Raw genomic sequence first — 115343 nt, forward strand, 5'->3', positions numbered from 1 at the left:
TATCGGGCTGCGTACACCAGCCCTGGACGGGCGCCGTCTGCGTCATCCAGGGCTGGATCGATGACGGGATCGGGGCGAAAGGTGTGCCCCAGCGCGATGAACTGGTAGTTGCCGCGCCGGTCGGTGAAAACAGCCAGGCCGCCAGGCGTCAAGGCCACGTTGAACCAGTCGTTATCGGTGCGGGGTTGGTCCAGGTCCAGCTTGCCGGACCGTCTCAGTGCCAGCACGCTGCCTGCCAGGCTTTCCAGGTTCAGCACGCTGAGCTGGCGACCGTCCGCGCCATACAGCCGTAGCTCTCCGGTGGCTTCGACCTTGCTGAGGCCCTCGCCCAGGGGGACGGATCGCTTCATGGTGGCCAGCACGAACTGGCCGCCCGGCGCCAAACGCAGGTCCGGGGGGATGTCACCTAAGCCATGGCGGAATTCGGCCAGGCGCACGATGCGCGCACCCGTGCGCAGCGCCAGCGCTGCGCCCGTGCCGCGCTGATCGGGCAAGGCATAGGTCAACAGCACATTGCCTGCTGACCATTCGATGGCATTGGCCCAGGTCATCGCATCGGCTCCCGCCCAGGACTGAACCTGCGCGGCCATGGCTGCAGCCGGGTCCTCGTCCCGGGGCTGCACGGTCAGGCTTGCGTTGGCGGAGATGGCCAGACGGGGCGGTGCATCCAGGCTGCCTAGGTTGCGGGTCTGCTGCAGTGTCCATTGCGGCAGCTCGAATGTCAGCAACTGATACGGCTTGCGGCCATCGGCATCGGGATCCACATGGCTGCTGGCAACGATGTGGACCATTGCGGCAGTGCGATCCTGCGCATCGTCCGTGGCCACGGAGCGGGCCAGGCAACCGCCGGGGCGTACTCCCGGCTGTGCAAGCGCCGCAACGGCAGGGGGGCTGCCGCTGCGCTCGGACAGCTGGAAACTGCCCACTTTGGATCGCTGGACGAGGTCCAGGCGATCAACGGTGCCGTTGCAGTAAACGGTATAGAGATAGCGGTACGGGTCCTGGTCGTTCGACGAGGCGAAGCTGGCCGGCTTCGCCTCCCCGGACGAGGCCGCAGGACTGTCATTCGCATTGCGTGTGCATGCGGCGGACAGCAAAGCGCTGGCCAGCAGTACGCCAACGGTCGCGAAGCGGCGGGGAGTGGCATTCCAGGGCATGGCTAGAAGTCCTCGCGGGCAAGCACGTTGTCGACATAGTTGCGATCGCCCACGGCGCCGCGCTCGGCGGCGGGAATCCTTTCCCATTCGGCGCGGGCCGTATTGCCGTCGGCGCTGACCGTCACCCACAGTTGATCGCCCTGCATGCGTATGCGGTACTCATGCAGATTGTTGGCATAGCCGTTGAAGCCGCGCAGGGTGTCGAGTTCGAGCTGCTCGGCCGTGTAGTCCGGCAGTTCCACGGGAATGGCTGGCAATCCTTGTGCGGTTCGGGCCTGGTTCCAGGCTCTGACCAGACCTTTGAACCGCTCGCCCTTGCGCTGCTTGCCAGGATATGCCCTTGCGAAGGCCTCCTTTTCCAGGAAGAGCTTCCAGCCGCCGCGCACGTTGTCCTTCCAGTTCCAGGTCTGATTGGCAGTCGGTGCCGGTCGGGTGAGTTGGCACAGGCCCACGCCACCCAGGCCATCGCTGCTGTATTTCGGCCAATTGCCGGGTGTGCGGAATTGTTGCAGCGAGCTTTCCTGCCGCATTTTTTTTCGAAACACGATCCTGTCGGCGCCAATGCTGTTGGCAAAGGCACGGATGGCGGTGCTCGTGGGATTGGTGCCGACGATGGTCCAGGTGGCCCGCGCCCGGCGCTCCACACCGGCCGCCCGCATCGTGACCTGCACGGTCAGCAGGCCTCCACGGACTTCGGTGAACGGGATGCGCCAGCTCGGGCTGGCGCTGGTCTGCGGTGGCAGAGGGCTGTGTGCAGTGCTTCGGCCACTTCCATACGCTGTGTTGGTAGGCGGTGTGCCGCCTTCGAACGTCAGCGTGGCCGACCATTCGAAGATGGGCGTGCTCCCTGCAGGCAGCGCTTCGTTCTGCAGGACGGCAGTCACCGTGATGGTGGGCATTTGGGCATCGGCCGTGATGGCGAACTGCGGTCCTGCGGGCTGGCTGGTAATGGCAAGTGGCATGTTCAGGGGTCTCCGTAAGGCGATGGATGGCTGGGCCTAGCGCGATGCCTGCACAGCGCGGGCGCGTTCCAGATGGAGCACGGCGGCATCCAGCAGCGGGTCGCCGCCGGCCTGGACGGAGGCGGTGAAGGCCGCGTCCACGGGCACGCGCAGGCGCGGGGTCACGCCTTGGGCTTGTGCGGCGGGGTTGTTGCCGCCAGCGGGGCCGGTTTCTGCGAGCAGGGGGACTTGCACGATGAAGCCGGCCGGCAGGTGCACGCGCGTGGCGGGGCCGGTGGCGCCGGCCGTGGCGCTGGTGGCGACGATGTCGGCACGCTGGCTGTGCTGCAGCCAGGCGGCGAACAGTTCGCAGGGGCCTGCGCAGCCGGGGCCGGTGAGCACGGCAACGGGGGCCGTGAAGGGCGTGCCCGAGGCGGCCAGGGGCAGCTGGGCCGGCAGGCCCAGGCCGCCACGGCTGCGCCAGACGCGGGCGGCGGGGTCGAACAGGCGCTGGGCGGCGTCCTGCATGCGCAGCGGCTTGTCGCGCGTGTAGAGCGAGGCCAGCATGTGGGGCACCAACTGGTAGGCGTCGTCCCCCCGGTGGGCGCGCAGGTCGATGACCAGGCCCGTGACTCTGGCCTGGGTGGCGGCGGCCAGGGCGCCCTCCCAGCGGTTGAGCTGGCCGGTGGCGCCGTCGGCAAAGCTGTCGAGTGCGATGTAGGCCAGGTTGCCGCCCTGGGCACTGCGCAGCAGGAAGGACGCCAGGGCGGGCTCGGCCGCAGGCAGGGCCGTGGTGGCGGCGGGGGCGGCGTCCAGGCGCAGGGTCTGTTCCTGGTTGCTGGATGTGCCGCTGGATGTGCTGTTGGATGTGCCGGCTGCGGTGCGCAGGCTCAGCGTGGCGGGCGTGCCCAGGTCCAGCGCCAGCAGGTCGGCGCGGCGGGCTTCGGCACCGGCGCGCAGCGAGGCGGGGGCAATGCGGTCCAGGTAGCGGGCCGGGCTTTCGCCTTCGATGGCGAGGATGTCGCTGCCGGGCTGCAGGCCCGCCTTGGCGGCGGCTGAGCCTGGCGCCACGCTGGTGATGGCGATGCGGCCGTCCTCGCGCAGCCAGGTGCGCGGCATGGGCAGGTTGACGCTGCCGCGTGCCAGCAGCTGCGGGGACAGGCCCCGGTCTGTGCGGGCAGGCCAGGCCTGCCCGCCGGGCAGCAGAACGCGGTATTGGCCATCGCCCAGGCGCTGGCCCATTTCTGCCAGGGCCTGGGCCTGTGCGGCGCTGTCGCCGCGCTCGGCGGCGGTCTGCAGGCGCTGGCCGTAGTCGGCACGCAGCTTGCCGGCATCAAAGCCGCTGGCAGCGGCCAGCGGGTGGCGCTCGGCAATGAGGCCGATGAGGGCCTGGGCCGCATCGCCTGCGCCCAGGCGGGACAGATCGATGTCCTGCGCGGGCTGGACGGCGTGGAAGGCCAGGGCGATTTCCCGGGCGCGGTCGAAGCGCAGGCCCTGAGGCTCCAGCGTGACCACGGTGTAGCCGCGCGGCAGGGTGACCATGGGGTCGTCGGCGGTGAACAGGCGTCCGTCGGCGCCAAAGCCGGAAGGGAAGCGCTGCGTGGCATCGCTGGCCCAGACCAGCAGCTTGCCGCCCGTGGGCTCCAGGATGTCGCCGCTTTGGCGCGGCCATTCGGTGCGCACCGAGCTGGCGCGCAGCATGGCGTGCTGCTCTATGGCGTCCAGGCTGCGCCGGCCCGCGCGCTGGGGCACGTCGGCGTGGACGGACAGGGCGAAGATGCGCACGCCCCGGCCACCGGGGCGCGCGCGGCCGGTGGACAGGTCATAGGTCGTGCCGTCGGGGTCGCTGGGCAGTTCGATGGCCACGCCGGTGCTGTCGCCGCGCGGCAGGGCCAGCCATTGCGACTTGGCCGGCGCCACATGGGCGGCCTGGCGCTGCACGAGGTACGGCCCCTGGTCCATGAGCGCGACCACGGCCTGGCCGCGCCGGGCGCTGTCCGTCCAGGCGTCGCCCAGCACGGCCATGACGCGGCGTGGGCCGCCCTGGTCGTCCTGCACGGGGGCGGCGCCGGAGGGCGGCGACTGTGCCGCCTCTGGCTGGGCCTGGTTGCGATCCCACCAGGCACGGGCCTCGCTGGCGGCACCGGTGGCCGCGTTGGTGGCCGTGCTGGCCGCGCTGCGGCCGGCCTCCAGCGCCTGCTGCCCGGCCGTGGCGGCGCCCGAGGCCCGCTGCACGGTGTCGGCAGCCTGTCCGATGGCGCTCAGGTCCAGCGCATGTGCGGCCGGGGCGGCCAGCAGCGCGGCTGCAATCGCTGCCGTGGTGGCGCGTGGAAGACGGCGCCCGCTCATGCGGGCTCCGCAGCGCGGGTGCGCACGTCCAGCGTGAAGTCGTCGCCGCTGGCGCCGGCGTGCAGGCTTTGCAGTTCCTGGCCTTCCACGGTGGCCTGCAGGAAGTGGGTGGCCATGCGCGGCAGCAGGTTCTGGGTGAGGATGCCGTCCACCATGCGCGCGCCGGACTCGACCTCGCTGCAGCGGCGGCGCACCAGGTCCACGGCGGCTTCGTCGAAGCTGAACTGCGCGCCGTGGCGCTCTTCGATGCGCCGCTGTATGCGCAGCATCTGCAGCCGGATGATCTGCTCCAGCATGGCGTCGGAGATGGGGTAGTAGGGCACCACCGTCAGGCGGCCCAGCAGCGCGGCGGGGAAGGTCTGCAGCAGCGGCTGGCGCACGGCCTGGGCCAGGCCTTCCGGCGTGGGCGCCAGGTCCGGGTCGCGGCACATGTTGGCAATCAGGTCCGAGCCCACGTTGGAGGTCAGGATGATGACGGTGTTCTTGAAGTCGATGTAGCGGCCTTCGCCGTCTTCCATCCAGCCCTTGTCGAAGACCTGGAAGAACATTTCATGCACGTCGGAGTGGGCCTTTTCGATTTCGTCGAGCAGGACCACGCTGTAGGGGCGGCGGCGCACGGCCTCGGTGAGCACGCCGCCTTCGCCGTAGCCCACGTAGCCCGGTGGCGCGCCCTTGAGGGTGGAGACGGTGTGCGCCTCCTGGAACTCGCTCATGTTGATGGTGATGAGGTTTTGCTCGCCGCCGTACAGGGCTTCGGCCAGGGACAGCGCCGTCTCGGTCTTGCCCACGCCCGAGGGGCCGGCCAGCAGGAACACGCCGATGGGCTTGCCCGGGTCGTCCAGCCGCGCGCGCGAGGTCTGGATGCGGCGCGTGATGGCCTCCAGGCCATGGCGCTGCCCAATGACGCGCTTCTCCAGCGTGTCTGCCAGCGAGAGCACGGACTGCACCTCGTCACGCACCATGCGGCCCACGGGAATGCCGGTCCACTCGGCCACGACGGCGGCGACCACGCCGGCATCGACCACGGGCTGCAGCAGCGGGGCATCGCCCTGCAGCTCGGCGAGCTGGCGGCGCAGCGCTTCCAGCGCGGCCACGCTGGGGGGCTCGGCAGGTTCGGTTGCGGTGGCTTCGGCGGCCGTTTCCGGTGCCGCAGCGGACGGGGCTGCGGCGGCACCGGTGGAGAAGACGGGCGGCTTCAGGCCCATGAGGGCGGCCTCGGTTTCCAGGATGCGGCGGGCCAGCGCGCTTTCCTGGCCGAAGCGCTCGGCCAGCGTGGCCTGGCGGTCGCGCAGGCTGGCCAGGTCGGTTTCCAGCGCCTGCAGGCGCTCGGCCGTGGGCAGGCCGAGGGCGGCCTCGCGCAGCAGCACTTCCTGCTCCACGCCCAGGGCCTCGATGCGGCGCTGCACGGCTTCCAGCTGGGCGGGCGTGGCATGCAGGGCCATGGCCACGCGCGAGCAGGCCGTGTCCAGCAGGCTGACGGCCTTGTCGGGCAGCTGGCGCGAGGGAATGTAGCGGTGCGACAGGCTGACGGCCGCGGCCACCGCGTCGGCCGCAATGCGCACCTGGTGGTGGTTTTCCAGCTTGGCGGCCACGCCGCGCAGCATGTCCACGGCGCGGGGCTCGTCGGGCTCGTGCACCTGAACGAGCTGGAAGCGGCGGGTAAGGGCCGGGTCTTTTTCGATGTATTTCTTGTACTCGGCCCAGGTGGTGGCGCCGATGGTGCGCAGCGTGCCGCGCGCCAGGGCGGGCTTGAGCAGGTTGGCGGCATCGCCCGTGCCGGCCTGGCCGCCCGCGCCCACCAGGGTGTGGACTTCGTCGATGAAGAGCACGATGGGCGTGGTGCTGGACTGCACGGCGTCCAGCAGGCCGCGCAGGCGGTTCTCGAACTCGCCCTTCATGCTGGCGCCGGCCTGCAGCAGGCCCACGTCCAGCACGCGCAGCTCCACGCCCTGCAGCGGCGGCGGCACGTCGCCCTGGGCGATGCGCAGGGCCAGGCCTTCGACCACGGCGGTCTTGCCCACGCCGGCCTCGCCCACCAGGATGGGGTTGTTCTGGCGGCGGCGCAGCAGGATGTCCACCATCTGGCGCACTTCGTCGTCGCGGCCCGTGACCGGGTCCAGTTCGCCCGCCTTGGCGCGGGCCGTCAGGTCCACCGTGTATTGCTGCAGCGCGCCGCCCTGGCCGGGCGCGGTGCCCGTGGCCTGGCTGGCTTCGCCCGGCGTGCCTTCCAGCCCGCTGCCGTCGGCCGCGCGCATGCGTGCCTCGGGCGAGTCGGGCAGCAGGCGGGCGAAGGCATCGCTGAGCGCGGGCTCGGAAATCTTGTCGAATTCGCGCGAGATGGAGCGCAGCTCATTGGCCAGCGAGCGCGTGCGCACCATGCCCGACAGTAGATAGGCGCTGCGGATCTGGCTGTCGTTGAACATCAGCGTGGTATAGACCCAGCCGCGCTCGATGGCGGTCTCTATGTGCTCGGAGAAGTCGCTGATCGAGGTGGCGCCGCGCGGCAGCTGGTCCAGGCGGCGCAGCACATCGGCGGCCAGGCGGTCGGAGGCGATGTCGAAGTGGCGCAGGATGCGGATCAGGTCGCAGTCGTTTTCCTGCAGCAGCTGGTGCAGCCAGTGCACCAGCTCCACATAGGGATTGCCGCGCAGCTTGCAGAACACGGTGGCGCCTTCCAGCGACTTGAACAGCAGCGGGTTGAGCTTGCCGAAGAGGGATTGGCGGCTGATTTCTGTCATGGGTCTTGGGTGCGGAAAAAAGTGGATGAATGGGGGCCGGGCATGCCGGCTAGCGGAGGGGGCGGACTTCGACCTTGCGGCCCTTGGCCTGGCACTGCGCCAGCAGCCGGTCGACCCAGGCGCGTTCGACGAGGAAGCTGCTGCCGGTGATTTCCTCTGCCGTTTCACGGACGCCAGTGGCCAGGCGGATGGATTTGTTGCGCGCCATGCCTTCGCCGTGCTCCTCGGCCTCCTGCGGCGTGGCATGTGCCGGGGCCAACAGCGAGCCCAGGCTGAGAATCTCGCCGCCGTCTTGCCAGATCATCCAGACGAAGGGGCTTGGATCTTCGGGCGGCGCGGAGCGCTGCTGGACAAAGCAAAAGTGCTGACGCCTTCCCGCCAAGGAGGTGTCTGCGTACTGCAGCTTGAGTCGAAGGTAGGCGCGAAGTACGGCAGGCGAAGGGATGCTGGCCTTGACGGGACGTGAGAAGTCGTCAGGAGGGAGACCCTGGGAGGTTGCTGGCGCAGGGCTGCCGTTGTCTGCCGCAGCATTGGCCTGAGCCAGGACTGTTGCGGGCAGGGCCAGCGCGGCCACCAGACAGGCCATCCGGCACATCCGGCTGGGCGGCAACCAGGATTGGTGGAGATGCGGCATTCGGCTATCGGGCAGGAGCCACTTTGATGGTGCGGCCCTTGGCCTTGCACTGCGCCAGCAGCAGGTCCACCCAGGCACGCTCGACTAGGATGCTGCTGCCGGTCGTTTCCTGCGCCGTTTCACGAACGTCGGTCGCGAGGTGGATGGCCTTGGCTTCGGCCAAGGCATCGCCGTCCCATTGCGCTTCATCCAGCGATGGTTTGGCGGTGAAGCGGCGCTGCCCCAGATTGGCGATCTGGCCGCCTTCCAGCCAGACCATCCAGACCGATGAGCGCGCAGGGGTTACGGTGCGGTTGTGCTGTTGCACGAAGCAAAAGTGCTGCCTGCTCTGGGCTTTCTGGGTGTTGTTGGCTTCGTCCTTGGCTTGCAGATAGTTGCGAAGGGCCGCAACCGATGCCACGTAGTGAGAGGTCGGGCGCGAGAAGTCGGCGGCCGCGGCGGGCTTTGGTACGGCATCGGCTGTGTCTGCCGGTGCCGCAGCGCCAGCGTGCCAACTTGCGACTGCGAGGAGGGTCAGGCACGCTGCCCGTGCGAGACCGACCGAGACGCTGGCCGGCTTCGCAAGGGCAGGCATTGCGCAATGGCCGTGGTGGCTGGGGGAGCCCAATCGCTGGATGGCTTGTTGAAGTTCAGGCATGGGCTTCAGTCCTTCTTGCGCAAGCGGGTATGGGTGTAGAACGTGTTGCCAGACAGGGTCTTGTGTTCGCGGAATTCGGGGCCTGGCTGGGGAGCTTCGTTGGTTTTCCAACCGAAGAGCCCTGTGGACGTGGGGTCCGGGGGCACTGGCGCCTGGGCGATGTCGATGGCGGCCTGCACAAAATCCAGATAGGCCTTGCGCTGCGGGTGAAGGCCGTTGTTGGCGTTCTGGAGATACTTTTGAAGGTTTCCTGCCATTTCGGATGGCAGCGTGGGATACAGGTTGAACCCGTGGAACTGGACCGATCCACGGTCGTTTGCCATGACGATGTCTTTTTCGCTGGTGGCGCCACGTGCCATGAAATCCCCGGGATTCGGGCTCTTGAGGCGGTTTTCGATCACGCGCCGCATCCATTGCATGGAAGTCCGAATGTCTTCAATTCGCCAGCTTGAGCCACCGAGTGCGGGCGAGGTGTTCTCCGCCAGGAACAGCCTTGCCAGCATCCCCTCCGTCGTGCTCTCCGCAGGCAGCGAAATGCTTTTCTCCACCTGCACGGTGATGGCTGCGGGCATGACGCTGAGCCCGGTTCCCTGCACCGCCACGATGCTGAGCTTGGTGAGCCCGGGCTGCTGCGCCACGAAGTCGAATTGCCAGCTGTCGGCGCGGGCGTTGTGTACGGGGGGCTGGGCCGCAAGAATGCTGGGCGCATCGATCCTGGCGCCCAGCTTGTAGGTCTTGGCGACGGCCTCGATCTTGACGCGCAGGCGGTTGCCTTCGACCAGCGTCAGCGTGGAAGGGACCGGGGCGTTGTGCGGGAACTTGATCTGTACGGTGGGCATGTGTGCGAGCAGGGAAGTGGTGATTCAGTGGTTCGGGGATTCAGTGGTTCGAGGGCTGGGGCCGGGGCGCCGGCCCCGCACGGGCTGGCGGCGCTGGCGCAGCCAGGCTTCGGGGTCCAGGCGGAAGTCGCGCGCGTCCTGGGCGGGCTCGGCGTGGGTGAGCCAGGTGGTCCAGCCCAGCTGGGTGCTGCTGCCCAGTCGGGCGGCAGGCACTTCCTGGCGGCGCAGCACCAGCACGTAGTCCCAGGCGAATTCGATGCCCAGGTAGTTGCGCACCCAGTCCACCAGGGTCTGGAACAGTGCGGCCTGGGGCAGCAGCTGCCGGTATTGCTCCAGGCCCAGCGGGCCGAGCACCAGGCGGAACTTGCTTTGCGCATCGGGCACGCGCGAGCCCACGACGGCGTCCACGCCCAGGCGCGAGTTGCAGGGGCGGCCCTGCAGCCGGGTCTGTTGCTCGGGCTCCAGTTCCAGGTGGTGCAGGCAGTTTTCTTCCAGCTTCACGGGAATCTGGAAGTAGTGCGACAGGGCCTGGCACAGGCCTTCGGGGTTGCGCGTCCAGCGGGTCAGATGGCCGGCCATGAAGCGCTTGGCGTGGTCGGGCACGTCGTCGCGCGCGCGCTGGCTGGGCAGGCCGGCGCCTATGAAACTGTCTATGTAGCGGCCAAAGGGGTCTTCGCCCGGCCGGTCCAGCGATGCGGTGGGCTGTGCGTCCGACCAGGCGCGGAACAGCAGCAGCAGCATGCGGTGGTGAAAGATGTCGGAAAAGCGTGCCAGCGTGGCGTCGTCATGCTGGCGCAGGCGCTCGCGCACGTATTCGGTGATGTGCGTGGGCAGCGGGCCGTTGGGGCCGTAGAGGCCGAAGTTCCAGACCGTCATGCGCTCGGGCTCGCCGGCGCGCGAGGGCAGGATTTCGGCAATGGTGGCGGGGGCGAAGGCCAGCGACGGGTCCTGGCCCAGGCGCAGCGGCTCGTCCTTGGGGCGCGTGGCCTGGCCCAGGCGCGGCAGCGCGGGATGGCGTGCCTGCAGGTAGCGCAGGCTGTGCATCAGGTCGAACTGGTAGGGCTTGGCGCTCAGGCGCTGCCAGAACAGGCGCGCCCGGGCGTCGTCGGGCCCGGCGGCCTGCACGGGCGCCGGCACTGGAGCCGGAGCCGCAGGCTGGAGGTGTTCCGGTTCGGGCAGGGGGGCGTGGGCGGCGTTGCTCATATGCCGGGCCTTTGTCCGGGGCGCGGAGTCCAGCGCGCGACGGGGCCGCGCTGGCGCGAGTGCAGCTGCAGCTCGGTGAAGCTGTTGACGCCCACATGGCGGGCGAAGAATCGCTCCAGCACATTGGACAGGGGCCAGGGGCTGACACCGGCCATGGCCGGCTCGTCCACGCTCAGGTGTACGCCCACGCCGCGGCCGTAGACCAGCTGGCGGTGCTGGGGCAGGCGGCGCGTGATGGGTTCGATGCGCATGCCCTGGATGGCGGCGATCTGCCCGGCCAGCTGGTGGTTGCCCAGGTCCAGGTACAGGCGCAGCAGCTCCTGCAGCGTGGCCGCGCCTTCCTCGTCGGACAGATCGGTCATGGCCAGGTAGTTCAGGCTCAGGTGGGAGATCAATCGCCAGGTCAGGCCTCCGTCGGCCACGGCGGGGATGGGCGCGCTGGGGCCGGCGATGGCGCGGGCCCATTCCACGGGTGCCGATTCCTGCAGCGCAAAGTCGCCGCCCGGCTGGTTGACGCGCATGAGCAGGGGCAGGTCGCGGTTGGTGCACAGGGTGTGCATGGACAGCTGCTTGAGGTCGTCGGAGAACGGGGCCTCGCGCTGGTCCACCAGGGAGATGAAGACTTCCGAGCCCAGGTACTGCGTGCGCGGGCCGCTGCGCAGGCTGCGCTCGGAAAACAGCCGGGGCTCGCGCCGCGTGGTGAAGTAGGCCTGCTCGGTGGAGTGCAGGCCGTGCGTGGATGCGTACAGCGGCGCGAATTCGCGGTCCTGGGTCTTGCCTTCGTGGTGGCCGGTGACGGCCTGCACGCCGTAGACCTCGAAGTCCAGCGGCCGCGTGCGGTCGGGAATGACGTGGTACTCGTGCACGTTGGAGGCCACATGCAGGCGGTCCGCCGTGTACTCGAACAGGTTGATGGCCGGAATGCAGTGCATCAGCAGCTTGGCCGCGTCGATCTGCGGCTCCAGCGTGGGCGCGGCGCGGCGCAGCAGCACGGTGATGCCCACGCCGTCATGGGCAATGCGGCGCATGCTGCGCGACAGGCCGTTGATCGAGAAGAACCGCTGCCGCGCGGGAAACGCAAAGTACTCGTGCAGCAGACGGTGGCCCTGGAAGGCGCGGTGCGAATAGGGAATCAGCGCCTGCTCGCTGTCATGGCCTTCGGCGCGCAGTGCATCGGGCTGGAGCACGTCCCAGACCTGGCGCGGGTCCTGCGGGTGGTGGACCACGATGGCCAGCGTCTGCGTATGGATGAGCTCCTGCAGGTGGGAGGCGACGACATCGCCCGCATGGATGTAGACCCACAGCTGGTCCATCGCCAGCTGCATGCACTGCGAGGCGTCCAGCGTGGCCAGCTGCAGGCGCAGGTGGCCGCCGGCCTCGCCCAGCTGGGGCACGAGGGCATGGGGCAGGTCCAGCGCCGGGCCGCCCAGGCGCGCCTGGCGTATCTCCAGCGGCCACAGCGTCAGCGGCCCGCCGGTGCGGAATTCGCAGATGGTCTGCTCTTCCTGTGACTTGTGGGTGCGCAGCACGCTGCCAGAGGGCAGGGTGAAGCCGTCCACGAGGTTGCCTTCCTTGGCGCTGGGCTTGAGCTGGACTACCACCATGGATGGCGTGGGCGCCAGGTAGTGGGGGCAGACCATCTCCATCATGCGCTGGGACAGGCGCGGAAACTCCGCATCCATCTTCAGCTGGATGCGCGCGCTCAGAAAGCTGAAGCCTTCCAGCAGGCGCTCCACATAGGGGTCGGCCACATCGGTGTCGTGCAGGGAAAGGCGGCCCGCCACCTTGGGGAAGGCGGCGGCGAACTCGGCGCCCAGCTCGCGCAGATAGGCCAGTTCGCGGTTGTAGTACTCGACGAGGCGGGGATTCATGGTGTGTGTGGCGGCGTCCGGGCTCAGGCCCTGAGGTTTTGCAGCGAGACCTGGCCGGTCTCCAGGTCCAGGCTGGTCTTGAGCAGCAGCTCCAGCGGATAGGGCATGGACCAGAACTGGCAGCGGATCTCGAACTGCAGCGTGTTGTGGTGGTTGAGCTGCTCGGTGGAGGCCAGCAGCGTCACGGCCAGCGTCTTGGGCAGGATGCGCGGCTCGAAGGCCAGGATGCTTTCGCGGATGCTGCGCTCCACATGGCTCCAGTCCAGCTCGGACAGCAGCTGGCCGGCCAGCGGCGGCATGCCGTAGTTGATGACCGAACGCTGCACATGCTCCAGCCCCTCCATCTCCACGTGGTCCCAGGCATCGCGCGCATTGAGCAGCCAGCCCAGGTCGCGCAGCAGGGCCTCGCGCAGGCGGGATTCGTTCACGAAGACCGCATCGGGCCGCTCGGTGCGCAGATGGGGCTCATGGTCGGTCAGCCGGTCCAGCAGGGCGGGCTGCAGCCGGTCCTTGGCTGCGGTCGCCTGGTTCTGGCGCGTGCGCAGCGTGGGCATGGGGTTCAGGGGACTGGGGCGCATGGCTTGTTTCTTCAGGAACCGGCCGGCCGGGCAGCCGCCAGGGGGTTCACGGGCTCCTTCGCCTTCAAAGCCGGGTCTTGGCGGCAGGCGGAAAGAGGGCGCGAACGGGCAGAGAAGATCTGAACGATCTGCTCCTTGTCATCGGTGAACACCTTCATGCAGGCGCAGCCATAGCCGTGGCTGCCATGGCCGGTATGCACCCAGTCACGGTTTGCAAAGCGGGGCCAGTCGCCCTGGGCCTGGTGGCCGCCCTGCACGCCAACGGTCCAGTCGGTATCGCGATCGGTCAGCGATGCATTGGCGGGCGTGGGGTTGTCGAACCAGCCGCAGCGCAGGGTGCCGGGCGTGGCGGCAACGGCAGCCCAGGGGCTCAGACATGCCATCGCAAGGACGAATGCCGCGATCAGGCGTGGCTGCTGGAACTGCGGCATTTCAATGCGCATCGCGGCCCCCTTCGGAAGCGGTTGCCGCCGGGGTGGTTGCGGCGCCGGCCAGCAGCGCCTGCTCATTCACCCATTCCCGGCTTTTGCCGCGCACGCACCATGCGGGGTTGCTGACCCAGTCGGTGAAGTACATGCTGGGATGGCCTTGAAGGATGTTGCAGCGCTCGTATCCCATCCGGGGCATGGCGTAGTGCTGCAGTGGCGCAACCACCAGAAAGGACACGGCAATGGAGAGCACATTGATGGCGAGGACGCCCATCAGTGCGTACTCCACCTTCTTGAGCACGGTCTTGCTGCAGGGAATGGCATTGGCGATGACCGCTGCAACCATCACCAGCGGGAAGGCCAGCGCTGTGATGGCCAGTGGCGACAGCGGCGTGATCCTGACGGCGGGCGCGCGATCGAGCAGGCCCCGGATGTCGGGCGCAATCTCCGCCAGCACCAGGTACGCATTGGCCGCGAGCAGGGCCATGCCAAGGGGGATGGCCCAGATGGCGTTCCTGCGGTTCTGGCGGACGCGGTCTTGCATGGAGTATTCGGTCCCTGTCACTTCTGACGGTTGATGCTGCACAAGAGGCCGGTACTGCCGGGGCCGGGCGCGCAGGCGATGTCACCGTCGGGCTGCTGGCCGTTGTCCTGGTTCAGCTTCTTCCATTCGGGCGACTGGGTGTTGACGCGGTACAGGCCTTGGGGCGTGTCATCGGTCAGGGATTTCAGGGCGGAAATCACCTTTTGCTTGATCTGCCATTTCTGGTCGGCTGCATTCAGCGCCATGCCTGTGACCAGCACGGCCACGGCCATGGCGGCCAGCGGGAGCACGGCCACGGCGGTGGCGCCAGCCACGGCAGCGCCTATGCCAAGGCCCACCATGGTGGCCAGGCCGGCCTTGACGGCCTCCACGCCAATGCCGCCGACCAGGTCGTGCATGGTCTTTTCGTCGTTGAACATGAAGTCCAGCGACTCGATGAGGCTGGAGACCACCACGCCCAGGATGAAGCCGCCCCTGGCCACGTTCTGCAGCCCGCGCATGCCCAGGCCCATCTGCACCATGCGCGGGTTGGAGGCCAGGTAGCGCGTGCCGCGCAGCAGGTGGCCGCGCAGGCCCGCATGGCCCCTGATGATGATGTAGGTGCCGCTGGACGTGGTCTTGACGTAGGAGCCCACGCCGGCCATGCCCAGGGCCTGCAGGGTTCTGGCGATCATGTAGGCATCCATGGAGCCCAGGGCCGCAGGCGCGACCCAGGGCTCGCCCACGTTGGGGCTCATCACCTTGGTCCAGTACTCGCCCAGCGGCGTCTGCGCCAGGATGGCGTGCAGCCGGGAGGCGAGCCGCGGGTCGATGCGTGCCTTGTCCGCGAGGATGCCCAGGTACTCCAGGGGCGTGAGCACCAGGACATCCAGCTGGCGCCGTTCCATCTCATCAGCGATGGACTTGGCGTAGTTGACTTGGAAGAGGGTGAAGGCAATCGATGCGGACATTGTGGGCAGGTGTCTGGTCTTGCGGGTGATGAAAAAGGGGCGGGGTATCAGGCAGCGGTGCTCAGCGTGAGCTGGCGCACCTGCAGCATGGGAAAGTCCTCGGAGTCGGTGACCCAGGTGCGCTGGCCGTGGCCGGCGACGTGGCCCGAGGATTCGTCAGGATCGGAGGCATCTGTGTCCAGCGGGCTCCACTGCGTGCGGCGCGACATGCGGACGGCGTCGTCATCGCCGGGCACCAGCGGATAGCGCGCAGGCATGAAGCCCTGCAGCGCGCCGCCCTCGCGCAGCGTGACCTCGCAGGGCAGCCAGATCAGGTCGCGCAGGTCCTGCACGGGCTCGAAGCCGATCTGTGCAATGGCGTCGAAGGGCAGCCAGTAGTAGCTGCCGTGGGCCAGCAGCTCGCAGACGGGGCCCAGGCGGGTATCGCTGTCGGCCAGCCATTCGAAGCGGTGCTCGCCCATGTGGCCGGCCGTGGCGGGCGCCTCGTCCAGGGCGCGGGCGCGCAGGTCCTGGGCAGCTGCTCCTTCATGGGCCAGGGCGTCGATCAGGCAGGCCAGCCATTGCGCGGGCTCGCCCATGAGAAAGGGCTTTTTCTTGCCGGCGAAGACCTCGGCGCGCAGCACTTCGCAGCGGATGGCCTCGCGGTAGGCGCGCGCCATGGGCTCGCACGACGGGTCGAGCTGGGCGCACAGCTGCAGCTGCTCCAGCGCCTTTTGCCATTCGCCCAGCACGCACAGCAGCTGGAAGTAGTAGACGCGCAGGGGCGCCGAGGCCGGGGCTTGGCGGATCTGGTCCTTCAGGGCCTTGAGTTGCTCGTCCAGGGAAAGCTGTGAGGTGAAGCTGGGCAGGGGCATGGTGAAAACGCAGGAAAAAGAGAGGGGCGGGGTGCGGCTGCGCCCCGGTCAGTCGTCGTAGGAGCGGCAGCCCCAGCGCACGGCGTCGGGCGCCTCGCCGGCCACATGGCCGATGACGATGCGCGGTGGCGTCTCGTCCAGGCCCTTTCTGAGCGGCATGGCGCGTGCGTACTGGGCGGGCAGCTCGCCGAAACCTTCCAGGTTCCAGCTGCTGCGCGCCTGTGGCCGGGCCTTGGTGCGCTGGACCAGGGCCTGCAGGCTGCCCGTGGCGCGCGCCGCGACAATGCTGCCGCTGCCGCCGCGCACGGTGATGGAGGACACCTGCGTGCCATCGATCTCCAACGGCGTGGCAAACAGATAAAGCAGGTCCAGGCTTTCGCCGGGCGCGCGGTCCACCACGGTCACGCCCTGGGCGCGCAGGCGCTGGGCCAGCGCTTCGTCGCGGCCATCGGGAAACTCGATGCGGCAATGCAGGGCGTCGGTGAACAGGGTGGTGATGTCCGCTGCCGCGGCAGGGGCGGCCTGCACCGTGGCGCAGGCCGTGCCGGCCAGCAGCAGGGTGAAGAAAGCTTTGGAACAGGCGTTCATGGCGTGGCTCAATGGGCGCATCAGGGATGGCGGTAGATCTTGAAAGCGGGCTTGTGGGTGCGGTAGCCGGGGCCTGCCCAGAAACCGTTCTGCTTGAAGTCCGAGATCCAGACGCTTCCGTCGAACATCTGCATGTGGCCGGCGGGCGATGAGGTGAAGCCCTGCATCACCGCCACATCGCCTTTCTTGTAGCCACCTTCGGGCATGGCGTCGTAGCGTGTGAAGCCGGCGGCCACCAGGCTGGTGCCGTAGTCCTTGGCATCGCGCGTGCGCTGCAGTGCGATGCCGCCAGCGCCGATCGCATCGCGCACATAGCGCGCGCAGTAGCCGGCGGAGCTGGCGCGGGCATTGGTCTGCAGGGTGGCGACGGCGTTGTCTACATTCCAGGGCATGAAAAGCCTCTCTGAGTTGGGTCCTGGAGGGGAAAGCTTCTCCAGGCCTGTTTCTTGTTATGGGGCCTGGCCCTGGTGCGAGCGTGTCGGCACCAGGAGCCAGGTGGGCGGGCAGTCTTACTTCGCGCCCTGCTTCACGGAAGGCAGCTTGGACACCAGGCGCAGCGACACGGTCAGGCCTTCCAGCTGGTAGTGGGGGCGCAGGAAGAACTTGGAGGTGTAGTAGCCGGGGTTGCCCTCGACTTCCTGCACCTGCACCTCGGCGGCGGCCAGGGGCTTGCGGGCCTTGGTCTCCTGCGAGGAGTTGGCCGGGTCGCCGTCCACGTAGTTCATGATCCAGTCGTTGAGCCAGCGCTCCATGTCGGTGCGCTCGCGGAAGGAGCCGATCTTGTCGCGCACGATGCACTTGAGGTAGTGCGCGAAGCGGCAGCAGGCGAACATGTAGGGCAGGCGCGCCGACAGGTTGGCATTGGCCGTGGCGTCGGAGTCGTAGTACTCGGCGGGCTTGGCCAGCGACTGGGCGCCGATGAAGGCGGCCACGTCCGAGTTCTTGCGGTGCACCAGGGGCATGAAGCCGTTCTTGGCGAGCTCGGCCTCGCGGCGGTCGCTGATGGCGATTTCCGTGGGGCACTTCATGTCCACGCCACCATCGTCGGTGGGGAAGGTGTGGGCCGGCAGGTTGTCCACCGCGCCGCCCGATTCCACGCCGCGGATGGAGGTGCACCAGCCGTAGTACTTGAACGAGCGGTTGATGTTGACCGCCATGGCGTAGGCCGAGTTGGCCCAGCAGTACTTGCCGTGGTCGCCGCTGTCGGTTTCTTCCTCGAAGTCGAATTCATCGACCGGGTTGGTGCGCGCGCCGTAGGGCAGGCGTGCCAGGAAGCGGGGCATGGCCAGGCCGATGTACTTGGCGTCGTCGGACTCGCGCAGGCTGCGCCAGGCGGCGTACTCGGTGTTGGTGAAGATCTTGGTCAGGTCGCGCGGGTTGGCCAGCTCCTGCCAGGATTCCATCTGCATGATGGCAGGCGCCGCGCCCGAGATGAAGGGGCAGTGGGCCGCTGCGGCCACCTTGGCCATTTCACCGAGCAGCTCCACGTCCGGCGGGCTGTGGTCGAAGTGGTAGTCGCCCACCAGGCAGCCGAAGGGCTCGCCGCCGAACTGGCCGTACTCCTCTTCGTACACCTTCTTGAAGACGGGGCTCTGGTCCCAGCCCACGCCCTTGAAGCGGCGCATGTTGCGGTGCAGCTCCTTCTTGGAGATGTTCATGACGCGGATCTTGAGCATCTCGTCCACCTCGGTGTTGGTCACCAGGTGGTGCAGGCCGCGCCAGGCGCCTTCGAGCTTCTGGTAGTCATCGTGGTGGATGATGCGGTTGATCTGCTCGGACAGCTTGCGGTCGATCTCGGCAATGATGGCCTGCACCGTCTGGTAGGCATCGTTGGACAGCGTGATCGCCGAGCCCAGGGCCTGCTGGGCCAGCGTCTGCACGGCCGCTTCCACGGCTTCGCGGGCCTGGTCGGTCTTGGGCTTGAATTCCTTTTGCAGCAGGCTGCCGAATTCGCTGCCGGCCAGCGCCTGGGTCGATTGTTCGAGTTGGGTTGCGGTATTCATGACGTGCTTGCCTTCCTGATGTGCTGCCTCAAGCCTCGGATGCAGGGCCCGAGGCCTGCGGGGCAGTGATGTTGGGCGCGGCGGCCAGCGACTTGAGCAGCGCAGGGTCCTTGAGCACCTTGCCGATCAGCTCCTCGGCGCCCTGCTTGCCGTCCATGTAGGACAGCAGGTTGTGCAGCTGGGTGCGTGCCTCCAGCAGCGAGTTGAGCGCGCCCACGCGCCGCGCGATGGCGGCGGGGGAGAAGTCCTCCATGCTCTCGAAGCTCAGGTCGATGTTGAGCTTGCCCTCGCCCGTCAGCGTGTTGTCCACCTGGAAGGCGACGCGGGGCTTGATGGACTTCATGCGCGCATCGAAGTTGTCGATGTCGATTTCCAGGAACTTGCGGTCGGCGATTTCGGGCAGCGGATCGACGGGCTTGCCCGACAGATCGGCCAGCACGCCCATCACGAAGGGGATCTGCACCTTCTTTTCCGAGCCGTAGATCTCGACGTCGTACTCGATCTGCACGCGCGGCGCACGGTTGCGCGCGATGAATTTCTGACCACTCTTGCCGGTTTTGGTGAGCGACATGCGGGTGTTCCTTTCAAGAAAAAAATAGGTCGCAGAAGTAAAAAGCCTGGAGTCCCGCCTTGCGGCGGACCGAAGGGCTGAGGGCGCAAGAGGCCGTGTGGAAACAGGTGGTTGGGGTGGGTGTCATGGGGCAGCCAGCTCCTTGAAAGCGAAGTCCGGGTCCAGCAGGTCCGTGCATTCCTCGCAGTAGAGGTAGGCGATGGAGCGCTTGTTCTCCGCCGTCCCCCAGCCCGTGCCGCTGTCGATGGTCAGGTTGACTTGGCGGCCGCCCTTGAAGCGCACGACGGCACGGGCACTGCAGCTACCGGTTTCATAGGCATGCGCGTAATTGAACTGGCTGCTGGGCCTGGCGTGGCGCAGGAAGTAGCGCGCGCGCTTTTCGTCAATGCGCAGTGAATCGCAATGGATGCTGGGGTCTTCGCTTTTGGCGGTGCCGTCGCGGATCGTGATGCGCTCGATGGCGTTTGCAGGCCGTGCACCGGCATCTGCGAAGGCTGGCGTCGAGAGACCCACGCCCAGGGCCATGAAACAGCATTTGGCCTTCATGTCTGCTGCTCCTGCAGGTGGGCGCCCGTGATCACTTCCACCTGGGCCAGGCTGTCGGGCGACAGTTCGCGCAGGATGTCCATGAAGCCCATGCGCATGAAGCGGGCGGCGCGGCGGATGAGCAGGGGGGCGGGGTTGGAGGGCTCGGTGCGCTCCACGAAGGCGGCGATTTCCAGCAACTGGGCAATCGCCTGTTCGCGGTTGCGCGCCGGGGCGGGTGCCGAGCCTGGCGCGGGGTGGGCCACCGTGCCGCCCTCTGTACCGGTTTGTGCGGCCGGATCGGTTTCGGCGGCCGTGTCGGCATCGCCTGTGGACTGGGGCTGCCATTGCTTGAGGGCCAGCAGCAGCTGGCGCAGGCCGTCGAGCTCGGGCTGCTGGTGGCTGGGCAGGTGCTGTTCGCAGCAGGCGCGGATCCGGTCGAGTTCCTGCAGCGCAGGGGTGACGGCCAGCAGGGTTTCGTGGCCCTCGGCATGCGCGCGGGCCGAGGCCATGCGCAATTCGTCGGCGGTCAGGTGCGGCAGGTCCTCGGGCACGTTGCCCTTGGCCATCAGTTCGGCGTCGCGCACGCTGATCTGGCCCAGGGCGCCGCGCAGGAAGTCGGCGTTGCGCAGGTCACGCACAAAGCCTGTCACGTCCGACAGGGTGCCCAGGGCGTTCATGCGCATGAAGTAGTCGTCGCCATCCTCGGGCAGGGGGTGGACATGCTCCCAGTGGCGCTCCAGCAGGGCGCCGCACAGCTGCAGGCCCTGCAGCGTGCCGGGCAGGCCGTGCAGGATGGTCCAGGCACGGCACAGCAGCACGGCCACGCGCAGGTCCTTGGTGCGCTGCATCAGGGCCGAGGCCTGGCGCTCCACGTCGCGCCAGTCCGGTGGCTCGGCGGGGATGACGGTGTCGCCGAACTGCTGTTCTACCTTGCCCTGCGCAGCGCTTTCCATGGCCTGGAAATCGTTGTCATAGGTAAGGTCCGGGCCGCAGGGCGGCTCGGCGGCGGTCTCGGTCAGCAGGTCCTGGATATTGGCCATGGGCGGGTCGGTGTTGCTTGGGTATGGTGTGGAGTGGGCGGTGCGATCTGGACGAACTCAGGCGCCCTTGAACAGCCGGGTGAACAGGCGGCGGTGCAGCACTTCGTGCTGGACCACTTCGTCAGGGGCGTGGCGCGGCGTGGCCGAGATCCACCAGACGGAGGTGGTGGAGCCCGGGCGCATGCAGGCGCGCCAGTCCATGCGCGGCAGGCGCGCGGCGTTGCCTTGCGAGGTGCCCATGTCGAGGTCGGCCAGCAGGCTGTGGATGGAGGCGCTGCCCGGCGTGCGGCCGTCCTGCTGGAACGGCCATTGCAGGGTGGCCAGCCGCTCGTCGAGCTGCTGGGCTGACAGCGGCAGGCGCCGGGCGTCGATGAGTGCATCACGGGCGCCGCTCAGAAAGCGTTCGATGTCCTGGTCGGACGCCGGCATGCCGGAGCTGCCGTCCACCGTGGCCATGATGGCCAGTGGAAAGAGCCGGCCGATGCGGTCGGAGCTGGGCCCGATCACGCCCACCATGGGCTGGCCCAGGATGGAGGCGGGGCACAGGAAGAACCACAGCGGCGAGTGCACGAAGCGCGTGGACCAGTTGTCGGCCGCATCGCTGCGCAGCTGGTCCATGCCGTTGCGCAACCACTCGTCCCAGCGCATGGTCAGTGCGTGGGGCATGCGCCGGCCGACGAAATCGCCCTGGCTTGGCAGCTTGCCCCACCAGGCGGCGCAGGGTCGCTGGAGGGTCATGGCGTTCACAGCCGGTCCGGACATTCGAATTCCTCCATGGCCTTGAGCCGGAATGGGTTGAGGACGCTGCTGGTGGTGACTTCCATGCGCAGCTTGCGTCCGTCGATGGTGAAGATGGCCGTGAAACGCTCGGGCGAGTTGCCCGGCAGGATCTGGGCACGGTCGAACAGGCGGTGCAGCGCCCAGGGGCCTTCGGTCACGATGCCGGTGTTCTGGGCGCCGGCGGCCGTGATCTGCAGCCGGGCCTGGCCGGTGCCGCGCGTGCCCGGCCAGGAGACGGCCTTGGGGATTTGCGGGCCGTGCTGGTAGCGCACGATTTCGCCGTCCACGTCCAGCACCATCTGGGAGATGGAGGCGTCCATGTCCAGCGGCTTGATCTCCAGCCGGATGCCGGGCGTGTTGCCGCCTGCGCGGAAGAACACGTCGCGGATGGAGGCCGCGCGCTGGAAGGCGGCCAGCGAGGCAGAGCCCCCCACCGGCGTGCCGTCCACACCCTGCTTGAAGGTCCAGGGCACGGTGGAGATGTCCACCATGGTCTGCAGCTGGGTGCGGAAGAACTCGTCCATCGTGCCGCCGGTGGCGAACAGGCGGGCGAAGTCGTCCGTGGTCACGTCGCGCGTGGCGCTGCGCGTGAAGGGGTAGCGGCCCAGGATGGCGCGGCGGCAGAAGTCGCCGATGGTGGCGTTGAGGTTGCCGCCCAGCGTGCTGCGCACGCTGCTTCCCACGAAGGACGAGGTGGACGTGGCCAGGGCCTCGTACATGCTGTTGAGCGGAGGCGGCACGCGCTTGGCTTCCGAGCGCACCTTCTCCAGCGTGCCGCTCAGCGAGGGAGGCACGCCGCCGCCCTGGATCACCTGCTGGCGCGCCGAGGCGATGACGGCCGCCGCCTCGTTGAGCACCTGCAGGCTGGCGGTGATGGGCGCGGGGCCCGAGCCGTTGCTGGTGGCAAGGCGCCGGTATTCGCGGAAACGGAAGTCCACGATGTCGGCCTCCAGCGTGCCCGTGGCCAGCATGCCGCCCACGTTCAGCGGCTTGCCGGTCAGGCGGCTGAGCTGGTGCTGTTCCTCGCGGATGCGCTGCAGTTTCTCGCCCAGCCAGCTGCTGGTGCTGCCCGAGCTGCCGCCTTCCTGCTGGTCCGGGCGGCGGGCCAGCGTGGTCTCGCGGGCCACGGCGCGGATGAACTGCTCCAGGCTGGAGTTGGCGGACGAGTACAGGCGGGCCTGCTCGCCGGCCTGCTCCAGCGAGGCCGTGCGTATGGGGCGGATGTCGGCCAGGAAGGTTTCCCACAGACGCGCGTACTCCATCAGGTACAGGCGCTTGACCTCGTTGGCCAGCTGGCCCGTCAGCACTTCCTGGGCCACGCTGCGACGGCCTTCGGCCTGGCCCAGCACCCAGGTTTCCTCCTTGGCCAGCAAGGTGGTGACCTTGGGCAGCTCGTGCAGGAAGAGGCCGTGGTAGCCGTCATAGGTGAACAGGCCACTGATGCCCTGGGTGAGCGGCTTGCCGCTGGCACGCGCAAAGACCTGGGGCGCCTCGGGCCCGCTGGCACGCACCACGCTGAAGTCGGGCGGCAGCTTGTCGCCGGTGTTCAGCAGCTGCTTGAGGCGGCTGTAGGCGCGCTGGGCGGGCGACATCTGGGCCAGGCGCTGGCGTACCTCGGCGACCAGGTTGGCGTCGATGGGCTGGGCGGAAACCACCACGCGGCCGTCGATGAGGCGGTCCAGGTGCTCGGACAGCTGGTCCACCAGGCCGGCCTGCACCAGATGCTGGGGCAGGGTGTTTTCCCAATCGCTGCGCAGCCAGGCCTTGACGAAGGTGGCGTCGAAGTGGTCGGGCTCATAGAGCATGAGATAGGCCTTGAGCGTTTCGTAGCTGGCCTCGGGGCTGCCGGTGCTGACCTGGCGCAGCGAGCGCGCGACATGGCTGCTCAGGCGCGGCAGCCAGGCGTCTTCCAGCAGGCGCAGGTAGGTGGCGTGGGCGGCCGTCTGTACCTTGGGCACCTGCAGCAGGCCCCAGCGCCAGCCCAGCGGGGCCGATTCCTCGAAGCGGCTGCTCTGCGCCACGCGCGCCGCGTGGTTGAGCATGGGCACCAGGGCGACCACGTTGTCGGGGTCGGTGGCCTTGGATTCCTCCACGGCCTGGCGCAGTGTGCCGGCGTTGTCGGCCACTTCGTTCAGGTAGCGCTGGTTGTTCTCGTAGCTCAGCGTCCAGGCCAGGGCCGCGCCGCCCAGGGCCAGCAGCAGCGCGCACAGGCCGGCGGCCTGCATCAGGCGCAGCTGGCGCTCTTTCTTGGCGTTGCGCCCGGTCAGGCCGGACTCGTTGAACATCACGTCCTTGAACAGCGACTCCAGGAAGTAGCTGCGGCCCTGCTGCGGCACGGCATCGGCCGGCAGGCGGCCACGCAGCGCAAAGCGGCGCGACAGGGCTGACATCACGCGGTCGAAGGGCATGCCCTCCTGCGTGCCGCTGGTGAAGTAGACGCCGCGCAGCAGCGGCTTTTCCTTGAAGCGCGAGGCGGAGAACGCCGCATCCAGCGTGTCGCGCACCACGTCCTTGAGGCCGGCAAACTGCTGGGGCAGTGCGTAGAGCAGGCTGCGGCGCGCAAGGTCGGGCTCGGTCATCAGCCGCTGGGGCAGCAGGCGGTTGATCTGGGCGACCAGTGCGTCGAACTCCTCCATGTACAGGGCGCTGGCGGCCTGCGGGTCGCTCGCGGGCGAGCGCTGGGTCTTTTCATCATAGGGATAGGTGAAGCCCCAGACCTGGGCGCGCTCCTCGCGGCTCATGGCGCCGAAGAACTCGTTGAAGCCCGCCAGCAGGTCGCTCTTGGTGACCAGCACGTAGACGGGGAAGCGGATGGTCAGCTCCTCGCACAGCTCGCTCAGGCGCAGGCCGATCAGCTGGGCCAGCTGGGCGCGCTCGGCGTCGCTGGCACTGAGCAGTTCCTGCACGCTGAGCGTGACGATCACGCCGTTGACGGGCTGGCGTCCGCGAAAGCGCTTGAGCAGCTGCATGAAGCCCTTCCAGGCTGCCTTGTCCTGCTCCGCATCGCTTTCCTGGGTGGTGTAGCGGCCGGCCGTGTCCAGCAGCACGGCCTGGTCGGTGAACCACCAGTCGCAGTTGCGCGTGCCGCCTATGCCGGGGATGGCGCGCTTGCCGAACTGGGCCGCCAGCGGGAAGTCCAGCCCCGAGTTGATCAGGGCCGTGGTCTTGCCCGAACCCGGCGAGCCGATGATCAGGTACCAGGGCAGCTGGTAGATGTAGCGCTTGTTCCAGCGGCCGAACAGGCCGCCTTCGGTCTGGCCGAAGCGGGTCTTGCTCAGCGTGTCCAGGGCTTCCTTGAAGCGCGACTCCAGCTCGGCCACTTCCTCGGAGCCTGCTGCGGGCGTGCCGTCCGCCTCGCGCGGCGAGGTCAGGCGGGCCAGGCCGGTCATGAGGTGCTCGTTCATGCGCTGTGCGCGCCACCAGCGCAGCAGCAGGCGCAGGAACCAGAGGATGAACAGGCCGGCGATGATCCACCAGCGCACGGTGGGGCTGCCCAGCGGCTGGTAGGGCTGGATGAAGACGAGCGGGCCGACGAACCAGATGAGCAGGCTCAGGGCCACCAGGCCCAGAAGCTCGAGCATGTAGCGGTTGAACAGCCATGAGGCGATGCGACGGATCATGGGATCAGTTCCTGGTCTCGGGTGCGGCAGGCAGGGCCTGCAGTTGCTGGTCACGTTGCTGGGGCGCGACCAGCAGGACGATTTCCACCCGCCGGTTCAGCGCCCGGCCTTCTGCCGTGTTGTTGGGGGCGACGGGGTCGCTGTCGGCACGGCCCTCGGCATGCAGGCGCTGGCGGTCGCGCAGCGAGCCGCCCAGCATCTGGGACACGGCCTGGGCACGTTCCTGCGACAGGTTCCAGTTGGACGGGAAGCGCGCCGTGCGGATGGGCAGGTTGTCGGTGTAGCCATTGACGACGACCTTGCCCGGCACTTCGTCCAGCGCCGCTGCCACGCGGTGGATGACCTGCACGTAGCGGGGCTTGACGACGGTGGCGGCCGGGTCGAACAGGCCGTCGCCGCGCAGGATGACGGTGCTGCGGTCGGCCTCGTCGCGCACGCTGACCAGGCCTTCGCGGATCTCGGGCTCCAGGAACTGGCGCAGCCGCGGCTTGAGCGTGGCGACGGTGGCGGCCGCCGAGGTGCGCGGGAAGCGGATCTCGTTGATGGCGGCGAACAGGTCGTCCGAACTGTTGGACAGCCGGTAGCTGAACCACAGGTAGATGAAGAACGCCAGCAGCAAGGTGATGGCCGCCGCCACCCACAGCGGCACCATGGCCCAGGGCGGCGAGGCCAGGCGTTGCACGCCACGCCAGTGCACGGACAGCAGGCTGCTGCGGTCGCCGCGCGTGGATTCGATGAGCTGCAGCAGGCGCGCCTTCAGCGTTTCAAGCTGGGCGCGGCCGTTGTCGATCACGCGGTAGCGGCCTTCAAAGCCCAGCATCACGCAGTAGTACAGCAGCTCGATCAGGTCGATGTGCTGGTGCGGCGTCTGCACCAGGCGGGCCAGCAGCTGAAAGAACTTCTCGCCGCCCCAGGTTTCGTTGTGCAGGGCGACCAGCAGGCTGTGCTTGGGCCAGACGCCGGCACTGCCCCAGGGCGTCTGGGCGGCGGTTTCGTCCAGCACCGTGCAGATGCAGTAGCGTGCACCGATGATGGTTTCCATGGGCACGCCGCTGGCGCCTGCGCGCTGCTCGAATTCGCGGATGTGCTCGAGCAGCAGTTGTTGCAGCGCGCGCGGGTCCTCGTTGGTGACCATGGCGCGGATCTGGGGGATGAGGTTCAGCAGCCGGTTGGCGGCGGCCACCAGCGGGTTGCCGCCGCTGACCACGTCGGGCAGGTTCGAGCGCAGCGGCTCCTGGCCGGCAGGCGCGGGCGCGGCGCTGGCCGCGCCTTCGGCACGGCCCGTGTCGGCGTCGCCGCCCCAGGGCATTTGGTGGCTGATGTTGGAACTGTTCATGTCGGAAGATGCGTCGCGCCGTCAGCGGCGGATGGCCCAGAACTCCAGTTGCAGGTCAGGGAATTCGCCGGAGACGTGCATGGCAAGGCCGCCGGAGCTTTGCAGCTGGTTCCACAGATCGTGCGTGGTGTCCACCTCGAAATAGTTGTAGCCCGCGTGGTAGGGAATCTCGCGCGGGGCAATGGGCAGCGGCCGCAGCGTGACGCCGGGCAGGTGCAGGTTCACCAGGTCGCGTATGCGCTCCACGGGGCCCAGCTTGGTCTGGGTGGGGAAGTGGGTGCGCAGGAATTCCGGCGTGGTCTGGGCATGGGCGGCCAGCACGAAGTCGCAGGTGGTGAGCAGTTCGGTGGACGGGATCAGCGCCACGCGCACGCCGTACTGGCGGTCGTGCAGCGGGATCTGGATGGCGTTTTGCTCCAGCACCGAGGACAGGCTGCGCCGCAGCTCCAGCATCAGCGGCGGGAAGCTGCGCCGCAGGTCGTCATGGTCGTAGGCGGGCAGCACCTCGGGGCGGCGGCGCTCGTGGTCGAAGGTGGTCAGCTCGGCGGCCAGGCGCAGCAGTTCCTCGAACAGGCGCTCGGGGTGGATGCTGGCGGTGCGCACCCAGTGCTGGGCCGCGCCCGTCCAATGGTTGATGAGCTGCAGCAGCAGGAAGTCGCCGACCTCGCCGATGCCGCCGCGCTCGGGCTGGATCATGCGCTGGGCCAGCACTTCGCCGCGCTGGCGCAGCAGGCCGTGGATTTCCTTGCAGAAGGTGTTGAGCACCGAGCTGGGCCCGTTGTTGACCACGGTGGGGATGAAGCCGGGCTCCAGCAGCACGCCGCCGCTGGCCTGGCGCTCCACCACATGGGCCACAGGCAGGCTGACCCAGCCTTCGGTCAGTTCGTGGGCGGGGCGCAGGCTCAGGCGCAGCCGGCCCAGCTGCACCTCGGCGGGCTGGGCACCCACGTCGTTGCTGTCCGCCACTTCGGTCACGTCGCTGAGATAGCGCGCAGGGCTCTGGGAGCCTTCGCCAAAGGTCACTTCGCTGCCAGAGAAGCGGCGCAGCGGCAGCGCCAGGTGGACCACCACGTCCTTGAAGTCCTTGCCGATGTCCAGCGGGGTGGGCGCCTCGTCGTCGCCCGGCAGCTGGAACGGCGTGCCGTCGGGCAGCACGCCGTGGGCCGAACGGATGCCCAGCTTGCCCATGCGCAGCAGATCGGTGTCCAGCTCCAGCTCCGAGAAGCCCCAGAAAAAGGGCTGCCCCGGCAGGCTGCGTGACTGCAGTTGCCGGAACAGGAAGCGCTCCTGCTGCTGGAAGTGCTGGGGCCGAAGGAACATGCCCTCGGCCCAGATGACTTTGCGTTGCCAGACCATGGTGGATAGATGTGCGTTTATTGGGATGCGGGTTGAATGCGGACGGTGACCTCTTCGCGGGTCAGGTGCACCTGGTAGCGCACGGGCTGCAGCTTTTCGGTGGAGCCCATGCCCCACCAGCGCCGGCGCAGCTCCACGGAGTTGGGCGCGACGGCCGAGGCGCGCCAGGTGCTGCGCTCCAGATCGCGGTAGGCGGCGAACAGGCCGAAGGCGCGCACATCGGGGTTGCCCTTGCGCTCAATCACCTGGCGCTGGCCGGGCGCGACCAGGAATTCCTCGCGCCGCACGAAGTCGCTGCCCAGCTGGCCGTCGTCCTTGTCCTGCAGGTCGAAGAAGCCGGCGCGGTCGAAGGCGGCGGAGGCGCGCAGCTCGTAGATGCGCAGCAGCACGGGCTTGGGAATGCCTTCACGGTCCGGGTTGATGTCCATGTCCGCCACCACTTCGAATATGGCGGTGGGCACGGCTGTGGGCGCCACTTCGGGCGCGCGGCTCAGGGGGTTGAGGGAGCCGCAGCCGGCCAGGCCGGTCACCACGGCCGTGCCCAGGCCCAAGGCGCCCAGCGTTTGCAGCGCCTGCCGGCGCCCCTGCGGTTCCTGTGATCTCCACATGGCTTCTCCTGTCTCGATGTCAGTCATTGGTTTCACGCGGGCAGATCCACACCGTCAGCGCGCTGAGGTTGTCCTGGTGCGGATTGCCGCTGGATACGACGCGGCCGACCATGCGCTGTATCCATTCGTCGGGGCGCTGGCTGGCGGCCAGCAACTGCTCCATTTCCGACTCGTGCATGCCTTCCCACAGGCCGTCCGAGCACAGCAGGAAGACATCGCCGGGCTCCAGGGCCACGGCGTCGGCGCGGATGCTGGGCGGCACCTGGCCCTCGGCGCCAATGGCGCCGGCCAGCACGTTGCGGTTGGGCAGGCGGCGCGGGTCGTTCTCCTCGTACAGGCCGGCGTGCAGCAACTGCTGGACCAGGCTGTGGTCTTCGGTGCGCAGGTGCATGCGGCCCGCGCGGAACCAGTACAGGCGCGAGTCGCCCCAGTGCGCCCACAGGGCACGGCCCTGCTCGGGATCGATGCACAGCACCACCACGGTGGCGCTCATGTGCATGCGCGAGACCGAGGTGGACTGCTGGCCGCTGACGCGGTGCTCCGCCTGGGAAATCAGGGAGGCCAGGCTGGCGGGGGCGAACAGCGGGTTCTGCCGGAAGCCATCCACCACGGCCTGCACGGTGAGCTGGGCGGCGAGTTCGCCATGCCCATGCCCGCCTGCGCCATCGGCCAGCGTGCAGCACAGGCCGCCGGCGCCCAGGTCCATCAGGCCCATGGCGTCTTCGTTACTGGAGCGCCTGCCGCTGTGGGATGCGCTGGCCACCTGGATGCTGTAGCGGTGGCCGTCTCCGTCGAGGTAGGCGATCACGGCTGGCCTTTCACGGACTGCTCGGCGTTTTCGTAGGCCTCGACGAAGGTGCGGCCCGAGAAGGCCATCAGGTCGTCCTCGGCATGGCGGCGCAGCACGTCGAAGTTGTGCTTGTAGTCGTCCCACAGCGCGGCCTTGCGGCCATTGGTCAGCAGCTTGTCCAGCAGGCCGGGGTTGGTTTCGGTGCGGCGTTCCAGCTCGGTCGGATCGAACCGGGTCAGGGCTTCGGCATAGGCGGCGCGGATGCCGGCCATCAGGGCCAGCTGGTGCACATGCAGGTCCTGGAAGGCGTCCTGCATGGCAGGCAGCGGCTTCATGAAGCCCGGGAAGGTCTGGTGGACCATCTGCATGAGCACGCCCTCGGAATTGGGCAGGAACTTGAGCGGGTTGTTGGCCCCCGTGGCAATGATGGTCACGCCGGCGCGGAACTCGCGCTTGATCTCGGAGCGCGCGGCCAGCAGGTCGATGGTTCCCTGCACCGCAATGCGCAGGGCTTCGCCGAAAGTGCGCATGAATTCCGGTGTGACCTCGAAATGGGTCTTGGCCGGGTTCAGGCCTGCGCCCTCTATGAAGGCTGCGGCCAGTGCCTGCAGATCGGCGTTGGCGGCCGGCTGGGGCTGCACGGGAATATCGACAGGCGCGGCGGTGGAGGGCAGGGCGCCGATGGGGATGGCGGCGTCGCCCTGGCCGAGGATGCTGGAGGCCGCGGGGATATTGACGTTGATGCCTGCGTCAAAGGGGGCCGAGGTAGGGGCAACGGCAGCCCTGGCGACGGGCGCAACATGGGCAAGACCGGACTTGAAGAGGTCCAGATCCAGTCCATTGGTGGGCAGCAGACCGTCCAGCGCGGCCGGCTCGGCGGGGATCTGGGGCACGGGCGCCGGGGCAGGCGCGGCAACCGGAATGTCCTGTGCCTGTACCTGTGCCCGCGCCTCTACCTGTACAGGAAGCTGCTCCTGCACTACAGGAATCACGGTATCGATCACGGGCAGGAGTGCGGACTGGGCCGGTGCTGCCGCCTCCTGCGGTGGCACCGGCTCTGCGGGCTGTGCATGCGACTGCATGCGCGGCAGATTGAAGGCCTGGCCCAGTTCGGAGCCTCGGCCCGAGGCCTGCTGCAGTGGCTGCGCATCGGGGGGCAGGCCGCCCTGGTCGAACAGCGCAAGCGGGTCGAGCTTTTGGGATTGCTCGAAGCACGAAGGCAGGCCGGTATGGGAGGCATCATGCAAGGCCTCGGTGCTCAGGCCCTTGAGCGGCAGCGTGTGGACCATGCCGTCATGGCGCTGCTGTATCAGATCGCCCGTGCCTTGCGATGGCAGGCCGGCCCAGCCTTCCTCCTGCTGCCGAGCCTGCTGGGGCGGCGGAGCAAAGGGGTCGAAATCATTGGGGATCAGCAGGGGGCGATGCTGCGGCTTGGCGGGCTGCGGCATGGCCAGTGCAGCCTGCTCGGGCGGGATGGCGCTCTCGATCGAAGGCACGGCAGGGGTCTGGATGGCATCCAGGCTCAGTGCCGTCAGGCCTTCCCAGGGATCGGCGATGCCGGGGGCGGCGGCAGGCAATACGTCTGCCAGCGGCGCTGCCTCTGCCAGCGGCGCTGCTTCCGGCAGCGGGGGCTGGGCGGCGACGGGAGGCGGGGCGTTCTGGGGCTGCGGGGCGGCTGTGGCGGCTGGGGCCGCTGTCTGCGTTGCTTGCGCGGCCTGCGCGTTTTGCATTGCAGCCGAAGGCGGTGCCTCGAAAGGCGTGCCCGGCGCCACGGCGGCCAGGGTGTAGGCGCCGATACGGATGCGCGCACCCAGGGGCAGGCCCACTTCCTGGCCCGAACGCACGGGCTGCTCTGCCACCCAGATGGGATCACGCTCGCTCAGGTTCGCAACAAAGGCTCCCTCGGAATCCAGCCTGACCATGGCGTGCACGCGCGCGACGGAAGCGTCCGGGTCCGAGATGATGAGCTTGTTCTGGCCACTGCGTCCGATCGTGCCACCGGCCATGCCGAATACGGCATGCCAGTGGCGATCGACCGGAACGCCATCGTGGACCACCACCCTGAGTTCGATTTTGTCCATGGAGTCTTAGGCTAGGCAGTTTTCAGGAAGCGTCGGGATGCCTCAGGAGGCTTTGCGCGCGGGCGCAGGGCGCTTGTTGCGCAGCGCGGCACGGGCGTTGTTGAACTCCCGACCCCAGATGGGATGGCCCTTTTCGGCCTCGGTCAGCTGGAAGGTGGGGTCCAGGGCCAGGGCCATGTCGAAGTGCTGGCGGCAGGGCTTGCGGCGGCCCTCCACGCAGTGGCTGAAGGCGATGTACTTCAGCGCCTTGACCTGGCTGCTCATGGGCAGTTCCTGCGCGGTGGACAGGGGCGTCAGCGCCGTGATGGCGTCCTCATAGCGGCCGTCCACATAGAGCTGGATGGCTTCGACCAGCTCCTGCTCCTTGATCACCACGGGGTCCACGGGCTTGACGGGCTCCGGAGGCTGGACCACGGTCGGGGCCGGCTCGGGCTCCACGGGCTTGGGCGCGGTTTCACACGCGGCCAGGCCGAAGGCAACGGCCAGGGCGAGGGTCAGGCGCTGGATGGAGTGAGGAATATTCAGGGTCATGGACATGGTCAGCGGGCATCAAAGTCATGGGAAAGGGTCACCGACTGGCCGTCGGTGATGCGGATCACCTGCCGATAGCTCTCGAAGCCGGGATTGCGCAGCTCCACCGTGTGGGAGCCTGGCGCCAGCTTGAGCAGCACGACGGGAGGGGTGACGCCGGACGGCTTGCCGTTGATCAGCACATTCGCCCAGGGGCTGACCCTCAGGCGCAGGTTGTGATCTGTCCGTGGCGTCTCAGACCGTGCGGCCAGCGCTGCGGAGCGCGCTGGAGCAAGGCCGGGTGTCAGGGCGGTGATCGAGGTGATCACGCGGCTGTTCAGTGCAAAGCCGCCGGCCGTGGGTGCCGCAGGCGCCGTGCGCAGCCGCTGCGCGGAAGGGCAGCGCTGGATCCAGCGGTCCTGGGCGCGGCTGTAGGCGTCCCGCCACGGCGTACCCGTGGTTTCGTAGGCTTGCAGTGCAAAGCCCGGGTGTGCGGAGAACGCGGAATCGAAGGCCGCCTCGCAGCGCGCCCATTCCTTGTGCGTGCAATAGGTGTAGGCCAGGTACCTGTAGGCGGAAGCCCGCTCCATGGGATCGGCCAGCCCGCCAAACAGCGCCGCCTGCAGCGCACGCTCGGCCTGGGCCAGGTCGCGCGCCTCGAACAGCGCAATGCCCTGCGCCAGCTGCGGGCGTCCTGCCGAGCCGGTTTGGGCGGGCGCGGCCTCTTCGCATGCCGCCTGGGAATGCGCCAGGCAGGGCAGGCCGAGCACTGCAGTGCACAGCATCCATCGCCAGCGGTGGTTCATCAGTCGAGCCATGGGCCGCGCTCATTCGAAAAGATGGTTCACGGTCACCGACTCGCCCTTGGTGACCGTGATGGTCTTGGTCACCGTGGAGGCCGCACCCGGGTTGCTGATGTCGATGCGGTACTCGCCCTCTGGAAGCTCCATCTGGGTCAGCGGCGGGCTGGTCCGTGCCGGGGCGCGGTTCACGGAGACATAGCCCCAGGGCACGACCCGGAACACCACCTTGCCCGTGGCCGCTGCGGGCTTGACGGGGCGGGCTTCGGTCTTGGACGGCTCGGTGGGCAACGGCTCGGACCCGGTGGCCACCGTAACGGGGACGACGGGCGTGCTCTGCTCGGGCTGGGAGGGGGCAATCTCGGGCAACACGGCCTGCTGCTCGGGCGCGGTCATCGGCTGCACCTGCTCCGTGGAGGCCAGCGAGGCCTCGTTGAGCAATTGCTTGAGCAGCGCCTGGGCCTCGGTGCGGTGCTGTCCTTCGGGGAAGCTGTCCAGGTAGTCCTGCAGGCGGGCCAGGCTGGACTGGCTTTGCGCCTGCTGCCAGGCCAGGCTGTCGCGTGCTGCCAGGGTCTTGGCGCGTGCCTGGTCCTGGGAATGGTCGTACCACAGCACGCCGCCACCCGCGATGGCAGCCAGCACCAGGGCGCCGATGGCCAACGGTACGGCCATGCTGCTGCGCCTGGCCTTGGGCGCAGCCTGGGCACCTGCAACTGGAGGCCGGGCAGCCGGAGGCTTGGCCTGGACGGCCGGCGCTGCGGCGGGCTGCTCGGGAACGGGTGCAGGTGGTGCAGCCGGAACCGGAGCCTGACCCGTAGCCTGAGGCGCCGGCATGCCCGGCAGTGCCTGGTCGATGTCGATGAACGGCCCGTTGCCCAGGCCCATCGGGTCGGCTGCAGAGGCCTGGGGCGCAGATGGGGGAGCCATCTGAGGCGTGGCCACGGCAGCAGGAGCGGGGACCGGCGATGCCGGGGCCACGGGTGGAACCGTTGCAACAGGCGGCACGGGCAGCGCAGGCGCCACAGGTGCCACAGGTGCAAACGGCATGACCGTCGCCACGGGCGCAACCTGTGGGGTGGGTGCGGGAACGTAGGTTTCCGTGATCGGCAGGAACCGGGGTGCCTGCGCGGATGCCGACTCGCTGGCCATGGCGGCCTGAACGGCCGCAGGCGTCGTGATCGGGATGTAGATGGGGCTGGGCTCCACAGGCGCAGGCGCCGCCCGGCTTTCGGCAGACAGGCCCAGCAGGCTGCGCAGTTCGGCAATCGACTGGGGCCGGTCCTGCGGGCGCACGGCCAGGGCTTTTTGCATGCCCTGCAGGAAGGCGTCGGAGTAGCCGGGAACCTGCTCGGAAGTCAGCGGCTGCATGGGGTCCGTGACCATGCGCGCCACCGAGGTGGCAGGAGTGCGGCCCGTGGCGGCCTGGTGAATGAGGGCGCCGACCTGGTAGATGTCCGTCCACGCGCCCTGGGGCATGGCGCCGTCGTCCACGTACTGCTCGATGGGCGCAAAACCGGGCTTGAGCACCATGGTCAGCGCCTGGGTCATGTCGCCGATGATGCGGCGCGCGGCGCCGAAATCCAGCAGCACGGGGCTGCCATCGCGCTGCACGAAGATGTTGTCCGGCGCGATATCGCGGTGGAAGCAGTCCTGTGCATGCAGGACCTCGAGCACATCGAGCAGCGGGGCCAGCAGGGTGCTGAGCTGGGCCTGGTCGATGCGGCCCGACGATGCCTGCAGCACGCGGCCCAGCGTCTGGCCCTCGTAGTGGCGCATCACCATGTAGGCCGTGCCGCCGGCTTCGAAGAATCGGTAGACATGCACCAGGGTGGGGTGCGAGAAGCGCGCCAGCAGGCGGGCCTCGTTGATGAAGCTGCGCAGCCCGGCGTCGAACGCGCCACGGTGCTGCGAGCGCACATGCACCTGATGGGAGCTTTGCCGCCCGGCCAGGGCCGAAGGCATGTACTCCTTGATCGCGACCTCGCGGTCCAGCGAGAGGTCACGGGCCTTGTAGACGATGCCGAAACCGCCTTCGCCGATGACATCGAGCACGCGGTATTCGCCAATCTGGACACCTGCCGGAAGGCAGTTGGTCGAACATGCTGCTTCGCTATCCATGCAATCCCACCCAAGATGTTGTTTCACACCCTGGCGGGCGATGTCTGTCGCGCAGCCAGGGTGCCGAACCTGTTCGAGGCCATTGGACAAGGAGAAAGCCGGCATCACACCGGCAATCTGTCTCTGTAAACCGTTGGTTTTCCTCAATCAGCCTATTGTCTGAAGCCAGGGGCCAAAGACGAGCGTCATGGATTCGTCATGAATACAAGATCGTATTTCAATCGGACTCCGAATGCGGCGTGAGTGTAGCTTGAGTTCCGCAAAAAGCCATGACACGAATCGAATGGATATGAGGTGGATACATTTTTTTTCAGATGTATCCGCCGTAACAATTCAGTCTGCTCAATTGTTTGTATTTTGCCGGCCTTATCCACTATCATCGCGGCTCCAACAAAGGAGGGCGGTTCACGACAGTGAGGATTGCAGGCGATTGTCAATACATTCCTTGACCATCCAGGGTATGCGCCGCACTGATCTGAATCACGTGTTAAGTGAATCGGTTTCGTGCGCTCTACCCGAGAGTGGTTTCCCCTTTGTTCGCGTGTGAACTATCCGATGCAATCAGGCTATTGGGTTGCATGCGAACGTTTAATCCATTAGTTCGAGAGGTGTGCAATGTCCGTTGATATGTTCATGAAGGTCGAAGGCGCCAGTGGCGAGTCCCAGGATTCCAACCACAAGGGCTGGACCGACATCGACTCCTTCACCTGGGGTGCTACCCAGCCCAACACCATGTCCAGCGGCGGTGGTGCCGGCGCCGGCAAGGTGAGCTTCCATGACCTGAACGTCATCGCCAAGGTGGACAAGTGCTACCCCGCCGTGCTCAAGCACTGCGCCACGGGCAAGCACCTGGGCCAGGTCGACATCTCGCTGTGCAAGGCCGGCGGCTCGCAGATCGAGTTCACCAAGATCACCCTGACCGACGTCATGGTGACGAACGTGACCGTCAGTGGCGCCAACTCCTCTGACACCGTGACCGTGAACTACTCGTTCCAGGCTGCCAAGGTCAAGACCCAGTACTGGGAACAGACCAACCAGGGCGGCAAGGGCGCCGAGAGCCAGATGGGCTTCAACATCAAGGAAAACCGCGAAGCCTGAGCTTCCTCCCGCAGCTGTGCTGCTGCGGCAACCCGCGTCGGACTCGTCTGGCGCGGGTGTTGCCGTGGACGTGCGGGAATATGGCCTCCATCTATCGATGGAGGCTTTTCAGTATGGAAAGACGAAATCAGGCTGTTGAGGGAATATCGGAGAGACGTGCCTTGAGGCCGCGTGGGTAACCGCGTGCCTGGCTGGTTTTTGTGTCATTTTTTTGACGTGGGCCAGCTTTCCATTCCTGTCAAAAGCTGAATGTCGTTGGGCTTGTCAATCTTTGACAAACACAAAAACCCATGGCCGCGGGCATGGGGAATCGACTTGCTCGCTGCACTATCAATGTGCAGAAAATTTCTGATAAAAATGGATTGCCGTGGATATGCGCAGGATTACCGCGCGTGGGCTCCTGTGTCTATTGATCAGGCACATTGAATGCCTGGTGCCGGGGCCTGCGAACCGTTGTGGTGCGTTTGGCCTGTACTGCGGCGAGTGGCGGAGCATACACGAACATCGAACGTTGTCGAGAATATTTTTGCCGGTCCAATTATTAAAACGCAATTCGTTTCTTTAATAAATTCCACTGCCAACTTGTGTACAAGAAAGAGTACTAAATGCGTGAATGGACCATTGCCCATTGCCGGCGTGCAAACCCGTCAGAGAGATTGCAGCAGCAATCGGCGTATACCCTGTCACCGTCCGCAAATCTGCCCGGTGCCGCAGGCATGGCTTCGCTCTTTTCCTCCGCCTTGAGCTGGGTCCTGGCTGGCCTTGGCTGTCGCCAACGGCAGGGGCGGTGTTCTCCAACCGGCATGGCAGTCGCATGAGCATCGCGGTTGCCTCCCCGCCCGTGTGCGAGACGCGCCAGGGGCCTGCAAGCAGCGCGCACTCGCTGGCCGCGCAGATCTACGCTTGCCTGAAGAACGACATCTTCGACTTCCGCCTGCTGCCCGGCGACCGCTTCAGCGAGGGCGAAATCGCCACGCGCATGCAGGTCAGCCGCACGCCCGTGCGCCAGGCGCTGTTCTGGTTGCAGCGCGATGGCTATGTCGATGTGCATTTCAAGAGCGGGTGGCAGATCAAGGCCTTCGACTTCAAGTACTTCGAGGATCTCTACGAGGTGCGAACCCTGATGGAGACCAGCGCCGTGGCCAGCCTGGTGGGCGAATCGCTGAAGTCATTGCAGCCGTTGCGCGAGGTCTGGTGCGTGCCCGAGGAGCAGCGCGAGACCGACCCCGCCGTGGTGGCCTCGCTGGACGAGGCCTTCCATACCGGCCTGGTGGCCGCGACCGGCAACCAGGAGATGGCGCGCATCCACCTGGACATCACCGAGCGCATCCGCATCATCCGGCGCCTGGATGTCATCAAGCTGCCGCGGGTCTCGGCTACCTATGACGACCATGCCGCCATCCTCGCGGCCATCGAGGCTGGCGATGCGGCGCGGGCCCAGTCCTGCCTGAGGGAGCACATCGCCGACAGCCGGGCCGAGGTCAAGCGCATCACGTTCTACATGCTGCAAACGGCGCGCGAGCGCTATGGCGCCCTGACGCAGATGGCCTGAGGGCTGCAATGTGTTGCTGGAGGGCCTCTTCGGAGGCCCTTTTTCATGGCCGGGCCGCTGCGGGAAGGCGGCGGACATCCGTTCCGGCGCAGCAAAGCCTGCAAGTCGTGGGCAAGGGGCCTGCTTTTCCCCGCATCGCTGCGGCGGCGTCCCGGTAGTCTTCCTGCCAAACCGTGGACGGGCCTCGCGCCCGCGCCATCTGCCAACTCACAGGGAAGAGAACATGAGCATCAGAACCGACAACCTGAACGTGCAAAGCCTGCTGGCCCGCGCCCAATCCAAGCTCAACAGCACGACGCAGGCGGCTTCGGATTCGGCCGGCAAGAAGAGCGCTGCGGAGACCAGCGCCACCAAGACGGACAGCAACAGCACCAAGACCGAGACCACCGAAGCGGAGAAGGTCCGCAAGCTGGCACCGTCGCTGACCAAGGCGCACGAGCGCATTGCGGCCCAGGCCCAGGCGGGATCGACCTCGCTGTCGGCGTTGGGGCAGTTCAAGTCATCCCTGGTGGACCTGGCCTCGGCGGGCAAGGATGTGGCCGCGCTCTCGGCCACCAGCACCACCCAGTCGGTGCAAGGCGCGCTGGAAAAGCTGGTGGCGCGCTACAACTCCAGCGTTGCCAAGGGCAGCGTGAGCGCGGCGGCCGGTTCTTCCACCGATGTGGGTGCCACCCGCGCCCTGCGCGAGCTGCGCTCGGCCATCATGAGTGTCACGGGCAGCGCGACCGCGCCCAGCCTGGGCAAGCTCGGCATCGTCCAGCGCCAGGACGGCACGCTGGCGGTGGATGCCAAGGCCCTGGAAAAGTCCATGGCCGCCGATGCCGCCGGCGTGACCTCTGCCCTGGCCGGCATTGGCAAGGCGGTGGAGAGCAGCGCCAACTCTGCGCTGTCCACGGGCAGCCGCCTCAGCTCGTCCATGGCCAGTCTGGGTGACCGGGTCAAGACGCTGCAGCAGCAGCAAAGTGCGGTGGTTGCCACGGCCGAGAAGCTGGGCGACTCCCTGGTCGGTTCGGCCAACTGGAACCGCATGGTGCTGGACGCCTACCTCAAGAACTGATTTCAGCACCATCCCCGCCCTGCATCCTGCTCCCGGAAAACATGAAAAACCTGCGCATCGGCCTCCGTCTCGGAGGCGGCTTCACCATTCTTTTGCTGATCATGCTGTTGATCAGTGTCACCAGCATCGTCAGCATGGGGCACATGGCCCGCTCGACCACGGAAATCACCGAGGTGGCCCTGGCCAAGGAGCGGATGATCAGCGACTGGTTCCGCAACATCCACTCGGGCTCGCGCCGGACCACGGCCATCGCCAAGAGCAGCGATCCTTCGCTGGCCACCTTCTTTGCCGAAGACGCGGCCGAGTCCTCGCGCCAGTCGGGCAAGCTGCAGGACCGCATCGAGCCGCTGCTGCAGACGCAGGAAGAAAAGGACATCTGGGTCGAGATCAAGAAGGCGCGCGCCGGCTACCTGGCGGGCCGCGACGTGGTGACCAAGGCCAAGGCCGAAGGCCGTGCAGAAGATGCCGAGCGCCTGTTCACCCAGGAGTACCAGCCCGCCACGCAGCGCTATATAGAGATCGTGCAGCGCCTGCTGGACATGCAGCGCGCCGCCATAGACAGCTCCGCCGGTGAAGTGCAGGTGCGCTTTTCTGCCAGCCGCGCCACCATCATCGCCGTGGTGTCCCTGGCCGTGGTGCTGGGCGCGCTGGCCGCGTGGTGGATCACGCGCGGCATCACCGTGCCGCTGGCCGAAGCCCTGCGCGTGGCGCGCACCGTGGCCAACAACGACCTGACCAGCCGCATCACCGTTGATTCGCGCGACGAAACCGGCCAGTTGCTGCAGGCGCTGCGCCAGATGAACGACAACCTGGCCCAGGTCGTGGGGCAGGTGCGCTCGGGTGCCGACAGCATCGCCACGGCTTCGGGCGAGATCGATGCGGGCAACCAGGACCTGTCCTCGCGCACCGAGCAGCAGGCCAGCTCGCTGGAGCAGACGGCTGCCGCCATGGAGGAGCTGACCAGCACGGTCAAGCAGAACGCCGAGAACGCGCGCCAGGCCAATCAGCTGGCCGCTTCGGCATCGCAGACTGCGGTGCAGGGCGGCAAGGTGGTGGCGGGCGTGGTGGACACCATGGGCGGCATCAGCGAGTCCAGCCGCAAGATTGCCGACATCATCGGCGTCATCGACTCCATTGCCTTCCAGACCAACATCCTGGCGCTGAACGCTGCCGTGGAAGCGGCACGTGCCGGTGAGCAGGGCCGTGGCTTTGCCGTGGTGGCGGGCGAGGTGCGTGCGCTGGCCCAGCGCAGCGCCTCGGCAGCCAAGGACATCAAGGACCTGATTGCAGACTCCGTGTCCAAGGTGGACGCGGGCACGCGCCAGGTGGCAGAGGCCGGTCGCACCATGGACGGCATCGTGCAAAGCGTGCAGCAGGTCAGCGACCTGGTGGCCGAGATCACGGCCGCCAGCCAGGAGCAAAGCAGCGGCATCAACCAGGTGCACCAGGCGATTTCGCAGATGGACACGGTGACCCAGCAGAATGCCGCGCTGGTCGAGGAAGCAGCAGCTGCGACCGGCTCGCTCAAATCCCAGGTGAATCAGCTGGCGGCCGCCGTGAGCGTGTTCCGCATCGACGGCGTGGCGCCGGCCCGCGCAGGGACAGGAGCAGCTTCGTCTTCAGTACCTGCCGCGCGCGCGCCTTCTGCGGCAGCGCCCATGCGTCCTGCGGCCCGACCGCTGGCCGCGTCCGCCCCAACTGCTGGCACTGCACCCGCTGCTGCCCCACGCAGCGCCTCTGCCGCCCCAGCGCCCGCCGCAAAGCTGCCTGCCGCCCGGCAGACCGTGGCGGCCAAGGGCAATGACGACGGGGACTGGACTTCGTTCTGAGTCCGTCCGGCTCCGGTTGAGTTCTGCCGGGTTTGGCCGAGTTCAGCTACTTGGGGGCGCCCAGTTGGTACTTGGAGCCCTCGCCCTGGCCATCGGTGATGGCGGCGGCCTGGCCGGCGGCCGGGTTCACGCCGCCGGCATCTTCCTTGTTCGTGGCTCCTGCGCCGCTTGCGGGCTCCGCTGCCTTGGCGGGCAGGGGCGCGGCTGGCGGCAAGGGCTCGTGCGGATCCCCCTTGGCATGTGGCATGACCTGCTCGGCCATGATCACGGGCTGGCCCAGCAGGGGCTTGTCCGGCGGGGGCTGGTTGAAGCGCGGCACTTCGGCCATGGGAAATCCCGCGCGCGTTGACGAGGTCTCGCCCGAGCAGGCGGCCAGCGTCAGCAAAGAGGTTGCGGCGACGCCAAGGGCCAGCCGTCTGGCGAGTGTCGTGGCCTGCACAAATTCATGGGGCATGGTTGTTCTCCGATGTCGATCTTCCGGCCGACATGCTCCCATGTGTCCAGGACTGGTGGCGTAGGTCCATGCCGGATTCCCGGTGACAGGCCATCGCAATCCTTGCTCAGGGCTGGCTGCCGCTGGCCTTCCACGATCCATCGGACTGCTTGCAGAACCAGAAACGCCAGTTTTCCGAGGTCTTTTTCAGGCGCACGTCGGCCGACAGCAGGCGGCAGCTTCCGGCCGAGCCGGTCTGCACGGTCTGCTGCGGCTGCAAGGCCATCGTCACGCGCTGGTTGGTACGGTTCGGGCGGCTGGTCCATTCGGTCACGGAGCCGTCGGCAGCCTCGTTGAGCACCTTGGCCACGGCGGCCTTTGCGTCGGGCAGATCCCTGGCGGGAATGCGTGCGGCGATGGTGTCGTTGAGGAAGATCAACGCTGCGGCATTGGCGCTGGTGGACACCAGCGAGGCGGCGGCGGCCAGCGATGCGACGGTGAGGGCAAAGGTTTTCATGCAATGGTTCCTGGAGTGTGGGCCGACGACCGCAGCGGGATGTCGGAAGGAAGGTATCGGGCCATGTTAACGGCTGCCGTGGTGGCGCCGTGCGTCGCGCACCGCTGAAACCAGCGCGGACTGCGGCCGAGTGTGGTCGAGTGCTGCCGAGGGCCGCGCAAAACCGTTACAGTCCCTGGCGGATTCCTTCGTCCATTTCCGCCAGAAATTCCACTGCATGCCACGATCTTCCAGCCACCAGACCACCCAGCGCTTTGCCATTCCATGGACGCTTGTTGCAGGCTTTGGTGCAGCGGCCCTGGCAACCCTGGTCATCGCCTTCGTCAATTTCCGGGCGTCTGAGGCGCGGGGCCAGGCCGTGAATGCCATGGACCGCACCACGCTGGCCATGCGCCAGCTCAGCCAGCTCAACGCCTCGCTCAAGGATGCCGAAACCGGGCAGCGGGGCTTTCTGCTGACGGGTGACCAGGCCTATCTGCAGCCCTACCAGCAGGCGCGCGATGTGCTGCAAAAGCAGCTGGAGGCGCTCAAGGCGCGCACGTCCAGCGACTCCGTGCAGCACCGGCTGCTGGACCAGATCGAGGACATCTCGAGCCAGAAGCTGCGCGAGCTGCAGGAAACCATAGACTTGCGCAAGGCCGGCGACCTGGACGCCGCCATGGCCCTGGTGCGCCTGGACGTGGGCAAGAACGCCATGGACCGGCTGCGCGAGCTGATCGATGATCTCTACACCCGCCAGACCCGTGAGCTGGAGCAGCGCCGCCAGCTGTGGGTGGAGGCCTCCACCACCTCGACGTACTACTCCTGGGGCGGCTCCCTCATCTTGCTGGGCCTGATCCTGGCATCGGCCGCGCTGACGGTGCGCGAGTACCGCGTCAAGGCGCGCCAGTCGTGGGTGACGTCCGGTCTGTCCGGCCTGGGCCAGCAGTTGCAGGGCGACCGCCGGCTGGAAGACCTGGGGCAGAAGGCACTGGAGTACCTGGCCACCTACCTGCGCGCCGAGGTGGGCGCCGGCTATGTGGTGGACTGCGCCGACGGCGGTCTGCGCCTGTTCGGCGGCTATGCCTTGCCGCGCGAGCGCCTGCAGCACAAGCTGCTGCCCGGCGAGGGCCTGGCGGGCCAGGCGGTCACCTCGCGCAAGCTGCTGCATGTCAGGGACGTGCCCGCGCAGCACCTGCCGATTTCCTCGGGCACCGGCCAGTCCAGCCCGTTGCAGCTGATGGTGGCGCCCGCCATGGAGAACGGCGAAGTGTTCGCCGTCATCGAACTGGGCTTTCTGCGCGGGGTGAGCGAGGCAGAGCGCAGCCTGCTGGAGCGGGCGTCCGAAATGCTGGCCGTGGCCATCCGCTCGGGCCTGGACCGTTCGCGCCTTGAGACCTTGCTGGAAGAAACGCGCCGCCAGTCGGAAGAGCTGCAGGCCCAGCAGGAAGAACTGCGCGTGAGCAACGAGGAGCTGGAGCAGCAAAGCCGCATTCTGCAGGAGTCGCAGACGCAGATGGAGCACCAGCAAAGCGAACTGGAGCAGACCAATGCCCATCTGGAGGAGCAGACCCAGCAGCTGGAGTACCAGCGCGAGCAACTGCTGCGCGCCCAGGGTGCGCTGACCGACAAGGCGCACGAGCTGGAGCTGGCCAGCCAGTACAAGAGCGAGTTCCTGGCCAACATGAGCCACGAGCTGCGCACGCCGCTGAACTCCACGCTGATCCTCGCCAAGCTGCTGGCCGACAACAAGCCCGGCAACCTGCAGGCCGATCAGGTCAAGTACGCACAGACCATTCATGCGGCGGGCAGCGACCTGCTGGCGCTGATCAACGACATCCTGGACCTGTCCAAGATCGAGGCCGGCCAGGTCAGCGTCCTGGTGGAGCCCATGACCATCGCCACCGCCTTGCAGGCGCTGATGGAGCCGCTGCGCCCCATCGCCCGCGAAAAAGGCCTGGAGCTGGCATGGACGGTGGACCCCGGCGTGCCGGCCTCCATGCAGACCGACCCCATGCGGCTGGCCCAGGTGCTCAAGAACCTGCTGTCCAACGCGCTCAAGTTCACGGCCAAGGGCTCGGTCGACCTGCAGGTGTCCCGCGTGCCCGGGGGCATGCTGGCGTTCGCCGTGCGCGATACCGGCATCGGCATTGCCGAGCAGCAGCAGCAATTCATCTTCGATGCCTTCCGCCAGGCGGACGGCAGCACGCATCGCAAGTTCGGCGGAACGGGCCTGGGCCTGTCGATCTCACGTGACCTTGCCGGGCTGCTGGGCGGCACGCTGACCGTCTCCAGCACGCCGGGGCAGGGCAGCGTGTTCACGCTGACCGTGCCTGTGATCCTGGAGCTGGTGGAGCCTGGCCGGGCCTTGGCTGCCGCGCCGCTGCCCCGCCCGGCGCGGGAATCGCTGGCGAATGCGCAGACACAGACACAGACGCAGGTGCCGGTGTCATCGCCCGCGTCCGTGCCCGCCGTCGCCTCGGCCCATGTCGCGCCGGCTGCGCCCGCGTTCGCGCCGGCCATGTCGCCAGCCATGTCTGCTCCGATGCTGTCGCCTACCTCGTCCGCGGCGAATGCCCTGCGAAAGAGCGGGCAGAGCGGGCGCCGCATCCTCGTCATCGAGGACGATCTGCGCTTTGCCGACATTCTTTCCGAGCTCGCGCGCGAGATGGATTTCGAATGCGATGTGGCCAACACCGCATCCGACGGCCTGGCCATGGCGGCAAGCAACCAGCCCAACGCCATCGTGCTGGACATCAACCTGCCCGATTTCTCGGGCCTGGGCGTGCTGGATCAGCTCAAGCGCAACCCCGTCACGCGCCACATTCCCGTGCACGTGGTTTCGGTGGCCGACTATTCGCAGGAGGCCATGGGACGCGGCGCCGTGGGCTACGCGCTCAAGCCCGTCAAGCGCGAGGAACTGGTCCATGCCCTGAAGCGGCTGGAGGCCAAGTTCACCCAGGACCTGCGCCGCGTGCTGGTGGTGGAGGACGACGAGCGCCAGCGCGAGAGCGTGCGCCACCTGCTCAGCCGCAGCGACGTGGACATCGTCTGCGCGGGCACGGCGGCGGCGGCGCTGGAGCATCTGCGCGGCGCCACCTTCGACTGCATGGTGATGGACCTGAACCTGCCCGACATCAGCGGCTACGAGCTGCTGCAGCGCATGACGGACCAGGACGATGTTTCCTTCCCGCCTGTCATCGTCTACACGGGCCGCGCGCTCTCGCGCGATGAAGAGCAGCAGCTGCGGCGCTTTTCCAAGTCCATCATCATCAAGGACGCGCGCTCGCCCGAGCGCCTGCTCGACGAGGTCACGCTGTTCCTGCACCAGGTGGAGTCCGAGCTGTCGGCCGAGCACCGCCAGATGCTGCAGGTGGCGCGCAGCCGCGAGTCGGCGCTGGAAGGGCGCACGGTGCTGGTGGTGGAGGACGATGTGCGCAATGTGTTCGCGCTGTCCAGCATCCTGGAGCCCACGGGCATCCGCGTGGAGATCGCGCGCAACGGGCGCGAGGCGCTGGAAACCCTGGAAGCGCGGGGCACGGCGCAGGCCGGCATCGACCTGGTCCTGATGGACATCATGATGCCCGAGATGGACGGCTATACCGCCATGCGCGAGATCCGCAACCGCCCGCAATGGCGCCGCCTGCCCATCATCGCCCTGACCGCCAAGGCCATGAAGGACGACCAGGAGAAATGCCTGGCCGCCGGTGCCAACGACTACATCGCCAAGCCGCTGGACGTGGAGAAGCTGCTGTCGCTGGTGCGGGTGTGGATGCCCAAGTAGCAAGGAGGACGCGATGCCGCAGCTGAAAAATAGCCCCCACGCTCCCCTTGCTGCGCAAGGTACGCTGCCCCCCAAGGGGGCCGCTTTTCATCTTGGGGCGGCCCGGCGATGAAAAAAGCCCGCACCGCCGACATCGAGCAGCGCCTGCTGATCGATGCCATCTACCACCGCTACCACTACGACTTCCGGGGCTACGCCCAGGCCTCGCTCAAGCGGCGCCTGCAGTCGGCCCTGGTGCAGTTCGACTGCAAGACGCTGTCGCAGCTGCAGGACCGTGTGCTGCACGATACAAGCGTGTTCCCGGCCCTGCTCGAGTACCTCACGGTCCAGGTCAGCGACATGTTCCGCGACCCGACCTACTTCCGCTCGCTGCGCACCGAGGTCGTGCCGCTGCTGCGCACCTATCCCTCGCTCAAGGTCTGGGTGGCCGGCTGCAGCGCGGGCGAAGAGGTGTATTCGCTGGCCATCCTGCTGCATGAAGAGGGCCTGCTGGACCGCACCCTGATCTACGCCACCGACATCAATCCCCATGCGCTGAAGGCGGCAGAGCAGGGCGTGTTCGACATGGCGCGCGTGGCGGCCTTCACCGACAACCATGCGCGCTCGGGCGGGCACAGCTCGCTGTCGCACTACTACACGGCGCGCTATGGCCGTGTGGTCTTCGACAAGGGGCTGCGCGAGCACATGGTGTTCTCCGACCACAGCCTGGCCACCGACAGCGTGTTCGCCGAGATGCATCTGGTGTCCTGCCGCAATGTGCTGATCTATTTCGAGCGCGAGCTGCAGGACCGGGCGCTGGGCCTGTTCCGCGATGCGCTGTGCCATCGCGGGTTCCTGGGCCTGGGCTCCAAGGAGTCGCTGCGGTTTTCAGGGCATTCGGAGGCCTTCGAGGACTTCGTGCTCGAAGACCGCATCTACCGCAAGAGGGCCGGGCTGTGATGCCCGCGACCACGAACACACCCGCCTCGGACGCCGCCACAGCCTACGAGGCCATCGTGATCGGCGGCTCGGCCGGCGCGCTTGATGCGCTGTCCGTGGTGCTGCCCACGCTGCCCGCCAGCCTGCGCGCTTCGGTGCTGGTGGTACTGCACCTGCCGCGCGACCGGCGCAGCCTGCTGGGCCAGCTTTTCGGGCCGCGCTGCGCCCTGCCGGTGCGCGAGGTGCAGGACCAGCAATGGCTGGAGCCGGGCTGCCTGTACTTTGCGCCGGCCGACTACCACCTGCTGGTGGACAGCGGCCCCAGGCTGGCGCTGTCGCTGGATGCGCCCTGGCATTTTTCGCGGCCCTCGATCGATGTGCTGTTCGAGTCGGCTTCCGACTGCTATGGCGAGCGCCTGCTGGCCGTGCTGCTGTCGGGCGCCAACGAGGATGGCGCCCAGGGCATGGCCAGCGTGCACGCGGCCGGCGGCCTGGCCGTGGTGCAGTCGCCAGACAGTGCCGCAATGCAGACCATGCCGCGGGCGGCCCTGGCCCGCGTGCCACAGGCCCAGGTGCTGGCGCCGCAGGGCATTGCCGCGCTCATCGCATCGCTGCACGGCCAGGGGAGGCTTTGAATGTCCATTCAGCGCGCTCCCACCAGACAAAATACCGAGAGAGAATCCATGTCCCAAACAGATCGCGTCAAATGCCTGATCGTCGATGACATTGCCGAGAATCTGATCGCCATCGAAGCGCTGCTGCAGCGCGACGGCATCGAGTTCCTCAAGGCGCATTCCGGCCCCGAGGCGCTGGAGCTTTTGCTCGACCATGGCGATGTGGCGCTGGCCCTGCTGGACGTGCAGATGCCCGAGATGAACGGCTTCGAGCTGGCCGAGCTGATACGCGGCAGCGAGCGCACGCGCCACATCCCGCTCATCTTCATGACGGCCGGCTCGCGCGAGCACAACTGGCAATTCCGCGGCTATGAAAGCGGCGCCGTGGACTTTCTGTACAAGCCCATCGACCCGCACATGCTGACCACCAAGGCCAACGTGTTCTTCGAGCTGCACCAGCGCAAGCAGGCGCTGGCCCAGCAGCTGCAGGAGCGCACGGAGGCGCTGCGCATCAACGAGATGTTCATGGCCGTGCTCAGCCACGACCTGCGCACGCCGCTGCAGTCCATCAAGGCGGCGGCCACCGTGCTCACGCGCCAGCCCGATCCCGGCAAGGTGGCCAACATGGCCGAGCGCATGCTCAGCAGCAGCCAGCGCATGTCGCGCATGATCGAGGATCTGCTGGACGTGACTCGCATCCGCCAGGCAGACGGCCTGCCGCTGTCGCCCCAGCCGGCCAGCCTGCAGACGCTGCTGCAGCGCACGCTGCAGGAGGTGGAGACGGGCTTCCCGGAGCGGCGCCTGGAAAGCGAGATGCTGGGCAATCTGGAAGGCATCTGGGATGGCGAGCGCCTGTGCCAGGTGCTGACCAACCTGCTGGGCAATGCCATGCACCACGGAGATCCCGCGCAGCCGGTGCAGGTGACGGCCGATGGCCGCCAGGACGATCGCGTGTCCATAACGGTGCGCAACGGCGGCACCATTCCCGCGGAACTGCTGCCCACGCTGTTCAACCCGTTTCGCGGTGGTGAACGCCGGCCCGGCCAGCACCAGGGACTGGGCCTGGGGCTGTTCATTGCGCACCAGATCGTGCGTTCGCACGGCGGGCGCATCGATGTGCGCTCCGCCGACGGAGTGACCAGCTTCAGGGTGGAATTGCCGCGCGAGGTGGCGGTGGGAGGCTCCAAGGCCGTGCTGTGACGGCGGGCGCCGGGGGGCGCCGGGGGGCGCGAAAGCGCGAACGCTTCAGTGGGCGGGGTTGCCGAGCGCTTCCTGGATGGAGTCCAGCAGCGTCTCCAGGTCCTCGATCTCGAAGGGCTTGAGCAGTGTCCGCACATGGGGGCCCCAGGCCGTGGGGTAGGGGCCCAGGTCGTAGCCGGAGCACAGGATGATCCAGCGCTGGGCATCGGCCTCCAGCAGCTGCCGCGCCAGGTCGGTGCCTGACAGGCCAGGCAGGCTGACATCGGAAACCACCACGTCGAAAGGCTGGGCCGCATCCAGTTCCAGGGCCTGCTCGGCGGTGGCGCAACTGGTCACGAAGCGTGATTCGCTCTCCATCAGCAGGCCAATGGTTTCGCGCAGGTCGGCATTGTCTTCAACGTACAGGATTCGCATATCTCTTTGTTGCAGTGCATCATGCTGCTATCAAAAAGGCAGCATTGACGAGGGCTGATCATCCACACCCTCGGGCGGCCATCGCGTAGGACAGCATGCAAACTTTTCTGCCGCCGCCTGCATGGAGGCCGAGGCTATGGATTGTGCAATACAACGAAGAACGCCAGAGCAAGGCTTGCGCGCGTTCAGCGGGTGGAGGCCTGCGGCGGGTCCAGAACATGCTTTTGCACGGGCAGGAATTCATCCGCCTGCCGTGAATAGTCCCAGCGCGTGAGCTCGCGGCGCCAGGCCGGGCCCTGTCCAGCCGAGTCCTCCTGCTGCTCCAGCGTGAACAGGCTGTTGGGCGCATGCGCGCGCAGCCGCAGCGATACCGCAGTGCCCGCCTGCGCCGCCCACAGCCCCGGCAGCGGCTGGACCAGGCCGGGGTCATGTCCATGGCCTGACAGCACCAACTGCGCTCCGGCGTCGCGCCAGGCCGCCAGGGCCGTTGCCGCGCGGTGCGGGCGGTGGCTGCGGTCCTGCGCATGGGCGGCGGCCAGCGGGTGGTGGCCGACCACAATGCGCCAGTCGCCGGGGCTGGCCTGCGCCAGCCTTTGGGCCACCTGCCGTATCTGGCTGGCCGACAGGCTGCCGCGCTGGTGGCGCCACCAGCGCGTGGTGTCCACGCCAATCACGCAAAAGCCCTGCTCTGCGCACCAGGGCTGCAGGTCGGCACTGATCCAGCGGGCGTAGCGATCATGGGCATGGCCGCCCAGCCGCTCCCACCAGGCCAGCAACGGCAGATCGTGGTTGCCCGGCACGACCAGGCGGCGCGGTACGGGAAGCGCATCGAGAAACTCGCGCGCCTGGGCAAACTGCGCGGCCGTGGCACGCTGGGTCAGGTCGCCGGAGACCACCAGCAGTGCCACGGGCAAACGTGCGGCCAGTCTTGCCGCGGCGGCGCACACGGCCGGATCGTGGGCGCCGAAATGCAGGTCCGACATATGCATGAGCAAAGCCATGGGCGTTCCTTGTCCCTTGATGATCAGGAGGAGGGCCCGACCTCGCCCGGCACGACCAGCCACAGCGGCTTCTCGCCCAGGCGAAAACGAATGGGCGGCGCCATCCATTCGCGCTCGCCATCAAAGGCCACCTTCAGGCGCCGCGGTCGCCGGCCTGCGGGCTCCGCCACCAACTCGGTGCAGGCCAGGCTGGCCACCGCATCGTCCTGCGCCAGCCGCCCCAACACGGCATTCCAGACCACGCGCGCCGGGGCCTCGCTGGCCTGCGGCAGCAGCAGCACGGCGGCCAGGTGCTGGCCGTCGGCCACGGCGCGGGCTTCGGCAATGCCCACGCGCTCCAACTGCATCGGGTTGTTGCCCACGAACAGTGTGCTGGCCAGGTGTTCCTGCTGCTGCAGCGGCGCCTGGCGGTCGGAGCGCAGGGCGATGCGCCAGCGGCGCGCGCTGCCACCGCGAAGAATGCTCCAGATGGAGGCCGCAATGGCCACCAGCCGCGTGCGACCAAAGCGTGTGGACGCGCGCTCGCGTTCGTCCAGCAGGCGCGGGTACAGGCCCAGGCTGGCGTTCACCAGAAACAGCCGTTCATTGACCAGGCCCACGTTCACGGGCCGCATCTGGCCGGCCTGCAATGCCTGAAGAATGTCCTGCACGGCCTGGGCAGGCTCCAGCGACAGCGCCTGCTCGCGGGCGAAGTAGTTGAAGGTGCCCAGCGGAACCACGCCCATGGGCACGCCCCGCGCCCAGGCTGCGGCGGCCACCGCGTTGATGGTGCCGTCACCGCCGGCGGCCACGACCAGGCCGCCATCCTGGCTGGCCCTGTCCACGGCGCGGGCGGCCAGGTGCACGATGTCGGCGCGTGCGCCAGGCACATGCCACTGCACGCTGCGCTGCTGCAGCGCGGGCACGCTGGTGAGGCGGGCGCGCAGCTGTTCCAGGTCGGCGCCTGGGCGCAGCGGCACGATCAGGTGGATGGGGCCGGCGGGGTCCAGACGGGGCGGGGGCGGCTGGCTCTCGGAATAGGTGGGCGTCATGGAAGGCGGGAGGCTGGAACAGGGGCTGATTGTTTCGTGGATTGCACCCGCATGTGCACCGGATCATGCAAGCGGCACACGTCAGCCAAAGCCGACAGGCAGGGCACCACAAGGCAGCAGCGGCGCACCAGCGGCTCGTCAGCGGCCCACTGGAGGCTCACTCGTGCCAGGGAGAGCGGTACTCCAGCATCTGCGCCAGCGGCACCGGCCGCTCGAACAGATAGCCCTGTGCATGCTCGCAGCCCAGGGCATGCAGCAGCCTGGCCTGGGCCTGCTCCTCCACGCCTTCGGCCACGACCTTGACGCCAAAGCCCTGGGCGATGCGCAGCACGGCGGTCACGATGGACTTGTCGGATTCGGACTCCGGCAACTGGCCGACGAAGCTCTGGTCGATCTTGATGCAGTCAAAGCGCAGGCGGCTGAGATAGGCCAGGGAGGAGTAGCCGGTGCCGAAGTCGTCAATGGCGATCTTCACGCCCAGCGCGCGGATGGCGGCAATGCGCTGCAGCGTGGCGTCGCTGTCGTCCAGCAGCATGGACTCCGTCAGCTCCAGGGTCAGCAACCGGGCGGGCAGGCCGCTGGTGGCCAGTGCCTGCTCCAGCGTGGAGGCGAAGTCGGACTGGATGAGCTCGCGTGCCGACATGTTGACGTGCAGCTCGAAGTCGGCGGGCAGCTGGGGCAGGTGGGAGGCGATGTCGTGCGCCGCCGTGCGCAGCACCCATTCGCCCACGCTCAGGATGAGGTCCGACTCCTCGGCCACCGGAATGAAGACGCCGGGCGGCACCATGCCGCGCGTCGGGCTGTTCCAGCGCACCAGGGCCTCGGCGCCGACCATGCTGCCCGTGGCCAGGTCCACCACGGGCTGGTAGAACACGCGCAGCTCGTTGCGCTCCACCGCCTGGCGCAGCTCCATGGCCAGCTGCGTGCGGCCCAGCATTTTCTGCGCCAGGCTGGGCTCGAACAGCAGGAAGGGGTGCGAGCCGCGCTGCGCCTCTCCCAGCGCAATGCTGGCGTTGCGCAGCCACTCGGGCAGCGCGCCCGGCAGCAGCTCGCCGCTGACGGCGCCCGCGCAGGCGCGCAGCACGATGTCGTCCTTGCCCACGGAAAATGGCTGGTCGAAGATTTCCAGCAGATGGCGGCATTTGTCCTGCATCTGCTGCGGTGTGCAGTCATGCAGCCACAGCATGGCGAACTCGTTGCTGGCCGTGCGCGCCAGCAGGGCAGGAAACTGCAGATGGTGGTTGCGCAGCCGCTCGGCCACGGCCCGCAGCAACTGCTCGCCCGTGCCGTGGCCCACATCGTCGCGGACGCTGCGGAAATTCTGCAGCTCCAGCAGGCACAGCGCGGCAGGGCAGGGCGTGTTGGCGGCTGCAGCCGCATCGGCCTGCTCAATCAGGCCGGCGCGCGTGAGCAGCTGCGTCAGGCTGTCGTACTGCAGCAGGGTGCGCATGTGCTCGAACGATTCCTGCAGCCGCTGCGCCATGTTGTGGAAGGCCGAAACCAGGGACGATGTCTCGACCAGGGACGTATCCGGCAGCGCCCCTACCGCGCTCCAGTCGCCCTTGGCCAGACGGTTGGCCGCATCGGCCGTCACCGCCAGGGGGCGCAGCGCACGGCGCAGGCACCACACGCCCAGCCCCAGTCCCAGCAAGGCCAGGCCGAAAGCGAGGACCAGCGCATGGCGGCTGTCCGCCCGCATGCTGCTGACCAGATCGGATTCGGGCTGCAGCACCAGGATCCGCCAGTCGATGCCGCGTCCATCGTGGAATGCGGTGACCTGGCCGTGGTAGATCTGCCCCTGTTCCTTGAAGCTCAGGTTGATGGTGTTCTCGGGACCCGCTGGCGCCGATGAATCCGCGCTCAGATGCGCAGGCAGCAGGGCGGCCAGGCTGCGCAGCGCAAGATCGGGGCTTTCAGACAGCCGCAGGCGCACGGGTGGGTCATAGGGGCCTTCGCGCCGCTTCAGCACCGACAGCTCGGACGAGTGCGCCACCATGTAGCCCTGTGCGTCGACCACGGCGATATGGCCGTTGCCACGCAAGGGCTCGTCGCGCAGAAAGCGGTTCATGCTGCTCAGCCGCACATCGGCGGCCACCACGCCGGCCAGCTGGCCGGACACCCGCACGGAAGTGGATGCGGAAATCGTGGTATCGCCCCGGTCGCCAGTCACCGTGTAGATGGGCGACCAATGCGGGCCGTCTTTGTGGATGGCAGGCTGGTACCAGGGGCGCACGCGGGGGTCGTAGCCGGCAAGGCTGGACATGGGCGGGCCGGGCTCCAGCCCCTCGAAGATCTGCAGGGCGCCCTGGGTGCTGCGGTCCTGGAGAATCAGGCGGTAGCGGCCATCGGGCTCCAGCCGCACACCCGTGTATTCACCTTGTACGCCGCCAAAGCTCAACAGGCTGATCTGGTGGTGCTGGGCATACAGCTCGGTGAATGAGCGTGTCAGATAGCCATAGATGGGGCGCAGGTCGCCGGGTGTGTAGAGCGCCTGCCGGGCCACGGTCTCGGCCAGGGCCTGCTGCACGCGCAGCGGGGTCTCCAGGTAATCGGCCAATTGGTGGCGCGTGGTGGTGGACAGGGAGTCGAGCAGCCGCAGGCTTTCGCGGTTGATGAGTTGGTCCACCTGGCGCTGCTGCCATGCCGCCAATAGCCCGGCCGTGACCACGAACACCGCTATGAAGGGGGCTGTGACTGCCGTGCGAAGTGAGAGCCTGAAGGCGGGCATGCAGAGGTTTCCGTAGCGTGCGCCGGGCAGCCAAGGGCCGGATCTGCCTGCGACAGCGGCCATTGTGCAGTGCCTTCGCAGCCCTGCGCGGCCGCCGCAGCAGTCCGCGCCAGGGCGCTCCTGTGGTTGATAGGAAAATTTGTTGATAAATGGTTTTCGGTAGAAAAAATGAATTCTTGATGGCGATTTGCCAGAACGCAAAGGCGGGCCGTGGCCTGCGCAAAGCCGGCCATTGCGCCACTCGGTTTACATATCCGTTTACAAATTGATCGTTATTACATGTAGACATCACATGTAATGACCGCTATGGTATCCGCATGGAACAAAAGACATCAGCCCATTACCAGCGCCTGCACCGGCAACGGCTGCGCGAACAGGGGCTGGTGAAAAAGGAGGTCTGGATTCTTCCAGAGTACGGCGCGGCATTGCAGCAATTGGAAAAGCAAATGCGCGTGCCGGGATTGCAACCGGAATCAATGGTTCTCATCCACAAGGAGGGCGGCATGGACAACAGCAGACAGGCATATCGGGATATTCACGCCTTGGCGGGCGATCTGCAGCAATCGGCACTGGTGCAGGGCGGCCGGCTCCATATCGAGGTGCTGGAAGGCGCAGACGCAAGTTTGCTGGTCAGCCTGCCCGAATTCGGCGATCTGCCGGTGCATGTGGCGCTCTCGGGCGACCAATTGGTGGTGGAGGCCTTTCTGTGGCCCGCCGACCAGGTGCACGACCGCGCCGGTCTCAACGAGCAGATGCTGCGCCTGCAAAAACTGTTTCCCTTCACCACGATGGCGCTGGAACCCCAGGCCCACGGCGGCGAGGGCTACGTGATGTTCGCCGCCATGCACGCCAGCAGCAGCGAGGGCGACATCATCGCCGAGATCCTGACCCTGGCCGACAGCGTCATCCAGGCCACCGAGGCACTGGCCCACTACCTGACGCCGGTGCCCGCATCCGCATCCGCATCCGCATCCGCACACGCGCAGGCCTGACTCCCCGCCCGTTGAAGACACTGAGCCCCTAGGAGATCATCATGACCATCTGGAACAAGCTGGTGACAGCGTTGCGCGGCGCCGCCCACGAGGCCGGCGAGGCGGTGACCGACAGCCAGGCCCTGCGCATCCTGGACCAGGAAATCCGCGATGCCGACAGCGACCTGAACAAGTCCAAGGAAGCGCTGGCCGACATCATGGCCAAGCAAAAGCTGGCCGCCGGCAAGCTCAAGCAGACCCAGGAACGCATTGCCGAATACGAGGGCTATGCCGTCAAGGCGCTGGACACCAGCGACGAGGCGCTGGCGCTGGAAGTGGCCGGCAAGGTCTCCGTGCTGGAGACCCAGCGCGACGAGGAGCAATCCCAGCTGGACGCCTACACGCAAAGCGTGGAGCAGCTGCGCGTGGCCATACAGACGGCGCAAACGCATATCAAGCGCCTCAAGCAGCAGGCCGACACGGTCAAGGCCACGGAAAGCGTGCAGCGCGCCCAGGCCACGGTGGCCGGCCGCTACGCAGGCTCGCAGACGCGCGTGCAAAGCGCGCTGGATTCTCTGGAGCGCATCAAGCAAAAGCAGGCCGAGCGCGGTGCGCGCATGGAAAGCGCGGCCGAGCTGGCGCGCGACAGCAGCGAAGATGCGCTGGATGCCAAGCTGCGCGCTGCCGGCATCACGCCCCAGGCGGGCAATGCGCAGTCGGTGCTGGAACGCCTGAAGGCGCAGCGCGCCGCAACTGGCGGAAAAAACGCTTGATGCGCGGCCGTCGTCCAGGCAGGCACTGCCAGGCCTGCCGCCTCGGCTGCCGGATTTGAGGGGAGGGGAGAAACATGTCTGCGTTCCTGCAATACGCGTTTGGCTTTCCGACTTTCATCTTTGGCGCCTTGCTGCTGTTCATGCTGCTGTACTGGCTGATCGCCATGCTGGGCCTGCTGGAGGTGGACTCGCTGGACCACTGGGTGCTGTTCGACGGCAGCGACCATGCGCACGGCGTGGAGCATTCGGTCAGCGCGCTGGCCGGGCTGCTGCTCAAAGTGGGCCTGGGCGGCATTCCGCTCACGGTCATCCTCACCGCGCTGTTCCTGATGTCCTGGCTGGCCTCGTATGTGCTGTGCCATTTCGTGCCCATGCCCCAGGGCTGGACCCTGGTGAACCTGCTGACGGGCTCCCTGGTGGCAGCGGCAGCCATGGTGCTGGGCTTTGCCGCCACCGTGCTGCTGCTGCGCCCGCTGCGGGGCATCGTCAACAAGGTGGCGCCTGCAGAGGAGCCCAAGGTGCTGCTGGGCCGCACCGGCCTGGTGCGCAGCGCCGTGGTGGACGGCACGCAGGGCTACGGCAGTGTCGAGGACGGCGGCGCAGGCCTGAACGTGCAGATGCGCTCGCCCGAGCGCGCACTGGGCCGGGGCACCGAGATCGTGCTCATCGAGCACCTGCCCGAGCACAACGCCTGGCGCGTGGTCAGCAAGGCCGAGTTCGACGGCACCGAGCTGCCGCGCTAGTTCCGGGATTCTCACAAGGCCCGAGCGTCCGTTCGGCGGGCGCGGCCTTTCCGTTTTTTCAGCGTTTTCACAGATAGCAATTCACAGGGGAGATTCGCATGAACATGAGCAACATGGAGTGGTACATCGTCGCCGGGGTGGTGATCGGTTCCGTCTTCGTCGTCATCCTCGGGCTGTTCGCCCTGGTCAAGGCCTTCTACATCAAGGTTCCGCAGGGCACGGCGCTGATCATCAACGACACCACGTCGCAGCCCAAGGTCAAGTTCACGGGCGGCCTGGTGCTGCCGGTGATCCACAAGAAGGAGTTCATGCAGATCTCGCTGCTGACGCTGGAGATCGACCGGCGCGGCAAGGAAGGCCTGATCTGCCGCGACAACATGCGCGCCGACATCACCGTGGCCTTCTACCTGCGCGTCAATGAAACGGCCGAGGACGTGCTCAAGGTGGCCAAGGCCATCGGCGTGGACCGGGCCTCGGACAAGACGGCCGTCAACGAGCTGTTCAACGCCAAGTTCTCCGAGGCGCTCAAGACCGTGGGCAAGCAGATCGAGTTCGTCAAGCTGTTCGAGAACCGCCAGGATTTCCGTGACCAGATCATCCATGTCATCGGCAACGACCTCAACGGCTATGTGCTGGAAGACGTGGCCATCGACTATCTGGAGCAGACGCCCAAGTCCTCGCTGGACCCCAACAACATTCTGGACGCCGAGGGCATCCGCAAGATCACCGAGCTGACGGCCAACCAGAACATCGTCACCAACGAGCTCGAACGCAACTCCGACCTGGCCATCACCAAGAAGAACGTGGAGACCAAGGAAGCCATGCTGGCGCTGGAGCGCCAGCAGGCCGATGCCGAGGCGCGCCAAAAGCGCGAGATCGCCACCATCCAGGCGCGCGAGCAGGCCGAAACCCAGAAGGTGCAGGAAGAAGAGCGCCTGAAGGCCGAGCAGGCCCGCATCCAGACCCAGGAGCAACTGGACATCCGCGAGGAAAACCGCCAGCGCGAAGTGGCCGTGGCCCAGCAAAACCGTGAGCGTGCCGTGGTGATCGAGGTCGAGAAGGTCACGCGCGCCAAGGAGCTGGAGATCGTGGCCCGACAGCGCGAGGTGGAGCTGCAGCGCATCGAGAAGGAAAAGGCCATCGAGGTCGAGAAGGCCAACATCGCCAACGTGGTGCGCGAGCGCGTGGTGGTGGAAAAGTCCGTGGCCCAGGAAGAGGAACGCATCAAGGAAGTGCGCGTCGTCTCCGAGGCCGAGCGCATGAAGCAGGTCACCGTGCTGACCGCCCAGGCCCAGGCCGAGGAAGACATGGTGCGCCAGGTCAAGAAGGCCGAGGCCGAAGAGGCTTCCTCGCGCCACAAGGCCGTGGAAGTCACGACCATGGCCCAGGCCGAGCTGGAAGCGGCCAGCAAGACAGCCGAAGCCAAGAAGAAGCTGGCCGAGGCCATCGAGGTCGAGCGCGCCGCGCCCGGCCTGGCCGATGCCAAGGTGCGCGAAGTCACCGCCGCCGCCCTGGAAAAGGAAGGCCTGGCCCAGGCCCGCGTGATTGCCGAGAAGCTGATGGCCGAAGCCAAGGGCCATCAGGAAAAGGGCCTGGCCGAGGCGCGCGTCATCGAGGCCACGGCCGACGCCAACGAAAAGCAGGGCCTGGCCGATGCCAAGGTGCTGGAAGAACGCCTGCTGGCCCAGGCGCGCGGCGAAGCCCAGGTGGGCGCCACCAAGGCCACGGTCACGCGCGACGTGGGCATGTCCGAGGCCGATGTGCTGCGCGACAAGCTCTTCGCCGAGGCCAAGGGCCTGACCGAGAAGTTCACCGCGCTGGCCTCGCTGTCCGACCAGGCGCGCTCGCATGAGGAGTTCCGCATGCAGCTGGAAAAGAACTTCGAGCAGGCGCTGGCCGCCATCGAAGCCAACAAGAGCGTGGCCAAGGACCAGTCCGAGGTGCTGTCGGCCGCGCTCAGCAAGGCCAACATCGACATCGTGGGCGGCGAGGGCGCCTTCTTCGACAACTTCGCCAAGGCGCTGTCCGTGGGCAAGGCCGTGGAAGGCGTGGCGGGCAAGAGCCCCATCGTGCAGGACCTGATCAGCAAGTTCCTCAGCGGCAAGGGCGGCGCATCGCTGCTGAACGCGCTGGGTGACGGCAAGGGCCTGCCGCCCACGCAGAGGGTCGACTGAACGGGGCGGCCGCCCGGCCGCTCCCTCCACCGGCTGCCCAGCCTCCCGCATCCGCCTTCGTCTTCGCCTGCCTGCCCGCCCGTCTGCCGGTCGGCCGGTCGGCCGGGAAAGGCGTGAATGGTCCCTGACACGCGAAAGCCCGTGACGCCCATGTCCCAACCGTCCCCATCGTCTTCACAGTCCCTGTCCCCCGACACCGCGGCCTCTGCCGTGGACCAGGCAGTCGCCAGCGGCGGCTCCTACGAAGTGCTGGCCAAGCGCCTTGACGGCCAGGGGCAGGCACTGGAGACGCTGGCACGCCAGCTCAACGAGGAGCGGCTGGAGGAATTCGGCCGCAGCCAGATGGAAGTCATCGGGCGCATGCGCGTGCGCACCGAAAACAACTGCCTGGGCCGCGACATCGCCCAGGTCGGCGGCTACCTGCTGTTTGGCTACAACGTCTTCATGGGCCTGAAGCAGTCCACGCGCGTGGAAGACGTGTTCGTGCTGTACCGCCTGCACGAGGGAGAGCAGGGCTACGAGGTCACGCCGGTCGATCTCAAGGACAGCTTTCTGGGCATACAGAGCTTCGTGCAGGACTTCCAGGAGCTGTACGCCTACTACAAGAACACCCGGCTGATGCAGCTGGCCGTGCGCGACGGCAAGCTGCTGGCGAGCTTTCAGATCGGCGAGCGCCTGTCCGATGTGCGCGTATTCCGCTGGTCCGTGCCCGTCGATGGCCAGCCCATCCGCTACATAGACAACCGGGGCGAGCGCGACATCGAGCTGCCCGCACCGCATGACTTCGAGTGGCAGCGCGCCGGGCGCGAGCAGCTGGTGCAGGGACGCCATCCGCACATCAACATCCTGGACAAGGTCTTCGTCGAGACGCTGGGCGGCGACCTGACCATCAAGGTCGAGAACAACACCAACGACGGCCTGGGCATCTACCGCGAGCCCGTGCAGGAGAAGAACCAGTCGCTGGACGACGCCGTGTTCGAGTACGCCGCCGTCGGCAGCCTGATCCTGCTGAAGATCCTGCCCTACCGCGAAGAGCAGTGGCGCTACCTGATCTTCAACACCCTGTCGCGCCAGGTGCTGCGCATGGACGCCATCGGCGCGGCCTGCATCCAGCTGCCGCAGGACCACGGCATCATCTTCCCCGGCGGCTACTACCTGCAAAGCGGCGAGAACCGCTCGTTCGAGCAGAACATGCAGGGCATGCGCTACCGGCGCAGCATCCGCTCGCCCAACGGCGAGGATGTGCTCTACGTGTTCTACGAGCCCGAGAGCGGGCGCATGGCGCTGTTCAAGTACAACCTGATCGAGCGCGCCCTGCAGCCGCCCATCATCGGCCACGGCTATGCGCGCATGGACGACGGGCGCGTCGTCATCTTCGCGGCCGAGAGCAACGAGGCCTCGCGCGTGCACCCCATGCAGGTTTGGCGCACGCCCTTCGCCTCGGACGACTATGCGGCACGCCAGCCGCAGCGCGACAGCTTCCTGGGCCGCATCGGCAATGCCGAGCTGGTCAGCGGCATCTCCGACCTGTACAGCGTGCGCAAGGAAATCGCGGCCACCGAGGTCTCGCTGCCGCGCTACGAGCGCCTGATCGACGCAGCACGCCGCCTGTTCGAGCGCTACCACTGGCTGGGCGCGCCGCAGCTCAAGGGCGTGCACGAGACCCTGCTGGGCATCGTCGCCACGGGTGATGCGGTCATCGACGAGTACGAAAAGGTCGAGAGCATCCGCAACGCCTCGGCCAAGGCCATGGGCGAGGTTTCCAGCCGCCACGGCCAATTGCTCAAGACACTGCGGCTGGCCGACTGGAAAAGCATTGGCGAGTACGTGGACGCGCTCACCCAGCTGGGCCAGTTGCGCGGCCAGCTCATGGCCACGCGCGACCTGCGCTATGTGGACCAGGCCTCCATCGACACCATGGTGCAGGGCGTCAACGAGGCCCAGGCCGAAGTCTCCCAGCGCACGGCCGCCTTCATTGCCACCGACGAGGCCATGCAGCCCTATGCCGACCAGCTGCAGGCACTGGACCAGGCCGCGCAGGCGGCAGCCACGGTGGCGCAGATCAACGAGCCGCTGGCGCGCATGGCCGACATGGCGGCCGCGCTGGACATGCTGTCCGAGCTCATGGGCAGCCTGTCCATCGACGACGCCACGCAGCGCACCCAGGTGGTGGATCGCATCTCCGCCGTCTACGCGCGCCTGAACCAGGTGCGTGCACGCGCCGAGCAGCGCCGGTCGGGCCTGGGCGGCGCCGAGAACGTGGCCCAGTTCGCAGCCCAGCTGGCGCTGTTCTCGCAAAGCATCGTCAGCGCCCTGGGCCTGGCGCAGACGCCCGAGAAATGCGACGAGCAGCTGGCGCGCCTGCTGGTGCAGCTGGAGGAAATTGAAAGCCGCTTCGGCGAGCACGAGCAGTTCCTCGGCGACATCATGGCCAAGCGCGAGGAGGTGCTGGAGAGCTTCGAGGCGCGCCGCCAGTCGCTGCAGGACGAGCGCCAGCGCAAGGCGCAAGGCGTGCTGGACGCGGCCCTGCGCATCGTGCAAAGCCTGCCCAAGCGCACCGAAAAGCTCGCCAGCGCCGATGCCCTGCATGCCTTTTTTGCAGGCGATCCGCTGATCGGCAAGCTCAAGGAGCTGGCCCAGCGCCTGCGCGAGCAACTGCATGACCCGGTCAAGGCCGACGACATCGACGGCCGCGTCAAGAACCTGCGCGACCAGGCGTTTCGCGCGCTGCAGGACCGCACCGAGCTGTACGAAGGCGACGGCGCCATCATCCGCCTGGGCCGCCACCGCTTCAGCGTGGGCAACCAGGAGCTGGACCTGACCCTGCTGCCGCGCAACGGCGAACTGTTCCTGCACCTGGTCGGCACCGAGTATTTCGAGCCCATGGACAACCCGGAGCTGGCCGCCCTGCAGGCCTACTGGGATGCCTCCACGCCGGCCGAATCGCCGCAGTTCTACCGGGGCGAATACCTGGCCCTGGAAGTGGTGCTGGCCGCGCGCCAGCGCCGTGACGGCTGGAGCGAGGCCCGGCTGGCCCAGTTGCTGCCCGACGAGGCGGCGCTGACCCAGGCCATCCGCGAATTCTCCGCGCCGCGCTACCGCGAAGGCTATGAGCGCGGCATCCACGACCATGATGCGGCCCGCATCCTGCAGGTGCTGCTGCCTCTGCGCGATGCCGCCGGCGTGCTGCGCTTTGCGCCCGACGCCCGTGCGCTGGCCCTGCTGTTCTGGAGCGCACAGGCCCAGGTGCAGCAGCCGCAGCTGGCTGCCGCCATGGCGCAGTGGCCGCTGCGCGCCCAGCAGGCCCAGGCCATGCAGCAGATGTTCGGCAGCGAGGCCGAACAGCTGAGCCTGCGCACCGACATCTCCGAGCGCCTGTGCGCCTATGCCGAAGAGCGGGGCCTGCTGCGCGACCTGCTGCCAGGACAGGCAGCGCCCGCAGACAGCGATATCGACAGCCTGATCCACGGCGCCGCCGACTACCTGCAGGCCGAGCTGGCGCAAAAGGCCGTGCGCTTTTCCTTCTCCAGCTACAGCCAGTCGGCCATTGCCGCGCTGCAGGCCGCCGTGCAGCAGCAGGCCCAGCCGCTGCAGCGCTGGGAAGAAATGCAGGCCTACTGGCAGGGCGAGGACCGGCGCGACAAGGCCGTGGCGCCGCTGGACCAGCGCTGGCGCAGCGCGCTGCACTGGCTGCAGACCGCCTGCCGCGCGCTGGACGACGGGCAAGGGCAGGCCTGGCTGGCCTATTGTGGCGAGGCCGCCGCCTGGCTGTGCTGTGCCGGCCAGTTGCCCTGCAAGGTCAGCAGCGTGGACCTGCGCCACGAAGTGCCGGGCCTGCTGGGCCAGCATCCGCGCATTGCGGACGGCCGCATGTGGCTGCAGATCGACGACCTGGGCCAGCGCGCCGCGCGCCATTTCCGCAGCTTTGTTCCCGAATTCGGCCGCTACCAGGCGCTGCGCCAGCAGCTGCTGCAGGACTGGCGCTCGCGCGTGCGGGTGGAGGAATTCAAGGCCCGGCCGCTGTCGTCCTTTGTGCGCAACCGGCTCATCAACGAGATCTACCTGCCCGTGATCGGCGACAACCTGGCCAAGCAGATCGGCGTGGCCGGCGAGAACAAGCGCACCGACCAGATGGGCCTGCTGATGATGATCTCGCCGCCCGGCTACGGCAAGACCACGCTGATGGAGTACGTGGCCAACCGGCTGGGCCTGATCTTCATGAAGATCAACGGCCCGGCGCTGGGCCACTCCGTGCGCTCGCTGGACCCGGCCCAGGCACCGGACGCCACGGCGGCCAAGGAGCTGGAAAAGCTCAACCTGGCGCTGGAGATGGCCAACAACGTGATGCTGTACATCGACGACATACAGCACACGCACCCCGAGTTCCTGCAGAAATTCATCTCGCTGTCGGACGGCACGCGCCGCATCGAGGGCGTATGGAAGGGCCAGACCCGCACCCACGACATGCGCGGCAAACGCTTTTGCGTGGTGATGTCGGGCAACCCGTACACCGAGTCGGGCGAGGTCTTCAAGATTCCCGACATGCTGGCCAACCGTGCCGACATCTACAACCTGGGCGATGTGCTGGGCGGAATGCAGGAGGTGTTCAAGCTCAGCTACATCGAAAACAGCATGACCTCGAACGCCGTGCTGGCGCCGATGGCCACGCGCAGCCTGCAGGACCTGTACCTGCTGCTGGACAAGGCGCAGGGCCGGGAGGTCTCGGGCAATGCGCTGTCGCACGACTATTCATCGGCCGAGCTGCGCGAGATCGAGGCCGTGCTGGCCCGCATGGTGCAGGTGCGCGAGCTGGTGTTCAAGGTCAACCAGCAGTACATCCAGAGCGCCGCGCAGGACGACGGCTACCGCACCGAGCCGGCCTTCCGGCTGCAGGGCAGCTACCGCAACATGAACAAGCTGGCCGAGAAGATCACGCCCGTGATGAACGACCAGGAAATGCAGCAGATGCTGGCCGACCACTACCAGGGCGAAGCGCAGATGCTGACCACGGGCGCCGAGGAGAACCTGCTCAAGCTCGCCGAGCTGCGCGGGCAGATGAGCGACGAGGACAGCGCCCGCTGGCAGCAGATACGCCAGCAGTTCCTGCGCCGCCAGGCCGCAGGCGGTGCCAATGCCGACGCCGCCACGCGCGTGACGGCGCAGTTGGTCGATCTGGTCGCCGCCACGCGCGAGGTGGCCCAGTCGGTGTCCCAGTCCCAGCAGCAGGCGGTGCAGGAAGACGCCGCCGGCCAGGCCCACGCATCGGCAGCGGCCGCGCAGGCCGCCGCCAGGGACGCTGACCAATCCCAGACGCTACAGGCGCTTCAGGCTCTGCTGGCGCGGCTGCTGCAAACCCAAAGCGCCGCAGGCGACTCGCTGCACGGCATACGCGAGCTGATGGCGCAAAGGGCGGCCAGCGAGCCCGTCGGCACCAAGGCCAGCACCCCTTCGGAGGTACAGGCCTCCCAGGACCGTCAGGCCCTGGTCCACATGCTGGGCCAACTGCTGACCCGGTCGCTGGCCCAGTCCCTGGAGCCCGTGGTCACGCACCTGGACCAGGCCCGCCGCCAGCAGCTGGGCCTGCACCGCGTGCTGATGCAGGTGGCCACGCGCATGCAGGAGCAGATCGACGCCCAGCGCGCGGGCCGTCCCGTGCCGGCTGCGGGCGCCATACGCTCCGAGGAAATCGACAAGGCCTTCGAGCGCATGCAGCGCGGCGACGTGCCGCCTGCGGCCTAGCTCAGAAACGCCCGCGCACCGTCAGCATCACATTGCGCGGCTCGCCGAAGTAGTTGGAACCGTAGGCGGCCCACACGCGCTGGTAGTACACCTTGTCGAACAGGTTGTTGATGGTGAGCGTGGCGTCCACATGGCGGTTGATGCGGTAGCCGAGCTGCAGCGTCGCCGTGGTGACCGGACCCTGCGAGAACTTCACATCGCCGTTGAGCCGGTACATGCGGCTGACGCTGCGCAGGCCGCCGCCCAGGCTGAAGCCCTCCAGCGCGCCGGTGCCGAACTGGTAGCGCGTCCACAGGTTGAAGCTGTGGCGCGGGGCGATGAAGGTGTACAGCTGGGCCTTCTGGTCGGGCGTGCCCTCCAGTGTCTTGGTCTGTGTGTAGGCGTAGCCGGCCGACACATTCCATCCGGGCGCAATGCGCCCGCCGATCTCGGCTTCCACGCCCTGGCTGCGCATCTTGCCGGATGCCACCGAGAACAGCGGATTGGCCGGATCGGTCATGGCGCGGTTGGTGTCCTCCATGCGGAAGATGGCGGTGCGCGCGTTGAGCTGGCCGTCCATCCACTCGCCCTTGAGTCCCGCCTCGTACTGCTGGCCCACGCGTGGGCGCAGGGTGTTGCCCGCGGCGTCGCTGGTGGTCTGCGGCGCAAAGATGCGCGTGTAGCTGGCATAGGCCGACACCTGGTCATTCAGGTCCAGCACCAGACCGGCATAGGGCGTGAACTTGCCGTTGATGCGGTTGTCGGTTTCCGAGAACTGGTTGAAGTAGGCATTGCGGTTGATGGCGTGGTTCTGCCACCAGGTCATGCGCCCGCCCACGCTGATGAGCAGGCGGTCCACGGGGCGCAGATTGGCGCGCCCATACAGGCCGAACTGCTCGGTGCGGTTGTCGTTGCCGTTGGAGAAGCTGTAATTGGTCGGCAACGGCACGTTGTTGTCGGGCTGGTAGATGTTGATGGGCGCGTTGTCGCCGCCGCCGTACTGGAAGTTCTTGCGGATCTTGCGGTAGTCGGCGCCCACGGCCAGCTCGTTGCGGGTGCTGCCGAAGGCGCTGAAGGGCAGGCTGGCGGAGGCGTCCAGGCCATGCGTCTTCCAGTGGCTGCGATAGGCCCAGCTGACCAGGCAGCTGTCGCCCGTGGCCGGGTCGGCGGCGCAGTCCGACCAGCCGAACATGCGCGAGGGCTCGTCCTGCTCGCGGTACATGGCGTTGAGCCTGATGCGCCCACCGTTGTCCAGTCGGTGCAGCAGCTCGGCAAAGTACTCCGTGTTCTTTTCCGTGATGTGGTTCCAGATGGGGTCCAGGTAGCTGGAGCGAGGAATGTCCAGCAACTGCCCATCGGGCAGGGCCGGCAGCCCGAAGGCCGGGCGGCCCTTGTACTGTTGGTAGCTGCCGCCGGCCGTGAGCGTGGTGGACAGGGCCAGGTCCACCTCGACCACGCCGTAGACCAGGGGCTTGCGCGAGTACACATGGTCCACGAAGGATTGCTGGTCCTGGTAGGCCGTGACCAGCCGGCCGCGTACGCGGCCGTCGCGGGACAGCGGGCCGGTCATGTCGGCTTCTGCGTAGTAGCGCTGCCACGAGCCTGCCGAGAACTGCGTGTTGAACTCGGCCTGCGCCTTGGGGCGCTTGCGCACCAGGTTGATAGAGCCGCCCGGATCGCCCGCGCCCTGGAACAGCCCGGCCGGGCCGCGCAGCAGCTCGATGCGGTCGTACATGGCCATGCCGAAGCCGGTGGACAGGTCATTGCCGGTGCTGGCCGGCATGTTCACGCCATCGGTCTGCACCGTATCCACGGCATAGCCGCGCAGATAGAAGTTGCCATGGTTGCCGCCCGTGCTGCCGGGCTCCACGGTGACGCCGGCCAGGGTGCGCATGGCATCGTCCAGGCTCTGGATGTTCTGGTCTTCCAGCATCTGGCGTGTGACCACGGACACGGATTGCGGAATCTCGCGCAGGCTTTGCACGCTCTTGCCCAGCGTTACCACCCTGGCCGTGTATGCGCCGGTGTCCTCGGTGGCGGTGGAGTGCTCGGCCCGGGCGTTCACCCGCACCTCGCCCAGGGTGAAAGACGCCGCGGCGGCCGCAGGCGGCGTGACCACGGGATGGGCCGCGCTCTTGCGCAGCACGTAGACGCCCTGGCCGGCCTGCACCGCCTCCAGCCCCGTGCCGCGCAGCAGCTGCGCAAGCCCGCCCGTCAGCTCGAAGCGTCCCTTGAGGCCGGCGGACTGCAGGCCCTGCGTCAGGCGCGGGTCGGCCGACAGCGTCACGCCCGACTCGCCGGCCAGACGCGACAGTGCCTGGCTCAGCGAACCAGCGGGAATGTCGTACTCGCGTGCTGTCTGCGCGGCCGGGGCGCTTGGGATGGCCTGTGCGGCTGCCGCACCGGCGGCGCCCAGCATCAGCCCGAGCAGGGCAGCCTGAACGGGCCGGCGCACAAGTCGGTGCGAAAGGCGCTGGTGGACCGAGGCGGCAAGCGCCGAAAGAGGGAAGGGGGCCGTGGCGGCCAGGGAAATACGCTGCGCCATGAAGAACTGTCCTTTGGAAGACGAGGGAAGCGGTGCCCAGCCAGCCTGGGACCTGTCTTCCTGTATGACCGCCGATCCCGCAAAAGGGGACATGCCGCAGGCTCAGGGCGCGGCCAAGCCCGAAATCTGCACCCAGTAGCGCGTGCGCTGGTGGATGCGCACCGGCAGCGAAGCGGCCAGCGCCAGCAGGGCCTGGTCCGTGTCGCGCAGCTGGAAGGCGCCGCTCACGGGCAGACGGGCCACGGCCGGGTCGCAGCGCAGAATGCCGGGCCGGTAGCGCGACAGTTCGGCCACGAATTCGCCCAGCGGCGTTTTCTCGGCATAGAGCACGCCCTGCGTCCAGCCGTCCGAGGCCAGGCCAGCGGGCTGCACAGGCTCTGCCGCGCCGCTGCCCATGCGCGCCTGCTGGCCCGCCGACACGCGCACGGGCTCGCCGCCCCGTGCCGGGCGCAGCTGCACCGCACCTTCGCGCACGACGACCAGGGTGCTCTCATCGTCCAGAATGCGCGCCGCATAGCGTGTGCCCAGGGCCAGCGCCGTGCCCTGCGGCGTCTGCACAAGAAACGGGCGGCCGGCCGCATCGGCAGCGGTCTGTATCCACACGGCGCCCGCGCGCAGTACCAGGCGGCGCTCCATGGCGGTGAAGGCAATGTCCACGGCGCTGCCGGTATCCAGCTGCATGCGGCTGTCGTCTGGCAGCTGCAGTTCGCGGCGCTCGCCCGTGGCCGTGCGCACGTCGGCAGACCAGGCCGACCACGGTCCGGCGCGCCAGGCCAGATAGCCTGCAGGCCCGGCCACGATCAGCGCGGCCAGCAGCTGCGTGGTGGCGCGGCGCCGGGCGCTCCCTGCATCCCTCAGGGCCGCCGCCCCCAGCGGGCCCAGGGCCGCGCCGTTGCCGGATGGCGCTGTGGCCGTGCCCACGCGTCCCATCACCAGCTCGGCGCGTTGCCAGGCGGCTTCGTGCTGCGGATCGGCTGCGCGCCAGCGGGCCAGCGCCTGTGCCTGGCCCGCATCTTGCGGCTCGCATTGAATGCGCACCAGCCATTCGGCTGCTTCGCGCGCGGCGCGCGCATCGATGGCGCTGGAGGTGGACGAAGCGCCCATCAGCAGACCAGCACGATGCACTGCGCAAAGGCCTGGGCCATGAAGCGCTTGATGGTGCGTTCGGTCACCCCTAGGCGCTCCGCCGCCTGGGCGTAGGTCAGTCCCTCCAGTTGCGACAGCAGGAAGGCCTCGCGCACCTTGGGCGGCAGGCCGTCGAGCATGGCGTCGATCTGGTGCAGCGTCTGCAGGATCAGCAGCCGCTCCTCGGGCGAGGGCGCCATGGGCTCGGGCATTTGCGCCAGGGTGTCCAGCCAGGCTCGCTCCAGCGATTGGCGCTGCACGTGGTTGATCAGCAGGTTGCGCGCCACCGTGGTGAGGTAGGCGCGCGGCTCGCGCATCTGCAGATCGCCGCGTGCTGTCTGGGTGGACAGCAGGCGAACGAAGGTGTCATGCGCCAGGTCGGACGCGTGGTCCGAGCCGCCCAGCTTGCGGCGCAGCCAGCCCAGAAGCCAGGGGTGATGCGCCCTGTAGATGGCTTCAACATCGCTGTGCGAGGTGGCGCAGTGTGGAGCAGACACGGTCTGGAAACTCTGGAAGACAGCCCCGAAGGCCTGTGGAGATGAAGGTCGGAAATAAGAATCGGTCGCAATTATAGGGATGCGGTGGCCGGATTTTTCCTTGTCGATGGCTTGGCCGTTGCGGTCCTTGGCTGAGCCGACATCGCAAACCTCGATGTCCCGGACATGGGTCCCTCACCTACAGCCTGACCCAGCTCAGGCGCCGATGCTGGGGCAGCGTGTCCGCCACGGCGTGCACGTCCCACGAACAAGCCAACACGATGGACGCCCCATGGAACACAACCCCCAGCTTTCCGTCTCCCGCAGGGACCTGCTGATCGCAGGTGCCTCCACGGCAGCGGCAACGGCCGTGCCTCGATCGGCCGGCGCGCAAGTGCAGCCTCCCTCCATCCCTGAAGGGGTCCAACTTCCGGTCACCCTGCAGGTGAACGGCCAGGAACACCGCCTGGACCTGGACACCCGCACCACGCTGCTCGACGCCCTGCGCGAGCATCTGCACCTGACCGGCACCAAGAAAGGCTGCGACCATGGCCAGTGCGGGGCCTGCACGGTGCTGGTCAATGGCCGGCGCGTGGTGTCCTGCCTGAGCCTGGCCGTGATGAACCAGGGCGCCGCCGTGACCACCATCGAAGGCCTGGGCACGCCGCAGTCGCCGCACGCCATGCAGGCCGCCTTCGTGCGGCACGACGGTTTCCAGTGCGGCTACTGCACGCCGGGGCAGATCTGCTCTGCCGTGGGCGTGCTCGATGAAATCAAACGCGGCATGCCCAGCCATGCCAGCGAAGACATCGTGGCCCAGCCCCTGGTGTCGGCCCATGAACTGCGTGAACGCATGAGCGGCAACCTGTGCCGCTGCGGGGCGTATTCCAACATCGTCGATGCCATCACCGAAGTGGCAGGGGAGGGGCGGACATGATTGCCTTCACCTACGAACGCGCCCAATCCCCCGCGCAGGCTGCAGCCGCCGTGGCGGCCCGGCCGGGCGCCCGCTTCATCGCCGGGGGCACGAATCTGCTGGACCTGATGAAGCTGCAGATAGAAACCCCCGTGCATCTGGTCGATGTGAACGGCACCGGCATGGACACCGTGGAGCCCACGGCGCAAGGCGGGCTGCGGATTGGCGCATTGGTGCGCAACAGCGACCTGGCCGCCCATGCGCGCGTGCGGCGCGACTACGGCGTGCTGACCCGCGCCCTGGTGGCCGGCGCCTCGGGCCAGTTGCGCAACATGGCGACCACAGGCGGCAATCTGCTGCAGCGCACCCGCTGCCCGTATTTCTACGACACCAATATGCCGTGCAACAAGCGCGTGCCGGGCAGCGGCTGTTCGGCCATTGCCGGCGTGAGCCGCCAGCATGCGGTGATCGGCGGCAGCGAGGCCTGCATTGCCACCCACCCCAGCGACATGGCCGTGGCGCTGCGCGCGCTGGACGCCACGGTGGAGACCATCCAGGCCGACGGCAAGGCCCGCGTCATCCCCATTGCCGACTTCCACCGGCTGCCCGGCAGCACGCCGCATGTAGAGACGGCCTTGCAGGCCGGCGAACTGATCACCTCCGTCACCCTGCCGCCCCCGCCGGGCGGCACGCACATCTATCACAAGGTGCGCGACCGTGCCTCCTATGCCTTTGCGCTGGTGTCGGTGGCCGCCATCGTGCAGCGCGACGGCAGCGGGCGCGTGGCACTGGGCGGCGTGGCGCACAAGCCCTGGCGAATGGAGGTGGCCGAAGCACAGATGCCACAGGGAGCCAAGGCTGTCACCGACCGGCTGCTGGCAGGCGCCCGGCCCACGCACGACAACGCCTTCAAACTCACGCTGGCCGAGCGCACGCTTGCCTCCGTGCTGGACCAGGCCAGGAACTGACGCCATGAAATTCGACACCCCCGCAACGGTCAACCCCATTGACCAGCTCAAGATCATCGGCCAGCCGATGAACCGCATCGACGGCCTGCTCAAGACCACCGGCACGGCGCCTTATGCCTATGAGCGGCATGACGTGGTCCAGCACCCGGCCTATGGCTATGTGGTGGGCTCGGCCATTGCCAAGGGCCGCATCCGCAGCATCGGGCTGGCGCAGGCAAGCCGCGCGCCCGGCGTGCTCGCCATCGTCACCGCACAGACCGCTGGCAAGCTGGGCCAGGGCAAGATGAACACCGCGCCGCTGCTGGCAGGCCCCCAGGTGGCCCACTACCACCAGGCCGTGGCCCTGGTGGTGGCGGAAACCTTCGAGCAGGCGCGCGCTGCCGCGCAATTGGTCCGTGTGGACTACGAGCCCGTGGCTGGCGCCTATGACCTGGCCAAGGCCAAGGACTCCGCCGTGCCACCCGACAGCATCAATGGCGATGCGCCGGACACGGCCATTGGCGATTTCGAAGGCGCCTTCGCTTCGGCCGCCGTGAAGGTGGACGCCACATACACCACGCCAGACCAGTCGCACGCCATGATGGAGCCCCATGCCACGCTGGCCGCATGGAAGGGCGACCAGCTCACGGTATGGACCTCGAACCAGATGATTGCCTGGGGGCAGGGCGAGCTGGCAAAGACGCTGGGCATTCCCAAGGACAAGGTGCGCCTGGTCTCGCCATTCATTGGCGGCGGTTTTGGCGGCAAGCTGTTCCTGCGGGCCGATGCACTGCTGGCCGCACTGGGGGCGCGAGCGGCAGGCCGGCCCGTCAAGGTCGCACTGCAGCGCCCGCTGATGGCCAACAACACCACGCACCGCCCGGCCACCATCCAGCGTGTGCGCATCGCGGCAGGGCAGGACGGAAAAATCACCGCCATCGGCCACGAAAGCTGGTCGGGCGACCAGTCCGGGGGATCGGCGGACGGTGCCGTGGACCAGACCCGCCGCATGTATGCCGGCACCCATCGCATGACCGCCACGCGCCTGGCCGTGCTGGACCTGCCCGAGGCCAATGCCATGCGCGCCCCCGGCGAGGCCACGGGGCACATGGCCCTGGAGGTTGCCATGGACGAGCTGGCGGAAAAGCTCGGCATCGATCCCGTGGAGCTGCGCATCCGCAACGACACCCAGGTGGTGCCGGACAGCGGCAAGAAGCCGCAACCCAAGGCGAAGGAGGGCATCCCTGCCCAGGAGCACAAGCCGTTTTCCCGCCGTGAATTCGTGCAGTGCCTGCGCACGGGCGCCGAGCGCTTCGGATGGAGCCAACGCAATCCCCAGCCGGCCCAACGACGCGAAGGGCGCTGGCTGATTGGCCTGGGCATGGCCGGCGCCTACCGAGGCGCCCCTGTCATGAAGTCCGCCGCCCGCGTGCGCCTGGACAGGCAGGGCATGCTCACCGTGGAAACCGACATGACTGACATCGGCACGGGCAGCTACACCATCATTGCCCAGACGGCGGCCGAGATGCTGGGCCTGCCGTTGCAGCAGGTGCGCGTGCGGCTGGGCGACTCCGGCTTTCCGGTGTCGGCCGGCTCGGGCGGACAATGGGGCGCGGCCAGTGCCACCTCCGGCGTCTATGCCGCCTGCGTGAAGCTGCGCGAGGCCGTGGCGCGCAAGCTGGGCATGGACCCGGCGACGGCCGAATTCTCGGATGGGCATGTGCAGGCGGGCGGCAAGCGCCGGGCCCTGGCCAGCGCTGCGGGCGACGCCGACCTGACGGCCGAGGATGCCATCGAATTCGGCGTGCTCGACAAGAAGATGCAGCAGTCCACCTTTGGCGCGCACTTCGTGGAGGTGGCCGTGGACGCCTTCACTGCCGAAGTCCGCGTGCGCCGCATGCTGGCCGTTTGCGCGGCCGGCCGCATCCTCAACCCCAAGACGGCCCGCAGCCAGGTCATCGGCGCCATGACCATGGGCGTGGGCGCGGCCCTGATGGAAGAGCTGGCCGTGGACACGCGACTGGGCTATTTCGTCAACCATGACCTGGCAGGCTACGAGGTGCCCGTACATGCCGACATCCCGCACCAGGAAGTGATCTTTCTGGACGAGGTCGATCCCATGGCCTCGCCCATGAAAGCCAAGGGCGTGGGCGAGCTGGGCATCTGCGGCGTGAGCGCAGCCATTGCCAACGCCATCCACAACGCCACCGGCGTGCGGGTGCGCGACTACCCGGTCACGCTGGACAAGCTGCTGGCAGGACTGGGGAGGCTGGCATGAGAGGGGACTGCACCTGAGGCAGCCCGCTCAGGCCCTGGATTCTTGATGAACGAAGGCCGGTCACCTCTGGGTGGCCGGCCTTTTTGCATGTGGCCATCAATAGAACGCATAGCTTGCGCGTCCGTCGGCATTGGCCTGGAAAGGCTGGCGTGGAGATACTTTTTGCACTGGGGAATGTCGGCGCTGTGCGCTCCGAATGCAGGCCGCCCCCAGTTTTCCCACAAAAGAACCTGGCCTGGGCGCAAAGCGCCTGCCAGGGCAAAGAGACAACCTGCTCCGACAAGGACTTGTATGAAAGATATCCGCAAGACGATGGACGAGGGCGCCATGGCGCCGTTCCAGTGGCTGGCCGTGGCCATCTGCACCCTGCTCATCATGCTGGACGGCTTCGATGTGCTGGTCATGGCCTTCACCGCCTCGGCCGTCGCTGCCGAATGGAAGCTCAACGGGGCGCAGCTGGGCGTGCTGTTCAGCGCCGGTCTGATCGGCATGGCCCTGGGCTCGCTGTTCCTGGCGCCCGTGGCCGACCGCCGTGGCCGGCAACCCATCATCGTGCTGTGCCTGGTGCTGGTGTCCGTGGGCATGCTGCTGTCTGCGGCAGCACGCAGCCATGTCGAACTTGCAGCCCTGCGCGCCATGACGGGCGTGGGCATTGGCGGCATGCTGGCCAGCGTGGGGGTGATCACCTCTGAGTATTCATCGAACAAATGGCGCAGCACGGCGATTGCGCTGCAGGCCACGGGCTATCCGATTGGCGCCACGCTGGGCGGACTCATGGCCGCCTGGCTGCTGGCACACCATGGTTGGCGCTCGGTCTTTGTGTTCGGCGGTCTGGCCACGGCGCTGATGGTGCCCATCGTGCTGTGGCGCCTGCCGGAGTCGGTGGATTTCCTGATGGGCCGTCGCCCGGCGCGTGCGCTGGAAAAGCTCAACCGCCTGATGGCACTCATGGGGCACCCCGCGATGCTGCAGTTGCCCGCGCAAGCTGGCGGTGACGTCCAGAAGGGCAATACGGTGGCCGCCTTGTTCAAGAACGGCCTGGCGCGCCCCACGCTCATGCTCTGGGCCGGCTTCTTCCTGCTGATGTTCAGCGTCTACTTTTCCCTGAGCTGGACGCCCAAGCTGCTGGTGCAGGCCGGCCTGTCGGCACAGCAGGGCGTGACGGGCGGCGTGCTGCTCAACCTGGGCGGCATTGCCGGCGGCAGCCTGTTCGGCCTGCTGGCGGTGAAGGCCAAGCTGCGGCATCTGGCCATGGGCAGCCTGCTGCTGAATGCCTTGTTCACCGCGCTGTTCGGCCTGGCCTCGGCCAGCCTGGGCTGGGCGTTCGCCGCAGCGGTGGGCGTGGGCGTGTTCCTGTTCGCCTCCATGGCCGGGCTGTACGGGTTGGTGCCGGCCACCTATCCGGCCCAGGTGCGCGCTACCGGCATGGGCTGGGCCATAGGCATTGGGCGCATAGGCGCCATCGTGGCGCCCACCATGGCTGGCCTGCTGCTGGACGGCGGTTGGCAGCCTGCCTCGCTGTACTACGTCTTTGCCTTGCCGCTGATTGCCGCTGCGCTGGCCGTGTGGGCCACGGGCGCCGGCCGCACCCTGGCGCCGGGGGGTGGCGCGCTGCGAGCGCCTGGTGCTTGATCCTTGAACCCCTATCCGTGAGCACGCGCCCGAGCGCCCGAGCGCTCAAGCGCAGGAGAAACACTTCCATGGCATTGGACAAACCCTATCTCGACGTACCGGGAACCACGGTCTTCGACGCCGAGCAATCCCGCCAGGGCTACTGGCTCAACCAGTTCTGCATGTCGCTGATGAAGGCCGAGAACCGCGAGCGCTTTCGGGCTGACGAGCGCGCCTATCTGGGCGAATGGGCCATGACGGCCGAGCAAACACAGGCCGTGCTGGACCGCGACCTGAACCGCTGCATTGCGCTGGGCGGAAACATCTACTTCCTCGTGAAGATCGGCGCCACCGACGGCGTCAGCGTGCAGAACATGGTCTCGACCATGAGCGGCATGAACGAGGAGGACTACCGCCAGATGATGCTGGGCGGCGGACGCAGCATCAATGGAAACCGCTACCTGCATGAGCAGGAACGACAGGAAAAAGGCATCTGATGGCACGCATCACCGCATCCGTCTACACCTCGCATGTGCCCGCCATCGGCGCGGCCATGGACCTGGGCAAGGCAGACGAGCCCTATTGGCAGCCTTTGTTCAAGGGCTTCGAGCACTCGCGCCAATGGCTCAAGGACAACAAGCCCGACGTGATCTTCCTGGTCTACAACGACCACGCGACCGCGTTCAGCCTGGACTTCATCCCGACGTTTGCCATCGGCACGGCCGCTGAATACCAGCCCGCCGACGAAGGCTGGGGCCCGCGCCCCGTGCCCAAGGTTGTCGGTCATCCCGAGCTTTCCAGCCACATCGCGCAGTCGGTGATCCAGCAGGACTTCGACCTGACCATCGTCAACAAGATGGACGTGGACCACGGCCTGACCGTGCCGCTGTCGCTGATGTGCGGCGAGCAGGACGCGCGCACGGGCGCCTGGCCCTGCCCGGTGATTCCGTTTGCCGTGAACGTGGTGCAGTACCCCGTGCCGTCGGGCCAGCGCTGCTTCAACCTGGGCCGCGCCATCCGCCGCGCCGTGGAAAGCTTCGACGAAGACCTGAACGTGCAGATCTGGGGCACGGGCGGCATGAGCCACCAGCTGCAGGGCGCGCGTGCCGGCCTGATCAACAAGGAGTGGGACAACCGCTTCCTGGACCTGCTGATCGAGAACCCGGCCGGCCTGGCCAAGATGCCGCATATCGACTACGTGCGCGAGGCTGGCTCCGAAGGCATCGAGCTGGTGATGTGGCTGATCGCGCGCGGTGCCATGGCCGATGTTGATGGCCCCGCGCCGCTGCCCAAGGTCAACCACCGCTTCTACCATGTGCCCGCGTCCAATACGGCCGTGGGACACCTCATCCTGGAGAACGCAGCATGAGCCGGCCTTCCGTGGTACTTCTGCCGGGCCTGCTGTGCGACGAGACGGTCTGGCACGAGCAGCAGGCGGCCCTGTCCTTTGCCGGTGCTGCCGAGTGCATTGTTCCGTCCTATGGCGCGGCGGCCACCATCGAAGACATGGCGCGCCTTGTGCTGGACTGCGTGGCGGCCGAGCGGTTTTCGCTGGCGGGCCATTCCATGGGTGGGCGCGTGGCCCTGGCCATTGCCGGCATGGCGCCCCAGCGCGTGGAACGGCTGGCCTTGCTGGACACCGGCATGGACCCCATCGCTCCGGGCGAGGCCGGCGAGAGCGAACGCGCCAAGCGCATGGCGCTCCTGCAGATCGCCCGGCACAGCGGCATGCGCGAGATGGGCCTGCAATGGGCGCGCGGCATGGTGCATCCCGACCGGCTTGATACGCCACTGTTTGGCGAGGTGCTCGACATGGTGGCGCGCTTCACGCCCGAGGTGTTTGCTGCGCAGATCAATGCCTTGCTGAACCGCCCCGATGCGGGCCATGTGCTCCGGCAACTGCGCTGCCCGACCCTGCTGGCCTGCGGTCGCCAGGATGCCTGGAGCCCGCTGTCACGCCATGAGCGCATGCAGGCCCTGTGCCCGGGCGCCGAGCTGGTGGTGATCGAGGACAGCGGCCACATGAGCACCATGGAGCAGCCGCAGCAGGTGTCGCGGGCACTGCTCGACTGGATGGGGCGCTGAGCGAGCGCTGCGCTCAGGCTAGGCCGGCGGATCGCCCACGGCCCGCCGGCAGGCCTGCATGAACAGCTCCAGGTCCTGCGATGCCGTGCTCAACGCACGCGTGGCCAGCCCGATGCGCCTGCGTGTGGAAGGCAGGTCCACGGGCACGATGGACAACTGCCCGCCGTGGTCATCCTGCAGGGCCTGTCCGCGCGAGGCCAGGGCCAGCCGGCCCGTCTGCAGCACAAAGGCCAGCGTCATGGTCGGGCTGCTGGCGCGCAGGTTGGCGCGCGGCGGCTCCAGGCCCTGGCTGCGGAACAGCTGGACCATGGCGCGGTCGGCCGGCGTGCCGGGCAGGGGCGAGACCCAGGGCCATTGCAGCAAGTCCTCCAGAACCAGCTGGCCGCGGTCCAGGCAGGCATGGCCGGCCGGTGCCACCACCACCAGGTCATCGTCGAACAGGTGCAACTGGCGTACCTCATCGGAGGGCATGTCGGCGCGCAGGGCGCCGGCGATGGCGTCGATGTCGGCGCTCAGCAGGTGCTGCACCAGGCTCTCGTAGGTGCCGTCCACGATGCTGACCTCGATGTCCGGGTGGCTGGCGGCCAGGCTGTCGACCGCGCGCGGCAAGAAGATTCCCACCGACAGCGGCAGCACGCCGATCACCACACGCCCCCGGATCTCGCCGCGCCAGGCGGAAATATCGCTGTCCATGCCGCGCACCTCGGCCAGGGCCAGCTTGACACGGCGCAGCAGCGCTTCGCCGGAAGGCGTCAGCCGCGTGCCGAAGGCCAGCTTGTAGAACAGCTGCATGCCCAGACTGGTTTCCAGCCCCTGCAGCGCCGCATGCACGGCGGGCTGCGTCAGGCCCAGCCACTGCGCGGCCAGGGATTCGCTGCCGCAGTCCGCAATGGCCATGAGGGCGCGCAGCTGGCCCGCAGGCACGGTCTCGGCAAAACGCTCGGGCAGGGGAGGGCGCCTGGCCGCCAGCGTGGCGGCGGCCTGGGCGTCGGCCGCGCCGCTGCCCAGATGCTGGAGCATGGCCTCGATGCGGCCGGCCAGCTGGCTGCCCAGCGGGGTCGGCATCATGCCGCGCGCCCCCCGCATGAACAGCGGCAGGCCACAGGCCTCTTCCAGTTGCAGCACCGAGCGCGCCACGGCCGGCTGAGAAAGATGCATAGCCTGGGCGGCCCGCGTGGTGCTGCCGTGGCGCACCACGCCCAGCATGGCGCGCATGGCCCGCAAATGGCCTGCCAACTCGGGAAAACGCGAAGGATTGCTGGTGGCCGGGCCGGTCCAGGGGGCAAGGTAAAGGTTCATGGAAAGGCGCTGAACGGCACGTTGGAAAACCGTGTTTTGATTGTCCCATAAGAAAAACGCATTGATGGCCGGGGCTCCGGCATTGGCCGGATCGATGCCAGCGTGGAATGCTTGGGGCCTGATCAAGACAGCCCATCGCAGGCTGCGAATTCCGGGGAGACAAGAAACATGAACCATGAAATCGACCGGCTGCTGGCCCGCCAGGCCTGCCTGGACCTGGTGCTGCGCGCTGCTGCCTTTGCGGATGCCGGTGATGCCCAGGCGCTGGCGCAGCTGTTTGCCGGAGACGGCCAACTGCAACGGCCCGGCGGCGAGGTGCTCGGCGGGCGCACGGCCATCGCCGCCGCGTACTCCCAGCGTCCTGCGGGCCGCATGACCCGGCATCTGGTCACCAACACGCTGGTGGAACTGCAAGGCCCGGACCGCGCCAGCGCGCGCAGCCAGGTGCTGCTGTGGTCCTGCGACGAGGCCGATGCCATCACGCCGCACGGCCGCCCGGCCCAACCGCGCCAGCTCGTTGGCGAGTTCGATGACACCTTTGGCCGCAGTCCTGAAGGCCATTGGCTGATCACGCGCCGCGTGGCGCGCTTCGTCATGTACCGGGACCTCCCGGGCACCTGAAGCGCAGGGCGCCCAGCCGCTTTCTCCCATTTCCCCGCGCCCGCCACTCTCGCCTTTCCCAAGGCGCAGCGTTGCGGCGTGCCGATTCCGCAACGACAACAACAGGAGACAAAAGCATGAAACGCACTCTCAAGAGCATTCCCCAACCCCCAGCCAGGCGCCCACTGCGGGCTTGTCTGGCCCGCCTCGCCCCACTCGCCATGCTGGCAGCAGCAGGCGGCGCCCAGGCCCAGACCGCCTCATCGGTGACGCTGTACGGCCATCTGGACACCGGCATCGAGCACCTGACGAATGTGCAAGGCGGCGGATCGCTGACGCGCATGCCCGGCCTCACGGGAACGGCACCGTCGCGCTGGGGGCTGCGCGGGAGCGAGGATCTGGGCGGCGGCCTGAGCGCCATCTTTGCGCTGGAGTCAGGCTGTGGCCCGGGTGCCGGCACCTTCAGCCAGGGCGGGCGGGGTTTCGGGCCCCAGGCCTGGGTGGGACTGTCCGGCGGCTGGGGCAGCGTCTCGCTAGGGCGCAACTACACCATGCTGTACTGGGCGCTGTTCGACGCCGACCTGCTGGGTCCCAACGCCTTCGGTCTGAGCAGCCTGGACAGCTACATCCCCAACACGCGCACCGACAACTCCCTGGCCTACCGGGGGCGCTTCGGCGCCTGGAGCCTGGGTGCGGCCTACAGCCTGGGACGCGATGCCGTCAACGCCGGCCCCAGCCCGGCCGGCACCAACTGCGCCGGCGAATCGGCCACGGACAGGCAGGCCTGCCGCCAGTGGTCCGCCATGCTGAAGTACGACACCGCGCCCTGGGGCTTTGCGCTGGCCGTGGACGAGATGCGCGGCGGCGCCGGCGCATTTGCAGGGCTCACGCGCTCGGACCTGAAGGACCGCCGCATCATGCTCAACGGCTATGCCGCGCTGTCACCCACCATCAAGCTGGGCGCCGGTCTCATGCGCCGCGACAACGACGCGGCCCAGGCGGCCTCGGCCAGCAACGGCACCACGCCGCGCAGCACCCTGGCATGGGGCGGCCTGTCCTGGTCCCCCAGCGCCGCCGTCGTGGTCGATGGCCAGCTGCAGCAACTGCGCTATGCCCAGGGCGGCGACCGCTCCACCCTGCTGGCCCTGCGCGCCACCTACAGGTTCTCCAAGCGCACGGCGGTCTATGCCCAGGCTGCGCGCATTGACAACGGACAGCGCCTGGCCATCTCGGTCAGCTCGGCCGCAGCCGGCGGCAGCCCGCTGGCGGGCGCGTCGCAGACCGGCCTGATGCTGGGCCTGCGCCACTCGTTCTGAAACCGAAGGCCAGGCCGGCCGCATCCAATGCGACGCCTGGAGCGTGTGATCACCAGCGCGAAGAGCCGACGCGCGGGCACTTGAAAGTGCACACCACGCTCTAGATCTGTACAGCGCGGCCGATGAACTGAATGGGCCCTGTCGGGCGTCCGCTCGGGGAGCCGCCTTCTGGCTCCAGGGTGAGCTCGAAAAGCTGATTCGGCTGCAGAGGCGGCAACTGGTCTACGGGCACTTCGATGGCTTCGCCCGGTTTGACCAGACCCAGGGACACCGGCGCTTTCCAGCCGTCGGCCTTGGTCCAGAACTGCAGGGATTTTTCCGCCGGAATGGCATCCTTGCCCAGTGGCAAAAGGCGCAGACGACCTTCAGACTGGGCCTGGACCACCCACCCGGGGGCCTGATTCTGCGGCGCGGCCAGCACGACGAAATAGTGCGGGGCAGCCGGCGGTGATGCCTCTCGCACAACCAGCACAGCAGCGAGCAGTGCTGCAGCTGCAAAGCCGCCACCCGCCAAGCCGCGCCAAAGGGCGAGGCTATCCCAGTGCCACCAGGCACCACGCTGTGCGCGGACCGATGGCCGGGCCGGCTTGACGCTGGCCGCGATGCGCTGCCACAGCGTTGCGGAGGGCTCGATGGGGGGCGCCAGTTGAACCAGCGGCAGGAGCCGTTGCTCCCATGCCTGCACGGCCGTGCGCAACGCAGGCTCGTGGGGCAGACGGGATTCGATGGAGCGGCGCTGGGCTGCATTGAGGGTGCCCAATACGTACTCGCCGGCCTGCATCTGGAGATCGTCCGGGGAGCCGCCATCCGTCGACCCTGAGGGATTGGGGTGGGTGTCGCCGCTCATTGCATGCACTCTCTCAGGGCCCGCAGTCCGCGTTGAACCCAGGCCTTGACCGTACCAAGCGGCGCCTGCACACGCGCCGCAATTTCGCTGTGGCTGCAGCCGTCCACGTAGGCGTGCAACAGGCAGGCGCGGCGCTCGGGCTCCAGCCGGTCGAGGCAATCGCCAAGACGACCCAGCGTCGCCTGCCGCTCCCATTCACTGCCGCCTTCCTTCCATGCCGAAAGTGCGGCCTGGGCGTCATGCGCTTCATGGGCAGTTTCATCCAGCACGGTTTCGCGTGCGCCATCCCGTACACGGTTGAGGGCGGCGTGCCGCACCACGCTGTAGATCCACCCTCGACCACTTCCGCGATTGCCGTCGAAGGTGGATGAGCGGTTCCAGATGGAGACAAACGCATCGTGCAGCACGTCTTCCGCAGCGGCGCGATCGCGGACGATGCGCAGTGCCACGCCGAGGAGAAAGCGCGCCTCGGCCTCATAAATCCGCTGCAAAGCATCGCGTTCGCCGCGTGCACATGCATGCAATGCTGCGTCATGGTCGAAAGCTTCGTTGTTCTGGGAGACAGCGGGCGGCACGAAATGGAACGAAGGGGGCGTTGCAGGAAATCCTTCGTCCAGTGTATCCGCGCCGCTGCCGGCTCTTACATGGGCTTCCAGAAGATGTAGTCGGCCTGGTACTTCACGGTGGTCTTCTGGCCCTTGTTGGCAGCCATGCAGGGCTTGTCAGCCGGCGCCACTCCGCCCTGGAGCGCCACGCGCTGGATGTAGCTCACACCCTCCAGCGCACCGCTGCCCATGGCTGGGTTTGCCTTCACCAGCTGGTAAGGCAGATTGCCTGCGCCGGACGGCGCCACAGCCAGCTGGGTGGCGGTGAGTTTGGAGCCGTCGTTGGCCTCCCAGGTTGCAGGGGGGCCGTAGTAGCGGCCCACTTGTTTGCCCATGCGGTCCTTCAGCACAGCATCGGGTCCCACAAAGACCCATTCCGTCTGGCCAGGCGCGTTGGCCTTGTCGCGGCACTCGTAGGTGATGTCACCGCTGCCGACGGTTTCCCACGCGACCTTGTTCCCTGCAGGAACCTGGATGGGTGCGGGCAGCGATGCCTGGGAGAAAGTGCTGGCCGGCTTGTGCATCGAGCCACAGGCAGCGAGCAGGGCCGCTGTGGCTACAGCGAAAGAAACGGCGGCGGTGCGGGATGCGGAACGAGAGGTCAACATTGCAATTCTCCAAACAGTTTTGTGAAGGGGACTGAAGCAGCGCTTTTTTTGGGCTGCTGCTGGTACTACCCGCCATCGCGTCGTTTGGATGCACCCCATGCAAAAAATATTTTCGAGAAATGCCGGCGCCAGACTCCATCAGACTGCGGTTGGTGACATTCTTGACCTGCAGCACCCGGGCCACCTCGCCCGAGGCGCGTTGCTCCCAGTACGATCTCAAAGATGGGCGAGCATGTCCTTTGACAACGAAGAAGGCAATGCCTGTCACCGCCGCCGAGAAGTCAAGGATGCGGTCGTGGAGCGGGGGCGGGCTTCCGATGAACATCCGTTCGAGCATCTGCTCGATCACCCAAAGGTGCCTGGAATAACCGATGAAATAGGTCCCGTACTCCTTGAGTGCAGGCCTCGCGAAGGGCATGTTGTCTCGCAGGATGTCGTGCTCGACGCCGTCCTGCGTGATGGTGCACAGCGTCTTGTGTGACTTCTGCTCCGCCTCCGAGGCATCGGGAAGCTCGGTGTTGGTGAACTTCTTTCGTCCAATGATCTGCTCCTGGGCTTCGGTGCTCAGGCTTTTCCATGCCGGGAGGTCGTGGAGGTACTTCTGTACGACGACATAGCTTCCGCCCGCATGTTCAGGATCTTCCTCGCCCACTATCGTTGAGGCCGGCAGCGCCAGGCCGACCGGATTCGCCGTGCCATCGACAAAATCCAGCAGGTCGCGTCCGTCGAAGTACCGGAATCCGGCAACCTCATCCATGGCCGCGACTGTCCCCCCCAGGGCCTCCAGGAGCATCTGCTCGAACGCCACGATGAGATCCATGGACCTGGCGCGGATGTGGAACAGCAGGTCCCCCGAAGTAGAGACTGCCACATGGGTGGCGCCCCGGATTTCGCGGAATGGATGGAGCTCGGCCGGAAGCGGGGTACCGACGAGCGGACCCCACACATCGGCACCGATGCCCACGTTGCAGGTAAAGGTTCCGGTCACGTCCCGTACAAGGACGTTCTTGATCAGGCCGTCCAGATCGCCGAGCACGGATCGCACGGTGGAGAGGGACGCTGCGTCTCTTGCAACGGTCAGGACCAGGAAGGATGCGGCGATCGACAGCGCTGCATCAATTTGCTGGGGCTCGGCCTGGCGCGGGATCGTGGGTGTGGTCATTGGAAGTACCGGCAGATGGACGAAATGGGCGTCAGGGATGGCGCATTATCTGGCCCAGCCGACGCAGCCGACGCAGCCGACGCAGCCGACGCAGCCGGCCCAACCGGCACCAGGAGCAACGTCACGGACGGTTTCGCCAGATCCTCACTCCCATTTTTTCGGCATCTTCCCGGTACTCCTGGATTTTCTGCCTCAGGTACTCCTGCAGCGGCCTGCCGACCAGGGAGTAGGGGCTGTGGCTGTAACCGCATGCGGAAGCGCAGGGGAGGGCACATCCCAACCCACGGAATGCCAAAAGGTCGTTGCCTATGGCAATCCGGCGGCACAGTGCACGACATTGAAGGGCGGCGAAGTGATATCGCTCAACGAAAATACGACGGTGCGCGTGGTGCGCTGGCTGCACAGCATCGACTGCGGCGAAGTCGGCGCGGGAACGGCGGGAGTGGAAACGTTTGGATTTCTGATCACCACGAAGACACCGGACAAGGTTCTTTCCGTCTATGCATCGGACAGCGGTGCAGGTGGACAGGAATTGTTCTATCCACGCATCGTCAACAAGGGCCTTCCCAATCAGGTGGTCTACGGATCGCCATTCGACAATCTGTCTGCCGCCGTGAAAGATGCCGGAATATCCAACATCGACCTGTGGCAAGGCGGCCCCGAGTCGAATGTCGTGGCACAGGCCCGCGTCATCATTCCGGCCTTCAAGGTGAAGTATTTCCAGCCGCATCATCTCGGAACTCGGGCAACTAAGGTGGATGGAAATTCCGTAGGCTTCAGCCTCGAATACGGACTGCATTTTCCCTATCTCGAAACCGAAGTGCCGCGTCTGACGGACTATCTGAAGTCTGCAAACGCGGTTGCCTACAACCCCGTGAACTATTTCGATGCATGGTCTCTTTCCAAGGACGGCTTCAAGTCACAGGACAACGCCGACGTGAAGGCCGTGTATGGACTGCCTGCCACCGGTCCCGGCCCTGGCAAGCAAGGTCCGAACCCCCGGGCTGGCCAGTTGGAGTGCACCGGTGCGTAAGAATTCTTGCCCTCTGTTTTGTTCGATACGATGTATATTATGTTGAATCACAAACGCAGATAACGGCCTGAAAACCAAGGCAAGGCACTCCTCCGGTGCCTTGCCTGCTTCGTTTTCAGTTGCTCAAGACGGTTTCCAGTCCTTCAAGCTCCTGCTTCAGCAAAAGCGCGGTTTCCTGTGGCTCGAACTGGCGCTGCAGCAGCGGGATGGTGAAGACGTAGCTTGCATCGTGCACGCCGTGCGTTTCATCCCGGCGCAGGACGTAGGCCAGTTGCAGGCGCGCCAGGGACCGGCGCAGGGCCTGGGCCTGGCCGGTGGCGCCGTGGGACTGGACCAGGGCGTCGAGTGCGGTCAGGCTGGTCTGTCCTTGCTGGGCCGTGTGATAGACGGCGATGCGGTCCAGGCGGCAGGCCTGTTCATCGGTGCTCAAGCGGCCCCATCCCACCAGCGCGTCCTGCACGGGCTGGGATGCCATGGCCTGGCGCAGGTGGCGTTCTTCGATGACGCGTTCGTCGGGTCCCAGGGCTTCCAGGCATTCCTGGCAGAGGATGGCGACCAGGTTGGCGCGCCTGCCGCTGGCCTCTATCAGCCGCTCGGCCAGAGTGTCGTTGGCAAAGCCCAGGCGCAGCCTGCGCAGCGGTTCGGTGGCCAGGGCGTGGCATGCCGCTGGCTCCAATCCCCCAATGGCCAGGATTTCGCCGAAGTTGCGCAGCGGCGACTGGTAGTCGAGCAGCGCTGCCGCGTACAGATCCCAGAATCCCGCCAGCATGAACCAGCAACGGCCCTCCTCGCTCAGCGCGCGCAAGGCGCTGAGCTGGGGGTAGCCATTGCGGGCTTCGTCGCGGAAGAACAGGTCGGCCTCGTCGATCAGCAGGTACAGCCGCCTGCCCTGCGACTGCTTTTGCAGGTGTTCGATGATGGCCTCCAGCGGTGTTTCCACCGGAAGGCCGAACTGCGTGGCCAGGCGCGGCGTGAGGCGGTGGTCGCGCAGCGAGATGTAGTGGCAGGCGATGGCCGGATGCTCCTGCAGCCGCCGCTGCACGGCCTTGAGCAGGCTGCTTTTGCCGAGCTGACGTCCTCCCACGACCAGGTAGTTGGCCGGCTCGCGGTTGAGCACGCGGGCCAGCAGGCGCTCGCGGCCAAAGAAAACGTCCTCGCGCGTCACGCCGCCGCGCGTCTGGTAGGGCGATATGCGCGTGACCTGCAACTGCGTGGCCAGCAGCCGCAGCAGCACCTGGTCTGGAGCGCCGCCCAGCAGCCATTCGGTCTGCCCCGGGCTGTCCAGCAGCACGTGCAGGTTGGCGCGGTCCTGGGCATGGCGCTGCAGCAGCGGCATGGGCGACTGCGGATGGTGCGGGCTCACGATGAGCACCACATCGCCGCCGGTTTGCAGCAGGCGCAGCTGGCGCACGAGTTCGCCCTCTTCCAGCTCCGCCGGGGGCGCATAGACCAGGCAACGGCCCAGGGCGATGGGCAGTTCGGGTGGCAGCGTCCACTCGAACATGTCGCCGGGCACAGGCCACTCGCCTTGCGCCGTTTTGCAGACGGCGGACAGGCGTTCGGCCAGGGTCCGCACGCGGGCGCCTGGGCTTGCGCCGGCAAGGCGCAGGGCCCGCTGCCAGTCCGGCGGGCGTATGCCTGCAGCGCGCAGGACGGCGGAACGGCGGCCGGTCAGCCGCAGCAGCCGGTCCAGCTGGGGCAGATGCTGGTAGGGCTTGCGGCGCAGGCGCTCGGGCTTGAGCTGTGCCGGGCCTATCAGCGGATGGCGCACCAGCCACAGCAGGGCCAGGCAGCCAAAGACCAGTGCGCTGGTCCAGATGACGCTGCGCAGCCATCCAAAGGGTTCATGCTCGGGCTGGCCCGGCGAGGGGCTGCAGTTCAGCGGCAGGTAGCGCGGCGGAGTCGGAGGCAGGCCGCCCTGGCAGCTCCAGTCCCAGCGTTGCCTGTCCAGTTGCAGCAGGACCTGGGTTCCGGCGAGCACGCCCATCTGGCTGTCGCGCACCACGTCCGCCTGCAGCACGAATGGACTGGGCGAGCTCATGCGCACGCGCGGTTCGGCAATGTCCGGCGCCACGCTGGCCAGGTCCTGCGGCCAGCTTTCATGCTGGCGCACATAGTCCATCAGGGCCAGGCGCCACAGGATGATTTCGTTCCAGACCCGGCCCGAGCTTTCCGCGCCCTGCAGGCTGCTGCGGGTGACGGGGTTGTAGCGGGGCAGCAGGATGGCCGTGCCGATGAACAGCGTGACCAAGGCGAGCAGCGCGGCGCGCCACCAGGATCTGGGCAGTTGCACAAGCCGGCCCAGGCCGCTCATGCCTGCAGCACCGCCACGGCGGCTTCGCGGGCAATGTCGCAGCGCCAGTGCAGATGGGCGCCCTCGCCTGCTCCGCGCACCTGCAGCAGATTGCCCCAGAACAGGCGCCGCAGCACGGCATCCTGCAGATAGGGGCGTGCACGGCCCAGCGATGCCGCATCCACCAGCCCGCGCAGTTGCTCGCGCGTGGCAGGCTCCTGCGCCAAGGGCAGCAAGGTCTGCCACAGGCGCGCACTGGCCACCAGATGGGCGCGCAGCAGGGGCGAGTGCACGGAAGCGACGCCCACGCCCTGCTCCACCAGCCATTGCAGCGCTTCCTCGAAAAGCGCGGGATGCCCGCCCGTCAGCGCCTGCAATGCCTCGATGACCTCGGCCGGCCAGGCCGTGCCGGGCCAGCGCTGGCGCGCCATCAGGGCCAGGTCTTCCAGCGTGGGATCGGGCCAGTGGGCCACCTGGCCGATGTTGAGCAGCGACAGGTCACCGCTGCGGTACTTGAGGTCGGCCAGGGCCTCGCTGCCGCACAGCAGCAAGTGCAGGCGGCCGCTGTGCATTTCGCTGAGGCTGCGCAGAATGCCGGCCAGCGTCTCGCGCAGTGCGGCCGTGCCTTGTTCGAAGCGGCTGACCAGGCAGAACAGCCGGCCGCCGGCCAGCAGGCGCTTTTCCAGCAGGGCCTCGAATTCGTAGTCCGAGCCCACTTCGCCCAGCCCGCATTGCCGGCCCAGGGCCGCAAAGTAGTCGGCCGCAGCCGTGCTCACGCTGTAGGGCGGCTGGATGTGCAACACCGCCTCGGCGCCATACTGGGCGCGGGCACGCAGCAGCAGTTCCTGGCGAAACGGGGGCTGTCCCCAGTGCGCGGGCGACAGCAGCATGGTGATGGCATAGGGCCGGGCCTGGGCCAGTTGGGCGAAAAGCCGGTCCATGAAGCCTGCAAAAGGCTGGGCGCCGGCGGCGGGGGCCTGCAGCGGAAACTCCGTGGCAAAGCCAGCGGCGGAGAACAGGCGATTGGTCTCCGCCTCCGTCAGGCGCAGGTACTGGGCGCAGGCGGCCAGCCGGTCGCGCGAGCGCGGATTGGGCAGGGAAACCCCATTCCTCCAGTTGTTGACGGCTTCCCGGCTCAGCCCGATCTCGGTGGCCACGCCCGAGGCGCTGGCGCGGATGCGGCGCATGTACAGCCCCAGCAAATGGCCGAAATCCTCGTGAACGCCTGGTGCCACGGCAGCACCCTGTTCAATGGCGGTGGGCTGCATCAGCGACGGCTCCGCTCAGGAAAACAGCGCCTGTTGGCGCAGATCCATCCTGCCGGGGCCATGGTCCGTATCCTCATCCTGTTCACCCTCTCCTGGGATTCAACTGATCTTGTGCAATTTGTTTCATTTTGCCGAGCGCGGATTGTCTCAGGATGCGGCATCCCCGCCACCCTGCCCCGCAAACTCCCGCCGCGCGCCGGCCATGCGGTACAGAGGCAGCACCACCGCCAGCACCAATCCCAAAGCCAGCCAGAGCCACAGTCCCTTGCCTCTGAAGGCCAGGGCCGCAATGACGGTAAAGGCCACGGCCTCGCACAGCCCGCGAAAGCCGGCCCGCAGCATGAACAGCCCCACGATGCCCTGCACGGGCGATACGCCGCTCTTGCGCAGGCTGGCCATGGTGTCCAGCAGGGCCTGCACGGATTCCTGGGCCTGGCGGTCACGCTCCTGGTCCCGCTCGCGCAGCCGGGTGATGGTCATGGGCTGGGCCGGATTGGTGAGGGCGGTGCCGTCGGCGCCCTCTTCCTGGCCGGGCTGCGGATAGACCTCGCCATTCGTATCGACCAGCACCTGGCGCTCCGGGTAACGGGACAGCCAGGCGTGGTGGCTGACCCATTGGCCGGCATCGAAGTGGTAGCGCTCGCTCTCGCCCACCTGGTCGTAGAAGACATGCAGCACCGCCGCCTGCAGCCCGTGCTGGAACAGCGTCTCCAGCAATCGCCAGGGCATGCCGGCCGTGGTGCGGGTGTCAAAGCCCAGCTCCAGGTGCTGGGGGTGGCCCAGGGCGCTGGCATTGGCCCAGTCGTCATCCCACAGCGCGGACCGGTCCAGGGCGGGGTCCAGCTCATGGATCCAGCGCTCGGCCTGCTCCCAGGACTGCCGGGCCAGGTACTGGCAGATCAGTTGCACGCGGCGCAGCTGCAGGGGCGTATCGAAGAAAAGATAGAGGTGATGGACGTTGCTGGACATGGCGGGCCTGAGGCGTTTGCAGGAATGCCTCGATTGTTCAATTGCAGCCTCCAGCCGACCCTCCCAGTCCTGTCCAGCACGCGGCTGGCAGGCGCTCCCACCGGTTGACATTCTGTCCACTGCAAGAAGCGGGATGCAGGCGCTGCGGCGCCGCCCTAGACTGCGGCAATTGCCCACAGCGCCCATATTGCCAACCGCGCCCATATTGCCAACCGCGCCCATATTGCCAACCGCGCCCATACCGCCAACCCCGTCCGCCATGCACAACCTCGGTCTTTTCGACAACGAAGCTTGCGAATCCGCCCCGCCCTGCCACTGGACGCAGATGGAGCACCAGCTCGATGAGCAAGGCTGCGCGCGCCTGCCCGGCCTGCTGGATGCGCAGCAGTGCCGCGACCTGGCCGCTCTTTACGCAAGGGAGGACGGCTTTCGCTCCCGCATCGTCATGGCACGCCACGGTTTCGGGCGCGGCGAGTATCAATATTTCGACTACCCCTTGCCACCGCTGCTGCAGCGCCTGCGCGAGCAGCTGTATCTGCGCCTGGCGCCGGTGGCCAATGTCTGGAACCAGCGCATGGGGCTGGAAGTGCGCTATCCGGACCGGCTGCAGGACTTCCTGGCGCGCTGCCACGCGCAGGGCCAGTTGCGGCCCACGCCGCTCATCCTTCAATACGGTGCGGGCGACTACAACTGTCTGCACCAGGACGTCTATGGAGAGCATGTGTTTCCGCTGCAGGTGGTGCTGCTGCTGTCGCGGCCCGGGCGGGACTTCACGGGTGGCGAGTTCGTCATCACCCAGGCCGATGGCGACCGGCAGCGGGCCGATGTGATGGCACTGGACCAGGGCGATGCGCTGGTCCTGGCCGTGCGCCACCGGCCCGTGCCCGGGCGGCGCACCGGCTACCGCCGCGTGGCCATGCGCCATGGGGTCAGTCGCATCCACAGCGGCCATCGCCATACCGTGGGGCTGATCTTTCATGACGCACTTTGATGGATGGCCGGTATGAGCACGCTGGATCTTTTCGCCGATGAACATCCCACCGGGGCCGAATCCATAGGCCCCCAATCCGTGGTGCTGCGCGGCCATGCCCTGCCCCATGCCGCGCAGTTGCTGGAGGCGGTCGAAGGCATTGCGGCGCGGGCGCCGCTGCGCCATCTGGTTACGCCGGGCGGCTTCACCATGTCGGTGGCCATGACCAACTGCGGCGCGCTGGGCTGGACCAGCGACAGGCGCGGCTACCGCTACAGCGCCATCGACCCACTCAGCGGCCAGCCCTGGCCGGCCATGCCGGCCGTGTTTGTCCGGCTGGCGGGCGAGGCGGCCGCTGCGGCGGGGTTCGATGGCTTTGTGCCCGATGCCTGCCTCATCAACCAGTACCTGCCCGGCACCCGGCTTTCCCTGCACCAGGACCGCGACGAGCGGGACCTGGGCGCGCCCATTGTCTCGGTCTCCCTGGGCATGCCGGCCACGTTTCTGTTTGGAGGACTGGCGCGGGCGGACAGCACGGCCAGGGTGCCGCTGCAGCATGGCGACGTGGTGGTCTGGGGCGGCGTGGATCGGCTGCGCCACCACGGCGTGTTGCCGCTCAAGGACCAGCCTCACCCGCTGCTGGGCGGGCGGCGCATCAATCTCACTTTTCGCAAGGCGGGCTGAATGGTTGGACGGTCTGAAATGGACAGGCTCAACAGCCAGGATCGCTTCGCCCGCCTGGATTGGGCGCGGATTGCCGCTGAGCTCGATGCCGAAGGCCATGCCCTGCTGCCGCAGCTGCTGACTGCGGATGAAAGCCGCGCCTTGGCCCGCGAGGCGGCCGCCGCGTCTGGCCTGCCTCCCTGCGTGCAGGCATGGCGCCCGGTGCTGCACGGGCATCTGCTGGCCCTGGCCAACCGCTGGCGCGAACACATGGGCATGCAGCCTGGGTTGCCGGGCTGCTTCGAGGATTTCATGCGTTCGGGCCGGCAAGCAGGCCAAACGCAGCCGCAGCCACAGCCACATCTGCTGCGCGTGCCGCAAGCGGGCCATGCCCCGCTGCGTTCATACAGCGAAGGTGCGCAGGTCTTTCCGCTGCAGCTGGTGGTGCTGCTGTCCCGGCCGGGCCAGGATTTCGAGGGCGGCGAATTCGTGATGACCGAGCAGCGCCCGCGCATGCAATCGCGCCCCATGGTGCTGCCGCTGGGCCTGGGGGATGCGGCCATCATCGCCACGGGGCCGCGCCCGGTGCGCGGTGCGGCAGGCTTTTACCGTGTGCACCTGCGGCATGCCATCAGCCGCGTTCACCGTGGCGAGTGGCTGGGTCTGGAGCTGCTTTTGCACGACGTGCCCCAGGCGCCCAAGGCTTTGCAAACAGAGCGCTGGCTATAATGCCGCGCCTGCAAAGGCATCCGTGCAACAGGTGTCCACATGCCAGCCATGGGGATGAAACGGGAACAAGGTGACTGCCAGCAAATGCTTTTTGCGCTGCCGGCACAGGCCTTGGCTGCCCCCGCAACGGTAAACAAGTCAAGGCGCTCCATGCCTGTCCCGCCAGTCTCCGCAACCCTGCGGGGGGCGATGACAGGCTGTCACTGGTTCATGGCGTGGTCTGCAACATGCAGCTTTTCGCGGGTGGATTGGGAAGACGGGGCGCTGGGCGGAAGGCATGTCCTTGCGCCGCTTGTGAGCCCGGAGACCGGCCTGCTGCGTTTCGCGCCTGCTGTGCAGGCGTTTTCTTGACTGTCTGCGGGGTGCGGATGGCAACGTCCTGCGCCCCTTCCTCCCACGCTGGCTGGAGAGGTGGCAGTGCCTTGCTTTCGCATCAGACGGTCGAAGACCGATGTTCGAAATGCATTCTTCCTTTTCCAGGGTTTCCAGCGCCCGCGCTGCCCAGTCCCTTTCCGTGCGGCTGAGCCCGCTGGCCCTGGCCTGCGCCTTCATCTGCCTGCCGGCGCAGGCTCAGACCCAAATGCCCACGCCAACGCCCCCATCAACCGCCCTGCCCGAGGTCCAGGTCACCGGCCAGGCCGAACGCATCGGCCAGCAACTGGCCCAGCCTGCGCGCTCTGCCAGCCATACCGGCGTCTCCAACCAGGAAGTGCCGGCCAGCGTGGATGGTGTTTCTGCCGAGCAGATGCAGGAGCGCGGCGACTACGCCCTGGTGGACGCCGTCACGCGCACCGTGGGCCTGACCTCCAGCAGCACGCCGGGCAATGGCGGCCTGTCTTTCAGCAGCCGCGGCTTTGCGGGCGTGAACTCCGTGGGCGTGGCCGAAGACGGCATGGTGCTGGGCGTGGCCGCCGGCACCACGGCCTATCCGGGTGACAGCTGGGGCTACGAGCGCATCGACGTGCTGCGCGGCCCGGCCTCACTGATGTACGGCAGCGGCACCATGGGCGCCACGGTCAACGCCATCCGCAAGCAGCCCAGCCGCACCAGCTCGGCCGAGGTGCTGGTGGGCGCGGGCACGGACGACACGCTGCGCCTGGGCCTGGGCGTGACCGGCGCCCTGGGCGCCTATGCCAGCTACCGCATCGACAGCTACACCGCCCGCAGCGCGGGCGAGCGCGATCTGGACCAGTCGCGCAACGGCAAGTTCATGAGCACGCTGCGCTTGGAGCCCACGAGCGACCTGCAGATCGACCTGATTGCCGACCGCAGCGTGCAAAAGCCCAGCCGCTACTGGGGCACGCCGGGCCTGGACGGCAAGGTGGTGGAGTCCCTGCGCGACCGCAACTACAACGCCGAAGACAGCGTGCTGCGCTATGCCGACGAGCGCCTGCGCGCCAAGGTGCAATGGAAGGCCAATGACTGGCTGACGGTGCGCAACGAGCTGTACCACGTGAAGTCCGACCGCCACTGGCGCAACATCGAGGCCTACGCGCTCAACCCCGCCACCTGGACCGTGGGCCGCTCCGACTACCTGGAAATCCTGCACGACCTGGAGCAGACCGGCAACCGTCTGGGCCTGAACGTGGACCGGGGCTCGCACAAGATCGCCATGGGCTGGGAGGCCGCGCGCATCAACCTGCGGCTGTCCAACAACTCGCCCTATGGCGGCTCGTCCACGGTCTCGGCCTGGGACCCCGTGCATGGCAGCTGGGCCAGCCCCGATCTCACCGCCGCCAAGACAGAAACCGGCGTGACCCAGCATGCCCTGTACCTGGAAGATGCCTGGCGCATCAGCAACCGCTGGCTGGCCATGGCCGGCCTGCGCCGCGATGTCTACAGCTTTGCCAGCCACTCGCTGGTGGGCGGCACGGACTTCAACAAGACGCTGGCCGCCACCTCCTGGCGCCTGGGCCTGACCTATGAGCTGGCCCGCAACACCCATGTCTATGGGCAGATCAGCTCGGGCCACGATCCCGTCAACAGCCTGGTGTCGCTGAACCTGGCCAACACGGCTTACAAGCTGAGCAAGGGCCGCCAGGCCGAGATCGGCATCAAGCAGCAGGTGGCTGGCGGGCGCGGCGAATGGACGCTGGCCGTGTTCGACATCAAGAAGGACGACATCATCACGCGCGACCCGGACCGGCCGGCCATCTCCATCCAGGGCGGCAGCCAGTCCTCGCGCGGGGCGGAAGCCACTGCCGCCTTCCAGGCCACGCCCGCGCTGCGCCTGGAGGGCAATCTGTCGTACGTGGACGCCCAGTTCGACAAGCTCATCGAGGCTGGCGGCAACCGCGCAGGCAACCGTCCGCAGAACGTGGCCAAGACCACGGCCAACCTCTGGGGCCACTACCGCGTGGGCGCCTGGCAAGCCTCGCTGGGCCTGCGCTACGTGGGTGACCGCTTTGGCAACAACGCCAATACCGTGAACCTGCCCGCCTACACCGTGGCCGACGCCGCGCTGAGCTGGCAGGTGGACCCGCGCACCACCCTGAGCCTGATCGGCCGCAACCTGGCCGACAGGGTCTATGTGGGATCGAGCTACGGCAGCCAGTTCCTGGTCGGGCAAGGCCGCCGCTTCGAGATCGCGGCCCATATCCGGTTCTGATGGCCATGGCGCGCTCCAAAAGCCTCCACGGCCTGTGCGCTGGCGCCCTGGCGGCCACCCTTCTGCTGGCCGGCTGCTCGCGCAGCGATTCCGGCACCACCAGTGAACTGCCGGCACCGGCTGCCGCACCGCAGGCGGCCGTGACCGTCAATGTCTGCGGCAGCCCCGTGACCTACGCCAACGCACCGCTGCGCGCCGTGACCCATGACGTGAACATCACCGAGATGTTTCTCTTTCTGGGCCTGGGCGACCGGCTGGTGGGCTACAGCGGTATCACGCAGGCCAAGCAGATCGACCCGGCCTTCCAGGCCCAGCTGGCCCGCGTGCCGCGGCTGGCCGAGCGTGAGATGAACCTGGAGGCCATCCTGGGCGCCTCGGCAGATTTCGTCTTCGGAGGCTGGAGCTACGGTTTTCGCCAGGGCCAGGTCACGCCCGAGGTGCTGCAGCGCCACGGCATTGCCTCGTATGTGCTGTCCGAATCGTGCATCCGCGTGGGGCCGCGCAGCCAGGTGGCGCTGGAAGACGGCCTGACCGACCTGCGCAACCTGGGCCGCATCTTCCGCATCGACGCCCATGCCGAGCAACTGGCGCAGGGGCTGGAGCGCGACCTGAAGGACCTGCGCGAGCGCATGCAGGGTGTGCGGCAGCGGCCTTCGGTCTTCGTCTACGACAGCGGCCAGGACATCCCCGTGACCGTGGGCCGCTACGGCATGCCGCAGGCCATGATCGAGGAAGCGGGCGGACGCAACATCTTCGACGACATTCCCAGCAACTGGCCTGCAGGCAACTGGGAGGACGTGGTGCAACGCAACCCGCAGTGGATCGTCATCATCGACTACGGCCAGCCCCATGCCCAGGGCAAGATCGACTTCCTGCTGGCCAAGCCCGAGCTGGCCGGCGTCGATGCCATCCGCGAAAAGCGGTTTTTCGTCATGACCTATGCCGAGGCCACGCCCGGCCCGCGCAACATCGCGCGGACCCGTGCCCTGGCGCAGGCCCTGCACCCCGACCGCATGCCGGCGACCGCCCATGCCGGGCACTGAGGCACCCACACGCCGGCACAGCCGCCCGGGCGCCGCCCGCCTCTGGTGCCTGCTGCTGTTCGCGGCCCTGTTGCTGGTGATGACGCTAGCCATCACCTGGGGGCCCGTGGACATGCCTGCCGGCACGGTCTGGCGCATTGCCTGGAGCCGGCTGCTGCAGGCCCTGGGCATGCAATCGCCGCCGCTGGAGGGCATCACGCCGCAGCACCAGCAGATCGTCTGGCTGATCCGCATGCCGCGCGTGCTGCTGGCGGCCCTGGTGGGCGCGGGGCTTGCCGTGGTGGGCACCATCATGCAGGCCATGGTGCGCAATCCGCTGGCCGATCCCTATCTGCTGGGCGTGTCCTCTGGTGCGTCGGTGGGCGCCGTGGCCGTGCTGGCCTTCGGTGCGCTGGCCTCGGCCGGCATGTACGCCCTCACGGCCGGGGCCTTTGTGGGGGCGCTGGCGGCCACCGTCGCCGTCTACCTGCTGGCGCGCTCCCAGGGCCGCATTCATGCCACGCGGCTGATCTTGGGCGGCGTGGCCATCGGCTATGTGCTGGCGGGCGTGACCAGCCTGATCACCCTTTCATCGGGCCAGCGTGACCTGGCCAATGCCCTGCTGACCTGGACGCTGGGCAGCCTGGCCGGCACGCAGTGGGAGGAACTGGGCATTCCCGCCGCCGTGCTGGCTGCGGGAATGCTCTGGCTGGGGCTGCAGACGCGCCCGCTCAACGCCCTGCTGGCCGGTGACGAGGCCGCCGCCACGCTGGGCGTGGACACGGCACGGCTGCGGCGCGCACTGTTCCTGGCGGTGTCGCTGCTCACGGGCACCATGGTGGCGGTCAGCGGCGCCATCGGCTTTGTGGGGCTGATCGTGCCGCACGCCGCGCGCATGCTGGTGGGCACGGACCACCGGCGCGTGCTGCCCGTGGCCGCCCTGGCCGGCGCCCTGCTGCTGGTGCTGGTGGATCTTGTCGCGCGCACGGCCTTTGCGCCCATGGAACTGCCCGTGGGCGTGATCACCTCGCTGATCGGCGGACCCTTCTTCGTCTGGATGCTGGTGCGCCAGCCGGTGCAGGGAGGGCGCGGCCCATGAAGCTGCAAGCCCAGGACCTGTGCTGGAGCGCCGATGCCCGGCGTGCCGACGCCCGGCGCATCGTGGACCAGGCCAGCCTCGCCCTGCACAGCGGCGAATGCGTGGGGCTCATCGGCCCCAACGGCAGCGGCAAATCCACCCTGCTGCGCATGCTCTACCGCGTGCTGCGCCCCGACGCGGGCTGCGTGCTGCTGGACCAGCGCGACATCCGGGACATGACGGCGCGCGAGTTCGCGGCCCAGGTCTCGGTCCTGGCGCAGGAGGCGCCGCAGAGCTTTGACTTCACCGTGCGCGAGGCGGTGATGATGGGCCGCATCCCCCACCAGTCCCCCTGGGCGGGCGACAGCGCCGAGGACCTCGCCTGCATGCGGCAGGCGCTGGCCCAGGTGAATGCCCTGGCGCTGGAGGAGCGGCGTTTCTCCAGCCTGTCCGGCGGCGAGAAGCAGCGCGTGCTCGTGGCCCGCGCGCTGGCCCAGCAGCCACGGCTGATGCTGCTGGACGAGCCCACCAACCACCTGGACATACGCCATCAGCTGGAGTTGATGTCACTGGTACGGCGCCTGCAGATCAGCAGCATCGTCGCCCTGCACGACCTCAACATCGCCGCCTACTACTGCGACCGTCTCTATCTCATGGAACAAGGCCGCATCGTTGCCCATGGCACACCGGCCCAGGTACTGACCCCGGCCACCATCGGCCAGGTCTACGGCGTGGCTGCCGAGGTGGACATCCATGCCGCCACCGGCCGGCTGCGCATCAGCTTCATTCCCGATGAACTCCTCTGAAACATCCATCCCGCCCGGGCCCGACGCCGTGATCGTGCTGGGCCGCGGCGGCACGGGCGCAGCATCGCGCCAAAGCCTGATCGAACTGGCCGATGCCTTGCGCCAGACGCTGGAGCCGGCCTGCAAGGTCGTCACATCCTTCGTGGACAAGGCCGCACCCTCGCTGCCCGAGGCGCTGCAGCAATGCCTGCCGGCACGCTCCATCGTCGTGCTGCCCCTGTTCGCGCCCGAAGAGCCTGCCCTGCTGCGCTGGCTGCACAAGCTGGCCATGCGCTGGCGCTCGCAACTGCCGGACCAGACCGTGCAGGTGCGGTTTGCCGACCATCTGCTGGGTGCTGCGACCATGCCCGCGCTGCTGCTGTCTCAGATGGCCCAGGCCCTTCAGGCCCCAGACATTGCCGAGACCGCTGGCGACCAATGGCAGCACGATCCCCAGGCCTGGTCCCAGGTGCCGGACCACCAGCACCACGCCCTGGTCTGCACGGGACCGCGCTGCACCGCCCTGGGCGCCGTGGCCGTCTGGCAAAGCCTGGGCGAGGCCGTGCAGGCCAGCAGCGAACTGCGTGCCAGGCTGCGCCTGCTGCAGACCAGCTGCCAGTACCCCTGCAACCATGGCCCGCTGGCCATCGTCTATCCGGACGGCGTCTGGTACGGGCGGCTCACGGCCGAGAATGCCGCCGAAGTGATCGAAACCCATGTGCTCTCGCGGCAGGTCTGCGCGGAGCACCATGTGCACGGGCCTGTGGAGCTGGGGACGCGGGCTTCGTGATGTCTCAGGGCTGCGCCGCCTCCAGCTTGGCCAGCCTCACCGCCACAAAATCCCGCAACGCACGCACCAGCGGCGTGAACTGCCTGCGGCTGGGGGCGACCAGGAACAGCGGAACGCACTCGGTCGTCCAGTCGGTGCACAGCGCAAGAAGGCGGCCCCGGGCCAGGTCCTCGGCCACGTCGAAATACGACTTGTAGGCAATCCCCCGCCCGGCCACGGCCCAGCGCCGCACGGCATCTCCGTCATTGGCCACATTGCGGCCGCGCACCCGGACATGGACCGGCTCAGGTACGGCAGTCCCCTGCCCTGCCCCTGCCGGCCAGAAGCTCCAGCGGTCGTGCACTTCCTCGCCCAGCATGAAGCACAGGCAGTCATGGCCGGCCAGGTCGTGGGGGGTGGCGGGTGCGCCGCGTTCCTGCAGATAGGAAGGCGCGGCGCAGAGCACGCGGCGGTGCGTGTCCGACAGCGGCAAGGCCACCAGGCTGGAATCCTGCGGTCTGCCATAGCGAAAAGCCGCGTCCACAGGCTCGCTGTAGACATTGGCAGCGCGGTCGGACAGGTGCAGGCGCAGATCCACGCCTGCATGCTGGCTCTGGAATTCGTCCAGCCAGGGCATGAGCACGTTGCGGCCCAGGTCGGAGGGGGCGGCCAGTTGCAGCGTGCCGCGCAAAGCGGCCTGGCCGCCAGCCAACTGGTCGCGCACCTGGCGCAGGCCGGCCAGCGCGGGGCGGCAGTGCTCCAGAAACAGCTCGCCCTCCTGCGTGAGCCGCAGGCTGCGCGTGGAGCGCACGAACAGGGTCACGCCCAGTTCTGCCTCCAGCCGCTTGAGCGCTGCGCTGGCGGCAGCCGGGGTCAGGTCCAGGGCACGCGCCGTGGCCGAAAGGCTGCCGCTGTCTGCGGTGCGCACGAAGATATCCAGGTCTTGCAGGCTTTTCATGGGCATTCGCCAGGCTTTGATTTTCAAAAACTATTTGAAGCTTAGTCCAACGAGAAAGCCATTTGTCGTGCTTGCGCCAACTGGGCGCACGGCCTGGGATGGAAGCCGGCTTCCATCCTTTGGCAGCGGATCTTGGCGCCGGGGCAACCGTAGTATGGTTGCCGGCATGCAGCTCAAACATTTCGCCGGTGCCCTGGCTGGCAGCCTTGTGTTCGCCACAGCCACGGCAGGGGTCACCGCAGCCAAGACCCCCTCCTATCCCGATGCCGATGCCAGCGACCCCGCAAAGCTGGGCTGGATGGTGGGCTCGCCGCCACCGCCGGACCGGATGCTGCGCTTCGACGACGGTTCCTATTTCCAGTTTCCCGCCATGCGCTGGAGCGTCTCGCACTTTCGCCAGCTCATGCCCACGGTGAATGTGTCGCGCGGCCTGGCGCCTGCAGCGCCGCTGGCCCAGGCGTTGCGCGAAGACATCGACGAGTTGCGCTTCACGCCATTGGGTGCCAGCCAGCCCATGACCTGGCGCGATTCGCTCAAGGCCAACTACACCGACGGCATCGTGGTGCTGCACAAGGGCCGCGTGATCTATGAGCGCTACTTCGGCGTGCTCAAACCCGAAGGCCAGCACGGCGCCATGTCGGTGACCAAGTCCTTCGTCGGGACGCTGGCGGCCATGCTGGCTGCCGAGGGGCAGCTCGACCCCTCGCGCCGCGTGTCGGAGTACGTGCCCGAGCTGGCGGCCTCGGCCTTCGGCAATGCCACGGTGCGCCAACTCATGGACATGACCACGGGCATACGCTTCAGCGAAGACTATGCGGACCCGCAGGCCGAGGTCTGGGCGCATGCAGCGGCCGGCAACCCGCTGCCCAAGGCCAAGGACTACACCGGGCCGCGCAGCTACTACGAATTCCTGCAGACCGTGAAGCCCGAAGGCGTGCACGGCAAGGCCTTCGGCTACCGCACGGCCAATACCGATGCGCTGGGCTGGGTGCTGGCGCGCGTGAGCGGCCAGTCCGTGGCCGAACTGCTGTCCGAGCGCATCTGGAGCCGCCTGGGCGCCGAGCAGGATGCCTACATGTCGGTGGACTCCACAGGCACGCCCTTTGCAGGCGGCGGCCTGAACCTGGGCCTGCGGGACCTGGCGCGCTTTGGCGAGATGCTGCGCAACCGAGGCCAGTTCAACGGCCAGCAGATCGTTCCCGCAGCCGCCGTGGACGACATCCGCCGTGGCGGCGATGCGGCGGCCTTTGCCAAGGCCAGCTACAAGCTGCTGCCGGGCTGGACCTACCGCAACATGTGGTGGGTCACGCACAACGCCCATGGCGCCTTCGCCGCGCGCGGCGTGCATGGCCAGACCGTCTACATCGATCCCAAGGCACAGATGGTGATTGCTCGCTTCGCCTCCCACCCGGTGGCTGGCAATGCGGCCAATGATCCGACCTCGCTGCCGGCCTACGAGGCGCTGGGCCGGATGCTGGCTGGGGAGCGCTGAAGCACTGAAGGGGCGGCAATTCCCCGCATAGGCTTCGGCGGCCAGGGGGCACCGCCTGCAAGAATGCGTATTGTCAAGAAAATTTGTTAACGTATGTAGCATCTTCTTGCAATAAGTAATTCTTCTATGTTCCAGTCCCTGCGTGCGCGACTCATCGCGCTCAGCGTGGCCATCGTCACCGTGGCCATGCTGGCCCTGGCCATTGCCAACTTCCTCACGGTGCAGCGCCATGTGCTGTCCACCCTCGACGACCAGAGCCGCCAGCTGGTGAACGCCCAGGCCCAGGTGCTGGGCGAATGGGTTGCGACCAAGCGCCTGCTGACCCATACCCTGGCGCAGGCGGTCGATACGCCGGAGCCGCGTGCCGTGGTCCAGGCGCTGCGCGACGGCGGCGGCTTCTCGGATGCCTACTTCGGCTACACCGACAAGCGCATGTTCTTCCTCAACGAGATGGCTGCCGACTACGACGTGACGGCCCGCCCCTGGTTCAGGCAGGCGCTCAAGGAAGGCAGGCCCATCGTGACGGCGCCCTATCTGTTTGTCTCTCCACCCGAAGTGGGCGTGACCTTTGCCGAGCCCGTGGGCCCGGCCGGCAATCCCGTCGCCGTGGTCGGCACCGACGTGCTGCTGACCACGGTGGTGCGCACCGTGGGCGCCATCCGGCCCACGCCGGGCAGCTTTGCCTTCTTGGTGGATGAGGCGGGCGCCATCGTCACCCATCCCGATCCGGCACTCACGCTCAAGCCCGTCTCCGCGCTCTCGCCCCAGTTGCGTGCCGACGCCATCCAGGCCCTGCCCAAGGCGGACACCGGCATGCGCACGGCCGTCGGCGGCAAGGACTTCCTGCTCTACGGCCAGGGCGTGCCCGGCACGAACTGGCAACTGGTGGTGGCCGTGCAGCGCGACGAGGCGCTGTCCGCGCTGGGTTCGCTGCTCAAGGTGTCGGGCGCCATCGTTGCCATTTCGCTGATCCTGGCGATTGCGCTGCTGGGCGCCGTCATCGCCCGCGTCACGCGCCGGCTGGCCGTGGTGCGCGATGCGCTGGAAGACATCGCCTCGGGTGACGGCGATCTCACGCGCCGCCTGTCTGTGCAAGGCAACGACGAACTGACGCAGATCGCACGCGCGTTCAACCACTTCACCGACAAGATCGCCTCGGTGCTGGTGCGCATCCGGGAATCGTCCGAGACCGTGCGCCATGCCTCCACCGAAATCGCCAGCGGCAACCAGGACCTGTCGGCGCGCACCGAGCAGCAGGCCAGCTCGCTGGAGGAAACGGCTGCCGCCATGGAGCAGCTCACAGCCACCGTGCAGCACAACGCCGAGAATGCGCGCCAGGCGCGCGAACTGGCCAGCAGCGCCTCGGACATCGCCACGCATGGCGGCACCGTGGTGGACCAGGTGGTGCGCACCATGGGCGGCATCGAGCAGTCCTCGCACCGCATCGCCGACATCATTGGTGTGATCGACTCCATTGCCTTCCAGACCAACATCCTGGCGCTGAACGCCGCCGTGGAAGCGGCCCGCGCCGGCGAACAAGGCCGGGGCTTTGCCGTGGTGGCCTCCGAAGTGCGCACGCTGGCCCAGCGCAGCGCCACGGCTGCCAAGGAAATCAAGGCGCTGATCGACGATTCCGTGGGCCAGGTCGATGCCGGCAGCCGGCTGGTGCAGGACGCGGGCGCCACCATGGGCAAGGTGGTGGAAAGCGTGCAGCGCGTGACCGCCATCGTCACCGAGATCAGCAATGCCAGCCAGGAACAGAGCACGGGCATTGCCGAGATCGGCACCGCCGTCAGCCAGATGGACCAGTCCACCCAGCAGAACGCGGCCCTGGTCGAAGAGGCCACGGCCGCCGCCCAGTCGCTGCAGCAGCAGGCCGCGCAACTGTCGGACGTGGTGGCAGGCTTTCGGCTGGACAGCGAATCATCCCGCTCCAGAAGCATCGCCCTGCATAGGTGAAATCGGCGCCGCACGGCAGGCAACCCACCGCCGTGCCTCACCGCCCTGCCCCGGCGGCGCCGGTCCGGTTACTGCAGCGCGATTGCGGCCTGCCGCACCAGCTTCTCCGTGCGGGGGACCTCGGTTTTGACGAAGGCCTCGAAGTCGGCAACGCTGCCGCCACGGGCTTCGGCGCCGGTGGCCACCAGGCGCTCGCGGAACTCAGGGGTGTTCAGCAGCTTGTTGATCTCGGTGTTGAGCCGGGAGACCACGGCCGGCGGCGTGCCGTGGCTGGCCACGATGCCGTACCACGGGGCGATGTCAAAGCCTGGATAGCCTTGTTCGGCAATCGTCGGGATGTCCGGGGCCATGGCGGCGCGGCTTGCAGTCGATACGCCCAGGGCGCGCAGCTTGCCGGCCTTCACCTGGGGCAAGGCGGTCATGATGGTGTCGAAGTACAGGGAGACCTGGCCCGATATCAAGGCCGGGATGGCCTCGGCCGCACCCTTGTAGGGCACATGCACTATGTCGATGCCGGCGGCCTGGCGCAGGAACTCGCCAGCCATGTGCGAGGTCGTGCCGGCCCCGAACGAGGCATAGGTCAGCTTGCCGGGGTTTGCCTTGGCATAGGCCACCATCTCAGCCAGCGTACTGAACGGCAGGGACGGGTTTGCCAGCAGCACATTGGGCGTGACCGCCACGATGGCCACCTTCTCGAAGGCGTCCGGGTTATAGCTCAGCTTCTTGTACAGAAAACGATTGGTGACCATGGAGGCCGGCCCGCTCATCAACAGGGTGTAGCCGTCGCCCGGGGCCCGGGCCGCGGTGTCGCTGCCGATCATGGCGGCCGCACCCGGCTTGTTTTCCACCAGCACGGGCTGCCCCAATGAAGTGCTCAGCCCGGCGCCAACCTGCCGGCTCAGAAGATCCGTTGCGGACCCGGCCTGAAAGGGGACGACGATGCGAATGGGCTTGCTGGGCCAGGCGCCGGCCCCCTGGGCAGAGGCTTGAGCGGATGCGACAAGGGCCAGGGCAGACAGCAGGGCCGTGGCCAGGGGAGTGCGGAGCGTTTGGAGAGGCATGGTCTTCATCAGGTTGGAGAGCAGGCATGGCGAAGGAACAGGTTCCGGCTGCCATGTGGAAAATGCATAGATATTTAGATATTTGTATCCAATCATGCAGAAGACTAGCAAGCAATAATCGAACCAGCTCTAGGGAAAACCGCCTCTTGCCATTACCTGCACAGGCATGGCTGCGTGGAAACCGGCACAAAAGGGGTCCAGGGAGGCGCAGGCAGGTCCCCGTAGAATCGGCGGGCCCCTGCCCTGGGCGAAAGACACCGGATAAACCATGCTGACCGACCGACGCGCCTCGTTTGACACTGTCCATGCCACGGCACAGGAAGAGGCCTACCAACACATCAAGCGCGGCATACGCACGGGCGAACTGCGCCCGGGCATGCGGCTGGCACCGGATGACATCGCGGCCGAAATTGGCACCAGCCGCATGCCCGTGCGCGAGGCGCTGAACCGCCTTGCCACGGAGGGGCTGATCGTCAACCGCCCCAACCGTGGCTCGGTGGTCCGGGTGCTGACCGAAAAAGAGGTGCGCGAGGTGTTCGCCATGCGCGCGGTGCTGGAGGGCCTGGCGGCCACCCTGGCGGCCGAGAACGTGACCACCAATGACATCCACGATCTGGAGCAATTGCTGCAGCGCATGCACCGCAGCGGCCTGAATGCATCGGAATGGATCACGGCGCACCGCCAGTTCCACGAGCGCCTGTGCACCATTGCCGACGCTCCCCAGCTGATGCGGCAGATCGCGTCCCTGCACTCGGTCTCCGAGCCCCTGATGCGGGTGTGGCTGGAGGGCAAGCCATCGACGGACTACGTGCATGACAGGCACGAAGAACTCATAGGCGCATTGAAGGCCAGGGATGGCGCAAAGGTGGAAGCTCTGATGCGCGCCCACATCCTGCGCACGCTTCCAGGCATCCTCCAGGCGAACCAGGCCGACTGAAATCCGCACTGAAAGCCGCGCTGGCCCCTTCGCTGTCACGAAGCCTGGAGCCAGCGCGCAGGCTGCCGTCCGTCAGGAGCGGTTGGCGCCCATGGCGCAGCCGTCCTTGCGGTGGTCGGATGCGCCGTGCAGCACACCGTTGTCCCAATCCACCCGAATGGCCTGGGCGCCGCCGATGGCAGGATAGCCGGGCGCCACCAACCGGTAGCCCTGCTGCTCCAACGCCTGCGCAACATGCTGCGGCAAGGTGCTTTCAACCTCCACCTTGTCGGTGCCGGGAATGGGGAACAGCCGTGGCAGATCGCTGGCGGCCTGGATATCGCAGCCGTAGTCGATGACCTTGGACAGAAAGTGCGCATGGCCCATGGCCTGGTAGTGGCCGCCCATCACGCCGAACACCAGCTCCACGCGGCCATCCTTCGTGGTCATGCCGGGGATGATGGTGTGCAGGGGCCGCTTGCCGGGCCCGATGCAATTGGGGTGGCCCTCAGCCAGTTCAAAGCTCTGGCCTCGGTTGTGCAGCAGCACGCCTGATTTGGGCGCCATCAGGCCGGAGCCAAAGGGGTGGAAGATCGAGTTGATGAAGCTGGCGCAGTTGCGATCCTTGTCCACCACCGAGATGTAGACCGTGTCCTTGTGCTCCGCTGCCGCATTGGTCGCCTGGGTCTTGAAATGCTCCGGGAACTCGCCGTTGCGCAGCTGGGCGGCCAGCTCCTGCGACAGCAGATAGTCGATGTCCACATCGGCAAAGCGCGGATCGGCCAGCAGCGCATCCCGCACACGGTAGGCCATGCGCGTGGCATCGATCTCGGCCTTCAGCCGCTCGGGCGAGAGCGGGTCCGTGCCCGGCTCCAGTCCCTGCAGAATGTTCAGCAGCAGCAGGGCAATGATGCCCTGCCCCGGAGGGGGGCACTCGTGCACCACATGGTCTCGGAACCTGCTCTTGACCGGCTGCACGAACTCGCCACGATAGGTGGCGAAGTCCTCAAGCGTGTGCACGCCACCGAGGCTGCGCAGATAGGAGACGATGTCCTGCGCGACCTCTCCCTCGTAGAAGCCGGCGCGGCCCTGCTCGGCGATTTTGCGCAAGGTGGCGCCCAACTGCGGCTGGCGGTGAACCGATCCGATGGCCGGTGCCTGGCCATCGACCAGCATGATGTCGCGCGCGTTGGTGGCGGCCAGCAGTTGCGTGTGCATAGCCCAGTCGGTGCCGGCGCGCGGCGCCACGGCATAGCCCTGCTCGGCGAAGCGGATGGCATCTTCCAGAAGGCGACCCATGGGCAGCCGGCCGAACCGCTCCGTCAAGGCGACCCAGGCGTCCACGGCGCCAGGCACCGTGACCACGTAGGGCGACTGGCGGCGCAATTGGTTTTCCTCGCCCGAGGCAAGAACGGCCTTCAGGGAGGTGGCCTGGGGCGCCCAGCCGGCGCCGTTGTAGGCCGTGATCTGGTCGGAGCCCTTCTCGCTGTACAGCGCAAAGCAGTCTCCTCCAATGCCGGTGGAGCCAGGCTCCACCACGCACTGGACCGCACAGGCCGCGACGGCGGCATCCATGGCGGTGCCACCGGCCTCCAGGATGCGAACAGCGGCCTGGGTGGCGGCCGGGTGCGAGGTTGCCGCCATGCCGTGCGTGGACATGACGACGGAACGGCCAGGATTCTGGAAATTACGCATAACGGTTCTTCTTCCTTGTGTTGCTGGGACTTGGATATCGGGCAATGAATGGGGGCCGAGGCTGCCAACGCTGCTTGCAGCGGACCGCGCCATCGACGCAGGGCGCGATGGCAGCCTCGAGATTACCGTATCCTGATATCTTTGTATCCAATTTTTCCAAAGATACCCAAGCAATCACCATGCCTGGATTGGCCGTACACAATGCACCATCAGGGTGCGCCCTGGACCCTGACAGCGAAACCTAAAATGACGACCGGGCTCCGCCCACCCCAGAACCATCACCATGCCGCCACTTGCCACCCCCTCGCCCGATGCGGCACAGACCAGTGCCCACGAAGAGGCCTACCAACACCTCTCTCATGGCATCCGCATGGGGCTGCTGAAGCCGGGCGACAGGCTGGTGGCCGATGACATCGCCAACTCCATCGGCATGAGCCGCATGCCGGTCCGCGAGGCCTTGCGCCGGCTGACTGCGGAAGGCCTGTTGGTCATGCCGCCGAACCGGGGCGCGATCGTTCGGGAGCTTTCCGAGAGCGAGGTCATCGAGGTTTTCGAGATGCGTGCCGTGCTCGAAGGCCTGGCCGCAGCCATGGCCGCCAGGCGCTGCACCCAGGCGGATGTGGACGACCTGCAGGACCTGCTTTTGAAAATGAAGCGTTGCGAGAGTGACCAGTCGGAATGGATCACGGTGCACCGGCGCTTTCACGAGCGCTTTTGCCGCATCAGCGCAGCCCCGCGCCTGTGCGAGCAGATCTCGGCCCTGCATTCGGTGGTCGAGCCGCTGATGCGGATCTGGCTGGAAAACAACGAGCCCTCGCCGAAGCTGCAGGAGCACCACCAGCAACTGGTGGCCAGCCTGCAGGCCGGTGACCCGGATCGCATGGAGCGCGAAGTGCGCGCGCATGTGCGTGGAACGGTAGACAGCATCACGCAGGCCATGCGCAGACATCGGCCGCCCCAAGGAAAATCGCGCGCCAAGGCCTGACCTTGGCCTGGGCGATACGCCCTAGCCTCTCCTGTCCTTGAGGCGCGTCATGGAGCGGCGCGCCGCGGACAGGCTGCCGCGCCGGCCCAGCGAAAGTCCCGCGCCGGCATCCGGCAAGGCACCGCCGCCAGCGGCCAATCGCTGCTGCGCCTCCAGCAGGCTGCGCAGATCCGCCGCACGCTCCTGCGCCAGGGCGGCCGCATTCTGGGCAGTCTGCAACTGGGAGTGCAGGCTCAGCTGTTCCTCCTCACTCTTTTCATAGCGGCCTTGCAGCTCTGCAAGGCGGGTCGCTGCCTTGCGCTCCTGCTCGGTGGCTGTCTTGCGCGCAGCCGCCAGTTCCTGGCGTGCACGGTCCACTTCGTTGAGCATATGGCGCTCATTGCCCGCGTATTGCTCGGCCATGCGCTGGCGCTCCAGCGCGGCAGACTGCATTTCCTCGCCATGCTTTTGCTGCAGCGCCTCGCGCTGGCGGGCCGCTTCGGCCAGCGCATCGCGCATTTCCTCCAGGCGCTCGTCGCGGTCCTGCAGCTGCTGCTGCATTTCGTCCAGCCGGCGCGACAAGTCCTGCGACTGCGCCTGGGCCACTTGCAGGGCCTGGTCCATGGCCTCTTTCTGCGCCTGCATGGACGCCTCGCGCCGCGCCATTTGCTCTTGCTGCTCCTGCAGCTCGGCCTGCGTGGCCTGCGCCGCTTCCTCGCGCGATTGCAGCGCGGCGCGGGCGGCCTCCATGGCGGCTTCCTGGGCAGCGTCCCAAAGCTGCTGCGCCAAGCGCTGAACGGGATCGGGCACGGACGAGGGCAGCAGCTCGCCCTGCCCTGCCGCCACGCCCAGGCGCTGGCCCAGAGTGGCAAACCAGGTCTCCAGCATCGGGCTGACGGTATTTGGTGAGCCTCGGCCGATTTGCTGGCGCACGCGCTCGATGGTCGGCCGCAGGCCCTGGGCGATCAAGGCGTCTGCCGCGGCCCAGACATCGGCTTCCTGCACGCCGCGGGTGGATGTTTTCTGCATATCGTGAACTATTTTCCAGATTACCAACGATAAGTGATTGTTATCGTGAGTTATTTTAATATTACGTAGTACATCATATGTGACATGTATTAAATATTACATATGAAATTTTCATACAGTATGGATACGCACATTACACGGCTTTGCCCAGGCAAAAAGCCGCTGCAGCCTCTGGAAAGCCTGGAAACTGAACTTTGCATGCCCTGCATGCCCTGCATGCCCTGCATGCCCTGCATGCCCTGCATGCCCTGCATGGCCGCAGGCTCCGCGGCGGGCGGCCATGCTGCACCGGGCGACAATCCACGGATGCGCAACGGCTCCTTTTCGCTGATTCCCCAAGACCAGCCTCTGGAAGGCACACAGCAAGGCAGCACCCTGCCCTCTGCGGGGCTGGAGCCTGCCGCCCAGCAGGCCGTGCGCGAGTTGCTGCGCGAGGGCGAATCCACCAACACCAGAAACAGCTACCAGAGTGCGATGCGCTACTGGGCCGCCTGGCATGCGCTGCGCTTTGAGCGGCAGATGCAGCTGCCGCTGGATGTGGCCTGTGTGCTGCAGTTCATCATCGACCACGCCCAGCGGCAGACCGGCGCGGGCCTGGCCAGTGAAATGCCGGCGCACATGGACCGCGCCCTGGTCGAGGCCGGATACAAGGCCCGCGAAGGCCCCCTGTCGCACAACACGCTGGTGCACCGCATGGCGGTGCTTTCCAAGGCGCATCAGGTGCACGGTTTGGCCAACCCTTGCCAGGACGGCGCGGTGCGCGAGCTGATGTCGCGCACGCGCAAGGCCTATGCGCGGCGCGGCGAGCAGCCGGCCAAAAAGGATGCGCTGACGCGCGACTTGCTGGAGCAATTGCTGCAGACCTGCGATGACAGCCTGCGCGGCCGCCGTGACCGCGCCCTGCTGCTGTTCGCCTGGTCCAGCGGCGGGCGCCGCCGCTCGGAGGTGGCCGGGGCCGACATGCGCCACCTGCGCGCCGTGGGGCCGCAGGAATTCATCTACACGCTGGCGCACTCCAAGACCAACCAGTCCGGGCGGGATGCGCCCGAGAACCACAAGCCCGTGACCGGGCGCGCGGCCAAGGCGCTGGCCGATTGGCTGCGTGCCGCCGCCATACAGGAAGGGCCGATCTTCCGGCGCATCCGCAAAGGTGGCCATGTGGGCGAGCCCCTGTCGCCAGCGGCCGTGCGCGACATCGTGAAGCAGCGCTGCGCGCTGGCGGGCGTGGAGGGGGATTTTTCGGCGCATTCCCTGCGCTCGGGCTTTGTGACCGAGGCCGGGCGCCAGAACGTGCCCCTGCCCGACACCATGGCGCTGACGGGGCACAGCAGCGTCAATACGGTGCTGGGCTATTTCCGTGCGGATTCCGCGTTGAGCAACCGTGCGGCCCGGCTGCTCGATGCCGGCGACGACGATGCGGCCGCCGCCGCGCAAGGCAGCGGCGGACCGCAGTCCTGAGCCGATGGCTCAAAAGAGCTCAAACTCTCAAAAAGCTCACTCCTGTACCGAGGTCCGCGTGCCGCTCAGGCCCAGCTTGCGCAGCAGCGTGGTGTCGGCCTCCACATCGGGGTTGCCGGTGACCAGCAGCTTGTCCCCGTAGAAGATGGAATTGGCGCCGGCCATGAAGCACAGGGCCTGCACGGCGTCGCCCAGCTGCTGCCGGCCTGCCGACAGGCGCACGCGCGCCGTGGGCATGGTGATGCGCGCCACCGCGATCACGCGCACGAAGTCCAGCGGATCGACCGGCTCGCTGTCCGCCAGCGGCGTGCCGGGCACGCGCACCAGGCTGTTGATGGGCACGGATTCGGGATGGGGGTTGAGATTGGCCAGCTGGGCGATCAGGCCCGCGCGGTGCACAGGCGCCTCGCCCATGCCGATGATGCCGCCGCAGCACACGCTGATGCCCGCGCCGCGCACGGCCTTGAGCGTGTCCAGGCGATCCTGGTACTGGCGCGTGCTGACCACGTCCTGGTAGTACTCGGGCGCGGTGTCCAGGTTGTGGTTGTAGTAGTCCAGGCCCGCTTCGCGCAGCGACTGCGCCTGGTGCGGCTGGAGCATGCCCAGCGTGGCGCAGGTCTGCATGCCCAGACCCTTCACGGCGCCGATCAGCTCGTTCATCTTCTCGATGTCGCGGTCCTTGGGCGCGCGCCAGGCTGCGCCCATGCAAAAGCGCGTGGCGCCCGCGTCCTTGGCGGCCTGGGCGGCCCGCGTGACTTCGTCCACGCTCATGAGCTTTTCCGCCTTGACGCCGGTATCGAACTCTGCCGCCTGCGGGCAGTAGCCGCAGTTCTCCGGGCATCCGCCTGTCTTGACCGACAGCAGCGTGGCCAGCTCGATGTCGCCCGCAGGCCAGTGCTCGCGGTGCACGCTCTGGGCCTGGAACATCAGGTCCATGAAGGGCTTGTCCAGCAGTTCCTGGATGGCCTGCACGCTCCAGGCGCCTTCAAACGGCAGCGTGTCGCTTTTGGAGGGGCGTGCATGCCATTGCAGGGGGCTGCCGGCCGCAGGCTGTGCGGAGGTGGCGGAAGTCGTCGGGGTGGTGCTGCAGGCGGTCATCAAAAACTCCTCTGTGGGTCTGCTTTTTTCATTCTGATGAGCAAAAAAAGCCTTGGGAATGAAAAAGCCGGCTCCTTGGCAAAAATAGTTGCCCCATTTTCATGGCCTGCAAAAAGAGCGAACTTCGCTTATTTTTGAGCGATGTTCGCTGCGTTTTGGCAGAAGTTTTTCTGCATGCATGCTTCATGCTGCAAGCACGCAGCCATTGGCGGCCAACATCGCTCAATTGTCCGATGCAGGCCGAAAAAGATGTGCAAGCGGGCGCAGGCCTTGATTCCCAATACCTGCCAGATGCCTCTCCAAAACGACCACAATGGGTGCCCGCCGTCGTCGCCACGGCGGTTTTCATTGCCACGGCCCGTGCTTCCACCCGCTTTCCACCACTTTCCCCCGATTCGCTCCGATGTCCCTGCGCTCCCTGGAATTTCCCACTGATCACGGCCAACCGCTGCTGCTGTCGCGCGAGCAGCAGGCCATCCTGGCGCATGAGGGACGTTCGGCCATCGTGGCGGCGCTGGCGGGCGTAGGCAAGACGACCACGCTGGCCTGCAAGGTGGTTCAGGCCTGCCGCAGCGGCCAGGCCCAGCGCATCCTGGTGCTGGCCTATTCGCGCTCCGGCGTGGCGGCCTTTCACCACCGGCTCAAGCAACTGGTGCGCGAAGTGCCGCCCCAGGTACAGATCACCACGGTGGAACGCTGGGCGGCCCAGCAGATCCGCCGCCGCGACCCTGCTGCCCGCTTTCAGGCCGACCGCGTGGCACTGCAGGCCCGTGTGCGCGAGGCACATGCCGCGCTGTGCGAGCGGCTGGCCTGGCAGCCCGACCCTTTGTTCGAGCAGCCCGGCGACCTGGATCTGGACGCCTTCTGGGACTTCAACCTCAGCGCCAAGAAGTCGTTGCTGCCCCAGCGCCTGGCCGAGGAAGGCATGGGACTGGCGAGTTTCTGCGAGGAGTATTTGCTCGACTACCGCATGGCCGGCCTGTTCTTCGAGTACGAGCGCCGCCGCATCGACCACTGCGGCGACCCGCTGTACTACGCCGAAGGCGACTGCAGCCATGCACTGGCCAGCGACGCCCTGCAGGGCCAGGCGCTGAACCTGCCGCGCTACGACCTGGTGGTGTTCGACGAGATGCATGACCTGGACCCGGCCTCGCTGCAACTGCTGCGCGCCCTGGTCGGAACCAGCGGCTGCGCCTTTCTGGGTGCAGGCGACTTCAACCAGCACATCGAGGCGCAGGCCTGGTCCGTGTTCCGCGACAAGCTCCACCAGCTCGATGACTTCCTGCCCCAGGCCACGGCCACGCTGGCGCTGACCCAGTCGCGGCGCTTTGGCCCGCAGATCGCCAAGGCGGTCAATGCGCTGTTCAACGTTGGCCTGACTGCGGCGCCCACGCGCTTCAGCACCGTGCAGCAACTGCAGCACACCGATGGCAGCCAGTGCATTGACCAGCTGCTGCAGATCCAGGCCGGTCTGGCGCGCGGCACGCCAACGGCGGCGCCGGGTGAGCCACCGTCGCCCGGCGCGCGCAATCCCTCGCTGACCGTGATCCTGCGCCATGAGCAGGATGCCTGCGCGCTGGAATGGGCCATCCACCGCGCCGGCAAGTCCGCCAGCTTCTACGGCTTCAAGCGCTTTTACCTGCAGCGCGAGATTGCCCTGCTGCTGGGCCTTTGCTACGCACATGGCATGCAGGCGCTGTCATGGAAGGCCGAGGTCAGCGTGCTGGGCAGCGAGATCCTGGCGGCCTTTGTGGAAGGTGCGCTTTTCTACGGCAAGGGCAGCGTGGATGGTGCCGACATGGCCGATCCGTCAAGCCGCCATACGCTGGCCCAGCGCATGGCGGGCGAGATGCAGCACAACCCGCAGATCATCTGGCGATTTCTGGGCAACCAGTCCAGCCTGCAGGGCGGGCAACGCAACTTCCAGGCCTTCGGCAGCTTTTTGCAGCTGCCCCTGGCGCTTCAGTCAGACGCGCGCAGCCTGCTGGAGCAGGCCGATGTCTGGGGCCTTTTTGCCGGCGTGGCCCTGTCGCAGGCCCAGGCGGCGGCCTTGCGTCAGCGCGTGAAGGCCTTCATGGATTCGGTGGCGGGCATGGCCGTTCCCGACATGCTGGCCCAGGTGGCCGCCATGGCCACGCGCTTCGAACGAACCGTGCGGGCCGAGCGCGGCTTCGACTTTCATCTGAGCACCATCGAGGAAGCCAAGGGCAAGGAATACGAGCATGTCGCCCTGCCCTTCATGGAGCCTGGCCGCTTTCCGGCCTCGGCCCCGCACGCGCTGGCCTTTCTGGAGCGCAACCGCCTGTACGTGGCCATGACGCGCGCCCGAAAAAGGCTGTGGCTGCTGGAGCATGCCGAGCGGCGCGTCCAGCCTTTCGCCTGAAGGCGTCTCAGCCCAAGGCGGCAATCACCTCGGCCGGCGCCTGTACCAGCTCGATCAGCACGCCCTCGCCAGCGATCGGAAACTCGTCATTGCTCTTGGGGTGAAGAAAGCAGATGTCGTAGCCGGCCGCGCCCTTGCGGATGCCGCCGGGCGCAAAGCGCACGCCCTGCTCCGTCAGCCACTGCACGGCCAGCGGCAGGTCGTCGATCCACAGGCCGATATGGTTCAGCGGCGTGGTGTGGACGGCGGGCTTCTTGTCGATGTCCAGCGGCTGCATGATGTCCACCTCGACCTTGTGCGCGCCCTGGCCCATGGCCAGGATGTCTTCGTCCACGTTCTCGCGCTCGCTCTGGAATGTGCCGGTCTGGGTCAGGCCCAGCATGTCCACCCACAGGCGCTTCATGCGCTGCTTGTCGGTGCCGCCGATGGCCACCTGCTGTATGCCCAGAACCCGGAAAGGACGCTGTTCGCTTGCCACTGTCTCACTCCTGTTGATTTATGAAGAATCACATTGTGGAGCCAATCCGCAAGGCCGCAGCCCATCGCACAGCGGCTCAGAACTCCCCCAGCACCCATCCGCTGATCACCGCAAAGTACTCGCGCAGCCAGGCGTTGGCGCGGATCGTCACGGGCGTGGGCGCACCCACGGTGAAGGCCTGGCCGTAGCCGCTGCGCTCGGCTATCCAGCCGGCGCGCAGAGTGTGGAAGTCGCTGGTGACGATGGCGATTGCCGCCTGCGGCTCCACCCCGCGCGCCTGCAGCAAGGGCAGGCTCCAGGCCAGGTTCAGCGCCGTGCTGGTGCTGCGCTCCTCCATCAGCAGGCGCTCGGGCGGCAGGCCGTGGCGCTGCTGCAGATAGCGCGCCATGATGGCGCCCTCGCTCTCGCTTTCCCCAAAGTCCACCCCGCCGCTGGTGAGCACCAGCGCCTTGGGCTGGCGGGCGGCCAGCTCGGCAGCGCGGTCCAGCCGCTGGGCCAGCGTGAGCGACGGCTGGCCGTCACGCGTGGCACTGCCCAGCACCACGATGGCCTGCACCAGCTGTTCCGGTGGCAACCCGGACGAGGCGGACAGCAGGTGCGCCCAGAACACCAACAGGCTGACCAGCCACATCGCCAACGCCGCCCAGCCCAGCCACCAGGCGCGCCGCAGCCATGCACTGGCGCGCAGCCTGCGCGCAATGGCCGAGCGCCAGAAGCTGCAGGCCATGAACAGCAGGCCCAGCACCGCTGGCAGCGTCACGCCCAGATTGAACATGCCGCGCGCCATCAGCACCACGGCATCGCCCAGCAGCACGGCGCCAGTGATCAGGCCCAGCCACTGCAAGGGCCCCAGCCGCCGGAAGCCCGCAACGGCGTTGCGTCCGGGCACTGGCCCGGGCGCGGGAGAGAGCTTGTGCAACAAGCGCCCTCAGTTCCAGCGCTGGTTCGGGCCGCCGGCGCAGGACCACACGATCACGGGCTGGCCCGGCCGGGCATTGCCGCCTTCGATGTCCAGGCACTTGTTGGCAAAGCGGCTGCGGATCTGGCCACGGCTCCAGTCCCATTTCTGGTTGGGCTGGTTGCGGCATTGCCAGGCAATCACCCGCGCACCATTGCGGGTGTTGCCATCGGCCACGTCCAGGCACAGGTCGCCCACGCGCATCTCGCCATCACGCGTCAACGTGAAACGCTGGTTTTCACCGCCGCTGCAGTGGTAGACGATGAGCCCATTGCCTGGGCGAAGGCCCCCGGATATATCCAGGCACAGGCCGTTCTGGCCCCGCACCTCCCGCCCGCCCCACGAGGGATAGCCGGGCTGCTGGCCCGGATAGCGGTCATCGTTCCATTGCTCGTCGCGGTCACGTTCGCGGTCCTTGTCGCGCTTGTTCGCCAAAATGGCGGCGCCGGCAATGGCTGCCACGGCGGCACCGGCGATCCATGCGCCCGTGTTGTCGCTCCCGCCTTCCTGGCCCTGCGCGCCCTGGGGCAGGCCGGTCAGGATGCGGAAACGCCCGCCGCAGCCGCCCTTGACCCACATCTCCCGGCGGCCCAGGTCATAGCCCCAGTTCTGGTTGTAGCTGCAGTTGCCAGCCAAAGTCTCGACCAGTTGCACCTGCTGCGCATCGTCGGGCAGGCTGTAGGTCTGGTAGCGGCCATTGGACATGAGCTGCACCGTCTCTTCGCCTGCATGCGCAGGCAGAACCGGCAGGATGAAGCTGCTGGCCAGCAGGACGGAAATGCATTTCTTGATTTGCATGGGATTTCTCGGGCTGCGTTGATCTGAGGGGCGGCTACGCGCAGCAACCGGCCTTTTCTTTCAGGCCAAGAATGCAGCCACCGCCTCTTTCCAGGCTGTGGAGTTTAGCCAAGCAATTTGTAGGATTGCGCCAGATTCTGGCAAGGCTGGCTCAAATCATTGCCTGTTGAATCCCGCCACCCCAGCGCGAAACTCCCCACTCCCATACACCGCAGAAACCAGATCCTCATCATCCAGCCGCTGCTCCACCACGATGCGCCTCAGGCTTTCCTTGACCGCTGACTGGGTGGTTGCCGACAAGGCCATGAGCTGCTCGGCCAGCGCCTTTGCCTGGGCTTGCAATTGATCTGCCGGCACCACCGCATGCACGAACCCGCAGGCCTCGGCCTGCTCGGCTGACAGGTAGTCCGCCAGCAGCAGCATGCGCTTGACGCGCGGCACGCCCAGGCTGGTCACCAGGCGGGCGATGTTGCGTGACGACAGCGTGTTGGACAGCGTCTTGGCAATCGGCGCACCGAAGCGCGAGCCGGTGCTGCAGATGCGGAAATCGCAGGCCGTGGCCAGGGCCAGGCCGCCGCCCACGGCCCAGCCGTCGATGACGGCGATGGTGGGCACGGCGATGCGCTCCACGGCGTCGATCACGCGCTCCACGAAGGCTTCGTAGGCAATGCCTTGCTGGCCGTCATGGAAGTCCTTGAAGTAGGCGATGTCCGTGCCCGAGATGAAGGATTTGCCGCCCGCGCCGCGCAGCATCACGCAGTGGATGGCCGGGTCGGCCTGGCAGCGTTCCAGGGCCGTGAGCAATGCCTCGTACATGGGCATGCTCATGGCGTTGTGGCGTTCGGGGCGGTCGATGAGGATCTCGGCCGCGCCCCCGGCGTGAAGGGTCAGCGCCACGGATTCATGCAGGGCCGTGCTCATGCGGCGGCCTTCAGTGCCTGGAGTTCGGCCATGATTTCTGCGTTGTGCTCGCCCAGCAGCGGCGGATGGCGGCGCACCTGCTGGGGCGTGCCGAGCATCTTGACGGGAAAGCCGATGTTCTTGACCTTGCCTTCGATGGGATGATCGATCTCCATGCACATGCCGCGGTGCTGGCCGTGTTCACCCTCGAAGGCCTGCGGATAGGTGAGCAGCGGGCCTGCGGGAATGCCTGCCTCCAGCATGCGGTCCACCCAGTCGGCGCTGTCGTGGTGGGCGAATTCCGCTTCCAGCTCGCCTATCAATGCCTCCCGGTGCTTGAGGCGCAGCGCCACGGTGGCGTAGTCCGGATGTTCGACCAGGTCCGCGCGTTCGATCAGCGCGCACAGCCTGGCCCAGAGCTTCTGGTTGGTGGCGCCCATGACGAAATAGCCGTCGCGCGCCTTCACGGCCTGGTAGGGGGCGCTCATCTTGTTGCTGGTGCCCAGCGGCGCGGGCGGCACGCCGGTGCCCCAGTATTCGGACATGTCCCAGATCGAGAAAGCCATGGCCGAGTCGAACAGCGAGGCGTCTATGTGCTGGCCCTGCCCTGTCTTCTGTGCGCCGATGTAGGCGGCCAGCAGTCCGTAGGTGGCGAACAGTGCGCAACCGATGTCGGCCACGGGCACGCCGGCCTTGACGGGTTTCTCTCCCTTGTAGCCGGTGACGCTCATCACGCCCGACATGGCCTGGGCCATGAGGTCGAACCCCGGCCGCTGGGCCCAGGGGCCGCTCTGGCCGAAGCCCGAGATGCTGACATAGACGATGCGCGGATTGATGCGGCGAATGCTTTCGTAGTCGATCTTCAGGCGCTGGACCACGCCTGGCCGGTAGTTCTCGACGATGACATCGGCTGTCGTGGCCAGCTGGTAGAAGGCCTCACGCCCCTCCTCGCTCTTGAGGTCCAGCGTCAGCGACCGCTTGTTGCGGTTCATGTTCAGAAAGCCCATGCTGTCCGGGCCCTTCATCTTGAAGCCCATGGCGCCGCGCGTCTGGTCGCCGGTGCCCGGAGGTTCGACCTTGATGACATCGGCGCCCAGGTCGGCCAGCAGCATGCAGGCAAATGGGCCGGCCATGACCTGGCTGACGTCGAGTACGCGGATGCCTTGCAGGGGCAGTTGCAGCGGGTTGGATTGGGGATTGCTCATGCCGGGTCCTCAGCTTTCTTCGGTCACTTTTGCGGCGCGAACGACGTCGCCCCACTTCTTGTATTCGGCAGCCATGAAGGCCGCGAACTTGTCCACGGAGCCGCCACCGTCCTCCACGCCGTATCCGTCGAAGCGGCTGACCACGTCGGGCATGGCCAGCACGCGGTTGACGTCGGCATTGATGCGCTGGGCCAGTTCCCTGGACATGTCGCGCGGGCCGACGACGCCGTACCAGCTCGATGCGTCAAAGCCCTTGAAGCCCTGCTCGTCCATGGTGGGCATGGCCGGGAATCCCTTGGCACGGTTTACGCGGGTCTGGGCGATGCCCAGCATTTTTCCTGCGCGGACCTGGGCAGTGGCGGCCGTCATGGTGTCGAAGCTGAAGTCGATCTGTCCTC

At 67.4% G+C, this 115343-nt stretch carries 95 protein-coding genes, 1 pseudogene and 1 riboswitch (1 of these 97 running past the window's edge); of the genes and pseudogenes, 37 read left to right on the plus strand and 59 right to left on the minus strand.

Annotated features, from left to right (window positions below; translation table 11 throughout):
- From INR38_RS12790 to INR38_RS12935, 30 genes are all read right to left on the minus strand, one after another.
- Positions 1-1157 (minus strand): hypothetical protein (locus tag INR38_RS12790; RefSeq protein ID WP_207444515.1); only part of this gene is annotated, 1157 nt, incomplete at its 3' end.
- Between the two features lie 2 nt (positions 1158-1159).
- Positions 1160-2056, minus strand: coding sequence for a hypothetical protein (locus tag INR38_RS12795; protein WP_223275298.1), 897 nt, complete (start codon positions 2054-2056; stop codon positions 1160-1162).
- Positions 2057-2155: 99 nt separating this feature from the next.
- Positions 2156-4447 (minus strand): S41 family peptidase, encoded by a 2292-nt coding sequence (locus INR38_RS12800; RefSeq protein ID WP_207444516.1) that lies wholly within the window; start codon positions 4445-4447, stop codon positions 2156-2158.
- A complete protein-coding gene (gene tssH, locus INR38_RS12805) occupies positions 4444-7185 on the minus strand; it encodes a type VI secretion system ATPase TssH (protein ID WP_207444517.1) in 2742 nt (913 codons plus the stop codon). Before tssH ends, INR38_RS12800 begins: the two co-directional genes overlap by 4 nt.
- Before the next feature lie 49 nt (positions 7186-7234).
- Positions 7235-7819, minus strand: coding sequence for a hypothetical protein (locus tag INR38_RS12810; RefSeq protein WP_232245180.1), 585 nt, complete (start codon positions 7817-7819; stop codon positions 7235-7237).
- A gap of 4 nt (positions 7820-7823) precedes the next feature.
- Positions 7824-8456, minus strand: a complete 633-nt coding sequence (locus INR38_RS12815; protein WP_207444518.1) for a hypothetical protein — start codon at positions 8454-8456, stop codon at positions 7824-7826.
- Positions 8457-8461: 5 nt separating this feature from the next.
- Complete coding sequence (locus INR38_RS12820) at positions 8462-9295, minus strand: hypothetical protein (protein WP_043823020.1); 834 nt, start codon at positions 9293-9295, stop codon at positions 8462-8464.
- 24 nt (positions 9296-9319) lie between these two features.
- Positions 9320-10498, minus strand: a complete 1179-nt coding sequence (gene tssG, locus INR38_RS12825) for a type VI secretion system baseplate subunit TssG (protein ID WP_207444519.1) — start codon at positions 10496-10498, stop codon at positions 9320-9322.
- On the minus strand, positions 10495-12369 hold the full coding sequence (tssF, locus tag INR38_RS12830; protein ID WP_012205684.1) for a type VI secretion system baseplate subunit TssF: 1875 nt from the start codon (positions 12367-12369) through the stop codon (positions 10495-10497). Before tssF ends, tssG begins: the two co-directional genes overlap by 4 nt.
- Positions 12370-12392: 23 nt before the next feature.
- Positions 12393-12947 (minus strand): type VI secretion system baseplate subunit TssE, encoded by a 555-nt coding sequence (tssE, locus tag INR38_RS12835; RefSeq protein WP_012205683.1) that lies wholly within the window; start codon positions 12945-12947, stop codon positions 12393-12395.
- Between the two features lie 11 nt (positions 12948-12958).
- Positions 12959-13390, minus strand: coding sequence for a DUF4087 domain-containing protein (locus tag INR38_RS12840; protein ID WP_207444520.1), 432 nt, complete (start codon positions 13388-13390; stop codon positions 12959-12961).
- Entirely contained in the window at positions 13380-13919 is a 540-nt protein-coding gene (locus INR38_RS12845; RefSeq protein ID WP_097202323.1) for a hypothetical protein, read from the minus strand. The genes INR38_RS12840 and INR38_RS12845 overlap by 11 nt, the downstream gene beginning before the upstream one ends.
- A gap of 17 nt (positions 13920-13936) precedes the next feature.
- Positions 13937-14869: a hypothetical protein gene (locus INR38_RS12850; protein WP_043823013.1), complete on the minus strand. Its 933-nt coding sequence runs from the start codon at positions 14867-14869 to the stop codon at positions 13937-13939.
- A 47-nt stretch (positions 14870-14916) separates the two neighbouring features.
- On the minus strand, positions 14917-15723 hold the full coding sequence (locus tag INR38_RS12855; RefSeq protein WP_207444521.1) for a type VI secretion system accessory protein TagJ: 807 nt from the start codon (positions 15721-15723) through the stop codon (positions 14917-14919).
- Positions 15724-15771: 48 nt separating this feature from the next.
- The gene (locus INR38_RS12860; protein ID WP_238004147.1) at positions 15772-16311 is read right to left on the minus strand and encodes a hypothetical protein; all 540 of its coding nucleotides are present in this window, start codon (positions 16309-16311) and stop codon (positions 15772-15774) included.
- 20 nt (positions 16312-16331) lie between these two features.
- The gene (locus tag INR38_RS12865) at positions 16332-16703 is read right to left on the minus strand and encodes a hypothetical protein (RefSeq protein ID WP_013802359.1); all 372 of its coding nucleotides are present in this window, start codon (positions 16701-16703) and stop codon (positions 16332-16334) included.
- A 117-nt stretch (positions 16704-16820) separates the two neighbouring features.
- Complete coding sequence (gene tssC / locus INR38_RS12870; RefSeq protein ID WP_012205676.1) at positions 16821-18314, minus strand: type VI secretion system contractile sheath large subunit; 1494 nt, start codon at positions 18312-18314, stop codon at positions 16821-16823.
- 28 nt (positions 18315-18342) lie between these two features.
- Positions 18343-18885 carry a type VI secretion system contractile sheath small subunit gene (gene tssB / locus INR38_RS12875; RefSeq protein ID WP_012205675.1) on the minus strand — a complete coding sequence of 181 codons (543 nt, stop codon included), beginning with the start codon at positions 18883-18885 and terminating at the stop codon, positions 18343-18345.
- A gap of 123 nt (positions 18886-19008) precedes the next feature.
- Positions 19009-19431, minus strand: coding sequence for a hypothetical protein (locus INR38_RS12880; protein WP_207444523.1), 423 nt, complete (start codon positions 19429-19431; stop codon positions 19009-19011).
- Positions 19428-20453, minus strand: a complete 1026-nt coding sequence (tssA, locus tag INR38_RS12885) for a type VI secretion system protein TssA (protein WP_207475968.1) — start codon at positions 20451-20453, stop codon at positions 19428-19430. The genes INR38_RS12880 and tssA overlap by 4 nt, the downstream gene beginning before the upstream one ends.
- A 57-nt stretch (positions 20454-20510) precedes the next feature.
- On the minus strand, positions 20511-21215 hold the full coding sequence (gene tagF / locus INR38_RS12890) for a type VI secretion system-associated protein TagF (protein ID WP_034393871.1): 705 nt from the start codon (positions 21213-21215) through the stop codon (positions 20511-20513).
- Positions 21197-24853, minus strand: coding sequence for a type VI secretion system membrane subunit TssM (gene tssM, locus INR38_RS12895; RefSeq protein ID WP_043823006.1), 3657 nt, complete (start codon positions 24851-24853; stop codon positions 21197-21199). The genes tagF and tssM overlap by 19 nt, the downstream gene beginning before the upstream one ends.
- Before the next feature lie 4 nt (positions 24854-24857).
- Entirely contained in the window at positions 24858-26189 is a 1332-nt protein-coding gene (locus tag INR38_RS12900; RefSeq protein WP_012205670.1) for a DotU family type VI secretion system protein, read from the minus strand.
- 21 nt (positions 26190-26210) lie between these two features.
- Entirely contained in the window at positions 26211-27545 is a 1335-nt protein-coding gene (gene tssK, locus INR38_RS12905; protein WP_012205669.1) for a type VI secretion system baseplate subunit TssK, read from the minus strand.
- Between the two features lie 17 nt (positions 27546-27562).
- Positions 27563-28153 (minus strand): type VI secretion system lipoprotein TssJ, encoded by a 591-nt coding sequence (gene tssJ, locus INR38_RS12910; protein ID WP_065346972.1) that lies wholly within the window; start codon positions 28151-28153, stop codon positions 27563-27565.
- A gap of 19 nt (positions 28154-28172) precedes the next feature.
- Positions 28173-28961 carry a protein phosphatase 2C domain-containing protein gene (locus INR38_RS12915; protein WP_192366847.1) on the minus strand — a complete coding sequence of 263 codons (789 nt, stop codon included), beginning with the start codon at positions 28959-28961 and terminating at the stop codon, positions 28173-28175.
- Positions 28958-31024: a type VI secretion system-associated FHA domain protein TagH gene (tagH, locus tag INR38_RS12920; RefSeq protein ID WP_207475969.1), complete on the minus strand. Its 2067-nt coding sequence runs from the start codon at positions 31022-31024 to the stop codon at positions 28958-28960. The genes INR38_RS12915 and tagH overlap by 4 nt, the downstream gene beginning before the upstream one ends.
- Before the next feature lie 42 nt (positions 31025-31066).
- Positions 31067-31561 carry a TssQ family T6SS-associated lipoprotein gene (locus tag INR38_RS12925; protein WP_012205665.1) on the minus strand — a complete coding sequence of 165 codons (495 nt, stop codon included), beginning with the start codon at positions 31559-31561 and terminating at the stop codon, positions 31067-31069.
- Between the two features lie 2 nt (positions 31562-31563).
- Positions 31564-32352 (minus strand): PEGA domain-containing protein, encoded by a 789-nt coding sequence (locus INR38_RS12930; RefSeq protein ID WP_207443223.1) that lies wholly within the window; start codon positions 32350-32352, stop codon positions 31564-31566.
- Positions 32353-32361: 9 nt separating this feature from the next.
- Positions 32362-34452, minus strand: a complete 2091-nt coding sequence (locus INR38_RS12935; RefSeq protein WP_207443222.1) for a serine/threonine-protein kinase — start codon at positions 34450-34452, stop codon at positions 32362-32364.
- Between the two features lie 615 nt (positions 34453-35067).
- Here INR38_RS12935 and INR38_RS12940 point away from each other — a divergent pair.
- The 4 genes from INR38_RS12940 (at position 35068) to INR38_RS12955 (ending at position 39988) form a co-directional block, all read left to right on the plus strand.
- A complete protein-coding gene (locus INR38_RS12940; RefSeq protein WP_013802370.1) occupies positions 35068-35550 on the plus strand; it encodes a type VI secretion system tube protein Hcp in 483 nt (160 codons plus the stop codon).
- 814 nt (positions 35551-36364) lie between these two features.
- Positions 36365-37102: a GntR family transcriptional regulator gene (locus tag INR38_RS12945; protein ID WP_013802371.1), complete on the plus strand. Its 738-nt coding sequence runs from the start codon at positions 36365-36367 to the stop codon at positions 37100-37102.
- Positions 37103-37325: 223 nt separating this feature from the next.
- Positions 37326-38159 carry a flagellar filament capping protein FliD gene (gene fliD, locus INR38_RS12950; protein WP_099751423.1) on the plus strand — a complete coding sequence of 278 codons (834 nt, stop codon included), beginning with the start codon at positions 37326-37328 and terminating at the stop codon, positions 38157-38159.
- A gap of 41 nt (positions 38160-38200) precedes the next feature.
- Positions 38201-39988 (plus strand): methyl-accepting chemotaxis protein, encoded by a 1788-nt coding sequence (locus INR38_RS12955; protein WP_207443221.1) that lies wholly within the window; start codon positions 38201-38203, stop codon positions 39986-39988.
- 46 nt (positions 39989-40034) lie between these two features.
- Here the strand turns inward: INR38_RS12955 and INR38_RS12960 are convergent, their stop codons facing one another.
- Both INR38_RS12960 and INR38_RS12965 read right to left on the minus strand, forming a co-directional pair.
- A complete protein-coding gene (locus INR38_RS12960; protein WP_207443220.1) occupies positions 40035-40442 on the minus strand; it encodes a hypothetical protein in 408 nt (135 codons plus the stop codon).
- 106 nt (positions 40443-40548) lie between these two features.
- Entirely contained in the window at positions 40549-40938 is a 390-nt protein-coding gene (locus tag INR38_RS12965) for a hypothetical protein (RefSeq protein ID WP_013802375.1), read from the minus strand.
- A 217-nt stretch (positions 40939-41155) separates the two neighbouring features.
- On the opposite strand from INR38_RS12965, the gene INR38_RS12970 reads away from it, so the two are divergent.
- The 4 genes from INR38_RS12970 to INR38_RS12985 all read left to right on the plus strand — a co-directional run bounded on the left by INR38_RS12970 (position 41156) and on the right by INR38_RS12985 (position 47433).
- Positions 41156-44701, plus strand: coding sequence for a response regulator (locus tag INR38_RS12970; RefSeq protein ID WP_207443219.1), 3546 nt, complete (start codon positions 41156-41158; stop codon positions 44699-44701).
- A gap of 108 nt (positions 44702-44809) precedes the next feature.
- The gene (locus tag INR38_RS12975; RefSeq protein WP_096916350.1) at positions 44810-45640 is read left to right on the plus strand and encodes a CheR family methyltransferase; all 831 of its coding nucleotides are present in this window, start codon (positions 44810-44812) and stop codon (positions 45638-45640) included.
- Complete coding sequence (locus tag INR38_RS12980; RefSeq protein WP_207443218.1) at positions 45640-46254, plus strand: chemotaxis protein CheB; 615 nt, start codon at positions 45640-45642, stop codon at positions 46252-46254. The genes INR38_RS12975 and INR38_RS12980 overlap by 1 nt, the downstream gene beginning before the upstream one ends.
- Positions 46255-46302: 48 nt before the next feature.
- Complete coding sequence (locus INR38_RS12985; RefSeq protein ID WP_242699057.1) at positions 46303-47433, plus strand: hybrid sensor histidine kinase/response regulator; 1131 nt, start codon at positions 46303-46305, stop codon at positions 47431-47433.
- Between the two features lie 45 nt (positions 47434-47478).
- Here INR38_RS12985 and INR38_RS12990 read toward each other — a convergent pair whose 3' ends face one another.
- The 4 genes from INR38_RS12990 to INR38_RS13005 form a co-directional block, all read right to left on the minus strand.
- Positions 47479-47847 (minus strand): response regulator, encoded by a 369-nt coding sequence (locus INR38_RS12990; protein WP_012205652.1) that lies wholly within the window; start codon positions 47845-47847, stop codon positions 47479-47481.
- A gap of 185 nt (positions 47848-48032) precedes the next feature.
- A complete protein-coding gene (locus INR38_RS12995) occupies positions 48033-48848 on the minus strand; it encodes a metallophosphoesterase (protein ID WP_200016378.1) in 816 nt (271 codons plus the stop codon).
- A 23-nt stretch (positions 48849-48871) separates the two neighbouring features.
- On the minus strand, positions 48872-49879 hold the full coding sequence (locus INR38_RS13000) for a diacylglycerol kinase family protein (RefSeq protein WP_207443216.1): 1008 nt from the start codon (positions 49877-49879) through the stop codon (positions 48872-48874).
- A gap of 157 nt (positions 49880-50036) precedes the next feature.
- Entirely contained in the window at positions 50037-52670 is a 2634-nt protein-coding gene (locus tag INR38_RS13005) for an EAL domain-containing protein (RefSeq protein WP_207443215.1), read from the minus strand.
- A 440-nt stretch (positions 52671-53110) separates the two neighbouring features.
- Here INR38_RS13005 and INR38_RS13010 point away from each other — a divergent pair, with 440 nt between their 5' ends.
- The 5 genes from INR38_RS13010 (at position 53111) to INR38_RS13030 (ending at position 63007) form a co-directional block, all read left to right on the plus strand.
- Positions 53111-53599 carry a YjfI family protein gene (locus tag INR38_RS13010; RefSeq protein ID WP_242699058.1) on the plus strand — a complete coding sequence of 163 codons (489 nt, stop codon included), beginning with the start codon at positions 53111-53113 and terminating at the stop codon, positions 53597-53599.
- Between the two features lie 41 nt (positions 53600-53640).
- Complete coding sequence (locus INR38_RS13015; protein ID WP_012205647.1) at positions 53641-54351, plus strand: PspA/IM30 family protein; 711 nt, start codon at positions 53641-53643, stop codon at positions 54349-54351.
- A gap of 74 nt (positions 54352-54425) precedes the next feature.
- Positions 54426-55094: a hypothetical protein gene (locus INR38_RS13020; protein ID WP_013802385.1), complete on the plus strand. Its 669-nt coding sequence runs from the start codon at positions 54426-54428 to the stop codon at positions 55092-55094.
- Between the two features lie 98 nt (positions 55095-55192).
- Complete coding sequence (locus tag INR38_RS13025) at positions 55193-57268, plus strand: hypothetical protein (RefSeq protein WP_012205645.1); 2076 nt, start codon at positions 55193-55195, stop codon at positions 57266-57268.
- A 150-nt stretch (positions 57269-57418) separates the two neighbouring features.
- Positions 57419-63007, plus strand: coding sequence for a DNA repair ATPase (locus tag INR38_RS13030; RefSeq protein WP_242699059.1), 5589 nt, complete (start codon positions 57419-57421; stop codon positions 63005-63007).
- A gap of 1 nt (position 63008) precedes the next feature.
- Here the strand turns inward: INR38_RS13030 and INR38_RS13035 are convergent, their stop codons facing one another.
- From INR38_RS13035 to INR38_RS13045, 3 genes are all read right to left on the minus strand, one after another.
- Positions 63009-65531 (minus strand): TonB-dependent receptor, encoded by a 2523-nt coding sequence (locus INR38_RS13035; protein WP_242699060.1) that lies wholly within the window; start codon positions 65529-65531, stop codon positions 63009-63011.
- Positions 65532-65633: 102 nt separating this feature from the next.
- Positions 65634-66635, minus strand: a complete 1002-nt coding sequence (locus INR38_RS13040) for a FecR domain-containing protein (RefSeq protein ID WP_043822454.1) — start codon at positions 66633-66635, stop codon at positions 65634-65636.
- Positions 66635-67153, minus strand: a complete 519-nt coding sequence (locus tag INR38_RS13045; RefSeq protein WP_207443212.1) for a sigma-70 family RNA polymerase sigma factor — start codon at positions 67151-67153, stop codon at positions 66635-66637. Before INR38_RS13045 ends, INR38_RS13040 begins: the two co-directional genes overlap by 1 nt.
- A 271-nt stretch (positions 67154-67424) precedes the next feature.
- Between INR38_RS13045 and paoA the strand changes: the two genes are divergently transcribed.
- The 7 genes from paoA (at position 67425) to INR38_RS13080 (ending at position 74969) form a co-directional block, all read left to right on the plus strand.
- On the plus strand, positions 67425-68069 hold the full coding sequence (paoA, locus tag INR38_RS13050; protein WP_207443211.1) for an aldehyde dehydrogenase iron-sulfur subunit PaoA: 645 nt from the start codon (positions 67425-67427) through the stop codon (positions 68067-68069).
- A complete protein-coding gene (locus tag INR38_RS13055) occupies positions 68066-69016 on the plus strand; it encodes a xanthine dehydrogenase family protein subunit M (protein WP_207443210.1) in 951 nt (316 codons plus the stop codon). Before paoA ends, INR38_RS13055 begins: the two co-directional genes overlap by 4 nt.
- A gap of 4 nt (positions 69017-69020) precedes the next feature.
- Positions 69021-71273 (plus strand): aldehyde oxidoreductase molybdenum-binding subunit PaoC, encoded by a 2253-nt coding sequence (gene paoC / locus INR38_RS13060; RefSeq protein ID WP_207443209.1) that lies wholly within the window; start codon positions 69021-69023, stop codon positions 71271-71273.
- A gap of 291 nt (positions 71274-71564) precedes the next feature.
- Complete coding sequence (locus tag INR38_RS13065) at positions 71565-72905, plus strand: MFS transporter (protein WP_207443208.1); 1341 nt, start codon at positions 71565-71567, stop codon at positions 72903-72905.
- Between the two features lie 68 nt (positions 72906-72973).
- Entirely contained in the window at positions 72974-73381 is a 408-nt protein-coding gene (gene ligA / locus INR38_RS13070) for a protocatechuate 4,5-dioxygenase subunit alpha (RefSeq protein WP_197943443.1), read from the plus strand.
- Positions 73381-74253, plus strand: coding sequence for a class III extradiol dioxygenase subunit beta (locus INR38_RS13075; protein WP_207443207.1), 873 nt, complete (start codon positions 73381-73383; stop codon positions 74251-74253). The genes ligA and INR38_RS13075 overlap by 1 nt, the downstream gene beginning before the upstream one ends.
- Positions 74250-74969: an alpha/beta hydrolase gene (locus INR38_RS13080; RefSeq protein WP_207443206.1), complete on the plus strand. Its 720-nt coding sequence runs from the start codon at positions 74250-74252 to the stop codon at positions 74967-74969. Before INR38_RS13075 ends, INR38_RS13080 begins: the two co-directional genes overlap by 4 nt.
- Positions 74970-74987: 18 nt before the next feature.
- Here INR38_RS13080 and INR38_RS13085 read toward each other — a convergent pair whose 3' ends face one another.
- Positions 74988-76268 carry a LysR family transcriptional regulator gene (locus INR38_RS13085; protein WP_207443205.1) on the minus strand — a complete coding sequence of 427 codons (1281 nt, stop codon included), beginning with the start codon at positions 76266-76268 and terminating at the stop codon, positions 74988-74990.
- A 168-nt stretch (positions 76269-76436) separates the two neighbouring features.
- Between INR38_RS13085 and INR38_RS13090 the strand changes: the two genes are divergently transcribed.
- Both INR38_RS13090 and INR38_RS13095 read left to right on the plus strand, forming a co-directional pair.
- On the plus strand, positions 76437-76889 hold the full coding sequence (locus INR38_RS13090) for a nuclear transport factor 2 family protein (RefSeq protein ID WP_207443204.1): 453 nt from the start codon (positions 76437-76439) through the stop codon (positions 76887-76889).
- 116 nt (positions 76890-77005) lie between these two features.
- Complete coding sequence (locus INR38_RS13095; protein ID WP_207475970.1) at positions 77006-78184, plus strand: porin; 1179 nt, start codon at positions 77006-77008, stop codon at positions 78182-78184.
- A gap of 100 nt (positions 78185-78284) precedes the next feature.
- On the opposite strand, the gene INR38_RS13100 is transcribed toward INR38_RS13095, so the two are convergent.
- The 4 genes and pseudogenes from INR38_RS13100 to INR38_RS13115 form a co-directional block, all read right to left on the minus strand.
- Positions 78285-79031, minus strand: coding sequence for an anti-sigma factor (locus INR38_RS13100; protein WP_207443202.1), 747 nt, complete (start codon positions 79029-79031; stop codon positions 78285-78287).
- Complete coding sequence (locus INR38_RS13105) at positions 79028-79606, minus strand: sigma-70 family RNA polymerase sigma factor (RefSeq protein ID WP_088164730.1); 579 nt, start codon at positions 79604-79606, stop codon at positions 79028-79030. Before INR38_RS13105 ends, INR38_RS13100 begins: the two co-directional genes overlap by 4 nt.
- Before the next feature lie 65 nt (positions 79607-79671).
- A complete protein-coding gene (locus INR38_RS13110) occupies positions 79672-80244 on the minus strand; it encodes a DUF3455 domain-containing protein (protein WP_034393786.1) in 573 nt (190 codons plus the stop codon).
- 295 nt (positions 80245-80539) lie between these two features.
- Positions 80540-81406: pseudogene (locus INR38_RS13115) on the minus strand (Dyp-type peroxidase); the annotation flags it as partial.
- A gap of 37 nt (positions 81407-81443) precedes the next feature.
- On the opposite strand from INR38_RS13115, the gene INR38_RS13120 reads away from it, so the two are divergent.
- The gene (locus tag INR38_RS13120; protein ID WP_242699061.1) at positions 81444-82439 is read left to right on the plus strand and encodes a hypothetical protein; all 996 of its coding nucleotides are present in this window, start codon (positions 81444-81446) and stop codon (positions 82437-82439) included.
- A 115-nt stretch (positions 82440-82554) separates the two neighbouring features.
- Here the strand turns inward: INR38_RS13120 and INR38_RS13125 are convergent, their stop codons facing one another.
- The 3 genes from INR38_RS13125 to INR38_RS13135 form a co-directional block, all read right to left on the minus strand.
- Complete coding sequence (locus INR38_RS13125; RefSeq protein WP_207443201.1) at positions 82555-84753, minus strand: AAA family ATPase; 2199 nt, start codon at positions 84751-84753, stop codon at positions 82555-82557.
- Positions 84750-86000 (minus strand): hypothetical protein, encoded by a 1251-nt coding sequence (locus tag INR38_RS13130; RefSeq protein WP_207443200.1) that lies wholly within the window; start codon positions 85998-86000, stop codon positions 84750-84752. The genes INR38_RS13125 and INR38_RS13130 overlap by 4 nt, the downstream gene beginning before the upstream one ends.
- Positions 86001-86147: 147 nt before the next feature.
- Positions 86148-86969, minus strand: a complete 822-nt coding sequence (locus tag INR38_RS13135) for a hypothetical protein (protein ID WP_088164739.1) — start codon at positions 86967-86969, stop codon at positions 86148-86150.
- Positions 86970-87228: 259 nt separating this feature from the next.
- On the opposite strand from INR38_RS13135, the gene INR38_RS13140 reads away from it, so the two are divergent.
- From INR38_RS13140 to INR38_RS13175, 8 genes are all read left to right on the plus strand, one after another.
- Complete coding sequence (locus INR38_RS13140; protein ID WP_207443199.1) at positions 87229-87960, plus strand: 2OG-Fe(II) oxygenase; 732 nt, start codon at positions 87229-87231, stop codon at positions 87958-87960.
- 12 nt (positions 87961-87972) lie between these two features.
- Entirely contained in the window at positions 87973-88623 is a 651-nt protein-coding gene (gene alkB, locus INR38_RS13145; RefSeq protein ID WP_207443198.1) for a DNA oxidative demethylase AlkB, read from the plus strand.
- An 18-nt stretch (positions 88624-88641) separates the two neighbouring features.
- Positions 88642-89331 carry a 2OG-Fe(II) oxygenase gene (locus INR38_RS13150; protein ID WP_207443197.1) on the plus strand — a complete coding sequence of 230 codons (690 nt, stop codon included), beginning with the start codon at positions 88642-88644 and terminating at the stop codon, positions 89329-89331.
- A gap of 12 nt (positions 89332-89343) precedes the next feature.
- Positions 89344-89662: riboswitch (cobalamin riboswitch) on the plus strand.
- A 120-nt stretch (positions 89663-89782) separates the two neighbouring features.
- Positions 89783-91939, plus strand: coding sequence for a TonB-dependent receptor (locus INR38_RS13155; protein ID WP_207443196.1), 2157 nt, complete (start codon positions 89783-89785; stop codon positions 91937-91939).
- The gene (locus INR38_RS13160) at positions 91939-92982 is read left to right on the plus strand and encodes an ABC transporter substrate-binding protein (RefSeq protein WP_207443195.1); all 1044 of its coding nucleotides are present in this window, start codon (positions 91939-91941) and stop codon (positions 92980-92982) included. Before INR38_RS13155 ends, INR38_RS13160 begins: the two co-directional genes overlap by 1 nt.
- Positions 92969-94060: an iron ABC transporter permease gene (locus INR38_RS13165; RefSeq protein ID WP_207443194.1), complete on the plus strand. Its 1092-nt coding sequence runs from the start codon at positions 92969-92971 to the stop codon at positions 94058-94060. The genes INR38_RS13160 and INR38_RS13165 overlap by 14 nt, the downstream gene beginning before the upstream one ends.
- Positions 94057-94845, plus strand: a complete 789-nt coding sequence (locus INR38_RS13170; protein WP_099733621.1) for an ABC transporter ATP-binding protein — start codon at positions 94057-94059, stop codon at positions 94843-94845. Before INR38_RS13165 ends, INR38_RS13170 begins: the two co-directional genes overlap by 4 nt.
- Positions 94832-95614, plus strand: coding sequence for a (2Fe-2S) ferredoxin domain-containing protein (locus tag INR38_RS13175; protein WP_242699064.1), 783 nt, complete (start codon positions 94832-94834; stop codon positions 95612-95614). The genes INR38_RS13170 and INR38_RS13175 overlap by 14 nt, the downstream gene beginning before the upstream one ends.
- 4 nt (positions 95615-95618) lie before the next feature.
- Here INR38_RS13175 and INR38_RS13180 read toward each other — a convergent pair whose 3' ends face one another.
- Positions 95619-96551, minus strand: a complete 933-nt coding sequence (locus tag INR38_RS13180; RefSeq protein ID WP_207443192.1) for a LysR family transcriptional regulator — start codon at positions 96549-96551, stop codon at positions 95619-95621.
- 166 nt (positions 96552-96717) lie between these two features.
- On the opposite strand from INR38_RS13180, the gene INR38_RS13185 reads away from it, so the two are divergent.
- A complete protein-coding gene (locus INR38_RS13185; RefSeq protein WP_207443191.1) occupies positions 96718-98043 on the plus strand; it encodes a serine hydrolase in 1326 nt (441 codons plus the stop codon).
- Between the two features lie 126 nt (positions 98044-98169).
- Positions 98170-100002, plus strand: a complete 1833-nt coding sequence (locus tag INR38_RS13190) for a methyl-accepting chemotaxis protein (RefSeq protein ID WP_207443190.1) — start codon at positions 98170-98172, stop codon at positions 100000-100002.
- A 68-nt stretch (positions 100003-100070) separates the two neighbouring features.
- Here INR38_RS13190 and INR38_RS13195 read toward each other — a convergent pair whose 3' ends face one another.
- Entirely contained in the window at positions 100071-101063 is a 993-nt protein-coding gene (locus tag INR38_RS13195) for a tripartite tricarboxylate transporter substrate binding protein (RefSeq protein ID WP_043783529.1), read from the minus strand.
- Between the two features lie 268 nt (positions 101064-101331).
- Here INR38_RS13195 and INR38_RS13200 point away from each other — a divergent pair, with 268 nt between their 5' ends.
- Positions 101332-102000, plus strand: a complete 669-nt coding sequence (locus tag INR38_RS13200; RefSeq protein WP_099750865.1) for a GntR family transcriptional regulator — start codon at positions 101332-101334, stop codon at positions 101998-102000.
- Between the two features lie 72 nt (positions 102001-102072).
- On the opposite strand, the gene INR38_RS13205 is transcribed toward INR38_RS13200, so the two are convergent.
- Complete coding sequence (locus INR38_RS13205) at positions 102073-103674, minus strand: gamma-glutamyltransferase family protein (RefSeq protein WP_207443189.1); 1602 nt, start codon at positions 103672-103674, stop codon at positions 102073-102075.
- Between the two features lie 283 nt (positions 103675-103957).
- On the opposite strand from INR38_RS13205, the gene INR38_RS13210 reads away from it, so the two are divergent.
- Positions 103958-104659, plus strand: a complete 702-nt coding sequence (locus INR38_RS13210) for a GntR family transcriptional regulator (RefSeq protein WP_013802419.1) — start codon at positions 103958-103960, stop codon at positions 104657-104659.
- A 21-nt stretch (positions 104660-104680) separates the two neighbouring features.
- Here INR38_RS13210 and INR38_RS13215 read toward each other — a convergent pair whose 3' ends face one another.
- Positions 104681-105667 carry a DNA-binding protein gene (locus INR38_RS13215; protein WP_071955912.1) on the minus strand — a complete coding sequence of 329 codons (987 nt, stop codon included), beginning with the start codon at positions 105665-105667 and terminating at the stop codon, positions 104681-104683.
- Positions 105668-105919: 252 nt separating this feature from the next.
- Between INR38_RS13215 and INR38_RS13220 the strand changes: the two genes are divergently transcribed.
- Positions 105920-107125, plus strand: coding sequence for a site-specific integrase (locus tag INR38_RS13220; protein ID WP_242699065.1), 1206 nt, complete (start codon positions 105920-105922; stop codon positions 107123-107125).
- Between the two features lie 36 nt (positions 107126-107161).
- On the opposite strand, the gene bioB is transcribed toward INR38_RS13220, so the two are convergent.
- Both bioB and INR38_RS13230 read right to left on the minus strand, forming a co-directional pair.
- On the minus strand, positions 107162-108223 hold the full coding sequence (gene bioB / locus INR38_RS13225) for a biotin synthase BioB (protein ID WP_012205605.1): 1062 nt from the start codon (positions 108221-108223) through the stop codon (positions 107162-107164).
- A 28-nt stretch (positions 108224-108251) separates the two neighbouring features.
- Positions 108252-108578: a hypothetical protein gene (locus tag INR38_RS13230; protein WP_207475971.1), complete on the minus strand. Its 327-nt coding sequence runs from the start codon at positions 108576-108578 to the stop codon at positions 108252-108254.
- 48 nt (positions 108579-108626) lie between these two features.
- Between INR38_RS13230 and INR38_RS13235 the strand changes: the two genes are divergently transcribed.
- Positions 108627-110606: a UvrD-helicase domain-containing protein gene (locus INR38_RS13235; protein ID WP_207443187.1), complete on the plus strand. Its 1980-nt coding sequence runs from the start codon at positions 108627-108629 to the stop codon at positions 110604-110606.
- A gap of 7 nt (positions 110607-110613) precedes the next feature.
- Here INR38_RS13235 and INR38_RS13240 read toward each other — a convergent pair whose 3' ends face one another.
- The 6 genes from INR38_RS13240 to INR38_RS13265 all read right to left on the minus strand — a co-directional run.
- Entirely contained in the window at positions 110614-111084 is a 471-nt protein-coding gene (locus INR38_RS13240) for a VOC family protein (RefSeq protein WP_013802423.1), read from the minus strand.
- A 76-nt stretch (positions 111085-111160) separates the two neighbouring features.
- The gene (locus tag INR38_RS13245; protein WP_207443186.1) at positions 111161-112003 is read right to left on the minus strand and encodes a YdcF family protein; all 843 of its coding nucleotides are present in this window, start codon (positions 112001-112003) and stop codon (positions 111161-111163) included.
- A gap of 9 nt (positions 112004-112012) precedes the next feature.
- Entirely contained in the window at positions 112013-112840 is an 828-nt protein-coding gene (locus INR38_RS13250; protein WP_043822366.1) for a lectin, read from the minus strand.
- 156 nt (positions 112841-112996) lie between these two features.
- On the minus strand, positions 112997-113761 hold the full coding sequence (locus INR38_RS13255) for an enoyl-CoA hydratase (protein ID WP_207443185.1): 765 nt from the start codon (positions 113759-113761) through the stop codon (positions 112997-112999).
- Positions 113758-114945 carry a CoA transferase gene (locus tag INR38_RS13260; RefSeq protein ID WP_012205597.1) on the minus strand — a complete coding sequence of 396 codons (1188 nt, stop codon included), beginning with the start codon at positions 114943-114945 and terminating at the stop codon, positions 113758-113760. The genes INR38_RS13255 and INR38_RS13260 overlap by 4 nt, the downstream gene beginning before the upstream one ends.
- 9 nt (positions 114946-114954) lie before the next feature.
- On the minus strand, positions 114955-115343 hold the 3' end of the coding sequence (locus tag INR38_RS13265; RefSeq protein ID WP_207443184.1) for a tripartite tricarboxylate transporter substrate binding protein. 595 nt of this gene lie beyond the right edge of the window; only the last 389 of its 984 coding nucleotides appear in the window; its start codon lies beyond the right edge, outside the window — the gene reads right to left on this strand; it ends in the stop codon at positions 114955-114957.

The organism is Delftia sp. SD018, from assembly GCF_017355445.1.
Lineage (GTDB): Bacteria > Pseudomonadota > Gammaproteobacteria > Burkholderiales > Burkholderiaceae_C > Comamonas > Comamonas acidovorans.

Excerpts from the sequence above, each read along its gene's own strand:
- tssJ (WP_065346972.1), bottom strand. The coding sequence starts at position 28,153 with ATGTGGAGATCACAGGAACCGCAGGGGCGCCGGCAGGCGCTGCAAACG.
- ligA (WP_197943443.1), top strand. The coding sequence starts at position 72,974 with ATGGCATTGGACAAACCCTATCTCGACGTACCGGGAACCACGGTCTTC.
- INR38_RS13260 (WP_012205597.1), bottom strand. The coding sequence starts at position 114,945 with ATGAGCAATCCCCAATCCAACCCGCTGCAACTGCCCCTGCAAGGCATC.
- INR38_RS12880 (WP_207444523.1), bottom strand. The coding sequence starts at position 19,431 with ATGAAGGCCAAATGCTGTTTCATGGCCCTGGGCGTGGGTCTCTCGACG.
- INR38_RS13055 (WP_207443210.1), top strand. The coding sequence starts at position 68,066 with ATGATTGCCTTCACCTACGAACGCGCCCAATCCCCCGCGCAGGCTGCA.
- INR38_RS13160 (WP_207443195.1), top strand. The coding sequence starts at position 91,939 with ATGGCCATGGCGCGCTCCAAAAGCCTCCACGGCCTGTGCGCTGGCGCC.
- INR38_RS13095 (WP_207475970.1), top strand. The coding sequence starts at position 77,006 with ATGAAACGCACTCTCAAGAGCATTCCCCAACCCCCAGCCAGGCGCCCA.
- tssF (WP_012205684.1), bottom strand. The coding sequence starts at position 12,369 with ATGAATCCCCGCCTCGTCGAGTACTACAACCGCGAACTGGCCTATCTG.
- INR38_RS12840 (WP_207444520.1), bottom strand. The coding sequence starts at position 13,390 with ATGCGCATTGAAATGCCGCAGTTCCAGCAGCCACGCCTGATCGCGGCA.
- INR38_RS12800 (WP_207444516.1), bottom strand. The coding sequence starts at position 4,447 with ATGAGCGGGCGCCGTCTTCCACGCGCCACCACGGCAGCGATTGCAGCC.
- INR38_RS12860 (WP_238004147.1), bottom strand. The coding sequence starts at position 16,311 with ATGAACGCCTGTTCCAAAGCTTTCTTCACCCTGCTGCTGGCCGGCACG.
- INR38_RS12945 (WP_013802371.1), top strand. The coding sequence starts at position 36,365 with ATGAGCATCGCGGTTGCCTCCCCGCCCGTGTGCGAGACGCGCCAGGGG.
- tagF (WP_034393871.1), bottom strand. The coding sequence starts at position 21,215 with ATGTCCGGACCGGCTGTGAACGCCATGACCCTCCAGCGACCCTGCGCC.
- INR38_RS13185 (WP_207443191.1), top strand. The coding sequence starts at position 96,718 with ATGCAGCTCAAACATTTCGCCGGTGCCCTGGCTGGCAGCCTTGTGTTC.
- INR38_RS13020 (WP_013802385.1), top strand. The coding sequence starts at position 54,426 with ATGTCTGCGTTCCTGCAATACGCGTTTGGCTTTCCGACTTTCATCTTT.
- INR38_RS12850 (WP_043823013.1), bottom strand. The coding sequence starts at position 14,869 with ATGTCCGCATCGATTGCCTTCACCCTCTTCCAAGTCAACTACGCCAAG.
- INR38_RS13125 (WP_207443201.1), bottom strand. The coding sequence starts at position 84,753 with ATGAGCGGCCTGGGCCGGCTTGTGCAACTGCCCAGATCCTGGTGGCGC.
- fliD (WP_099751423.1), top strand. The coding sequence starts at position 37,326 with ATGAGCATCAGAACCGACAACCTGAACGTGCAAAGCCTGCTGGCCCGC.
- INR38_RS13250 (WP_043822366.1), bottom strand. The coding sequence starts at position 112,840 with ATGCAAATCAAGAAATGCATTTCCGTCCTGCTGGCCAGCAGCTTCATC.
- INR38_RS13120 (WP_242699061.1), top strand. The coding sequence starts at position 81,444 with ATGGCGCATTATCTGGCCCAGCCGACGCAGCCGACGCAGCCGACGCAG.
- INR38_RS13080 (WP_207443206.1), top strand. The coding sequence starts at position 74,250 with ATGAGCCGGCCTTCCGTGGTACTTCTGCCGGGCCTGCTGTGCGACGAG.
- INR38_RS13035 (WP_242699060.1), bottom strand. The coding sequence starts at position 65,531 with ATGGCGCAGCGTATTTCCCTGGCCGCCACGGCCCCCTTCCCTCTTTCG.
- INR38_RS12975 (WP_096916350.1), top strand. The coding sequence starts at position 44,810 with ATGAAAAAAGCCCGCACCGCCGACATCGAGCAGCGCCTGCTGATCGAT.
- INR38_RS13040 (WP_043822454.1), bottom strand. The coding sequence starts at position 66,635 with ATGGGCGCTTCGTCCACCTCCAGCGCCATCGATGCGCGCGCCGCGCGC.
- alkB (WP_207443198.1), top strand. The coding sequence starts at position 87,973 with ATGAGCACGCTGGATCTTTTCGCCGATGAACATCCCACCGGGGCCGAA.
- tssE (WP_012205683.1), bottom strand. The coding sequence starts at position 12,947 with ATGCGCCCCAGTCCCCTGAACCCCATGCCCACGCTGCGCACGCGCCAG.
- INR38_RS12935 (WP_207443222.1), bottom strand. The coding sequence starts at position 34,452 with ATGGATAGCGAAGCAGCATGTTCGACCAACTGCCTTCCGGCAGGTGTC.
- INR38_RS13175 (WP_242699064.1), top strand. The coding sequence starts at position 94,832 with ATGAACTCCTCTGAAACATCCATCCCGCCCGGGCCCGACGCCGTGATC.
- INR38_RS13220 (WP_242699065.1), top strand. The coding sequence starts at position 105,920 with ATGGCCGCAGGCTCCGCGGCGGGCGGCCATGCTGCACCGGGCGACAAT.
- INR38_RS13195 (WP_043783529.1), bottom strand. The coding sequence starts at position 101,063 with ATGCCTCTCCAAACGCTCCGCACTCCCCTGGCCACGGCCCTGCTGTCT.
- INR38_RS13005 (WP_207443215.1), bottom strand. The coding sequence starts at position 52,670 with ATGGCCGCTGTCGCAGGCAGATCCGGCCCTTGGCTGCCCGGCGCACGC.
- INR38_RS13000 (WP_207443216.1), bottom strand. The coding sequence starts at position 49,879 with ATGACGCCCACCTATTCCGAGAGCCAGCCGCCCCCGCCCCGTCTGGAC.
- INR38_RS13210 (WP_013802419.1), top strand. The coding sequence starts at position 103,958 with ATGCCGCCACTTGCCACCCCCTCGCCCGATGCGGCACAGACCAGTGCC.
- INR38_RS13100 (WP_207443202.1), bottom strand. The coding sequence starts at position 79,031 with ATGAGCGGCGACACCCACCCCAATCCCTCAGGGTCGACGGATGGCGGC.
- INR38_RS13030 (WP_242699059.1), top strand. The coding sequence starts at position 57,419 with ATGTCCCAACCGTCCCCATCGTCTTCACAGTCCCTGTCCCCCGACACC.
- paoA (WP_207443211.1), top strand. The coding sequence starts at position 67,425 with ATGGAACACAACCCCCAGCTTTCCGTCTCCCGCAGGGACCTGCTGATC.
- INR38_RS13140 (WP_207443199.1), top strand. The coding sequence starts at position 87,229 with ATGCACAACCTCGGTCTTTTCGACAACGAAGCTTGCGAATCCGCCCCG.
- INR38_RS12815 (WP_207444518.1), bottom strand. The coding sequence starts at position 8,456 with ATGCCTGAACTTCAACAAGCCATCCAGCGATTGGGCTCCCCCAGCCAC.
- INR38_RS13085 (WP_207443205.1), bottom strand. The coding sequence starts at position 76,268 with ATGAACCTTTACCTTGCCCCCTGGACCGGCCCGGCCACCAGCAATCCT.
- tssH (WP_207444517.1), bottom strand. The coding sequence starts at position 7,185 with ATGACAGAAATCAGCCGCCAATCCCTCTTCGGCAAGCTCAACCCGCTG.
- bioB (WP_012205605.1), bottom strand. The coding sequence starts at position 108,223 with ATGACCGCCTGCAGCACCACCCCGACGACTTCCGCCACCTCCGCACAG.
- INR38_RS12980 (WP_207443218.1), top strand. The coding sequence starts at position 45,640 with ATGCCCGCGACCACGAACACACCCGCCTCGGACGCCGCCACAGCCTAC.
- INR38_RS12965 (WP_013802375.1), bottom strand. The coding sequence starts at position 40,938 with ATGAAAACCTTTGCCCTCACCGTCGCATCGCTGGCCGCCGCCGCCTCG.
- INR38_RS12985 (WP_242699057.1), top strand. The coding sequence starts at position 46,303 with ATGTCCCAAACAGATCGCGTCAAATGCCTGATCGTCGATGACATTGCC.
- INR38_RS12995 (WP_200016378.1), bottom strand. The coding sequence starts at position 48,848 with ATGGCTTTGCTCATGCATATGTCGGACCTGCATTTCGGCGCCCACGAT.
- INR38_RS13010 (WP_242699058.1), top strand. The coding sequence starts at position 53,111 with ATGGACAACAGCAGACAGGCATATCGGGATATTCACGCCTTGGCGGGC.
- INR38_RS13235 (WP_207443187.1), top strand. The coding sequence starts at position 108,627 with ATGTCCCTGCGCTCCCTGGAATTTCCCACTGATCACGGCCAACCGCTG.
- INR38_RS12930 (WP_207443223.1), bottom strand. The coding sequence starts at position 32,352 with ATGGCTCGACTGATGAACCACCGCTGGCGATGGATGCTGTGCACTGCA.
- tssB (WP_012205675.1), bottom strand. The coding sequence starts at position 18,885 with ATGTCGCTCACCAAAACCGGCAAGAGTGGTCAGAAATTCATCGCGCGC.
- INR38_RS13155 (WP_207443196.1), top strand. The coding sequence starts at position 89,783 with ATGTTCGAAATGCATTCTTCCTTTTCCAGGGTTTCCAGCGCCCGCGCT.
- INR38_RS12795 (WP_223275298.1), bottom strand. The coding sequence starts at position 2,056 with ATGCCCACCATCACGGTGACTGCCGTCCTGCAGAACGAAGCGCTGCCT.
- INR38_RS13130 (WP_207443200.1), bottom strand. The coding sequence starts at position 86,000 with ATGCAGCCCACCGCCATTGAACAGGGTGCTGCCGTGGCACCAGGCGTT.
- tssA (WP_207475968.1), bottom strand. The coding sequence starts at position 20,453 with ATGGCCAATATCCAGGACCTGCTGACCGAGACCGCCGCCGAGCCGCCC.
- INR38_RS12820 (WP_043823020.1), bottom strand. The coding sequence starts at position 9,295 with ATGCCCACCGTACAGATCAAGTTCCCGCACAACGCCCCGGTCCCTTCC.
- INR38_RS13170 (WP_099733621.1), top strand. The coding sequence starts at position 94,057 with ATGAAGCTGCAAGCCCAGGACCTGTGCTGGAGCGCCGATGCCCGGCGT.
- INR38_RS12940 (WP_013802370.1), top strand. The coding sequence starts at position 35,068 with ATGTCCGTTGATATGTTCATGAAGGTCGAAGGCGCCAGTGGCGAGTCC.
- INR38_RS12955 (WP_207443221.1), top strand. The coding sequence starts at position 38,201 with ATGAAAAACCTGCGCATCGGCCTCCGTCTCGGAGGCGGCTTCACCATT.
- INR38_RS13075 (WP_207443207.1), top strand. The coding sequence starts at position 73,381 with ATGGCACGCATCACCGCATCCGTCTACACCTCGCATGTGCCCGCCATC.
- INR38_RS13065 (WP_207443208.1), top strand. The coding sequence starts at position 71,565 with ATGAAAGATATCCGCAAGACGATGGACGAGGGCGCCATGGCGCCGTTC.
- INR38_RS13205 (WP_207443189.1), bottom strand. The coding sequence starts at position 103,674 with ATGCGTAATTTCCAGAATCCTGGCCGTTCCGTCGTCATGTCCACGCAC.
- tssC (WP_012205676.1), bottom strand. The coding sequence starts at position 18,314 with ATGAATACCGCAACCCAACTCGAACAATCGACCCAGGCGCTGGCCGGC.
- INR38_RS13015 (WP_012205647.1), top strand. The coding sequence starts at position 53,641 with ATGACCATCTGGAACAAGCTGGTGACAGCGTTGCGCGGCGCCGCCCAC.
- INR38_RS13180 (WP_207443192.1), bottom strand. The coding sequence starts at position 96,551 with ATGAAAAGCCTGCAAGACCTGGATATCTTCGTGCGCACCGCAGACAGC.
- INR38_RS12865 (WP_013802359.1), bottom strand. The coding sequence starts at position 16,703 with ATGCCCTGGAATGTAGACAACGCCGTCGCCACCCTGCAGACCAATGCC.
- INR38_RS12960 (WP_207443220.1), bottom strand. The coding sequence starts at position 40,442 with ATGCCCCATGAATTTGTGCAGGCCACGACACTCGCCAGACGGCTGGCC.
- INR38_RS13255 (WP_207443185.1), bottom strand. The coding sequence starts at position 113,761 with ATGAGCACGGCCCTGCATGAATCCGTGGCGCTGACCCTTCACGCCGGG.
- INR38_RS13150 (WP_207443197.1), top strand. The coding sequence starts at position 88,642 with ATGGACAGGCTCAACAGCCAGGATCGCTTCGCCCGCCTGGATTGGGCG.
- INR38_RS12845 (WP_097202323.1), bottom strand. The coding sequence starts at position 13,919 with ATGCAAGACCGCGTCCGCCAGAACCGCAGGAACGCCATCTGGGCCATC.
- INR38_RS13200 (WP_099750865.1), top strand. The coding sequence starts at position 101,332 with ATGCTGACCGACCGACGCGCCTCGTTTGACACTGTCCATGCCACGGCA.
- INR38_RS12990 (WP_012205652.1), bottom strand. The coding sequence starts at position 47,847 with ATGCGAATCCTGTACGTTGAAGACAATGCCGACCTGCGCGAAACCATT.
- INR38_RS12970 (WP_207443219.1), top strand. The coding sequence starts at position 41,156 with ATGCCACGATCTTCCAGCCACCAGACCACCCAGCGCTTTGCCATTCCA.
- tssK (WP_012205669.1), bottom strand. The coding sequence starts at position 27,545 with ATGGTCTGGCAACGCAAAGTCATCTGGGCCGAGGGCATGTTCCTTCGG.
- INR38_RS13215 (WP_071955912.1), bottom strand. The coding sequence starts at position 105,667 with ATGCAGAAAACATCCACCCGCGGCGTGCAGGAAGCCGATGTCTGGGCC.
- INR38_RS13110 (WP_034393786.1), bottom strand. The coding sequence starts at position 80,244 with ATGTTGACCTCTCGTTCCGCATCCCGCACCGCCGCCGTTTCTTTCGCT.
- INR38_RS13135 (WP_088164739.1), bottom strand. The coding sequence starts at position 86,969 with ATGTCCAGCAACGTCCATCACCTCTATCTTTTCTTCGATACGCCCCTG.
- tssG (WP_207444519.1), bottom strand. The coding sequence starts at position 10,498 with ATGAGCAACGCCGCCCACGCCCCCCTGCCCGAACCGGAACACCTCCAG.
- paoC (WP_207443209.1), top strand. The coding sequence starts at position 69,021 with ATGAAATTCGACACCCCCGCAACGGTCAACCCCATTGACCAGCTCAAG.
- INR38_RS12810 (WP_232245180.1), bottom strand. The coding sequence starts at position 7,819 with ATGCCGCATCTCCACCAATCCTGGTTGCCGCCCAGCCGGATGTGCCGG.
- INR38_RS13090 (WP_207443204.1), top strand. The coding sequence starts at position 76,437 with ATGAACCATGAAATCGACCGGCTGCTGGCCCGCCAGGCCTGCCTGGAC.
- INR38_RS12925 (WP_012205665.1), bottom strand. The coding sequence starts at position 31,561 with ATGTCCATGACCCTGAATATTCCTCACTCCATCCAGCGCCTGACCCTC.
- tagH (WP_207475969.1), bottom strand. The coding sequence starts at position 31,024 with ATGGACAAAATCGAACTCAGGGTGGTGGTCCACGATGGCGTTCCGGTC.
- INR38_RS12855 (WP_207444521.1), bottom strand. The coding sequence starts at position 15,723 with ATGCCCCTGCCCAGCTTCACCTCACAGCTTTCCCTGGACGAGCAACTC.
- INR38_RS13025 (WP_012205645.1), top strand. The coding sequence starts at position 55,193 with ATGAACATGAGCAACATGGAGTGGTACATCGTCGCCGGGGTGGTGATC.
- tssM (WP_043823006.1), bottom strand. The coding sequence starts at position 24,853 with ATGATCCGTCGCATCGCCTCATGGCTGTTCAACCGCTACATGCTCGAG.
- INR38_RS13190 (WP_207443190.1), top strand. The coding sequence starts at position 98,170 with ATGTTCCAGTCCCTGCGTGCGCGACTCATCGCGCTCAGCGTGGCCATC.
- INR38_RS13165 (WP_207443194.1), top strand. The coding sequence starts at position 92,969 with ATGCCGGGCACTGAGGCACCCACACGCCGGCACAGCCGCCCGGGCGCC.
- INR38_RS12900 (WP_012205670.1), bottom strand. The coding sequence starts at position 26,189 with ATGAACAGTTCCAACATCAGCCACCAAATGCCCTGGGGCGGCGACGCC.